General features: G+C 62.1%; 118 protein-coding genes (2 of these 118 only partly in view). 54 read left to right on the forward strand and 64 right to left on the reverse strand.

Translation table 11 applies throughout. The annotated features are described in order from the left end of the window. The 15 genes from leuB to IEX16_RS01635 all read right to left on the reverse strand — a co-directional run. Window positions 1-179, reverse strand: the beginning of a protein-coding gene (gene leuB / locus IEX16_RS01565) for a 3-isopropylmalate dehydrogenase (RefSeq protein ID WP_188705896.1). 898 nt of this gene lie to the left of the window's left edge; the window shows 179 of its 1077 coding nt (coding positions 1-179); its start codon is at window positions 177-179; its stop codon lies beyond the left edge, outside the window. 82 nt (window positions 180-261) lie between these two features. After that, complete coding sequence (leuD, locus tag IEX16_RS01570; RefSeq protein WP_188705898.1) at window positions 262-912, reverse strand: 3-isopropylmalate dehydratase small subunit; 651 nt, start codon at window positions 910-912, stop codon at window positions 262-264. Next, a complete protein-coding gene (locus tag IEX16_RS01575) occupies window positions 912-1049 on the reverse strand; it encodes an entericidin A/B family lipoprotein (RefSeq protein WP_188705900.1) in 138 nt (45 codons plus the stop codon). The genes leuD and IEX16_RS01575 overlap by 1 nt, the downstream gene beginning before the upstream one ends. Window positions 1050-1070: 21 nt before the next feature. Next, on the reverse strand, window positions 1071-2492 hold the full coding sequence (gene leuC, locus IEX16_RS01580; RefSeq protein WP_188705903.1) for a 3-isopropylmalate dehydratase large subunit: 1422 nt from the start codon (window positions 2490-2492) through the stop codon (window positions 1071-1073). Window positions 2493-2529: 37 nt separating this feature from the next. Further along, window positions 2530-3468, reverse strand: a complete 939-nt coding sequence (locus IEX16_RS01585; protein ID WP_188705904.1) for a LysR family transcriptional regulator — start codon at window positions 3466-3468, stop codon at window positions 2530-2532. Window positions 3469-3652: 184 nt separating this feature from the next. Beyond that, window positions 3653-4033 (reverse strand): hypothetical protein, encoded by a 381-nt coding sequence (locus IEX16_RS01590; protein WP_188705906.1) that lies wholly within the window; start codon window positions 4031-4033, stop codon window positions 3653-3655. Window positions 4034-4115: 82 nt separating this feature from the next. Next, entirely contained in the window at window positions 4116-5426 is a 1311-nt protein-coding gene (gene gltA / locus IEX16_RS01595; protein ID WP_188705908.1) for a citrate synthase, read from the reverse strand. A gap of 21 nt (window positions 5427-5447) precedes the next feature. Beyond that, window positions 5448-5762, reverse strand: a complete 315-nt coding sequence (locus tag IEX16_RS01600; RefSeq protein WP_188705910.1) for an FAD assembly factor SdhE — start codon at window positions 5760-5762, stop codon at window positions 5448-5450. Between the two features lie 6 nt (window positions 5763-5768). Beyond that, entirely contained in the window at window positions 5769-6473 is a 705-nt protein-coding gene (locus tag IEX16_RS01605; protein WP_188705912.1) for a succinate dehydrogenase iron-sulfur subunit, read from the reverse strand. A gap of 19 nt (window positions 6474-6492) precedes the next feature. Next, window positions 6493-8286 carry a succinate dehydrogenase flavoprotein subunit gene (gene sdhA, locus IEX16_RS01610; RefSeq protein WP_188705915.1) on the reverse strand — a complete coding sequence of 598 codons (1794 nt, stop codon included), beginning with the start codon at window positions 8284-8286 and terminating at the stop codon, window positions 6493-6495. A gap of 32 nt (window positions 8287-8318) precedes the next feature. Further along, window positions 8319-8687, reverse strand: coding sequence for a succinate dehydrogenase, hydrophobic membrane anchor protein (gene sdhD, locus IEX16_RS01615; protein ID WP_188705917.1), 369 nt, complete (start codon window positions 8685-8687; stop codon window positions 8319-8321). Window positions 8688-8710: 23 nt separating this feature from the next. After that, the gene (sdhC, locus tag IEX16_RS01620; protein WP_188705919.1) at window positions 8711-9151 is read right to left on the reverse strand and encodes a succinate dehydrogenase, cytochrome b556 subunit; all 441 of its coding nucleotides are present in this window, start codon (window positions 9149-9151) and stop codon (window positions 8711-8713) included. Window positions 9152-9313: 162 nt separating this feature from the next. Next, window positions 9314-10942 carry a cryptochrome/photolyase family protein gene (locus IEX16_RS01625; RefSeq protein ID WP_188705921.1) on the reverse strand — a complete coding sequence of 543 codons (1629 nt, stop codon included), beginning with the start codon at window positions 10940-10942 and terminating at the stop codon, window positions 9314-9316. Between the two features lie 68 nt (window positions 10943-11010). Beyond that, a complete protein-coding gene (locus tag IEX16_RS01630; protein WP_188705923.1) occupies window positions 11011-11190 on the reverse strand; it encodes a DUF2256 domain-containing protein in 180 nt (59 codons plus the stop codon). Between the two features lie 8 nt (window positions 11191-11198). Continuing rightward, the gene (locus IEX16_RS01635) at window positions 11199-11969 is read right to left on the reverse strand and encodes a GntR family transcriptional regulator (protein ID WP_188705925.1); all 771 of its coding nucleotides are present in this window, start codon (window positions 11967-11969) and stop codon (window positions 11199-11201) included. 217 nt (window positions 11970-12186) lie between these two features. On the opposite strand from IEX16_RS01635, the gene IEX16_RS01640 reads away from it, so the two are divergent. The 4 genes from IEX16_RS01640 (at window position 12187) to IEX16_RS01655 (ending at window position 17602) form a co-directional block, all read left to right on the forward strand. Next, on the forward strand, window positions 12187-13173 hold the full coding sequence (locus tag IEX16_RS01640) for a malate dehydrogenase (protein ID WP_188705928.1): 987 nt from the start codon (window positions 12187-12189) through the stop codon (window positions 13171-13173). A gap of 96 nt (window positions 13174-13269) precedes the next feature. After that, window positions 13270-14265: an HpcH/HpaI aldolase/citrate lyase family protein gene (locus IEX16_RS01645; protein ID WP_188705930.1), complete on the forward strand. Its 996-nt coding sequence runs from the start codon at window positions 13270-13272 to the stop codon at window positions 14263-14265. Window positions 14266-14303: 38 nt separating this feature from the next. Further along, window positions 14304-14933 (forward strand): hypothetical protein, encoded by a 630-nt coding sequence (locus IEX16_RS01650; protein ID WP_188705932.1) that lies wholly within the window; start codon window positions 14304-14306, stop codon window positions 14931-14933. 53 nt (window positions 14934-14986) lie between these two features. Beyond that, window positions 14987-17602: a bifunctional aconitate hydratase 2/2-methylisocitrate dehydratase gene (locus IEX16_RS01655; RefSeq protein ID WP_188705934.1), complete on the forward strand. Its 2616-nt coding sequence runs from the start codon at window positions 14987-14989 to the stop codon at window positions 17600-17602. A gap of 58 nt (window positions 17603-17660) precedes the next feature. Here the strand turns inward: IEX16_RS01655 and IEX16_RS01660 are convergent, their stop codons facing one another. From IEX16_RS01660 to IEX16_RS01670, 3 genes are all read right to left on the reverse strand, one after another. Next, complete coding sequence (locus IEX16_RS01660; protein ID WP_188705935.1) at window positions 17661-18044, reverse strand: hypothetical protein; 384 nt, start codon at window positions 18042-18044, stop codon at window positions 17661-17663. Between the two features lie 15 nt (window positions 18045-18059). Next, window positions 18060-18563, reverse strand: a complete 504-nt coding sequence (locus IEX16_RS01665; protein WP_188705937.1) for a pyridoxamine 5'-phosphate oxidase family protein — start codon at window positions 18561-18563, stop codon at window positions 18060-18062. A gap of 341 nt (window positions 18564-18904) precedes the next feature. After that, window positions 18905-19123, reverse strand: coding sequence for a hypothetical protein (locus IEX16_RS01670; RefSeq protein ID WP_308421316.1), 219 nt, complete (start codon window positions 19121-19123; stop codon window positions 18905-18907). 26 nt (window positions 19124-19149) lie between these two features. Between IEX16_RS01670 and IEX16_RS19840 the strand changes: the two genes are divergently transcribed. From IEX16_RS19840 to IEX16_RS01710, 9 genes are all read left to right on the forward strand, one after another. Continuing rightward, window positions 19150-19545: a hypothetical protein gene (locus IEX16_RS19840; RefSeq protein WP_229676108.1), complete on the forward strand. Its 396-nt coding sequence runs from the start codon at window positions 19150-19152 to the stop codon at window positions 19543-19545. 102 nt (window positions 19546-19647) lie between these two features. Next, complete coding sequence (serC, locus tag IEX16_RS01675) at window positions 19648-20730, forward strand: 3-phosphoserine/phosphohydroxythreonine transaminase (protein ID WP_188705939.1); 1083 nt, start codon at window positions 19648-19650, stop codon at window positions 20728-20730. Continuing rightward, window positions 20723-21931, forward strand: coding sequence for a phosphoglycerate dehydrogenase (locus tag IEX16_RS01680; RefSeq protein WP_188705941.1), 1209 nt, complete (start codon window positions 20723-20725; stop codon window positions 21929-21931). Before serC ends, IEX16_RS01680 begins: the two co-directional genes overlap by 8 nt. A 98-nt stretch (window positions 21932-22029) precedes the next feature. Continuing rightward, on the forward strand, window positions 22030-24924 hold the full coding sequence (locus tag IEX16_RS01685) for an aconitate hydratase (protein WP_188705943.1): 2895 nt from the start codon (window positions 22030-22032) through the stop codon (window positions 24922-24924). 75 nt (window positions 24925-24999) lie between these two features. Beyond that, the gene (gene pgaA, locus IEX16_RS01690; protein ID WP_268236578.1) at window positions 25000-27420 is read left to right on the forward strand and encodes a poly-beta-1,6 N-acetyl-D-glucosamine export porin PgaA; all 2421 of its coding nucleotides are present in this window, start codon (window positions 25000-25002) and stop codon (window positions 27418-27420) included. Beyond that, the gene (pgaB, locus tag IEX16_RS01695) at window positions 27420-29216 is read left to right on the forward strand and encodes a poly-beta-1,6-N-acetyl-D-glucosamine N-deacetylase PgaB (RefSeq protein WP_188705947.1); all 1797 of its coding nucleotides are present in this window, start codon (window positions 27420-27422) and stop codon (window positions 29214-29216) included. Before pgaA ends, pgaB begins: the two co-directional genes overlap by 1 nt. 10 nt (window positions 29217-29226) lie before the next feature. Beyond that, window positions 29227-30495 (forward strand): poly-beta-1,6-N-acetyl-D-glucosamine synthase, encoded by a 1269-nt coding sequence (gene pgaC / locus IEX16_RS01700; protein ID WP_229676109.1) that lies wholly within the window; start codon window positions 29227-29229, stop codon window positions 30493-30495. After that, a complete protein-coding gene (locus tag IEX16_RS01705) occupies window positions 30492-30959 on the forward strand; it encodes a PgaD family protein (protein ID WP_188705950.1) in 468 nt (155 codons plus the stop codon). Before pgaC ends, IEX16_RS01705 begins: the two co-directional genes overlap by 4 nt. Next, a complete protein-coding gene (locus tag IEX16_RS01710) occupies window positions 30956-32134 on the forward strand; it encodes an FAD-dependent monooxygenase (protein WP_188705952.1) in 1179 nt (392 codons plus the stop codon). Before IEX16_RS01705 ends, IEX16_RS01710 begins: the two co-directional genes overlap by 4 nt. Window positions 32135-32737: 603 nt before the next feature. Here IEX16_RS01710 and kynA read toward each other — a convergent pair. Genes kynA through kynB form a run of 3 tightly spaced genes read right to left on the reverse strand, consistent with a single transcriptional unit; the run spans window position 32738 to window position 35528 of the window. Next, window positions 32738-33577 carry a tryptophan 2,3-dioxygenase gene (gene kynA, locus IEX16_RS01715; protein WP_188705953.1) on the reverse strand — a complete coding sequence of 280 codons (840 nt, stop codon included), beginning with the start codon at window positions 33575-33577 and terminating at the stop codon, window positions 32738-32740. Between the two features lie 2 nt (window positions 33578-33579). Beyond that, window positions 33580-34899 (reverse strand): kynureninase, encoded by a 1320-nt coding sequence (gene kynU / locus IEX16_RS01720; protein ID WP_188705955.1) that lies wholly within the window; start codon window positions 34897-34899, stop codon window positions 33580-33582. Further along, on the reverse strand, window positions 34896-35528 hold the full coding sequence (gene kynB, locus IEX16_RS01725) for an arylformamidase (RefSeq protein ID WP_188705958.1): 633 nt from the start codon (window positions 35526-35528) through the stop codon (window positions 34896-34898). Before kynB ends, kynU begins: the two co-directional genes overlap by 4 nt. A 161-nt stretch (window positions 35529-35689) precedes the next feature. Here kynB and IEX16_RS01730 point away from each other — a divergent pair, with 161 nt between their 5' ends. Next, the gene (locus IEX16_RS01730) at window positions 35690-36451 is read left to right on the forward strand and encodes an SDR family oxidoreductase (protein ID WP_188705960.1); all 762 of its coding nucleotides are present in this window, start codon (window positions 35690-35692) and stop codon (window positions 36449-36451) included. Window positions 36452-37021: 570 nt separating this feature from the next. Here IEX16_RS01730 and argF read toward each other — a convergent pair. After that, on the reverse strand, window positions 37022-37954 hold the full coding sequence (gene argF, locus IEX16_RS01735) for an ornithine carbamoyltransferase (protein ID WP_188705962.1): 933 nt from the start codon (window positions 37952-37954) through the stop codon (window positions 37022-37024). Next, complete coding sequence (locus tag IEX16_RS01740; RefSeq protein WP_188705965.1) at window positions 37951-39174, reverse strand: aspartate aminotransferase family protein; 1224 nt, start codon at window positions 39172-39174, stop codon at window positions 37951-37953. The genes argF and IEX16_RS01740 overlap by 4 nt, the downstream gene beginning before the upstream one ends. Window positions 39175-39403: 229 nt before the next feature. Here IEX16_RS01740 and IEX16_RS01745 point away from each other — a divergent pair, with 229 nt between their 5' ends. After that, entirely contained in the window at window positions 39404-39721 is a 318-nt protein-coding gene (locus tag IEX16_RS01745) for a DUF3579 domain-containing protein (protein WP_188705967.1), read from the forward strand. 119 nt (window positions 39722-39840) lie between these two features. Here the strand turns inward: IEX16_RS01745 and rpsT are convergent, their stop codons facing one another. Continuing rightward, the gene (gene rpsT / locus IEX16_RS01750; protein WP_188706265.1) at window positions 39841-40152 is read right to left on the reverse strand and encodes a 30S ribosomal protein S20; all 312 of its coding nucleotides are present in this window, start codon (window positions 40150-40152) and stop codon (window positions 39841-39843) included. Window positions 40153-40415: 263 nt separating this feature from the next. On the opposite strand from rpsT, the gene murJ reads away from it, so the two are divergent. Both murJ and IEX16_RS01760 read left to right on the forward strand, forming a co-directional pair. Continuing rightward, a complete protein-coding gene (gene murJ, locus IEX16_RS01755) occupies window positions 40416-41981 on the forward strand; it encodes a murein biosynthesis integral membrane protein MurJ (RefSeq protein ID WP_188705969.1) in 1566 nt (521 codons plus the stop codon). A 67-nt stretch (window positions 41982-42048) separates the two neighbouring features. Beyond that, window positions 42049-42900, forward strand: coding sequence for a SirB1 family protein (locus IEX16_RS01760; RefSeq protein WP_188705971.1), 852 nt, complete (start codon window positions 42049-42051; stop codon window positions 42898-42900). 131 nt (window positions 42901-43031) lie between these two features. On the opposite strand, the gene IEX16_RS01765 is transcribed toward IEX16_RS01760, so the two are convergent. After that, window positions 43032-43961, reverse strand: a complete 930-nt coding sequence (locus IEX16_RS01765; RefSeq protein ID WP_188705973.1) for a division plane positioning ATPase MipZ — start codon at window positions 43959-43961, stop codon at window positions 43032-43034. A gap of 139 nt (window positions 43962-44100) precedes the next feature. Beyond that, entirely contained in the window at window positions 44101-45141 is a 1041-nt protein-coding gene (gene purM / locus IEX16_RS01770) for a phosphoribosylformylglycinamidine cyclo-ligase (protein ID WP_188705975.1), read from the reverse strand. A 165-nt stretch (window positions 45142-45306) separates the two neighbouring features. Here purM and hda point away from each other — a divergent pair, with 165 nt between their 5' ends. The 4 genes from hda (at window position 45307) to folK (ending at window position 48944) form a co-directional block, all read left to right on the forward strand. After that, window positions 45307-45993, forward strand: coding sequence for a DnaA regulatory inactivator Hda (gene hda, locus IEX16_RS01775; RefSeq protein ID WP_188706267.1), 687 nt, complete (start codon window positions 45307-45309; stop codon window positions 45991-45993). 92 nt (window positions 45994-46085) lie between these two features. Further along, the gene (locus IEX16_RS01780) at window positions 46086-46748 is read left to right on the forward strand and encodes an HAD family hydrolase (RefSeq protein WP_188705977.1); all 663 of its coding nucleotides are present in this window, start codon (window positions 46086-46088) and stop codon (window positions 46746-46748) included. A 61-nt stretch (window positions 46749-46809) separates the two neighbouring features. Beyond that, window positions 46810-48411: a polynucleotide adenylyltransferase PcnB gene (gene pcnB / locus IEX16_RS01785; RefSeq protein WP_188705979.1), complete on the forward strand. Its 1602-nt coding sequence runs from the start codon at window positions 46810-46812 to the stop codon at window positions 48409-48411. Window positions 48412-48437: 26 nt separating this feature from the next. Then, window positions 48438-48944, forward strand: coding sequence for a 2-amino-4-hydroxy-6-hydroxymethyldihydropteridine diphosphokinase (folK, locus tag IEX16_RS01790; protein WP_188705982.1), 507 nt, complete (start codon window positions 48438-48440; stop codon window positions 48942-48944). A gap of 7 nt (window positions 48945-48951) precedes the next feature. Here folK and pdxH read toward each other — a convergent pair whose 3' ends face one another. Next, a complete protein-coding gene (gene pdxH, locus IEX16_RS01795; protein ID WP_188705984.1) occupies window positions 48952-49602 on the reverse strand; it encodes a pyridoxamine 5'-phosphate oxidase in 651 nt (216 codons plus the stop codon). Window positions 49603-49631: 29 nt separating this feature from the next. Here pdxH and IEX16_RS01800 point away from each other — a divergent pair, with 29 nt between their 5' ends. After that, entirely contained in the window at window positions 49632-50201 is a 570-nt protein-coding gene (locus tag IEX16_RS01800; protein WP_188705986.1) for a nucleotidyltransferase family protein, read from the forward strand. 6 nt (window positions 50202-50207) lie between these two features. On the opposite strand, the gene IEX16_RS01805 is transcribed toward IEX16_RS01800, so the two are convergent. Beyond that, complete coding sequence (locus IEX16_RS01805; protein ID WP_188705987.1) at window positions 50208-50723, reverse strand: superoxide dismutase family protein; 516 nt, start codon at window positions 50721-50723, stop codon at window positions 50208-50210. A gap of 41 nt (window positions 50724-50764) precedes the next feature. Continuing rightward, window positions 50765-51397, reverse strand: coding sequence for a gamma-glutamylcyclotransferase (locus tag IEX16_RS01810; RefSeq protein WP_373288258.1), 633 nt, complete (start codon window positions 51395-51397; stop codon window positions 50765-50767). 87 nt (window positions 51398-51484) lie between these two features. On the opposite strand from IEX16_RS01810, the gene IEX16_RS01815 reads away from it, so the two are divergent. The 3 genes from IEX16_RS01815 to eda all read left to right on the forward strand — a co-directional run bounded on the left by IEX16_RS01815 (window position 51485) and on the right by eda (window position 54609). After that, a complete protein-coding gene (locus IEX16_RS01815) occupies window positions 51485-52015 on the forward strand; it encodes an OmpA family protein (protein WP_188705988.1) in 531 nt (176 codons plus the stop codon). Between the two features lie 126 nt (window positions 52016-52141). Next, the gene (gene edd, locus IEX16_RS01820; protein WP_188705989.1) at window positions 52142-53962 is read left to right on the forward strand and encodes a phosphogluconate dehydratase; all 1821 of its coding nucleotides are present in this window, start codon (window positions 52142-52144) and stop codon (window positions 53960-53962) included. A gap of 2 nt (window positions 53963-53964) precedes the next feature. Then, complete coding sequence (gene eda / locus IEX16_RS01825; RefSeq protein ID WP_188706271.1) at window positions 53965-54609, forward strand: bifunctional 4-hydroxy-2-oxoglutarate aldolase/2-dehydro-3-deoxy-phosphogluconate aldolase; 645 nt, start codon at window positions 53965-53967, stop codon at window positions 54607-54609. A 190-nt stretch (window positions 54610-54799) separates the two neighbouring features. On the opposite strand, the gene IEX16_RS01830 is transcribed toward eda, so the two are convergent. The 6 genes from IEX16_RS01830 to IEX16_RS01855 all read right to left on the reverse strand — a co-directional run bounded on the left by IEX16_RS01830 (window position 54800) and on the right by IEX16_RS01855 (window position 59747). Then, window positions 54800-56092 (reverse strand): cytochrome c, encoded by a 1293-nt coding sequence (locus IEX16_RS01830; RefSeq protein ID WP_188705990.1) that lies wholly within the window; start codon window positions 56090-56092, stop codon window positions 54800-54802. Then, window positions 56089-56844, reverse strand: coding sequence for a c-type cytochrome (locus IEX16_RS01835; protein WP_229676110.1), 756 nt, complete (start codon window positions 56842-56844; stop codon window positions 56089-56091). Before IEX16_RS01835 ends, IEX16_RS01830 begins: the two co-directional genes overlap by 4 nt. Before the next feature lie 75 nt (window positions 56845-56919). Beyond that, a complete protein-coding gene (locus IEX16_RS01840) occupies window positions 56920-57303 on the reverse strand; it encodes a hypothetical protein (protein ID WP_188705993.1) in 384 nt (127 codons plus the stop codon). Between the two features lie 175 nt (window positions 57304-57478). Next, the gene (locus IEX16_RS01845) at window positions 57479-58222 is read right to left on the reverse strand and encodes an alpha/beta fold hydrolase (RefSeq protein WP_188705995.1); all 744 of its coding nucleotides are present in this window, start codon (window positions 58220-58222) and stop codon (window positions 57479-57481) included. Then, entirely contained in the window at window positions 58219-59289 is a 1071-nt protein-coding gene (locus tag IEX16_RS01850) for a M14 family zinc carboxypeptidase (RefSeq protein WP_188705997.1), read from the reverse strand. Before IEX16_RS01850 ends, IEX16_RS01845 begins: the two co-directional genes overlap by 4 nt. A gap of 161 nt (window positions 59290-59450) precedes the next feature. Beyond that, a complete protein-coding gene (locus tag IEX16_RS01855; RefSeq protein ID WP_188705999.1) occupies window positions 59451-59747 on the reverse strand; it encodes a 2Fe-2S iron-sulfur cluster-binding protein in 297 nt (98 codons plus the stop codon). A gap of 92 nt (window positions 59748-59839) precedes the next feature. Here IEX16_RS01855 and IEX16_RS01860 point away from each other — a divergent pair, with 92 nt between their 5' ends. Then, window positions 59840-60358, forward strand: a complete 519-nt coding sequence (locus IEX16_RS01860; protein ID WP_188706002.1) for a GNAT family N-acetyltransferase — start codon at window positions 59840-59842, stop codon at window positions 60356-60358. Window positions 60359-60370: 12 nt separating this feature from the next. Here the strand turns inward: IEX16_RS01860 and IEX16_RS01865 are convergent, their stop codons facing one another. After that, window positions 60371-60529 (reverse strand): hypothetical protein, encoded by a 159-nt coding sequence (locus tag IEX16_RS01865; protein WP_188706004.1) that lies wholly within the window; start codon window positions 60527-60529, stop codon window positions 60371-60373. Window positions 60530-60745: 216 nt separating this feature from the next. Between IEX16_RS01865 and IEX16_RS01870 the strand changes: the two genes are divergently transcribed. Both IEX16_RS01870 and IEX16_RS01875 read left to right on the forward strand, forming a co-directional pair. Then, window positions 60746-61297 carry a methylated-DNA--[protein]-cysteine S-methyltransferase gene (locus IEX16_RS01870; RefSeq protein ID WP_373288259.1) on the forward strand — a complete coding sequence of 184 codons (552 nt, stop codon included), beginning with the start codon at window positions 60746-60748 and terminating at the stop codon, window positions 61295-61297. Between the two features lie 144 nt (window positions 61298-61441). Beyond that, window positions 61442-61795 carry an ElaB/YgaM/YqjD family protein gene (locus tag IEX16_RS01875; RefSeq protein WP_188706008.1) on the forward strand — a complete coding sequence of 118 codons (354 nt, stop codon included), beginning with the start codon at window positions 61442-61444 and terminating at the stop codon, window positions 61793-61795. A 9-nt stretch (window positions 61796-61804) separates the two neighbouring features. On the opposite strand, the gene IEX16_RS01880 is transcribed toward IEX16_RS01875, so the two are convergent. Continuing rightward, window positions 61805-62932: a metallophosphoesterase gene (locus IEX16_RS01880; protein ID WP_188706009.1), complete on the reverse strand. Its 1128-nt coding sequence runs from the start codon at window positions 62930-62932 to the stop codon at window positions 61805-61807. An 85-nt stretch (window positions 62933-63017) separates the two neighbouring features. Then, window positions 63018-63437: a DUF2177 family protein gene (locus tag IEX16_RS01885; RefSeq protein WP_229676111.1), complete on the reverse strand. Its 420-nt coding sequence runs from the start codon at window positions 63435-63437 to the stop codon at window positions 63018-63020. 81 nt (window positions 63438-63518) lie between these two features. Between IEX16_RS01885 and IEX16_RS01890 the strand changes: the two genes are divergently transcribed. The 3 genes from IEX16_RS01890 to IEX16_RS01900 all read left to right on the forward strand — a co-directional run bounded on the left by IEX16_RS01890 (window position 63519) and on the right by IEX16_RS01900 (window position 66403). Then, window positions 63519-64439 (forward strand): DUF808 domain-containing protein, encoded by a 921-nt coding sequence (locus tag IEX16_RS01890; RefSeq protein WP_188706011.1) that lies wholly within the window; start codon window positions 63519-63521, stop codon window positions 64437-64439. A gap of 30 nt (window positions 64440-64469) precedes the next feature. Then, on the forward strand, window positions 64470-64979 hold the full coding sequence (locus tag IEX16_RS01895; protein ID WP_188706013.1) for a DUF1993 domain-containing protein: 510 nt from the start codon (window positions 64470-64472) through the stop codon (window positions 64977-64979). A gap of 425 nt (window positions 64980-65404) precedes the next feature. Next, window positions 65405-66403 carry a tRNA dihydrouridine synthase gene (locus tag IEX16_RS01900; protein ID WP_188706015.1) on the forward strand — a complete coding sequence of 333 codons (999 nt, stop codon included), beginning with the start codon at window positions 65405-65407 and terminating at the stop codon, window positions 66401-66403. An 11-nt stretch (window positions 66404-66414) separates the two neighbouring features. Here the strand turns inward: IEX16_RS01900 and IEX16_RS01905 are convergent, their stop codons facing one another. Then, a complete protein-coding gene (locus IEX16_RS01905; RefSeq protein WP_188706017.1) occupies window positions 66415-67290 on the reverse strand; it encodes an NUDIX hydrolase in 876 nt (291 codons plus the stop codon). 106 nt (window positions 67291-67396) lie between these two features. Here IEX16_RS01905 and IEX16_RS01910 point away from each other — a divergent pair, with 106 nt between their 5' ends. From IEX16_RS01910 to IEX16_RS01925, 4 genes are all read left to right on the forward strand, one after another. Beyond that, window positions 67397-68323 carry an SDR family NAD(P)-dependent oxidoreductase gene (locus tag IEX16_RS01910; protein ID WP_188706019.1) on the forward strand — a complete coding sequence of 309 codons (927 nt, stop codon included), beginning with the start codon at window positions 67397-67399 and terminating at the stop codon, window positions 68321-68323. A gap of 481 nt (window positions 68324-68804) precedes the next feature. Further along, a complete protein-coding gene (locus IEX16_RS01915) occupies window positions 68805-69125 on the forward strand; it encodes a hypothetical protein (RefSeq protein ID WP_188706021.1) in 321 nt (106 codons plus the stop codon). A 90-nt stretch (window positions 69126-69215) separates the two neighbouring features. Next, window positions 69216-69953: a hypothetical protein gene (locus IEX16_RS01920; RefSeq protein ID WP_188706023.1), complete on the forward strand. Its 738-nt coding sequence runs from the start codon at window positions 69216-69218 to the stop codon at window positions 69951-69953. A 247-nt stretch (window positions 69954-70200) separates the two neighbouring features. Continuing rightward, on the forward strand, window positions 70201-70872 hold the full coding sequence (locus IEX16_RS01925) for a hypothetical protein (protein ID WP_188706025.1): 672 nt from the start codon (window positions 70201-70203) through the stop codon (window positions 70870-70872). An 18-nt stretch (window positions 70873-70890) separates the two neighbouring features. On the opposite strand, the gene IEX16_RS01930 is transcribed toward IEX16_RS01925, so the two are convergent. Together IEX16_RS01930 and IEX16_RS01935 are read right to left on the reverse strand one after the other, a co-directional pair. Further along, window positions 70891-71217 carry a hypothetical protein gene (locus IEX16_RS01930; RefSeq protein ID WP_188706027.1) on the reverse strand — a complete coding sequence of 109 codons (327 nt, stop codon included), beginning with the start codon at window positions 71215-71217 and terminating at the stop codon, window positions 70891-70893. A 176-nt stretch (window positions 71218-71393) separates the two neighbouring features. Continuing rightward, entirely contained in the window at window positions 71394-71843 is a 450-nt protein-coding gene (locus IEX16_RS01935) for a DUF4864 domain-containing protein (RefSeq protein ID WP_188706028.1), read from the reverse strand. 251 nt (window positions 71844-72094) lie between these two features. On the opposite strand from IEX16_RS01935, the gene IEX16_RS01940 reads away from it, so the two are divergent. Both IEX16_RS01940 and IEX16_RS01945 read left to right on the forward strand, forming a co-directional pair. Continuing rightward, window positions 72095-72499 carry a TspO/MBR family protein gene (locus IEX16_RS01940; protein ID WP_188706030.1) on the forward strand — a complete coding sequence of 135 codons (405 nt, stop codon included), beginning with the start codon at window positions 72095-72097 and terminating at the stop codon, window positions 72497-72499. A 17-nt stretch (window positions 72500-72516) separates the two neighbouring features. After that, a complete protein-coding gene (locus IEX16_RS01945) occupies window positions 72517-73269 on the forward strand; it encodes an SGNH/GDSL hydrolase family protein (protein ID WP_188706032.1) in 753 nt (250 codons plus the stop codon). A gap of 11 nt (window positions 73270-73280) precedes the next feature. Here IEX16_RS01945 and IEX16_RS01950 read toward each other — a convergent pair whose 3' ends face one another. Beyond that, complete coding sequence (locus tag IEX16_RS01950) at window positions 73281-73991, reverse strand: hypothetical protein (protein ID WP_188706034.1); 711 nt, start codon at window positions 73989-73991, stop codon at window positions 73281-73283. 156 nt (window positions 73992-74147) lie between these two features. Between IEX16_RS01950 and IEX16_RS01955 the strand changes: the two genes are divergently transcribed. Both IEX16_RS01955 and gshA read left to right on the forward strand, forming a co-directional pair. Beyond that, entirely contained in the window at window positions 74148-74825 is a 678-nt protein-coding gene (locus tag IEX16_RS01955) for an alpha/beta hydrolase (RefSeq protein ID WP_188706035.1), read from the forward strand. Window positions 74826-75388: 563 nt separating this feature from the next. Beyond that, on the forward strand, window positions 75389-76972 hold the full coding sequence (gene gshA, locus IEX16_RS01960; RefSeq protein WP_188706037.1) for a glutamate--cysteine ligase: 1584 nt from the start codon (window positions 75389-75391) through the stop codon (window positions 76970-76972). A gap of 444 nt (window positions 76973-77416) precedes the next feature. Here gshA and IEX16_RS01965 read toward each other — a convergent pair whose 3' ends face one another. After that, complete coding sequence (locus tag IEX16_RS01965; RefSeq protein WP_188706039.1) at window positions 77417-78331, reverse strand: LysR family transcriptional regulator; 915 nt, start codon at window positions 78329-78331, stop codon at window positions 77417-77419. Window positions 78332-78369: 38 nt separating this feature from the next. Between IEX16_RS01965 and IEX16_RS01970 the strand changes: the two genes are divergently transcribed. The 3 genes from IEX16_RS01970 to ylqF all read left to right on the forward strand — a co-directional run bounded on the left by IEX16_RS01970 (window position 78370) and on the right by ylqF (window position 82404). Continuing rightward, complete coding sequence (locus tag IEX16_RS01970; RefSeq protein ID WP_188706041.1) at window positions 78370-79509, forward strand: alpha/beta hydrolase family protein; 1140 nt, start codon at window positions 78370-78372, stop codon at window positions 79507-79509. 57 nt (window positions 79510-79566) lie between these two features. Further along, window positions 79567-81162: a bifunctional 3-(3-hydroxy-phenyl)propionate/3-hydroxycinnamic acid hydroxylase gene (locus IEX16_RS01975; RefSeq protein ID WP_188706043.1), complete on the forward strand. Its 1596-nt coding sequence runs from the start codon at window positions 79567-79569 to the stop codon at window positions 81160-81162. Window positions 81163-81453: 291 nt separating this feature from the next. Next, window positions 81454-82404: a ribosome biogenesis GTPase YlqF gene (gene ylqF / locus IEX16_RS01980; RefSeq protein ID WP_188706275.1), complete on the forward strand. Its 951-nt coding sequence runs from the start codon at window positions 81454-81456 to the stop codon at window positions 82402-82404. A 19-nt stretch (window positions 82405-82423) separates the two neighbouring features. Here the strand turns inward: ylqF and IEX16_RS01985 are convergent, their stop codons facing one another. The 3 genes from IEX16_RS01985 to IEX16_RS01995 form a co-directional block, all read right to left on the reverse strand. Continuing rightward, on the reverse strand, window positions 82424-82876 hold the full coding sequence (locus IEX16_RS01985) for a response regulator transcription factor (RefSeq protein ID WP_505810523.1): 453 nt from the start codon (window positions 82874-82876) through the stop codon (window positions 82424-82426). 183 nt (window positions 82877-83059) lie between these two features. Continuing rightward, a complete protein-coding gene (locus tag IEX16_RS01990) occupies window positions 83060-83317 on the reverse strand; it encodes a hypothetical protein (RefSeq protein WP_188706045.1) in 258 nt (85 codons plus the stop codon). Between the two features lie 100 nt (window positions 83318-83417). Next, a complete protein-coding gene (locus tag IEX16_RS01995; protein ID WP_229676112.1) occupies window positions 83418-85313 on the reverse strand; it encodes a galactose oxidase early set domain-containing protein in 1896 nt (631 codons plus the stop codon). Between the two features lie 297 nt (window positions 85314-85610). On the opposite strand from IEX16_RS01995, the gene IEX16_RS02000 reads away from it, so the two are divergent. The 6 genes from IEX16_RS02000 (at window position 85611) to IEX16_RS02025 (ending at window position 91640) form a co-directional block, all read left to right on the forward strand. Then, window positions 85611-87950: a xanthine dehydrogenase family protein molybdopterin-binding subunit gene (locus IEX16_RS02000; RefSeq protein WP_229676113.1), complete on the forward strand. Its 2340-nt coding sequence runs from the start codon at window positions 85611-85613 to the stop codon at window positions 87948-87950. Between the two features lie 97 nt (window positions 87951-88047). Continuing rightward, window positions 88048-88728, forward strand: coding sequence for a TetR/AcrR family transcriptional regulator (locus IEX16_RS02005; protein WP_188706049.1), 681 nt, complete (start codon window positions 88048-88050; stop codon window positions 88726-88728). Beyond that, a complete protein-coding gene (locus IEX16_RS02010) occupies window positions 88725-89195 on the forward strand; it encodes an SRPBCC family protein (protein WP_188706052.1) in 471 nt (156 codons plus the stop codon). The genes IEX16_RS02005 and IEX16_RS02010 overlap by 4 nt, the downstream gene beginning before the upstream one ends. A 69-nt stretch (window positions 89196-89264) precedes the next feature. Next, window positions 89265-89678 (forward strand): SRPBCC domain-containing protein, encoded by a 414-nt coding sequence (locus IEX16_RS02015; RefSeq protein WP_188706054.1) that lies wholly within the window; start codon window positions 89265-89267, stop codon window positions 89676-89678. A 232-nt stretch (window positions 89679-89910) separates the two neighbouring features. Continuing rightward, entirely contained in the window at window positions 89911-90981 is a 1071-nt protein-coding gene (locus IEX16_RS02020) for a flavodoxin family protein (RefSeq protein ID WP_188706281.1), read from the forward strand. Between the two features lie 269 nt (window positions 90982-91250). Continuing rightward, complete coding sequence (locus IEX16_RS02025; protein WP_188706056.1) at window positions 91251-91640, forward strand: DUF302 domain-containing protein; 390 nt, start codon at window positions 91251-91253, stop codon at window positions 91638-91640. A 510-nt stretch (window positions 91641-92150) separates the two neighbouring features. On the opposite strand, the gene IEX16_RS20330 is transcribed toward IEX16_RS02025, so the two are convergent. The 8 genes from IEX16_RS20330 to IEX16_RS02065 form a co-directional block, all read right to left on the reverse strand. Then, window positions 92151-92309, reverse strand: coding sequence for a multicopper oxidase domain-containing protein (locus IEX16_RS20330; RefSeq protein ID WP_373288260.1), 159 nt, complete (start codon window positions 92307-92309; stop codon window positions 92151-92153). Continuing rightward, window positions 92254-92760 (reverse strand): hypothetical protein, encoded by a 507-nt coding sequence (locus IEX16_RS02035; RefSeq protein ID WP_188706060.1) that lies wholly within the window; start codon window positions 92758-92760, stop codon window positions 92254-92256. The genes IEX16_RS20330 and IEX16_RS02035 overlap by 56 nt, the downstream gene beginning before the upstream one ends. Window positions 92761-92958: 198 nt before the next feature. Continuing rightward, a complete protein-coding gene (locus IEX16_RS02040; RefSeq protein ID WP_188706062.1) occupies window positions 92959-93147 on the reverse strand; it encodes a hypothetical protein in 189 nt (62 codons plus the stop codon). 203 nt (window positions 93148-93350) lie between these two features. Beyond that, window positions 93351-95054 carry a SulP family inorganic anion transporter gene (locus IEX16_RS02045; RefSeq protein ID WP_188706063.1) on the reverse strand — a complete coding sequence of 568 codons (1704 nt, stop codon included), beginning with the start codon at window positions 95052-95054 and terminating at the stop codon, window positions 93351-93353. 51 nt (window positions 95055-95105) lie between these two features. Beyond that, complete coding sequence (locus tag IEX16_RS02050; protein WP_188706065.1) at window positions 95106-95450, reverse strand: protein tyrosine phosphatase family protein; 345 nt, start codon at window positions 95448-95450, stop codon at window positions 95106-95108. Window position 95451: 1 nt separating this feature from the next. After that, window positions 95452-95886, reverse strand: a complete 435-nt coding sequence (locus IEX16_RS02055) for a YeeE/YedE family protein (RefSeq protein WP_188706068.1) — start codon at window positions 95884-95886, stop codon at window positions 95452-95454. Window positions 95887-95908: 22 nt separating this feature from the next. Next, window positions 95909-96343, reverse strand: coding sequence for a YeeE/YedE family protein (locus IEX16_RS02060; protein ID WP_188706070.1), 435 nt, complete (start codon window positions 96341-96343; stop codon window positions 95909-95911). After that, window positions 96340-96672 (reverse strand): ArsR/SmtB family transcription factor, encoded by a 333-nt coding sequence (locus IEX16_RS02065; protein ID WP_188706073.1) that lies wholly within the window; start codon window positions 96670-96672, stop codon window positions 96340-96342. The genes IEX16_RS02060 and IEX16_RS02065 overlap by 4 nt, the downstream gene beginning before the upstream one ends. A gap of 105 nt (window positions 96673-96777) precedes the next feature. Between IEX16_RS02065 and IEX16_RS02070 the strand changes: the two genes are divergently transcribed. Then, window positions 96778-97638 carry an MBL fold metallo-hydrolase gene (locus tag IEX16_RS02070; RefSeq protein WP_188706075.1) on the forward strand — a complete coding sequence of 287 codons (861 nt, stop codon included), beginning with the start codon at window positions 96778-96780 and terminating at the stop codon, window positions 97636-97638. A 217-nt stretch (window positions 97639-97855) separates the two neighbouring features. On the opposite strand, the gene IEX16_RS02075 is transcribed toward IEX16_RS02070, so the two are convergent. Beyond that, window positions 97856-98740, reverse strand: a complete 885-nt coding sequence (locus tag IEX16_RS02075) for a LysR family transcriptional regulator (protein WP_188706076.1) — start codon at window positions 98738-98740, stop codon at window positions 97856-97858. Window positions 98741-98838: 98 nt separating this feature from the next. On the opposite strand from IEX16_RS02075, the gene IEX16_RS02080 reads away from it, so the two are divergent. From IEX16_RS02080 to IEX16_RS02095, 4 genes are all read left to right on the forward strand, one after another. Beyond that, window positions 98839-99168, forward strand: a complete 330-nt coding sequence (locus IEX16_RS02080) for an HPF/RaiA family ribosome-associated protein (protein WP_188706078.1) — start codon at window positions 98839-98841, stop codon at window positions 99166-99168. 41 nt (window positions 99169-99209) lie between these two features. Next, a complete protein-coding gene (locus IEX16_RS02085) occupies window positions 99210-99488 on the forward strand; it encodes a TFIIB-type zinc ribbon-containing protein (RefSeq protein ID WP_188706080.1) in 279 nt (92 codons plus the stop codon). 287 nt (window positions 99489-99775) lie between these two features. Continuing rightward, window positions 99776-100285, forward strand: coding sequence for a DUF2242 domain-containing protein (locus IEX16_RS02090; protein ID WP_229676134.1), 510 nt, complete (start codon window positions 99776-99778; stop codon window positions 100283-100285). 244 nt (window positions 100286-100529) lie between these two features. Continuing rightward, on the forward strand, window positions 100530-101135 hold the full coding sequence (locus IEX16_RS02095; RefSeq protein ID WP_188706082.1) for a hypothetical protein: 606 nt from the start codon (window positions 100530-100532) through the stop codon (window positions 101133-101135). Between the two features lie 32 nt (window positions 101136-101167). Here the strand turns inward: IEX16_RS02095 and IEX16_RS02100 are convergent, their stop codons facing one another. Together IEX16_RS02100 and IEX16_RS02105 are read right to left on the reverse strand one after the other, a co-directional pair. Continuing rightward, window positions 101168-101734, reverse strand: a complete 567-nt coding sequence (locus tag IEX16_RS02100) for a pseudouridine synthase (protein ID WP_188706083.1) — start codon at window positions 101732-101734, stop codon at window positions 101168-101170. Beyond that, complete coding sequence (locus IEX16_RS02105; protein ID WP_188706085.1) at window positions 101734-102447, reverse strand: haloacid dehalogenase type II; 714 nt, start codon at window positions 102445-102447, stop codon at window positions 101734-101736. Before IEX16_RS02105 ends, IEX16_RS02100 begins: the two co-directional genes overlap by 1 nt. 151 nt (window positions 102448-102598) lie before the next feature. Between IEX16_RS02105 and IEX16_RS02110 the strand changes: the two genes are divergently transcribed. Beyond that, a complete protein-coding gene (locus IEX16_RS02110) occupies window positions 102599-105448 on the forward strand; it encodes a PAS domain S-box protein (protein ID WP_229676114.1) in 2850 nt (949 codons plus the stop codon). 92 nt (window positions 105449-105540) lie between these two features. Here IEX16_RS02110 and IEX16_RS02115 read toward each other — a convergent pair whose 3' ends face one another. The 7 genes from IEX16_RS02115 to IEX16_RS02145 all read right to left on the reverse strand — a co-directional run. After that, the gene (locus tag IEX16_RS02115) at window positions 105541-106068 is read right to left on the reverse strand and encodes a hypothetical protein (RefSeq protein WP_188706087.1); all 528 of its coding nucleotides are present in this window, start codon (window positions 106066-106068) and stop codon (window positions 105541-105543) included. A gap of 128 nt (window positions 106069-106196) precedes the next feature. After that, window positions 106197-106601 (reverse strand): hypothetical protein, encoded by a 405-nt coding sequence (locus IEX16_RS02120; protein ID WP_188706089.1) that lies wholly within the window; start codon window positions 106599-106601, stop codon window positions 106197-106199. Further along, window positions 106594-107223 carry a transcriptional regulator gene (locus tag IEX16_RS02125; protein ID WP_188706091.1) on the reverse strand — a complete coding sequence of 210 codons (630 nt, stop codon included), beginning with the start codon at window positions 107221-107223 and terminating at the stop codon, window positions 106594-106596. Before IEX16_RS02125 ends, IEX16_RS02120 begins: the two co-directional genes overlap by 8 nt. Before the next feature lie 120 nt (window positions 107224-107343). Beyond that, window positions 107344-108165 carry a M23 family metallopeptidase gene (locus tag IEX16_RS02130; RefSeq protein ID WP_188706287.1) on the reverse strand — a complete coding sequence of 274 codons (822 nt, stop codon included), beginning with the start codon at window positions 108163-108165 and terminating at the stop codon, window positions 107344-107346. A 68-nt stretch (window positions 108166-108233) separates the two neighbouring features. Beyond that, on the reverse strand, window positions 108234-108452 hold the full coding sequence (locus tag IEX16_RS02135) for a hypothetical protein (protein WP_188706092.1): 219 nt from the start codon (window positions 108450-108452) through the stop codon (window positions 108234-108236). Window positions 108453-108578: 126 nt separating this feature from the next. Further along, window positions 108579-109430 (reverse strand): SAM-dependent methyltransferase, encoded by an 852-nt coding sequence (locus IEX16_RS02140; protein ID WP_188706094.1) that lies wholly within the window; start codon window positions 109428-109430, stop codon window positions 108579-108581. Window positions 109431-109471: 41 nt separating this feature from the next. Continuing rightward, window positions 109472-110259: the 3' portion of an SIR2 family protein gene (locus tag IEX16_RS02145; RefSeq protein WP_188706096.1), read on the reverse strand. 79 nt of this gene lie beyond the right edge of the window; 788 of the gene's 867 nt are visible here — the last part of the coding sequence; its start codon lies off the right edge, out of view; it ends in the stop codon at window positions 109472-109474.

Genomic DNA, 110259 nt, shown 5'->3' on the forward strand with positions numbered 1-110259 from the left:
GATTCTTTGGCCAGTTTCAGGGTGGCGTCCGGCAGCGGATGGCCATGGGCGTCGTAGGCGGCGCCGCCGACCAGCGCGGTCTCGGTTTCAAATTTCAGGTCGAGCGCGTGCAGGACCTTGACGGCTTCTGCGACGATTTCAGTGCCAATGCCGTCACCCGGGAGAATTGCGATTTTCATGACTGGTCTTTTCTATTTACTATGAATTTGATAGCTGAAAGCCCCCGGAGGGCGGGGGCTGGTGGCCGATTTGTCTTGAATATCAGGCGGCCAGGCGGTTCGCCAGCCAGGGCTTGGTCGCCAGCCGTTCGGCTTCAAAGGCCTTGATCTTGTCGCTCTGGCGCAGGGTCAGGCCGATGTCGTCATAGCCGCCGAGCAGGCAGAATTTTTTGAAGGCCTGCACCTCGAAGGCAATTTCCTCGCCCTGCGGCCTGATCACCACCTGGCGCTCCAGGTCGATGGTCAGCTGGTAACCGGGGAAGGCCAGCGCCTCGTCGAACAACTGGCCGACCTGGGTGTCGCTCAGGACGATGGGCAAGAGGCCGTTCTTGAAACTGTTGTTGAAAAAGATGTCGGCATAACTGGGCGCGATGATGGCGCGAAAACCGTACTGGTCCAGCGCCCAGGGCGCGTGTTCGCGCGAGGAGCCGCAGCCGAAGTTCTTGCGCGCCAGCAGGATGGACGCGCCCTTGTAACGCGGCTGGTTCAGCACGAAGTCCGGATTCGGGCGCCGGCTGGCCGGGTCCTGGCCGGGGAAGCCGGGGTCCAGGTAACGCCAGGCATCAAACAGGTTGGGGCCAAAGCCGGTCTTGCGGATGGACTTGAGGAACTGCTTGGGGATGATCGCGTCGGTATCGACGTTTTCGCGGTCCATCGGAGCCACCAGGCCCTTGTGCACGGTGAAGGGCTTCATTATTTCTTCGCCTTGTCTTCAATCTTCTCGCCGACCTTTTGCAGGTCTTGTCCAAAGCCTCGGGCGGTGTTGCAGCCGGCCAGCATAAAAGCGATGGCAGCCAGCGACAGTACGAGCAGCGGAGTGATTTTTTTCATGAGGACTCTCCTGAGTGGGGGTTAGGAAAATTTTCGGATATCGACAAAATGGCCGTGCACGGCGGCAGCCGCCGCCATCGCCGGACTCACCAGGTGGGTGCGGCCGCCGGCGCCCTGCCGGCCTTCGAAGTTGCGGTTGCTGGTGGATGCGCAACGTTCACCCGGCTCGAGACGGTCGGCGTTCATGGCCAGGCACATGGAGCAACCCGGTTCGCGCCATTCAAAACCGGCGGCGACAAAAATCTTGTCCAGGCCTTCGCGTTCGGCCTGTTCCTTGACCAGGCCGGAGCCGGGCACCACCATCGCCAGTTTCACATTGCCGGCGACCTTCTGGCCGATCTTTTGCACCATGGCGGCGGCTTCGCGCATGTCTTCGATGCGGCTGTTGGTGCAGGAGCCGATGAAGACCTTGTCCACCATGATGTCGTTGATGGCCTTGCCGGGCTGCAGGCCCATGTAGGTCAGCGCGCGTTCGATGGCGTCGCGCTTGTTGGCGTCTTTTTCCTTGTCCGGGTCGGGCACGCGGTCGTCGATGGACAGCACCATCTCTGGCGAGGTGCCCCAGGTGACCTGCGGTCGGATCTGGGCGGCGTCAAGCTTGACCACAGTGTCGAACCTGGCATCTGGGTCGGACTGCAGGGTGCTCCAGTAGGCGGCGGCCTGGTCCCACTCGATGCCGGTGGGCGCCAGCGGCCGGCCCTTGACGTAGGCAATTGTTTTGTCGTCCACCGCCACCAGGCCGGCGCGGGCGCCGGCTTCAATCGCCATGTTGCAGACCGTCATGCGACCTTCCATGCTTAGCGCGCGGATGGCCGGGCCGCCAAACTCGATGGTGTAGCCGGTGCCGCCCGCCGTGCCGATCTTGCCGATGATGGCCAGCACGATGTCCTTGCCGGTCAGGCCGGGCCCCAGCTTGCCATCCACATAGACCAGCATGTTCTTGGCTTTTTTGGCCAGCAGGGTCTGCGTGGCCATCACGTGTTCGACCTCGCTGGTGCCTATGCCGTGCGCCAGCGCGCCGAAGGCACCGTGGGTCGAGGTGTGCGAATCGCCGCAGACCACCGTCATGCCCGGCAAGGTGGCGCCGCTTTCGGGGCCGATCACGTGCACGATGCCCTGGCGTTTGGACAGGAAGGGAAAGTAGGCCGCCGCGCCAAATTCGGCAATGTTGCTGTCCAGCGTGGTGATCTGTTCTTTGCTGACCAGATCGGTGATGCCGTCGTAGCCGAGCTCCCAGCCGGTGGTCGGCGTGTTGTGGTCGGCGGTGGCGACGATGGAGCTGATGCGCCAGACTTTGCGGCCGGCCTCGCGCAGCCCCTCAAAGGCCTGCGGGCTGGTGACCTCGTGCACCAGGTGCCGGTCGATGTAGAGGATGGCGGTGCCGTCTTCTTCGGTGTGGACGACGTGTTCGTCCCAGATCTTGTCGTAAAGGGTGCGTCCCATTGTTTTTCCTTCGTGGTTTCTTGCTGATTTTAATTTGTTAGCCCGCGGCGGTAGCGGGCAGGGCAGCGTGCGTGGTCAGGTGATCGACCAGCAGGCGAGCCGTGACTGGCAGGCTGGAAAAGTCGCGCGCCACCAGCTCAATCTGGCGCGTCGCCCAAGGGTTGGTCAGGGCCACGGCTTCGAGTTCACCGACGCCGTGCATCAGTTCGAAGGCGCGCTGCGGCATGACACCGACACCCAGGCGGTTGTGGATCATGCGGCACATGGCGTCGAGGCCGGTCACATGAATGCGCAGCTTGATGGTGCGGCCGGCCAGTGCAGCGGCGTCGCGCATCGCCAGGTAAATCGAGCTGTTCGAATGCAGGCCGACATGGTCGAAGTCCAGCGTGTCTTCAAACGCGACGGCGTCCTGCTCGCCCAGCGGATGGCCGCGCGGCACGATCAGCACCAGACTGTCCTGACGGTAGGGCAAGGCCTGCAGGCCGCCGATGCCGTCAGCGGTGTTGCAGATGCCGAGGTCCGCCGCGCCTTCCTGCACCGCGCGCACAACTTCCGTGCTCAGGTGTTCTTCGAGGTCGACCTTGACCTCCGGGTGTTGGCTGGTGAAAGCGCCCAAGTCTTCCGGTAAAAACTGCACGATGGCCGAGATGCTGGCGTGCACCCGCACGTGGCCGCGCACGCCAGCCGCGTATTCGCTGAGTTCACCCTGCATTTTCTCGAGGCTGAACAGCACCGAGCGCGCATGGTGCAGCAGGCTTTGTCCAGCCGGCGTCAGGTCCACGCCGCGGGTGTGGCGGTAGAGCAGCGGCGTGTCGAGCGCGGCTTCGAGGTCCGAGAGCCGCTTGCTGACGGCAGAGGCTGCAATGAACTCGCGCTCGGCGGCTTTGCCGATACTGCCGAGCTCGCACACCGCGACAAACAATTGCAGCGAGGTCAGGTCGATACGGCGGGCAAAGTTGCGTTCAGAGCTAGCCAAAGTCATCTCCATGCACGATGAATATTCCATTTTGGCCTCATGCAGACGTTTTTGCCATCGTGAAATGCGATGGGTGACATGCCTGCAGGGGCGGGCGCCGGAGACTGGCTGGCAATCCATGGGTTTTGGGCCCTCAGCCCATACCCGGTCAACGTAGCCAGCTATTAATTTAATATCGGATGACTCACTCAGCGATTTTGTCCGGAGCCAGCTCGCGGACTCGCGGATCCACGTTGTAGCCGCCGAACTCGGTGTAACGCATCAAGTGCCGGTCGCAACGGCTGCAGTGCCAGACATCGCAGCGGTTGTAGGGGAAGAAGGCCGGCGCCACCGGGGCCTGAGGCGAGTCGTAACGCGTGCCCTCGGGATGGAACTCCTCCAGCGTCGGCTCGTCTTCTTCAGGGTCGCGCAACGTGGCGACCTGGGTCATCTGCCCAGCCTCCCAGCGGTACTCGGCCAGGCTTTCCCAACCCGCGCAGGGGCCGAGGGCGCAGCTGCAGGGCCGCGGCAGCGCGGCGCCGGCGATGGCGGTGCGTAATTCGTCAGCGGTTTTGATGGGTTTCAACAGGAAAGTCCGAAAAAAAATCAGGCGGAAAAAAGCCCGCCGGTGTTGCCACGGGCGGGCCGCATTCAAACATGCCGGCGAATCAACGTGCGTTCAGGGGCTTCACGTTGCGTGTCACCGAGCCGTCGAATAGCTGGCGCGGGCGGCCGATCTTGTACTCGGGGTCGCCGATCATTTCATTGAGCTGGGCGATCCAGCCGACGGTGCGAGCCAGTGCAAAAATCGCAGTGAACAGCGGCACCGGGATGCCGATGGCGCGCTGCACGATACCGGAGTAGAAGTCCACATTGGGGTAGAGCTTGCGCGAGACGAAGTAGTCGTCTTCCAGCGCGATTTTTTCCAGCGCCATGGCCAGCTTGAACAGCGGGTCGTTTTCCAGGCCCATCTCATGCAGCACTTCCTTGCAGGTTTCCTGCATGAGTTTGGCGCGCGGATCATAGTTCTTGTAGACGCGGTGGCCAAAACCCATCAGCTTGACGCCGGAGTTCTTGTCCTTGACCTGCTTGATGAAGTCGCCGATGTTCTCGATGCCGCCGTTTTTCTGGATGTCGCCCAGCATGTTGAGCGCCGCTTCATTGGCGCCGCCGTGGGCCGGGCCCCAGAGGCAAGCCACGCCGGCAGCAATCGCCGCAAACGGGTTGGTGCCGGACGAACCGCATAGGCGAACCGTGGAGGTAGAGGCGTTCTGCTCGTGGTCGGCATGCAAAATGAAGATGCGGTCCAGCGCGCGTTCGAGCACCGGGTTGACCTTGTACTCTTCACATGGCGTGGCAAACATCATGTGCAGGAAGTTGCCGGCGTAGCTGAGGTTGTTCTTCGGGTACATGTAGGGCTGGCCCACGGTGTACTTGTACGCCATTGCGACCAATGTCGGCATCTTGGCGATCAGGCGGATCGCCGAAATGTCGCGGTGCTCGGGATTGGTGATATCGGTGCTGTCATGGTAGAAGGCCGACAAGGCGCCAACCAGACCGGTCATGATGGCCATCGGGTGCGCGTCGCGGCGGAAGCCGCGCAGGAAAAACTGCATCTGCTCGTTGACCATGGTGTGGTTGGTCACGCGACCGGTGAAATCCTTCTTCTGGTCGGCGTTTGGCAATTCTCCGTAGAGCAGCAGGTGGCAGGTTTCCATGTAGTCGCAGTTGGTTGCCAGCTGCTCGATCGGGTAGCCGCGGTACAGCAGCTCGCCCTTGTCGCCGTCGATGTAGGTGATGGCCGACTGGCAGGACGCCGTTGACAGGAAGCCCGGGTCATAGGTGAACATGCCGGTCTGCGCATACAGCTTGCGGATATCAACCACGTCGGGACCGACCGTGCCCCGGTAGACCGGAAGCTCAACACTGGGGCTGCCATTGCTGAAGGAGAGGGTGGCTTTGTTGTCAGCGAGCTTCATATCTTCGTCTTTCTTGTCAAATCAAATAGAGGCAGTCAGGGGGCCTGTTGCTGCAGCGCGAATCAAGTTTAAAACCTGTAGCGCTTCGTAAGTAGAGGCACTTACCTGAGCGTTAGTTTCGGAAAGCTGGGCAGGCTCCCGGCGTTGGAGCAACAGGTCCAGCAAATCGTTATCAGACAGGTCCATTAAATCATTCAAGCCTTTAGCCTGACTGACGGTAAGCGTTGCCTCATGGCGCCTGAAAAACTTCTCGATCAGCAAGTCGTTTTCAAGCAAACCACGGCGACAGCGCCACTTCAGTTTGCTCATCGCGCGTTCGTCGAGAAGTTCGTTCATTGATTTCTAGACAGTGCGCAGGATCATCATTTCCTTGATCTTGCCGATGGCCTTGCTGGGATTCAGTCCCTTGGGGCAAACATCGACGCAATTCATGATGGTGTGGCAGCGGAACAGGCGGTAAGGGTCTTCGAGGTTGTCCAGGCGCTCGGCGGTGGCTTCGTCGCGGCTGTCAGACAGAAACCGATAGGCCTGTAGCAGGCCGGCCGGGCCGACAAACTTGTCCGGGTTCCACCAAAAGCTGGGGCAGGCGGTGGAGCAGCTAGCGCACAGGATGCACTCGTACAGGCCGTTGAGCTCATCACGCTCTTCCGGGCTTTGCAGGCGCTCTTTTTCGGGCGGTACGTTGTCGTTGATCAGGTAAGGCCTGATCGAGTTGTACTGCTTGAAGAAGTCGGTCATGTCGACGATCAAATCGCGCACCACGGGCAGGCCAGGCAGCGGCTTGAGAACGATGGTGCCCGGCAGGGTCCGCATGTTGGTCAGGCAGGCCAGGCCGTTCTTGCCGTTGATGTTCATCGCGTCAGAACCGCAAACGCCTTCACGGCAGGAACGGCGGAAAGAGATGGTCGGATCCTGCGCCTTGAGCTTCATCAGGGCGTCGAGAAGCATGCGCTCGCTGCCATCGAGCTCGACCTCTATGGTCTGCATGTAGGGTTTGGCGTCCTGATCGGGGTCGTAGCGGTAGATCTTGAATGTGCGTATGGTCATGGGGTTCCCGCTTGTCTTTTTAGAAGGAGCGAACGGTTAGGGGGATGGAGTCCACGGTCAGCGGCTTCATCTGCACCGGCTTGTAGCTCAGGCGGTTGCCTTCGCTGTGCCACAGGGTGTGTTTGTGCCAGTCGGTGTCGTTGCGGCCGTTCGGGTGCTCGGGTGTGTCGCCGTAGTCATCCACCGAATGTGCACCGCGGCTTTCCTTGCGGGCAGCGGCCGACACGATGGTGGCTTGCGCGGCCTCGATCAGGTTCTCCACTTCGAGCGCCTCGATGCGCGCGGTGTTGAAAATCCTGGACTTGTCTTTCAGGCCGATGTTGTTGACACGTTCGCGCAGGGCGGCGATTTTGGTCACGCCTTCGTCCATGATGGCCTGGGTGCGGAACACGCCGGCGTGTTGCTGCATGGCTGCGCGGATGTCATTGGCGACGTCCTGCGCGTATTCGCCGCCGGTTGCGTTGTCCAGGCGCGCAACACGCGCCAGTGTGGCGTCGGCCGCATCGGCCGGCAAAGGTTTGTGCGTGGTGGACTTGTTGAACTCGACGATGTGGTTGCCCGCTGCGCGGCCAAACACCAGCAGGTCCAGCAGCGAGTTGGTGCCCAGGCGATTGGCGCCATGCACGCTGACGCAGGAGCACTCACCCACGGCATACAAACCGTTGACGACTTCACTTTTGTTGTCGGCGTTTTGCGTGACCACCTGGCCGTGGATGTTGGTCGGTATGCCGCCCATCTGGTAGTGGATAGTGGGCACCACGGGAATCGGCTCTTTGGTGATGTCAACGTTGGCAAAGTTGTGGCCAATCTCGAACACCGAAGGCAGGCGTTTCATGATGGTCTCTGCGCCCAGATGCGTCATGTCGAGGTTGATGTAGTCCTTGTTCGGGCCACAACCGCGGCCTTCCTTGATTTCCTGGTCCATGCAGCGTGACACGTAGTCACGAGGCGCCAGATCCTTGTAGGCCGGCGCATAACGCTCCATGAAACGCTCGCCATTGCTGTTGCGCAAAATCGCGCCTTCGCCGCGGCAACCTTCGGTCAGCAGCACGCCAGCGCCGGCCACGCCGGTCGGGTGGAACTGCCAGAACTCCATGTCTTCCAGCGGAATGCCAGCGCGTGCCGCCATGCCCAGGCCGTCGCCGGTGTTGATGAACGCGTTGGTCGATGCGGCAAAGATGCGGCCAGCGCCGCCGGTGGCCAGCAGCGTTGTCTTGGCCTCAAAAATATGCACGTCGCCGGTTTCCATCTCGATGGCGCTGACGCCGACCACGTCGCCGGCGGCATCGCGAATCAGGTCCATCGCGAGCCACTCAACGAAGAAACTGGTTTTTTCCTTGATGTTTTGCTGGTACAGCGTGTGCAGCATGGCGTGGCCGGTGCGGTCGGCGGCGGCACAGGCGCGCTGCACGGCTTTCTCACCGTAGTTGGCTGTGTGGCCGCCAAAGGGGCGCTGATAAATCGTGCCGTCGGGGTTGCGGTCGAATGGCATGCCCATGTGCTCCAGGTCATACACAACCTTGGGTGCTTCGCGGCACATGTACTCAATTGCGTCCTGGTCGCCGAGCCAGTCGGAGCCCTTGACGGTGTCGTAGAAGTGGTAATGCCAGTTGTCTTCGCTCATGTTGCCGAGCGAGGCGCCAATGCCGCCCTGGGCCGCAACGGTGTGCGAACGCGTTGGGAATACCTTGGAGAGCACGGCGACGTTGAGGCCGGCACGCGCCAGCTGCAAGGAGGCGCGCATGCCGGAGCCGCCGGCCCCGACGATCACCACGTCGAATTTGCGTTTGGGAAGCTTGGAAGTAGCAGTCATGTTTTTTGTTCAGTCGTGGGGTCGGAAGCGGCCTAGAAGCGCCAAAGGACCTGAATCGCCCAGCCGGCGCAGGCGACCAGCCAGACGATGGTGGCTACCTGTAGAGTCAGGCGCAGCCAGACCCGAGAGGTGACGTAGTCCATCCAGATGTCGCGCATGCCCACCCAGACGTGGTAAGCCAGCGCGATGATGACGCAGAAGGTCAGCAACTTCATCCACTGCGCCGAGAAAATGCCGGCCCACTGGTCGTAACCGATGGCGCCTTTGCTGAAGATCACCTGGGCCAGAAGCAACATGGTAAAAAGAGCCATCAGGGCTGCAGTCACGCGTTGGGCCAGCCAGTCACGCGTGCCATAGTGCGCACCGACAACGATCCGTTTGGAGCCGTAATTCACAGACATGTGTTGATCTTTCGTTTTTCTTGTTAGTAGAGACCGAACAGCTTGGCGCCCAGCACCAGCGTCAGCGAAATACTCAGGCCTAGCGTGACGAGCGCGGTGTTTTTGCCAAACTCGTTGCTCAGTCGGTGCGTCGCGTCCATATACAAGTGCCGCAAGCCGGCCATGAAGTGGTGCAGGTAGGCCCAGATCAATGCCAGCGCAACCAGCTTCCAGATGAAGCCAGGTAAACCCAGCATGCCGATGTTGAAAGCGGCCTTGAATTTCGCAAACGAAATTTCCGAAGAAATCGAGGCGTCAAACATCCAGATGATGAAAGGCAACAGTATGAACATGATCGCACCGCTGGCGCGGTGCAGAATCGAGACCCAGGCCGCAGGCGTCATGCGGTAGGTGGTGAGGTCTGTGAAGGCGTTGATGTTGCGGAACTCGGGCCGCTTTTTTGCGGTTGTCGCTGATTCGGACATACGTGGCTTTCTGAATTGTTCTTGGCGTTTGGTAACCGCCTTGTAACTTGTGAATTCTGGTAAACCCTCAAATTCTATTGCAACGAAGCATCCTGTTTCGTTTGTGGTGTGGATAACTTATAAGTTTTATCTGATTATCTGGAGTGAACGCTGACATTCCGGCTACAAGTTGTCCAGATCTGCCAGCATTTCGCCTGCGCGCTCGCGCACCTGCGCACGCAGCTCGGGTGTCATGCGCTGCAGGTTTTTGACCATCAGCGCGGTTCGTGGATTGCCTGCGAAGCTGGCTTCGTGCTTGTCCAGGAAGTTCCAGTACAACGTGGTCATCGGACAGGCGTCGTTACCCACCCTTGACTCGGGCTCATATTTGCAACCTGCGCAGTAGTTGCTCATGCGTTTGACATAGGCCCCACTGGCAACATAAGGCTTGGAGGTAAAGCGCCCACCGTTGGCAAACAATGCCATGCCTGCCGTGTTGGGCAGTTCCACCCACTCGACAGCATCAACATACACCGCCAGATACCAGTCACAAACCTGTTGGGGTGACAGCTCGGCCGTGACGCCAAACATGCCGGTCACCATCAGCCGCTGAATGTGATGGGAATAGCCGTTTTTGAGGGTCTGGCCAATACATTGCTTCATGCAGTTCATGTGCGTATCGCCAGTCCAGTACCACTTGGGCAGGGGCTGGGTGTGTCCATAGTGATTGGCCGTTTTCAGCTCGGGCATATCCAGAAAGTAAACACCGCGCATGAACTCGCGCCAGCCCAGCACCTGGCGAATGAATCCCTCGACGCTCGCCAGGTCGAGGCCGTGTTTTTTGTAAGCCGCCTCGGCGGCCAGAACAACTTCCAGGGGATTGAGCAGCTTGAGATTCAAGGAACTGGACAACAGTGAATGCCAGCCAAACTCAAGATGCGTCCACATGGCATCCTCGTGCGGGCCGAACTGCGGCAGGCGTTCGTCGATAAAGCTTTGCAGCGCCTGCAATGCCTGCAGGCGTGTGACGGGCCAGTTGAAATCGTCCAGCTGGCCGGGATGGTCAGCAAAATGGGTGTTGACCAAGTCGATGACATCTTTCGTGATGTCATCCAATTCAAACTTCGGCACAGACGGTAGATTTTTCGGCCCCGCCTTGCCAAAGCTTTTGCGGTTGTCAGCATCAAAATTCCACTGACCGCCTATGGGCGCATCTGGCTTCACATCGTCCATCAGGACCTTGTATTGCTTGCGCAGGGTGCGATAAAAAAACTCCATGCGCAGACTCCTGGACTGGCCCGCCCAGGCGCGGAACTGCGGCAGACCGCACAAGAAGTGTTTGTCCTCGCGCCAGCTCAAACGAGGTGCACTGGCGCTGACTTTAGGCACTGTTTTGGTAGCCTTCAGCGATGTCGCCGTCTGAACCCGGGCGCCAACAGCTATTGATTTGACAGCATTTTCAATCTGCTGCCTGACGCGCATATCGCCAGGCTCAACACCCACGATGGCAAGCGGCTGGTGGGCAGCGATAGCGGCCAGCAAACCTTCGGAAATTGTCTGGTCGCCATCTGTGTCCAATGCGCGGTAGTCCACCAGCCAGCCCCGTTCCCTGAGGCCTTCGGCAAAGTGGCGCATGGCGGACAAAAACAGGGTCGTTCGAATCTTGTGCGACCAGACATGGGTGGACTCTTCAAATGCCTCCACCATCAACACGCGGTCTTGTGCCGGATCAAAATCCTCAAAAGCGCTGGACGCCTCGTCCAGTTGATCGCCCAAAATCAGAACCAGACGACGACACTGTATTTTTTTCATACTGGCCATTCTAATAAATGACTACTTGGTATTATTGGTCTCGGGTCAAACCCATGCGCGCACCTTGGCTAATCCTTATTTGACCCTTGTGCCGGGCTGGCAGGGGAGGCCTTTTTGGCCCGGCAGGCATCAGAGCAATACTTCACTTCCCCCCAGTTTTTGGCCCAGCTTTTGCGCCAGCTCATGTCGCGCCCGCAGGCCACGCAGGGCTTGCTGGGGAGTGCGGACTTGTTGCCTTTGAAACCCATCGCCGCGTTCAGCTCAAGGTGTTGCTGTAGTGATGCGTGTCAGTACGGTAGTAGCCGCGCCGCAGCTCCATGGGGACGTCGTTGTAGGTGTAGGCAATGCGCTCAACGCTAAGCAATGGCGTGCCCTGCGCGACTTTCAGTAGCAGCTCACGCCCATCTGTCGCGGCCTCGGCGCGTATTTTTTCTTCGGCGCGCACCATGCGTACATTGAACTCGGTCTCAAACAGTGCGTACATCGGACCGTGATAGTCGGCGAGCCGTTCGGCAGTCAGGCCCTTGAAGGGCGCGGCGGGTAACCAGAGGTCCTCAAGAATGGTCGGAGTTCCGGCAAAGCTCAGCACGCGCCGGGCTTGCAGCACCGCGTCGCCGGTGCGCAGGCCCAGCAGGCGCGCGATATCGGCGCTTGCGCGCACCCGGCGGCAGTCGATGATGTCGCGCTCCGCCGGGCCTTCGCTGCCCGGCGTGCCGCTGTCGGGCACCAGTTTGAGAAAGCGGAACTGCACATGCTGCTCCGCATGGGTGGCGACAAAAGTGCCCTTGCCCTGGCGGCGCACCACCAGGTTGTCGGCGGCCAGCTCGTCAATCGCCTTGCGCACCGTGCCCTGGCTGACGCGGTAACGCGCGGCCAAGTCCATCTCTGAAGGAATCGCTTCTCCCGGCTTCCACTCGCCCGATTGCAGGCTTTGCAGGATCAGGCCTTTGATTTGCTGGTACAGCGGGCTAAAAGCCGGCGTGGCACCTGCAAAATCATCGGTGGGCGGGTTAGGAAGGGATGCCATGATTTGTGGGGTGGGTCAATGCAATCATATCTTATATAAGACATAAGACAAATTGACGGACGGCGGTTTTCCGGCGTAAAATCCAGGGCTGAGTTGATGCAAAGTGGGCCCCCTTTGTGACGCTGTTCACCGGTTCCCCGGGTGGCCCATCCGGTGCAAAACACTTCACTGACCATCCCTACCCACCGATTCACAACCTTCCTGGAGTTCTTCCATCATGAGCAAAAAACCCGTCCGCGTCGCCGTTACAGGGGCCGCCGGCCAGATCGGCTACGCGCTGCTGTTTCGTATTGCCTCTGGCGAAATGCTGGGCAAGGACCAGCCGGTGATTTTGCAATTGCTCGAAGTGCCAGTTGAAGGCCCGCAAAAAGCGCTCAAGGGCGTGATGATGGAGCTCGACGACTGTGCCTTCCCGCTTCTGGTTGGTATGGAAGCCCACGGCGACCCCATGACCGCCTTCAAGGACGCCGACTACGCCCTGTTGGTCGGTTCGCGTCCGCGTGGCCCGGGCATGGAGCGTGCCGAATTGCTGGCCGTCAACGGCGCCATCTTCACCGCACAGGGCAAGGCGCTGAACGCGGTGGCCAGCCGCAATGTCAAGGTGCTGGTGGTCGGCAACCCGGCCAACACCAATGCCTACATCGCCATGAAAAGCGCGCCGGATCTGCCACGCAAGAACTTCACCGCCATGCTGCGCCTGGACCACAACCGCGCCGCCAGCCAGCTTGCTGCCAAAACCGGCAAGGCCGTGGCCGACATCGAAAAACTCACGGTTTGGGGCAACCATTCGCCAACCATGTATGCCGACTACCGCTTCGCCACCATCAAGGGCGAAAGCGTCGCCAAGATGATCAACGACCAGGAATGGAACGCCAACACCTTCCTGCCCACGGTCGGCAAACGCGGCGCTGCCATTATTGAAGCGCGCGGTTCCTCGTCGGCCGCCTCGGCTGCCAACGCCGCCATTGACCATATGCGCGACTGGGCCCTGGGCACCAATGGCAAATGGGTCACCATGGGCATTCCGTCGGACGGCCAGTACGGCATTCCGAAGGACACCATGTTCGGCTTCCCCGTCACCTGCGAAGGCGGCGAGTACAAGCTGGTCGAAGGCCTGGAGATCGACGCTTTCAGCCAGGAACGCATCAACAAGACGCTGGAAGAGCTGCAGGGCGAACAAGCCGGCATAGCGCATTTGCTCTGAAAAATGCTGTCATCCCGGACTCGATCCGGGATCCATGGCTGCGCATCACGTTTCGCAGTATGGATTGCGGGTCAAGCCCGCAATGACAAAGCCAATATGACACATCCCCGCGACATCCTCCTTGGCGCCCAGGCTGCAGCAGGTTTTTTGCCTGTCTGTGACCACTACAGCGGCGTCGAGGCACGGATGCGCAAAAGCCTGCAACTGCAGGCTGAAATGATCGAAGAATTCGGCGCCTGCGTGTTCGACGTGACGCTGGACTGCGAGGATGGCGCGCCGGTCGGCGGCGAAGCCGAGCATGCGGCACTGGTGGCTTCGCTGGTGGCCCAGGCCGGCGACGGTGCCCGCGTGGCGGTGCGTGTGCATGCGCTCGGCCACCCCGCCTTTGAGGCCGACATCGACACGATTGTCGGCCAGGTCGGGCACCGGATGAGCCACCTGATGGTGCCCAAGGTCGAGTCGGTTGCCGATGTCGACCGTGTGGTGGCCGCGCTGGCCACCGTGTCCTGTGAAGCGTTACCCATCCACGTGCTGCTGGAGTCGCCCGCTGCGGTGCATAGGGCCTTCGACATTGCCGCGCATCCGCGCGTTCAGTCGCTCAGTTTCGGTTTGATGGATTTCGTCTCCAGCCATGGCGGTGCGATCCCGGCCGGTGGCATGAGCAGCCAGGGCCAGTTCACGCACCCGCTGGTGGTGCGCGCCAAGCTGGAAATCGCCGCCGCCTGCCATGCGCACGGCAAGGTCCCCTCGCACTGTGTGGTCACCGAATTCAGCGACACTGCAGCGATGAAAACTGCGGCGCTGAAAGCCGCGCGCGAGCTGGGTTACACCCGCATGTGGAGCATCCACCCGGGCCAGATCCGGCCCATCCTGGAGGCCTTTGCACCGGATCAGGGTGATATTGAAAACGCTACAAAAATAATAGCTGCTGCCTCCCGTGCCGATTGGGCGCCCATCAGTTTCGACGGCCAATTGCACGACCGCGCAAGCTACCGCTATTTCTGGCAGGTGCTGGAGCGCGCCCACCAGACCGGGCGCGTCCTGCCAGCCGAGATGCAAACCTGGTTCAGCTCTGCTAGCGCCACCCTTTGACGTATTCGACCCCACCGGCCCATCCATCCAAGGACCCCATGAAAATTATTCTTGCTACCGCCCTGTTGTTTGCCGCGCCCGCCCTGGTGCTGGCCCAGGCGGCTCCGGCAGCCAAACCTGCTGCCAAGGCCGCTGCCCCGGCGGCCGACGCCAAACCTGCTGCCAAGCCTCGCGCAACGCCAGCCAGGCGCGCGGCGGCGGTCAAGTCTGTCGAAGAAAACACACCCATCGACGACGATCCAAATATCACACTGAGCCCGGAAGACCTCGAAATGGCCAAGCGTGTGCACGTTGGCACATTTCCCTGCGAACTGGGTGCCTCGGTAACCATTATCCCTAGCGACAAGCGCCCTGGCTTCTTCACGGTGCGCAGCGGCCTGATGCGTTTTCGCATGCACCCGGTTGGCAGCCGCACCGGTGCGATCCGCCTGGAAGACGGCCGCGCCGGCGCGATGTGGCTGCAACTGGGCAACAAATCCATGCTGATGAGCCAGAAGATCGGCCAGCGCATCGCCGACGAGTGCATGAGCCCGGACCAGGCCACCTTTGCCGAAGAGCTCAAGCGCAACCCACGCCCCAGCATTCTCGACGCCCCGCCGCCTGCAGCAGCCGGAGCTGGCACGGCTTCTGCTCCACCCGCCACACCCGCAGCGTCGGTCCCGCGCTAAACCAAGCCTGCCCCCCGCCTCGACCGTTTTTTTGAGTACTGGAGAAGAAAACCATGATGACCGAATTCATTGCCACCTATCGCACCCATGCCGCTGAGCGCGCCGCACTCGGCATTCCGCCGCTGCCGTTGTCCGCCCAGCAGACCGGCGAAGTGATCGAGCTGCTGAAAGACCCGCCCCAGGGCGAAGAAAGTTTTCTGGTTGAGCTGATCACCCACCGCGTGCCGGCCGGGGTAGACGCAGCGGCCAAGGTCAAGGCCAGCTATCTGGCAGCAGTCGCACACGGCAGCGAAAAATGCACCCTGATCTCGCGCGAAAAAGCCACGCAACTGCTAGGCACCATGCTGGGCGGCTACAACATCAGCCCACTGGTCGAGTTGCTCGACGACGCTGAAGACAGCGTCGCCACCCAGGCCGCCAGCGGTTTGAAAAACACATTGCTGATGTTTGACCAGTTTCACGACGTCAAGGAAAAGGCCGACAAGGGCAACAAATACGCCAAGGCCGTGCTGCAAAGCTGGGCTGATGCCGAGTGGTTCACCAGCCGCCCGGAAGTGCCGCAGTCCATCATGCTGACCGTCTTCAAGGTGGCGGGCGAGATCAACACCGACGACTTGTCTCCCGCGCCGGACGCCTGGAGCCGCCCTGACATCCCGCTGCACGCACTGGCCATGCACAAAAATGCCCGCCCCGGCGTCACGCCTGAAGAAGACGGCAAACGCGGTCCGGTCAAATTCATCGACACGCTGAAAGCCAAGGGCCATCTGGTGGCCTATGTCGGCGACGTGGTGGGGACTGGTTCTTCGCGCAAATCGGCGACCAACTCGGTGCTGTGGTTCACTGGCCAGGACATTCCTTACGTGCCGAACAAGCGTTTCGGCGGCGTCTGCCTGGGTTCAAAAATCGCGCCGATTTTCTACAACACCATGGAAGACTCCGGCGCGTTGCCGATCGAACTCGACGTGAGCCAGATGGCCATGGGTGATGTGATCGAGCTGCGTCCCTACGACGGCAAAGCACTCAAAGACGGCAAGATCGTCGCCGAATTCAAGCTCAAGAGCGATGTGCTGTTTGACGAAGTGCGCGCCGGCGGCCGTATTCCGCTGATCGTCGGCCGCGGCCTGACGGCCAAGGCACGCTGGGCCCTGGGCCTGCCGGTCTCGACGCTGTTCCGTTTGCCACAGCCACCGGTTGCCAGTGAGCGCGGCTTTACCCTCGCGCAAAAAATGGTTGGCCGCGCGGTCGGCTTGCCAGAAGGCCAGGGCGTGCGCCCCGGTACCTACTGTGAGCCGAAGATGACATCGGTCGGATCGCAAGACACCACCGGCCCGATGACACGCGACGAGCTCAAAGATCTGGCCTGCCTGGGTTTCAGTGCCGACCTGGTGATGCAGTCCTTCTGCCATACCGCCGCTTACCCCAAGCCGGTTGATGTGAAGATGCATCACGAGCTTCCCGAGTTCATGAGCGACCGTGGCGGCATTCCGTTGCGGCCGGGCGACGGCATCATCCACAGCTGGCTCAACCGCATGCTGTTGCCCGACACCGTCGGCACCGGCGGCGACAGCCACACGCGTTTCCCCATCGGCATCAGTTTCCCGGCTGGCTCTGGTCTGGTGGCCTTCGGCGCCGCCACCGGTGTCATGCCGCTGGACATGCCCGAGTCGGTGCTGGTGCGCTTCAAGGGCGAGATGCAATCCGGCATCACATTGCGCGACCTGGTCAATGCGATTCCGCTGTACGCCATCAAGGCGGGCCTGCTGACTGTCGCCAAGCAGGGCAAGATCAACATTTTCTCGGGCCGTGTTCTGGAAATTGAAGGTTTGCCGGACCTGAAGGTTGAGCAGGCGTTTGAACTGAGCGATGCCTCGGCCGAGCGTTCTGCTGGCGGCTGCACGGTGCATTTGAACAAGGAGCCCATCATCGAATACATCACCAGCAACATCACCATGTTGAAGTGGATGATTGCAACTGGCTATTCGGATGTGCGCACCATCAAGCGCCGCATTGCTGCCATGGAAGCCTGGCTGGCCGACCCGCAACTGCTCAAGGGCGACGCCGACGCTGAGTACGCCGCCGTCATCGAGATCGATCTGGCCGACATCCATGAGCCAATCGTCGCCTGCCCGAACGACCCTGACGACGTGAAGACCTTGTCAGATGTGGCTGGCGCGGTGATCGACGAAGTATTCATCGGCAGCTGCATGACCAACATCGGCCACTTCCGCGCGGCTTCCAAGCTGCTCGAAGGCAAGCGCGATATTCCGGTCAAGCTGTGGATGGCACCGCCGACCAAAATGGACGCCAAGCAACTCAGCGAAGAAGGCCACTACGGTGTTCTGGGCTCGGCTGGCGCACGCATGGAGATGCCCGGCTGCAGCCTGTGCATGGGCAACCAGGCGCAAGTCAAAGAGGGTGCCACCGTCTTCTCGACTTCAACCCGCAACTTCCCGAACCGCCTGGGCAAAAACTCTAACGTGTACTTGGGCAGCGCCGAACTCGCCGCCATTTGCGCCAAGCTGGGTCATATCCCGACCAAGCAGGAATACATGGCGGACATGGGTGTTCTGACTGCTGCAAGCGACAGCGTGTACCAGTACCTGAACTTTGACCAAGTCAAGGATTACACCGATATGGCCGATACCGTGAAAGACACGATTCCCGCCTGATTCAGTGCATCAAGCCGGCATGAAAAAAGCCCCGCAACAACAGTTGCGGGGCTTTTTTTTACAGTCCGTCCGGCAGTGGGTCGACGATACGTACTTCCGAGCCGTCGACAAACTTCACGTACCAGAAGTCGGGGGAAGCCGGCAGATTGGGCCGAACATGGCTGACGTTGGCGGAGCAGATGTAGAGCGTGGCCGCACCATCGTCCGGCGGCGGCGCCAGATAGTGGCGCTTGCCGGCCACCATGCCACCTATGCTGCTGACCACGGTACCTATCGACTCCGTCACCGCATTGACCACGGTCCCCTGGCCCAGCATGTGAATAGTGGTCTGGCCGATCAGCCCGGCACGAGATGCCTCAACATAGAGCACCGCCGACGGGTTGATGCGCAGATCGTCAGGCGCCGCCGGGTCGGTCGCCTTGTTGAAAGAAACAAATGGCATGGCTGCTGCCGCGCGTCAGGAAACGCGAAGCTCTTTGTGCTCTGACATGTTCTTCGGCGGCTCGCCGGTGACAGCTGATTTGGCCATCTTGAAGAGCTGCGTGAGCTTGCTGTCCTTGGCATTCCAGTATTCGGCATGGCTGATCCGCACTTCCAGCAGCGCCAGATCAGGGTCGGTTACACCGCCCGGAAACCAGGCTTTGACGATCGGGTTGAACAGCTCGTCCTTTTTGGCCGCGTCGTCTGAAAATTGCGCCGTGCCGGCGATGGACACATAGTTGTCAGCGCCGGTGTCGGCATACGACACGTTCACGTTGCTGTCGCTGCGCAGGCGGGTGGCCATTTCGCTTTTCTGCGAAATAAAAAAGTACAGCATGGAGCTTTCGTCCATGGACTTGTTCTGCGTGGTCAGCGGATGGCCTTGCAGGCTGCCGTCGCTGTGACGGTGTATCAGCATGCCGAATTTGATGTCCTTGATCAGGTCCCATAGGGTCTGCAGGTCAGAAGTGGTGTTGCTCATGCGGATTCCTTAAAAAGCGGTCAGGTTGAAGTCACAAGCCACCTTAAGACTTGCTGCCGCGCCTGCTCATCAGTCGGAGCGCCTGCTACCTGTCAGCGCAGGCCGACAGTGGCCCTCCAGCAATCGCGGCCAGCGTTGCCGTTCTCGGCCTGGGCCTGGGCCTGGGCCTGGGCCTGGGCTCTACAGGCTGTGGTGCTTCAGTTCCGCCATTTTGCTATTAATAACATAGCTGCTTACGCATGTCAGACAAGGGCTGGAGCCCTATTTTGTGCTTGATCTTCAAACACGAACCGCGAAACACACTCAGACCTGCGCGGTGGCCGGCGGGCGGGCAGGCGCGATCAGCCAGGCGATTGCAGGTCGCGCAGCGCTTGCGCCGTCTGCTCATCAGCCGGAAAAAACGTTTCCATGGCCAGCTCCTGAAGCGTTACATCGGTGGGTGTGCCGAAGATGGTGATGGTGCTGATGAAGCTCAATACACCGCCCGGCGTGCTGAAGCGAAAAGGCATGGCGATGCCTGCGTGTTCGCCATCGAGTTGCAGGTCTGTTCCCTCTGGCACGGGGTAGGCGCGCAGCTCCTGCACCCTTGTCGGCCTCCGCCCATTTTTTACGCCGCGTCCTGTGGCTGGACGCCGGCACGGGCCTGGCGACTGGCGCCTTGCAATTGCTGCTACCCGCCTGGCTGGCGGGTTTGCTGGGTCTGCCAGAGGCCTTGCTGGTCGAGTCGGGCTGGGCGATGCTGGCCTTTACAGCGTACATCACCTTTCTGGCGACCCGGCGCCAGATACCGCCAGCGGGGGTCTGGTTGCTGATTGTCGGCAATGCCGCCTGGGCGCTGGGCTGCCTGGCGCTGATTTTTGGTGGAGGGCTCACACCCACGCTGCTTGGCACGGCATTTCTGGCGGTGCAGGCCTTCTGGGTTGGCCTCATGGCCGAGCTGGAGTGGGTGGGGCTGCGCAAGGCCGCTGCCAGCCGCTGGTAGTGCTGCAGGCCCGGCGCAGCGCGACTTTCTTGTATGCTGTGCGGTCTGGCCCCTACTGGGTGCCAGGCCGATTCTCATCATCCCTCCTGGAAAGTTCTCCCCATGACACGCGCCTTGAATTTCAGTGCCGGCCCGGCCACCCTTCCAGAACCCGTGCTGCGGCGCGCTGCCGCCGAAATGCTGGACTGGAATGGGTCCGGCATGTCGGTCATGGAGATGAGCCACCGCGGCAAGGAGTTCATCGCCATCCATGCGCAGGCCGAAGCCGACCTGCGTGAATTGCTGACAATTCCCGCCAACTACAAGGTCCTTTTCCTGCAGGGCGGCGGTCTCGGGCAAAACGCTTGTGTTCCGATGAACCTCCTGCGCGGCCATGCCGGCGCAGACTTCATCAATACCGGCGAGTGGATGAAAAAGACCATCAAGGAAGCCAAAAACTACTGCAAGGTCAATGTGGCCGCCACAGCAGAGGCCGGCGGCTTCACCAGCGTGCCGAAGTTCGACAGCTGGAAGCTCGACCCCAATGCCGCCTACGTCCACATCTGCTTGAACGAAACCATTGGCGGAGTTGAATACCACTGGACGCCGGACACCGGCGCGGTGCCGCTGGTGGCCGACATGTCGTCCAACATCCTGTCGCGTCCCATCGATGTCAGCCGCTACGGCCTGATTTATGCGGGTGCCCAGAAGAACATCGGTCCTTCGGGCTTGACCATCGTGATCGTGCGCGAAGACCTGATCGGCCAGGCCATCCCGCACACGCCGTCTGTCTTTGACTACAAACAACAGGCCGACAACGACTCGATGTACAACACGCCGCCGACCTATGCGATCTACATTGCGGGGCTGGTGTTCAAGCACATCAAGGCGCTCGGTGGCCTCAAGGCCATGGAAGAACACAACCGCATCAAGGCGGCGGTGCTGTACGACTACCTCGACGCGACCAGCTTTTACAGCAACCCCGTGGCGCGCGAAGACCGCTCCCTGATGAACGTGCCCTTCAAGCTCAGGGACGAGTCGCTCGACGAAGCTTTCCTCAAAGGTGCGCAGGGTCGCGGCATGGTGCAACTCAAGGGCCATCGCTCTGTGGGTGGCATGCGCGCCTCGATTTACAACGCCATGTCGGTTGAAGGGGTGCAGGCGCTGGTGGCTTACATGAAAGAGTTTGAGGCCAGCCATGGTTGATGCCGCCGGCCCGGCAGGCCGGCGTTTTGAGATTCTGGTGCTCAACCAGATTTCAGCCAACGGCCTGAAGCGCCTGCCAACCGGGCAATACGCCACCGGCAAGGACTTTGCCAGCCCTGATGCGGTGCTGGTGCGTTCTGCCGACATGCATGGCATGGCGCTGCCCGCCAGCGTGCAGGCCATTGCCCGCGCCGGTGCCGGCATCAACAACATACCAGTCCAGGCCATGAGCGCACGCGGCGTGCCGGTGTTCAATGCGCCCGGAGCCAACGCCAATGCGGTGAAAGAACTGGTGCTGACCGGCATGCTGCTGGCGGCGCGCAATATCGCACCCGCGCTGCGCTTTGTGGGCGGCCTGGACCCTGCCATGGCCGATATGGACAAGGCGGTCGAAGACGGCAAGAAGAACTTTGCCGGCTTTGAGCTGGCGGGCCATACGCTGGGCATTGTGGGCTTGGGCAAGGTGGGCTGCCTGGTGGCTGACGCCGCCATCAAGCTGGGCATGAACGTGCTCGGTTACGACCCGGACATCACGGTCGATGCGGCCTGGAGCCTGCCGGCGCAGGTCAAAAAAGCGGCCAGCGTCGCGGAGGTGCTGAAAAACGCCGACTTTGTGACGCTGCATGTGCCTCTGGTGGCGGCCACGCGCGACCTGGTCAATGCCGACAACCTCAAGCTGATGCGCCCCGGTGCGGTGCTGCTCAATTTCTCGCGCGAGGGCGTGGTCAGCGAGGCGGCGGTGCTGGCCGCGCTTGATGGCAAAAAGCTGGGCTTTTATATCTGTGACTTTCCTTCGGCAGCGATCAACCGCCACCCCGGCGTGGTGGCCTTGCCGCACCTCGGTGCGTCCACCCGCGAAGCCGAGGAAAACTGCGCGATCATGGTGGTCGATCAGCTGCGCGACTACATGGAGCACGGCAATGTCGTTAACGCGGTGAATTTCCCGGCGGTGAGCATGGCCCGCGAATCCGCCTACCGCGTGGCGATTGCCAATGCCAATGTGCCGAATATGCTGGGGCAGATATCCACTGCCATGGCCCAAGCGGGCTTGAACATCCACAACATGGTGAACAAATCGCGCGGCGACATGGCCTATACGCTGGTCGATGTGGAAAGCCCGGTTGGTGCTGCGGTGCTGGAGCATCTGCGGGCGATTGAGGGCGTGCTGGCGGTGCGGTATTTGCCGGATTCCGCCGTTTAGCCCCTTGTCCCGATGCTTAGGCTGCCAAGTCCTACAGACATTGCGGACAAGACTTGTAGGATGACAATCAAGTAAACCCACAAGATCAGGAGTTCGCCATGGCCCACGAGTTCGCCAGCACCCTCAAAACCTTCACCACGGCGTCTGGCAAGACCGGCAAATTCCACTCCCTGCCGACGCTGGCCCGACAATTCCCCAAAATTGCCCGGCTGCCGGTGTCCATGCGCATCGTGCTCGAGTCGGTGCTGCGCAACTGTGACGGCAAAAAGGTCACGGCCGAACACGTGCGGCAACTGGCCAACTGGTTTCCCAATGCCGACCGTACTGAAGAAATCCCCTTCGTGGTTTCTCGCGTGGTGTTGCAGGATTTCACCGGTGTTCCGTTGCTGGCCGACCTGGCCGCGATGCGCAGTGTGGCGATCAAGCTGGGCAAGGATCCCAAATGCATCGAACCGCTGGTACCCGTCGATCTGGTGGTGGACCACTCCATCATGGTCGACCACTACGGCAAAAAGAATTCCCTCGACCTGAACATGAAGCTCGAGTTCCAACGCAACAACGAGCGCTACCAGTTCATGAAATGGGGCATGCAGGCCTTTGATACCTTCGGCGTGGTGCCGCCCGGCTTTGGAATTGTCCACCAGGTTAACTTGGAATATTTAGCCCGTGGTGTGCATAGACGTGCCGATGGTGTGTATTACCCCGACACGCTGGTTGGCACCGACAGCCACACCACCATGATCAACGGCATTGGCGTGGTCGGATGGGGCGTGGGCGGTATTGAGGCCGAGGCCGCCATGCTGGGCCAACCGGTCTACATGCTGACCCCCGACGTGGTGGGCTTTGAGCTGACCGGCCGACTGCGCGAAGGTGTCACTGCGACCGACCTGGTGCTGCGCGTGACAGAAGCCTTGCGCAAGGAAAAAGTCGTCGGCAAGTTTGTCGAATTTTTTGGTGAAGGCACACGCACCCTGGCCCTGCCGGACCGGGCCACGATTGCCAACATGGCGCCTGAATATGGCGCCACCATGGGTTTCTTTCCTGTGGATGAAAAAACAATAGCCTATTTCACCGGCACCGGCCGCACCAAGGGTGAGATCGAGGCCTTTGAAGCCTACTTCCGCGCGCAGGGCCTGTTTGGTGTGCCGCTGCCCGGTCAGATTGACTTTTCGCAAGTAGTCAGGCTCGATTTGGGCGATGTCACGCCCAGCCTGGCTGGCCCGAAGCGGCCACAGGACCGGATTGAGCTGGGCAGTGTGGCCAGCCAGTTTGCCGCGCTGTTCAGCAAGCCGATTGCCGAGAACGGGTTTAACCAGCCAGCCAGTGTTCTGGCCACCCGGCATCTGCTGCGCCACACCGACGACCGCAGCTTGGACGCCCTGCCGTCCGCTATGCCAACGCCACCAGGCGCGCCGCGCATGGTGGTCGAGATGGAGGGCAGCCGTCCGACCATGGCCTCGGCTGTGAGTGCCCATGCGGAGCAGGCTACGCCGGTGTCCAAAACCGCAGGCATCAGCATAGGCAATGGCGATGTGCTGATTGCGGCGATCACCAGCTGCACCAACACGTCCAACCCCAGCGTGCTGCTTGCTGCTGGCCTGCTGGCCAAAAAAGCGGTGGAGGCGGGCTTGAAAGTGCAGCCGCACATCAAGACTTCACTGGCGCCGGGCTCGCGCATCGTGACCGAGTACCTGACACAGGCTGGTTTGCTGCCGTATCTGGAAAAGCTGGGCTTTGCGCTGGCTGGCTATGGCTGTACCACCTGTATCGGCAACGCCGGCGACCTGACGCCGGAGATCAACGAGGCCATCAACCAGAGCGACCTGGTGTGCGCCGCCGTGTTGTCCGGCAACCGCAACTTTGAGGCACGCATCCACCCCAATCTGAAAGCCAACTTTCTGGCCAGCCCGCCGCTGGTGGTGGCCTACGCGATTGCCGGCACTGTGATGCGCGACCTGATGACCGAGCCGGTGGGTAAAGGCAAGGGCGGCAAAGACGTGTACCTGGGCGACATCTGGCCGACCAGCGACGAGATCTACAAACTCATGAAGTACGCCATGAATGCCAAGGCCTTTCGTGAGAACTACGCCAAGGTCAAAAGTGAGCCCGGCAAGCTGTGGGAAAAGATCAAGGGGGTGGAAGGCACGGCCTACACTTGGCCGACCAGCACCTACATCGCCGAGCCGCCGTTCTTCAAGGATTTTGCTATGGAAAACATAGCTGCTTCCGCACAGTTGGCAGGATCCAAGGCCACCAAAGATGCTGTATCTGTGAAAGGTGCACGCATCATGGCGCTGTTTGGCGACTCCATTACTACAGACCATATCTCGCCGGCTGGCTCTATCAAGGGCAGCTCACCCGCGGGGCGATGGTTACTGGCGCACGGCGTGCAAAAAGCCGACTTCAACAGCTATGGCGCGCGCCGTGGCAACCACGAGGTGATGATGCGCGGCACCTTTGCCAATGTACGTATCAAGAACCTGATGATCCCCGCCGGCGACGATGGGTCGCGTGAGGAGGGCGGTGTCACGCTGTTTCAGCCCGGCGCTGAAAAGATGTTCATTTACGACGCCGCGATGGCGTACATGGAGCAAGGCACACCCACGGTGATTTTTGCCGGCGAGGAATACGGCACCGGCTCATCCCGTGACTGGGCCGCTAAAGGCACACAGCTTCTGGGCATCAAGGCGGTGGTGGCGAGAAGCTTTGAGCGTATCCACCGCAGCAACCTGGTCGGCATGGGCGTGCTGCCCCTGCAGTTCAAAGCCGGCGACTCCTGGCAAACACTGGGATTGAGTGGAAATGAAGTGATTGGTGTCCTGCCGGACCCCGACCTCAAACCGCAAAGTGAAGCCACCCTTGTGATCACCCGCGCCGATGGTGCGCAGCAAAAGCTGCAGGTGATCCTGCGCATCGACACGCCGATCGAGGTGGACTACTACCGCCACGGCGGCATTCTGCCGTTTGTTCTCAGGCAGCTGTTGGCGGCCTGAGTTTTGCACCAACCCCTGCTTCTGTTCTTGCTCCGGGATTGCCTTGTAAAAGCTGCCTCGTTCAGTCTGTTTCTCGTGGCACCTTTGGTATTTGCGCAGAGCGCAGTGGGTACGAATTCCGCCCTGGATGGCCGACGCGAACAAGCGGTGCAAATTGCCCGTCAGGGGCGATTCGCCGAGGCGATAGAGGCCCTTCGCGCACTGGCCACTGGCACTGCCGATCCCCGCGTGGCCTATGACCTCGCCACAGTGCAGCAGTGGTCAGGGCTGCCGCAGGAGGCGTTGCATACTTTTGCAGCCATCGGACTCCCGGCTGGTTCCCTCGCCCAATCTTCCGTCCCCGACTACGTGCTTTTCGCGGTGGCGCAGGCCCAGCGCGACCTGAAGCAGTTCGAAGCGGCAGAGCAAACTGCCCGTGCCTTGCTGGCACGCCAGCAAGGCAGCGCGGACGCCACGGTGTTGCTGGCCCTCATCCTCGCCGACCAGCGGCGGGGTGCCGAAGCCAGGGCTGTGCTGGGCCCCCTGCTGATGACCAGCCAGCCGGCTTCGTTGCGGGGCTGGTTGGCGCTCGGTTACATAGCGCGGCAGACCAACGACCCTTTCACTGCCCTGCGCGCCTATAGCGAGGTGTTGCGCTTGGAGCCTGGGCAGCACGATGCGCAGGCCGCCATGGCTGCTGTTCTGCGTGACTTGGGCGCACCGTTCGGTGCAGCGGGCTACAGCGCAGACCCTGGTTCCATATCGCTGTCCGTTCGCGCGCAGCAGGCTGCCTTGATGCTGCGCTGGTCCGCCACCGTCACGCCGCCACCCGGCAGTGCCCGCTTTGCCGCCACCGACCGGGCGTTGACCCAACTGGAAGCCTTGATTGAGGAGGCGCTAGGGGCGGGTGCTAGCGCGAGTGAGGTGCTGGCGACCTTGCGCCGTGACCATGTCCTTGCGCTGCGCCAGCGTGAGCGCTGGGCTGACGCACTGGTGGCAGTTGACGCCCTGGCAGCCGACAACATAGCGCTGCCCGCCTATGTGCGGCAGGCACAGGCTGACTCGTTACTGGCGCTGCGCAGGCCTGCCGAGGCGCGGCGCATTTACACGCAGTTGATTGCGGGCCAGCCGCGCAGCCCGGTCAATCGGGAGGCCTATATTGGCCGCTTTTATGCGGAGGTGGAAGACGAAGATTTTGAGGCCGCATTTGCCACGGTGGATACGCTGGCTGCGCAGGGCAGTGCCTGGCGCGTCAATCCAGGCACTGGCCGTGTTGAGGAAAACAACGATTGGCTATCGTCTCAAATTCTTGCGGGGCAGGCTCGAAATTATGGCGATGTGCCTGGCCAGGCTTGGGCGCGTTTGTCACCCTTGGCTGGCGCTGCCCCTGCGCTGGGCTATTTAAGGTCGGCCCTGGCCGGTGTGGCGGCATCTCGGGGCTGGCAGCGCCGGGCTGAAACCGAGATTAAGCTGGCGGCGAGCCTGGCGCCCGAAGACCGGGGCGTTCGTGTGGGCCTGGCAGACTCGGCACTGCGAAGGCGCGATGCGTCTGCGGCGCGCCGTATCAGCGCCGACCTGCTTGCACAGTCGCCAGGTGACAGCGCCGTGCAGCGGCTCGCCCGCGACATTGCGCTCAACGACAAGGCAGAGTGGCGCGTAGACGTCGCAGGTAGTCGCGAACTGGGCGACGCTTCGTCTTCACCGGGTGGGGGCCTGACGGCGGGGTCCCGCCTGCGCTCAGGTCCGTTGAGGGAACTTTGGCGCGCCCAGGTGGCGCTTGAGCGCAGCACGTCCAAACCAGCAGAAGGTCGGATCGTGCGCGACCGCCTGGGCGCAGGTGCTGTGTACCAGGGGCCTGATCTTGACGTCGAACTCATGGGCTGGACAAACTCGGGCGCTCTTCGCGGCACAGGGGCGAGCGTCGACGCCGCCTGGCAGCTCTCTGATCAATGGTCTGTTTATGTTGACGCAGAACGCTTTGCGCGAGACACACCACTGCGGGCGCTGTTTTATGGCATTTCCGCCGACGCGGCCGGGGCCGGTGTTCAGTACCGCTGGCATGAATCGCGCTCGCTGCTGCTGAGTGCACGGACACTGCACTTCAGCGATGGCAATCGCCGGACTGCCCAACGGCTTGCGTTTTCCCAGCGGGTGTTTGACGCACCGCATTTCAAGCTCACTGCACGCCCTGAATACTTTGCGTCGCAAAACAGCCGGACGGCAGCACCCTATTTCAATCCGGTCAATGACCAGGCGCTGACGCTAACACTGGAAGCCGAGCACATGATTTACCGCCGCTACGACCGCAGCTGGGTGCAACGTGTCCGTGCTTCGGTGGGGCGTTATGCGCAGGCCGGTTTTGCAACCGGCAGCATGGGACTGGTCGCTTATGAGCAGGTTTATGACCTCGACCCAAGCCTTCAACTGCGCTGGGGCATTGAAACCGACAGGCGCGTGTATGACGGCAAGGCCGAACGAAAAATCAGTTGGTTTGCAGGTGCGACGAGGCGATTTTGATGACGACGGCTTTTCTGCTCCCCCTAAAGCGCTTTTTGCTACTGGCCCTGTGCGTCTTGCCATGGCTTTTACCAACGGCCCGCGCCCAGACGCCCGCCGCCGATGGGCTGCATTTCACCGCGATAGCGCTGCATGATGCGGCCGACACCCCGCATGCGATGGCCGACGATGCAATCAACTCCGACAGGCTGGTGGCTTTTTTCGAATGGCTGCGCGGTAACGGATTTACAGCCGTTTCGCTGAGCGACATAGAGGTGGCCAGGCGTGGCGGCCGTCCGTTGCCGCCGCGCGCTGTCTTGCTGACTTTTGACGACGGTTACGCCAGCCTGTACAGCCGGGTCTTTCCTCTGGCGTTGGCCTACCGGGTTCCGGTGGTCGCCGCGCTGGCCGGGTCTTGGCTGGAGGGTGACATGGGTGGACAGGTCCGCCATGGTGACCAGAAGGTGCCGCGCAATCGTTTTATTTCGTGGACCCAGGCGCGCGAGATGCAGTCTTCTGGTCTGATTGAGTTTGCCTCGCAGGGCTACGACATTCACCACAACGTGCGTGGAAATCCCCAGGGCAGTCTCATGCCCGCTGCCACGACCCGAATTTATGCAGATGACACCGGCTATGAGGCAGAGACTGCGCAGCGCGCCAGGCTGCGTGCCGATCTTATGCTTTCCAGGCAGCAAATGGTGCGTGAACTCGGGCAGGCGCCACGCGCCATCGCCTGGCCGTTTGGTCGGTATTCAAGCATGGCGGTGGAGGTCGCTCGCGATGTTGGCTTTTCCTGGGCCCTGACGCTGGATGCGGGACCGTCCACAGCGCGCATGCCCATGACGGTGGCGCGCCATTCGCCCAGCGCCGACCCCTCGCTGGACACTCTGGCTGCCATGGTCAGCAACAACATCAGTTTTCCCTCGGCACAGCGCTGGGTGTGTCTGGATCCGGCATTACTGTGGACGGGCGACGCAGCCACAACGGACGAACGCCTCGGTCGCGCCATTGAACGTTATCGGACACTTGGGGTGACCGGCGTGGTCATCAATGCGGCGACGATCGGCACCGACGGAGGTTTGGCGCAGGCCTGGTTTCCGAATCGAGAACTGCCGCTGCAGGCCGATGTACTGTCGCGCATGGTGTGGCAGTTGCAAACGCGCGCTGGCGTCGAGGTGCAGGTCAGGCTGCCTTCGACGCGCGCTCTGGCCACGCTAGGCAGCGCAGAGCGCGTACTACGTTTGTTTGAAGACCTGGGCGCTTATGTGCCCCTGAGCGGGTTGTTCGTGGACGATGCGCTGGTTATGGCCCCTGCGCTCCTGCCGCTGCATGTCGGACAGGCCTGGAATGCGCGCGCTGCCAGGGACACACTCGACCCCAACCGGCTGACGGCCAACGATGCGCTCGCGATGCAGTCTTTCAGGGCGGTACAGCGTGCGCGGCCGTGGCTGCAGCTTGCCATCAACTCGGGCGACGCTTCTGCCGCCACTGATGCCAACAGTCTGCCGCCCGAGCCCAATCCGCTGGCCGACATCACGTGGGCAAGAGCTGACCTGCCTGCAAGCCCTGTGGTGTCGCATGCCAGGTCCTATGCGGCCATGGCGCCTGATGCGGTTGGGCGCATGCGCCGCAGCGGCGTGTGGCTTTCGGGCCCCGGCACTATCGATGCCAATGTATTGACCGCTTCGGCGCTCGCCCTGCAACGCGCGGGCCGCAGTGTGTTGGGCTGGTGCCCCGACGACCCGGTTGCTGACCTTCCGAATGCGAAGCGCGCTGCCCCCGGCATTTCCTCTGCAACCTTTCCTGTCAAGTTTTGAGGGGAATATTGTGGTCGCCCTGACAACTTGGCAAGGTGCGTCGGCGGCACTCGCCGCCTTCTGTTTTGGCTACCCCTTTGTCATGGCGTGGTACTGGATGGCAGGTGGCTTGCTGCTGCGCTATACGCGCGACCGACGCGAACCCTTGCCCGAGGCACCACCGCCATTGATTGACTACCCCTTGGTGTCCATTCTGGTTCCGTGCTTTAACGAGCAGGATCAGATTGCAGAGACGTTTTCCGCGCTGGCCGCCATTGCCTACCCGTCGTACGAGATCATCGCCATCAACGACGGCTCCACCGACCACACGGCAGACATGCTTGACGCACTTGTGCAGCAGATTCCACAATTGCGAGTTGTGCATCTGGCCAGCAACCAGGGAAAATCAACTGCAATGAACATCGGCGCACTGTCGGCGCGCGGTGAAATTCTGGTGGCCACTGACGGGGATGCTCTGCTTCACCCGCATGCTGTGACCTGGTTTGTCCGCCGCTTTCAGATGAACCAGACGCTGGGCGCGATCACGGGTAACCCGCGTATCCGAAATCGCGGCACGCTTTTGGGAAAATTGCAGGTCGGGGAGTTTTCTTCAGTGGTGGGGCTGATCAAGCGCGCGCAGAGCACGTATGGCACGTTGTTCACCATTTCTGGAGTGATTTGCGCATTCAGAAAACGCGCACTGCAGGATGCTGGCTGGTGGTCGCCTGCCGCGCTGACCGAAGACGTGGACGTGACATGGCGCATTGAACTGGCGGGCTGGCGTGTGACCTTTGAGTCCAAGGCGCTATGCTGGATATTGACCCCCGAAACATTCCGTGGCCTTTGGCGTCAGCGCCTGCGCTGGGCTGAAGGGGGCGTGCAGTCCATCTTGCTGGCCACTCGTGCCATGCTGCGTTTGCGTCGTGGGCGGTTGCTGCCGATCTGGATCAACTACATGGTCAGCATTTTCTGGGCCTATTCCATGGTGATTGGTTTTGGCTTGTGGGGGGTCTCGCGGCTGTTTCCCGATGTGACGGGCGGGCCATTGGGGTTTAGCGTGCTGCCACAGTGGTGGGGAACCTTGCTGGCGCTCACTTACCTCTTGCAAAGTGCGGTTAGCGTCCACCTTGACAGGCGTTTTGAGGAACACATGTTCAGATCCATTTTCTGGGTAATCTGGTACCCGCTTGTATTCTGGATGCTGCAGACTGCCGCTGCTGTCGTCGGCGTTCCCCGGGCACTGTTCAGGCCGCGCCATGCGCGTGGTACGTGGATCAGTCCGGACCGGGGTTTTCGATGAAGGTCCAGCTCAAGCCCGTCGCCTGGCCGCCCCTGATCAAAAGCCACCACAACTCACCTGGATGGATACCGGTACGAGATGTCGTCCTCACGTTACTGGCATGGGCGACGTTGGCCTACTTTCTGCGCGAGCCGATCGCCGTGGCGATTGACTACTTTCGGTATCCCCGGTTTGAACTGAACACCACAACGCTGCCTGACATGGCCTTTGTGTGGAAGCGGCTGCGCCCCTTTGCAGAACTTGTTGTGTTGGCCATGGTCTGGCTGCTGGTGAGCGTTCAAGTCTGGCGTAAAAGAGCACTCGCACGGAATGTGCGCGAGCTCCCACTCGCACTGCCACCGGATCAGCACGCGGCCCTGTTTGGGCTGGATACCCGCACGTTGTTGGCCTGGCAGCAACAGCGCATTCAGATCGTTCACTTCACGCATGACGGCGCTGTAGACCTGCGGTCCATCCAGCGATGAAGCAGGTTTTGATTGCTGGTGGGGGTATCGGTGGGTTGGCGGCGGCGCTAGCGGTGGTCCGTGCCGGCTGGCAGGTACGACTGTACGAGCGCGCCGCAGCATTCAGTGAGGTTGGCGCAGGCATCCAGCTGGGCCCCAATGTGGTCAAGGTGTTGCATGGGTGGGGTATGGCAGACGCGCTGGCCAGCGTGGCCGCTTTTCCGCAGCGGCTGGAGGTGCGCAGCGCGCTGTCCGGTGAATCGTTGGCGCGCCTTCCGCTGGGAGGTGCGATGGTGCAGCGGTATGGCGCTCCCTATGCAACGGTACACCGCGCTGATTTGCATGGTCTGCTACTCCATGCGGTGCAGCAGGCAGATGTCTCACTCAAACTCCAGCACACACTCAGTCAGTTCACCCAAACCGCGGATGCCGTGACGGTGCAAAGCGCGGACGGTGCGCCTCTTGAATGCGACGTGCTGGTCGGTGCCGACGGCTTGTGGAGTCCGGTGCGGCAATGGTTGCTGGGCGATGGCCCGCCGCGCAGCACTGGCCACTCGGCCTATCGGGCGCTGGTGCGGCAGGCTGACTTACCGGAGGTGCTTCGCTCCAGTCAGATCACCGTCTGGCTGGGCCCGCAAGTGCATGTGGTGCAGTACCCGGTGCGTGGGGGTGACTGGCTCAATGTGGTGGGCATTGTGCAGGGCAAGAGGGGCGACGCACTTGACGGCTGGGACCATGACACCGACGCTGCGGGCCTGCGTGCGGCCCTGGCTGGCACCTGTTCACCTTTGCAGAATCTGGTGCAGGCCATCGACTACTGGCGGCTATGGGCGCTGTGTGACCGCGCTCCCATGCAAGGTGCGTACCAGCACGCGTTGGGCCGCGTGGCGCTGTTAGGCGATGCGGCCCACCCCATGCGACCCTACCTGGCCCAGGGGGCAGGCATGGCGATAGAAGACGCTGCAGAACTGGGCCGTGTACTGGCGCGGGCGCTCGACCCGGCGCTGGACGTGCCGACCATGCTCAACCGTTATGCGCTGAATCGCTGGGAACGCAATGCACGCGTGCAGGCGCGTGCCATCCGCAATGGACAAATCTTTCATGCGAGTGGTCCGGTGCGGTGGGGCAGGGACGCTTCGATGAAGCTGCTGGGTGAGCGCTTGCTGGACTTGCCTTGGTTGTATGGCGGGCCTTGATTTGCTACTTAGTTGATAGCTGCTTGTGCGTGTGGGGTAAGGGCTGTTGAGGATTTTTCTCATGAACTCAGAGCAGTCTTTGTTTCTGCTGTTCGTGGCGTGCCTACAAGCCGGGTCTCGCCCCGGCGGGCGAGGTACTTTTCTTTGCGTCGCCAAAGAAAAGTACCCAAAAGAAAGGCGACCCGATGGTCTGGGTCCCTTCGCTTCGCTACGGGCAACCTGCGATGCTCGCCGAAAACGGGGTCGAGCTCGAACTCGGCTAGCGCCTCAGACAATCGCTCGCCCTGGTCCGTTTTCGGCTGCGCTCCCCGGCCCAGCCCGACGGGTTATGGAGAGCGGGATCGATTAAAAATTCGGGGAGACGGGACGCGCGCAGCGCGTCCCGTCAAACCCATGGGACCGTCATGTTTGCACGCGGTCGCAGCACACGCGGCCAAATGAAGTCCCCCTCCATCGCCCAGCGGGGCGAGGGAGGGGCTAGGGGTGGGAGTGGGGAGTTGCGCTCACTGTCCAGGGCGTATTAAAGCCGCAGCGTGATGCAAAAAACGCTATCAATTGAGTAGCTGCTTACGCTTATCCCCCACGGGCTAGTGGCCGATTCCCCTACAAATCCGTGCGTAGTTTCCAGATCTCCGGGAACAGCACCACATCCAGCATCTTGCGCAGATAACTCACCCCACCGGTGCCGCCGGTGCCGCGTTTGAAGCCGATCACGCGCTCTACCGTCGTCACATGCCGGAAGCGCCAGAGGCGGAAGGCGTCCTCGAGGTCGGTCAGTTCCTCACCGAGCTGGTACAGGTCAAAGTACTGTTTGGGGTCACGGTAAACCACCAGCCAGGCTTGCTCGACCGCATCGCTTTCGACATAAGCCTGGGTCCAGTCGCGCTGGGTGTGGCTGCCCGGGACGGCCAGGCCGCGGCGGGCCAGCAGGCGCAGCGCTTCGTCATACAGCGACGGTGCTTCATACGCGGCTTGCACCTGGGCCAGCAGGTCGGGCCGGTGGGCATGGGGCTTGAGCATTGCGGCGTTTTTGTTGCCGAGCGCAAACTCGATGCAGCGGTATTGCGCGCTTTGGAAACCGCTGGAGTTGCACAGATACGGCCGGATCGCGCTGTACTCGGGCGGTGTCATGGTCGCCAGCACGTCCCAGGCGTGCACCAGTTGCTCCATGATGCGGCTGACACGCGCCAGCTTCTTGAAGGCGTCGCCGAGCTCGTCACCAGCGACGTTCGCAATCGCCGCGCGCAGCTCGTGCAGCATCAGCTTCATCCAGAGTTCGCTGGTCTGGTGCTGCACAATGAACAGCAGCTCGTCGTGCGCGGGCGACAGCGGCTTTTGCGCGCCGAGAATCGCGTCCAGCTGCAGGTAGTCGCCGTAACTCATGTCGCGGCTGAAGTCGAGTTGGGCTTTTTCGTCGGCGACGATTTTTTCGGGGGTGGGCATGATCAGGTCACCGCGTGTTTCTGCTTGAATTCAGGGCGCTGCCATTCACCAGTTTCCAGCACTTGCTTCAAATGCTCGACCGCATGCCAGACATCCTCGAAGCCGATGTACAGCGGCGTGAAGCCGAAGCGCAGAATGTCCGGACTCCCCGTTCGCCCTGAGCCTGTCGAAGGAGCCTGTCCTGAGCCTGTCGAAGGGTCACCGGCACGGAAGTCGCCAATCACACCGCGTTTGATCAGCGCCTGAACGATGGCATACGCGCCTTCGTTCCTGCTCAGGCAAACCTGCGAGCCGCGTTGGGCGTGATCGCGTGGCGTGACCAATCCAAGTCCATGGCCCGCGCAGCGTTCTTCCACCAGTTCAATGAACAGGTCGGTCAGTGCCAGCGACTTGGTCCGCAGCGCCGCCATGCCGCCCAGTGCCTCGGCGGCGCCAAACACCTCCAGCCCGCATTCCAGCGCCGCCAGGCTCAGGATGGGCTGGGTGCCGCAGAGGTAACGCGTGATGCCGGACGCGGGCCGGTAGCCCGGCGTGAACTCAAAGGGGGCGGCATGGCCCCACCAGCCGGACAGCGGCTGCTGGAAGCGCTCAGCGTGGCGCGTGTTCACCCAGACAAAAGCCGGCGCGCCCGGGCCGCCATTGAGGTATTTGTAGCCGCAGCCGACGGCAAAGTCGGCTTGGGCGCGGTTCAGGTCCACAGGCACGGCGCCGGCGCTGTGCGCGAGGTCCCAGACTGCCAGGCAGCCTGCTGCATGGGCTGCGGCCGTCAGTGGCGCCATGTCGTGTTGGGCGCCAGTGCGGTAGTTGACGTGGGTCAGCATCAGCACGGCGGCATCGCCAATCAATGCGGGCAGGATGCCGTCCGGTTCAACCAGCAGCAGCGTGTAGCCGCGTTCACGGCACAGGCCTTCGGCGATGTAGAGGTCGGTCGGGAAGTTGCTGCGTTCGCTGACGACGGTTTTTTTGCCGGGCGCATCTTCTGCGGCGATCGCCAGCGCTGCGCTGAGCACTTTGTAGAGGTTGACCGAGGTGCTGTCGGTGACCACCACCTCGCCCGGCGCGGCACCGACCAGCGGCGCGATCTTGTCGCCCAGGCGTTGCGGCAAATGAAACCAGCCAGCGCTGTTCCACGAGCGGATCAGGTCCTGCCCCCATTCCCGGGTGATGACGTCGGCAACGCGGGCGGCTGCTGTTTTTGGCAACACGCCCAGCGAGTTGCCGTCGAGGTAAATCACACCGTCGGGCAGCACAAAGTGATCGCGCAAGGCGCGCAGCGGATCGCTCGTGTCGAGCGCGCGGCAGTGGTTTAGGCTGGGGCTCATAACTCTCTCAGGATGGCTCGGACCGGTGAGGCATCGGCCTTTATCAGCTTCAGAGGCAGGGCAATCAGTTCATAGTCGCCAGCGGGAACGTCGTCGAGCACCAGATTTTCCAGCACACGCAGATCGTGCTTCAGCAGCAGCTGGTGACTCGGCAGGTCCTGGCTGGTGGAAGGGTCCACACTGGGCGTGTCGATGCCGATCAATGCTATGTTTTTAGTAGCTAAAAATTCAAGTGTGGCAGGGGCTATGGCCGTAAATGATGCCCAAGCCTGGCTGGCGGCGGCGGATGTGCGCAGCAGCACGCGCGGTGGCAGGTCCTGTAGCGCATGGGCGATGTGTTGCGGCTCGACCAGCGGGCCGCAGTCCCGGCAATCGATGACACGGCAGTGGCCGAGGTAGGGCAGCAGGTCCACGGCACCGATCGCCGGCGCGCCGTTGGCGTAGTGCATGGGCGCATCGGCATGCGCGCCGGTGTGCGGGGAGAAGGTGAGGGTGTTGACGTTGACCGGGCAGTCGGGCGACAGCGCAAAATGCAGCTTTTGCGAATAGGCAGCGTCGCCCGGAAACACGGCGGCGTGTTCGTCCACCGGTGGCGAAATGTCCCAGATCCGGGGCTTGGAAGTTGTCATGTTTTTGAAGGTAGCACCATCAAAAACCCTGTGGTGTCGGTTATTTCCAACAGGCGCCTGAAATACATCGCTGCCAGCGGGAAACGGGGGACGGGCGGTACAGTCTGTGGCTGGCGCGGAGACAGGCGCTTTTACGATTCGCAACCATCAAGAGGAACATCATGACATCAGGCGGCAAGGGAAAAGTGGCATTGGTGACCGGTGCAGGCACGGGCATCGGCAAGGCGGTGGCGCTCGCGCTGCTGCGCGCGGACTACAGCGTGGCGCTGGTGGGGCGCCGTTCCGAACCGCTGAACGAGGTCGTGAAGGCCTCCGGCGCCGGTGACCGCGCCCTGGCCGTCCCTTGCGATGTGAGCCAGCCGGATGCCGTGCGCGCGGCCTTTGATCTGGCGCAGCAGACCTTTGGCCGGCTGGACCTGCTCTTCAACAACGCCGGTGTCGGCGCGCCGCCGGTGCCCATGGAGGAGTTGACCTTCGAGCAATGGCAAAACGTGGTCAACATCAACCTGACCGGCTCCTTCCTGTGCGCGCAACAGGCGATCCGTCTCATGAAAGCCCAGTCGCCCCAAGGTGGCCGCATCATCAACAATGGCTCGATCTCGGCACACGCGCCGCGCCCGCATTCGGCGCCCTACACGGCGACCAAACACGCGATCACCGGCCTGACCAAATCGATCTCGCTCGATTGCCGCAAGTACGACATCGCCTGCGGCCAGATCGACATTGGCAACGCCCAGACCGAATTGGCCGCGCGCATGGCCAAGGGGGTGCCGCAGGCGAATGGCGAAATTGCCATTGAGCCGCTGATGGATGTGGAGCATGTCGCCGATGCCGTGGTACACATGGCCGCACTTCCGCTGGCGACCAACGTGCAGTTCATGACGATCATGGCCACGAAAATGCCATTTGTGGGGCGCGGCTAACGCCCCGCGCGCTGCGGTGTCAGGCCCGCGGGCAGAGCCGGGGATAACAAGTCTTCCTGTCTGTCATCCCGGACTCGATCCGGGATCCATGGTGGATAACTCGTGCAGCTTGGCTTGTCAGCAAGCCGGGTCTCACCCCGGCGGGCGAGTTACTTTTCTTTGTCTCGCCAAAGAAACCTAACGAAAAGAAAGGCGACCCGATGGTCTGGGTCCTTCCGCTTCGCTCCAGGCAACCTGCGGTGCTCGCCGAAAATGGGGTCGAGCTCGAACTCGGCTTCGCCTCAGACAATCGCTCGCCCTGATCCATTTTCGGCTGTGCTCCTCGGCCCAGCCCGACGGGTGGGGGTAAATCAATGCGGGGACATATCCGGAGTCCTTGAAGCGCGCAGCGCTTCAATGACGGGAATCCCAAGCGGCGGTCATGTTTGCACGCGAGCGCAGCGCACGCGGCCAAATGAGGTCCCCCTTCATCGCCCAGCGGGGCGAGGGAGGGGCTAGGGGAGGGAGTGGGGAGTCAGACCTGCTGTCCGACGCGGGCCGGGGACGGAGCGTGATGCTTGATCAGAGCGGTCAAACCAGCTTGCCGAGCAGAAGGAACTCCATGAGTGCCTTCTGCGCGTGTAATCTGTTTTCTGCCTCGTCCCAGACCACCGACTGCGGCCCATCGATGACCTCGGCTTCGACTTCTTCCCCGCGGTGCGCTGGCAGGCAGTGCATGAAGAGTGCATCAGGTTTGGCGGCCTTCATCATCTCGCTGTCCACACACCAGTCGGCAAAGGCTTTTTTGCGCGCCTCGTTCTCGGCTTCGTAACCCATGCTGGTCCACACGTCGGTGGTGACCAGGTCGGCACCGGCGCACGCTTGCATCGGGTCCCTGAACACCTTGTAGCTGTCGGCGGAGCGGATACCGGCCACCGACTGGTCCACCTCATAACCACTTGGCGTGCTCAGATGCACCTTGAAGCCCAGGATCTCGCTGGCCTGCAGCCAGGTGTTGGCCATGTTGTTGCCGTCTCCGACCCAGGCCACCGTCTTGCCCCTGATCGAGCCGCGGTGCTCAATGTAGGTGAAGATGTCTGCCAGGATCTGGCAGGGATGGAACTCGTTGGTCAGGCCGTTGATCACCGGCACGCGCGAGTGTTCGGCAAACAGCTCGATTTTGGTTTGTTCGTAGGTGCGGATCATCACCAGGTCAACCATGCGGCTGATCACCTTGGCACTGTCCTCGATCGGCTCGGCGCGGCCGAGCTGGCTGTCGCCGGTGGTGAGGTGCACAACGCTGCCGCCCAGCTGGTACATGCCGGCTTCAAAACTCACGCGGGTGCGGGTCGAGGCTTTTTCGAAAATCATGGCCAGCGTGCGGTCCACCAGCGGCTGGTGTTTTTCGTAGGCCTTGAATTTTTTCTTGATCAGCGCGGCGCGCTCAAAGATGTAGGCGTACTCGGCGGCGTTGAAGTCGCTGAACTGCAGGTAATGCCGGATGTCTGTGCTGGCGGTACTCATGGTTTTTCTGCCAGCAACTGCTTGATCAGCGGGCACAGGATGGCCACGATTTCGTCGGCCTCGGCTTCGCTGAGGATCAGCGGCGGGACCAGGCGGATCACGGAATCGGCGGTCACGCTGAGCAGCAGACCCTTGTCGGCAGCGCGTTGCAGGATTTCGCCGCAGGGTACGGCGAGGTCGATGCCCAGCATCAGGCCGAAGCCGCGGATTTCTTTCACACGGCCGGACTTCAGTTCAGCAGCCAGCTCGCGGCTTAGCGCCGCTTTCAGGTGGGCACCGACTTTGGCAGCATTGGCCAGCAGGCCGTCTTCTTCCATGATCTTCAGCGTTTCGATGCCGGCGCGCATGGCCAGCGGGTTGCCGCCGAAGGTGGTGCCGTGGTTGCCGGGGCCAAAAATATGGGCGGCGCGCGGGCCGGCCACGACGGCGCCGATCGGCACGCCCGAACCCAGGCCCTTGGCCAGCGGCATCACGTCGGGCTGGATGCCGGCCCACTGGTGCGCAAACCACTTGCCGGTGCGGCCCATGCCGCATTGCACTTCGTCAATCATCAGCAGCCAGTCGTTTTTGTCGCAGAGCTTGCGCACCTGCTGCATGTAGCCGGCATCCATGGGGTTGATGCCGCCTTCGCCCTGGATGGCTTCAAAAAACACCGCGACCACATTGGGGTTGCCCGCGGTGGCGGCTTCCAGTGCGGCGACATCGTTGAGCGGCACGCGGATAAAACCCTCGACCAGCGGGCCGAAGCCGGCCTGCACCTTGGTGTTGCCGGTGGCGCTCAGGGTCGCGATGCTGCGACCGTGGAAGGCTTTTTCATAGACCACGATTTCCGGGCGGTTGATGCCCTTGTCATGGCCGAACTTGCGCGCGAGTTTGAGCGCCGCTTCATTGGCTTCCAGGCCGGTGGAGCAGAAAAACACGTTGGTCAGGCCCGACAGCTCGACCAGCTTGGCGGCGAGCACTTCCTGGCCGGGCACATGGTAGTAGTTGGAGCTGTGGATGATTTTCGAAATCTGGTCCTGCAGCGCAGGCACCAGGCGCGGGTGGTTGTGGCCCAGGGTGTTGACGGCGATACCGCCCAGACCATCCAGGTATTGCTTGCCGTTGACATCCCAGACGCGGCAGCCCTGGCCGTGCGACAGCGCTATCGGCAGGCGGCCGTAGGTGTTCATCACGTGGGGTGAGGTGGCTTCGATGTGGGCGGGCAGGGCAGCGGTCATGGGGAAAACTCCGGGGATGTGGCAGAACAGCAGGCTGTGGGCGATGCGGCAGGTCTGAACTGATTTTAGGCGCAGGCCTTGCGGCCTTTTGTGACGATGCTGCATCACAGCGATGCGCCGGCATGGCGCTTTTAAAGGCCGGGGCCAAGTCTTATATAAGATAGAATCATTGTGCACTGCAGCATAAGGCGATATCCCCGCCTCTGGCAGGCGACACACCTTCAACCCGATGGTCTCCAACTCCGCCAAAGAAGTCTTTATCCAGGGCGTCACCCGCGACGGCAAGACCTTTCGTCCCAGCGACTGGGCGGACAGGCTGTGCGGTGTGATGAGCCAGTTCCGCCCGGGCGGACCGCAACCGGGCAGCCACCTGACCTATTCGCCCTGGTGTGTGCCGACGGTGATCAACGGCGTCAAATGTGTTGTGGTCAACAGCGAGTTGCGCGAGGCCGAACCCATGGCCTGGGACTTTGCGATCAACTTTGCCAAGGACAACGATCTGCAAGTTGCCGAAGCGTGTTTGCTTCCTGATCCACCGAAGCCCTGAAGGGCGAGCTGGAGCCGGAAACAAAAAAGCCGTCTTGCGACGGCTTTTTTGCTTTGCTGGCAGCGCACCCTGCGAAACGGCGGACTGATCGAATCAGTCCGGGCGATGGACCTGAGTGATCAGGCCGCTTTTGGTGCGGCGAGGGCGAGTGCCTTTACCTTGGTGGACAGGCGGCTCTTGTCGCGAGCAGCCTTGTTTTTGTGGAAGATGCCCTTGTCGGCAATCGTGTCCACAATGCTCTGCGCCTTGGCGAAGAGTTCGGTGGCTTTGGTCTTGTCGCCGGCGGCGACAGCTTTTTCAACGTTTTTCACGGCGGTGCGATATTTCGAGCGCAGCGAAGTGTTGGCGGCATTCAGTTTGGTGTCCTGGCGGACGCGTTTGCGGCCGGAGGCCAGGCGGGGGTTCTTTTTCTTGGGTTTGGCGGTAGCCATAATTAATTCCTTTAATCCGGGGAGGAGTTCAGCGGATGATGCAGCAAAGCCCACCATTATATGCCAGCCGGTCGGCATACCGCGGAGTTCAGCCACGACGGCGACCTTGGAGGAGAGCCCTGCTGGGAAGGGGCGGTATTTTCAAGCCGGGGCCGCGGGTCTGGCTTTGCCAGCCCGCAGGCGCAGCGCCCCATCGAGGGGCAGAGAGCGACATGCAATGCGCGAACGTGGGGGCCCTAGCTCTGGGGCCTTAAACTCCCCACGTGTCACTTTTCAAAGCTGCCTCCACCGTTTCCCTGCTGACCCTGGTGTCCCGGATCACCGGCCTGGTGCGCGAGCTCTTGATGGCCTCAACCTTCGGCGCCAGTGCCATGACCGACGCCTTCAACGTCGCTTTCCGAATTCCCAACCTGTTTCGCCGGCTATTTGCCGAGGGCGCCTTTAGCCAGGCGTTTGTGCCGGTGCTGGCGGCCAGCCGTGCAAAAAATGGTGAAACCGATACCAAACTGCTGATTGACCGTGTCGCGACCCTGCTGACCTGGGCGCTGCTGCTGACCTGCGTGATCGGCGTGGCGGCGGCGCCGGTGCTGGTCTGGTTGATGGCCAGCGGGTTGAAGCAGGACCCGCGCGGCTTTGAGGCTGCTGTGTTCATGACGCGCTGGATGTTTCCCTACATCGGCTTCATGTCGCTGGTGGCCCTGTCGGCCGGGATACTGAACACCTGGAAGCGTTTTGCGGTGCCGGCGGCCACGCCGGTGCTGCTGAACCTGTCCATGATTGCCGCCGCCTGGCTGGGGGCGCCCTGGTTCAAGGCGCAGGGCATCGAGCCGATTTACGCGATGGGCGCCGGCGTGATGCTGGGGGGCCTGCTGCAACTGTCGGTACAGATCCCGGCCCTCTTGAGAATCGGCTTGCTACCCAGGATAGGCCTGAGCCTGACGGCCATCCGCCTGGCCTGGGCCGATTCCGGCACCCGCAACATCGCGCGCCTGATGGTGCCGGCGCTGCTGGGTGTGAGCGTCGCGCAGGTCTCGCTGCTGATCAATACCCAGATTGCCTCGCACATGGCGCCGGGCAGCGTCAGCTGGCTGACCTACGCGGACCGACTGATGGAATTCCCGACCGCCATGTTGGGTGTGGCGATCGGCGTGGTGCTGATGCCGCAACTGGCTGCGGCCAAAGCGGCCGACGACGCCGAAAAGTATTCCGCCATGCTGGATTGGGGCCTGCGCATCGTGGTGTTGCTGGCGGTGCCCAGTGCGGTGGCGTTGCTGACCTTTGCCCAGCCGCTGGTCGCCACGCTTTATCACTATGGGGCGTTCACCGACCGGGATGTGCAGCAGACCACCACGGCGCTGATGGGCTACGGCGCCGGGCTGGTCGGGCTGGTGGCCATCAAGGTGCTGGCGCCGGGCTTTTACGCCAGCCAAGACATCCGCACGCCGGTGAAGATCGCGGTGGTGGTGCTGGTCATGACACAACTGCTGAACCTGGCGCTGGTGCCGTTTTTCCAGCACGCCGGGCTGGCGCTGGCCATCGGCATAGGCGCGCTGATCAATGCCTTGTGGCTGCTGCTCGGCCTGCGCAAGCGCGGCAGTTACCGTCCGGCGCCGGGCTGGGGTGTGTTTGCATTGCAGGTGCTGGCGGCCAGTGCCCTGCTGGCGGTGTTTCTGCTGTGGTCGGCGCAGGCCGTTAGCTGGACCGGGCTGCGCGCCGAGTCTTTCAAGCGGATTGGGCTGCTGGCCCTTGTCTTGCTTGCATCTTCCGCTATCTATTTCGGAGCACTTTGGGCTGCCGGCCTGAAAGTCCGCACACTGATGCGCCGCTGAAGTGACGGTGACGACGGGTAAATACCTGCCACTCGCCTCGCGCCCCGGTTTGTGAGAAAGTAGCGTTATGTCCCTGAATCTCGATGTTCCGTCGCCGCTGCAGTACTTTGCCAGTCTGGTCCAAAGTGACGAACATTTTCCATTGCTGGAAGCTGCCATCAGCCTGGCCCAGGACGAGTATCCCGACCTGGACGTGCAACAGGTGCTGGGCGATGTGGACCAGTTGCTGGCTCGCCTGAAGCGCCGCCTGCCGGCCGACGCTTCCCCGCTGCAGCGCTTGCGGGCGCTGAACCAGTTTTTCTTTCGCGACCTGAATTTCGGCGGCAACATCAATGACTACTACGACCCGGACAACAGCTACCTGAATGCCGTGCTCCGGACTCGTCGCGGCATCCCGATTTCGCTAGCGGTGCTCTGGCTGGAACTGGCTGGTGGCATGGGCCTCAACGCCCGCGGCGTGGCTTTTCCCGGCCACTTCATGGTCAAGGTCAACCTGCCCAAGGGTCAGGTGGTGATCGACCCCTTTAGCGGCCATTCGCTGAGCCGGGAGGAACTGGCCGAGCGCCTCGAGCCTTTCAGGCAGCGTAGCGGGCTGCTGGACGAGTTCGAGGTGCCGATCGGCTTGTACCTTCAGTCGGTGCCGGCGCGCGACGTCATCGGGCGCATGCTGCGCAACCTCAAGGAAATCCACAAAACCCAGCAGGACTGGGTCAGGATGGTGGCGGTGCAAGACCGGCTGATTGTGCTGTTGCCCGAGGCCTGGTCTGAATACCGCGACCGCGGCATGGCCCTGGCCGAGCAGGGCGAGGCCGGCCGCGCCGTGCCCGATCTGGAAATTTATCTGGAACACGCCGAAGACGCGTTGGACCTGGATGTGGTTTCGGATCGCCTGGTCCGCCTGCGACGCCAGAAAAGCTGATCGGCCGGCTTCTCAGCAAGTTTGGAGCTCGATGCTCGGTTCCATTCCAGCAGGGGCCGCGGATCTGGCTTCGCCAGTCCGCAGGCGCAGGGGGGGCAGAGAGCTACACGCAGTGAGCGAACGTGGGGGCTCTATCCTCTTTTCAAAAACTGAGGAATTTGCGGCCCATCTGCTGGCCGCGTTGTGCGAGCGAGCGTGGGTTTGACGACCGGTTTCGCGGATGTCGCTGGTGTGCGGCCTGCGCTCAGCGTGGACAGGCGTCCGCCCTGCACCATGGACTCCTGGGCCGGCATCAGGCTGTTGGACAGTGCCCCGCGGTGCCTGGAGACCACCTCTTCGGAAACGGATTTCGCCAAGACTGCGGCCTTGGGTGCCAGCGTGCGCGCCGGGGCCTGCAAGACAGCGCTGCCGTCGTTGGCGGCTTGCGGCGGGTAGAGCTGTGGCTTGAGCCACTGCAGAATCGGTGCCCATTGCGCCAGATCGGTAGCAGCCAGTTGCGGCTGCAAATCAAAAATCGTCAGGCCGCGTTCCAGGCTGCGCACATAGAGCTGGGTTTCACGCAGTGCACCGAGAAACGGCACACCCAGAGACTCCGACCACTTGTCCAGGGTTTGCGCAGCGTTGGTGCGCGCATCGATGCGCATGCCGACCACCGCCAGCCGGCAGCGCCCGCTGGCCACGCGTGGCATGGTCATCAGCTCGGCATGGCAGGCCTGGGCCGACTCGCGGTCAAACATCGAGTTGCAGACCGGCATCACGATGGCGTCGGCAAACATCACCACCCGCGCCAGCTCGAAACCATGCATGCCACCGGGTGTGTCGAGCACCACATGGGTGATGCCAGTCGGCACGCGCAACATGTTTTTCTGGTCCACCGCCCACGGCGCAATGGGCGGCAGGGCAGCATCGCGCCGTTTCAGCCAGGCACGGGCCGATTGCTGGCGGTCCACATCGCCCAGCATGACGGAACTGCCGTTGCGCGCGCACCAGGCCGCGATGTGGGCGGCCAGCGTGCTTTTTCCACTGCCTCCCTTGCGGTTGACGACTGCGATGACCGGCATAACTGTTCCATTGGAAATGAATTTAACAGTTTGATACAAATAGCCTTGAAAGTCCAGTACGCCCAATGGCAACCTGCATAGGCAGCTAGTGTTTTTGTAGCAAAAAGGCTACCGCACCGCGCCGCGCGTGCGGCGCCGATTAACTCACCGTGACAGCGGCGTCGGTGCCCCTGGCGGCAATCATGCCAATCTCGTAGACCTGTTCACCGGCCTCACGAAAGGTTTTGGCCGTGGCCTGGGCGTCGGTGGCAGCTACCACCACCACCATGCCGATGCCGTTGTTGAAGGTGCGGTTCATCTCGAAGTCGGAGATGGCGGCGGTGGCCTGCAGCCAGGCAAACAGCTCGGTCTGCGGCCAGCTGCCTTTCTTCAGGTGGGCGGCCGTGCCTTCAGGCAGCACGCGCGGAATGTTTTCCAGCAGGCCGCCGCCAGTGATGTGGGCCAGCGCCTTGATCGGGTGCGCCGCCAGGGCTGCCAGTACGTTCTTGACATACAGGCGGGTCGGTTCCATCAGGGCTTCCCGGAAGGGTTTGCCGTCCAGCGTGGCGGGCAGGCTGCTGCCGGCGCGATCAATACATTTACGGACCAGGCTGAAACCGTTGGAGTGCACACCGCTGCTGGTCAGGCCCAGCACCACGTCGCCAGGCGTCACGTCGCGGCCAGTCAGAATTTTCGACTTTTCCACGGCGCCGACGGCAAAACCGGCCAGATCATATTCGCCCTCGGGGTACATGCCGGGCATTTCGGCAGTTTCGCCGCCGATCAGCGCGCAGCCCGAAAGTTCGCAGCCCCTGGCGATGCCGCCGACCACGGCAGCGGCAGTGTCCACATCAAGCTTGCCGCAGGCAAAATAATCGAGGAAAAACAGCGGTTCGGCGCCCTGCACCAGCACGTCGTTGACGCTCATGGCGACCAGATCAATGCCCACGGTGTCGTGCATATTCCATTCAAACGCCAGACGCAGCTTGGTGCCCACGCCGTCGGTGCCGCTGACCAGCACCGGCTCCTTGTATCGCTTGGGCACTTCAAACAAGGCACCGAAGCCGCCAATGCCGGCCAGAACACCTTCACGCATGGTTTTTTTGGCCAGCGGCTTGATGCGTTCAATCAGGGCGTCACCGGCGTCAATGTCAACGCCGGCGTCTTTGTAGCTCAGGGGGGAGGAAGGGGAGGTGGTCATTGGAGCTTGGTGGGTAGACGGCTTCGGACGGGCACCAAGCCCGATAGAATCAAGCCAAGATTCTAAGGGTTCACCCCAGACCGGCTGTATGCAATTTACTCCCCCCTCCCAACTTGCGGCCGCTTGCTGCCGGGTTTTGGCATTGGCGGACAGGGCATGGCATCCATGAAGCAGATCGCGCTGGACATCGGGCTGGCCTCGCCACCCTCGCTGGCCAACTTTTTTGCCGGCCCGAACGAGGTGGCGCTCAAACACCTGGAACTGTGGGCCGGCAACAGTCTGCGCTCTCCGGTGCCGACCTACCTCTGGGGCGAACCCGGCAGCGGCAAGACCCATTTGCTCAAGGCCGTCAGCGAGGCGCTTCGGGAGCAGGGCGCGGCGGTCGGCTGGATGGACGCGACGATCCTGGAGCCACCGGAATTCAGCGAAAGCTGGGCGGCCGTCATCCTCGACGACTGTCACCTGTACACCGCCGTGCAGCAGCACGCCGCCTTCAACTGGTTTGTCAACGCCCTCAACGCCCCCGACGGCCACCCGCGCTGGGTGCTGGCGGCCGGCGCGACGCCACCTTCCGACCTGTCTCTGCGCGAGGACCTGCGCACGCGCCTGGGCTGGGGCCATGTGTTCGCCCTGCAGGCGCTCACCGAAACCGACCGGCGCTCGGTGCTGCGCCAGGAGGCCGATGCCAGAGGCGTGTTCCTCAGCGACGAGGCCATGGATTTCATCCTGAGCCGCTTCTCGCGCGACCTCGGTAACCTGATGCAACTGCTGGACCAGCTCGACGGTTATGCGCTGCAAACCCAGCGTGCCATCACCATCCCCCTGATCAAGTCCATGCTGGAGGACCTTTGATTTCAATTACTGGCACCGCTGTGCCCAGCGAAGGGCCGCCCCGAGCAAGCACAGCCCCCTCGGGAGGCAGCGAAGTACGCGCAGCGACAAGCGTGGGGGTCGCATTATTTGACCTCGACCACACGCTGATTCCCTTCGATTCTGACTATGAATGGGGCGAGTTCACAATTGCACTGGGCTGGTGCGACGGGCAGGAATTCAAGCGCCGCAACGCCGAATTTTTTGCCCAGTACCAGGCCGGCACGCTTGACATCCATGACTATGTGCGTTTTGCCACGCAGGCGATCCGGGAGCAGGGGGCTACAAATTCGATCGCTGCCCACGCCCGTTTCATGCGTGAAATCGTACAAAAGGGTATCAAGGCGCAGGCCCTGGCCCTGGTACACAAGCACCAGAACGCCGGCGAGCAAGTGTTGATCGTGACCGCCACCAACGAATTTGTGACGCGCCCGATTGCTGCGGCGTTTGGCGTGAGCGAGCTGATTGCGGTGGAACTCGAACGTGACGCCGCTGGCCAACTGACCGGTGCCATCCGCGGCACGCCGTCCTTCCGCGAGGGCAAGGTGATTCGCGTCCAGCAGTGGCTGGCCGAGCGGGGCTGGGACTGGAACACGGTCGAAACCACGTTTTATACCGATTCCCTCAACGATCTGGCCCTGCTCGAAAAAGTCACTCATCCCGTGGCCACCAACCCGGACGAGCGCCTGCGCGCCATTGCCGTGACACGCGGATGGCGCATACTTGAGTTGTTCTAACGGCCGGTGACGCCGCCCTGGCCCAGCCAGCACGGCCCCTCCGGCAAAATCTCCTGATTCAATGATCAAAAAATTTATCGACAAGCTGTTTGGCAAGACCGGCAGCCCCGCCGCAGGCGCCGCCCGGAGCAAAAAATCAGTTTTTGGCGAACGCCGCGAAGTCGGCCCCCAGGACCATGCGATTGATCCCAAGCTGGTTGATGACCGCGCCATGGACGTGGTGCGCACACTTCAGGACGCTGGTTATGAGGCCTACATCGTCGGCGGTGCGGTGCGCGATCTTCTGGTCGGCTTGCGCCCCAAGGACTTCGACGTGGCCACCGATGCCACGCCCGAACAGGTCAAGAGCCTGTTCCGCCGCGCCTTCATCATCGGCCGGCGTTTCCGTATCGTCCATGTGATTTACGGCCGCGGCCGCGAGCACGAGGTGATCGAGGTGTCGACCTTCCGCGCGCACCTGGACAGCAGCCTGGCCGAACAGGTCGGCGGCAACGAGCGCACCAGCAAAAGCGAGCTTGCCGGCATGAAACACGCGGTGGACGCCTCCGGCCGGGTGCTGCGCGACAACGTCTGGGGACCGATGGAAGAAGACGCCGCGCGCCGCGACTTCACCATCAACGCCATGTATTACGATCCCGAAACACAGATCGTGGTCGACTATCACCACGGCATCCGCGATGCCAAGAAAAAGATCATCCGCATGATCGGCGACCCGGCAACGCGTTACCGCGAAGACCCGGTGCGTATCATCCGCGCCGTGCGTTTTTCGGCCAAGCTCAGCGCGCTGGGCTTCAAGTTTGAGGACAAGACCGCTGCGCCGCTGAAGTCCATGAAGGGCCTGCTGGCCGATGTGCCGCAGTCGCGCCTGTTCGACGAAATGCTCAAGCTGCTGCAGACCGGCCACTCGCTGGCCAGCATTGCGCAGCTCAAGTTCCTCGGGCTCAACACCGGCATCTACCCGCTGCTCGATGTGGTGGTGGATACCGCCGAAGAACCGTTTTTGCAACTGGCGCTGCTGGACACCGACCGCCGCGTCGGCGAGGGCAAACCGGTGGCGCCCAGCTTTTTGCTGTCCTGCGTGCTCTGGGCCGATGTACGCCAGGGCTGGGAGCAGCGGCGCCAGCGCGGCGAACATGTCATGCCGGCGCTGCAGGACGCCATCGACGATGCCTTCAACGCCAAGATCGGCGACGTGTCGGGTCGCGGCAAGCTGGGCACCGACATGCGCGAGATCTGGACCATGCAGCCGCGCTTTGAAAAACGCACCGGCAGCTCGCCTTATTCATTGCTGGACCAGCCGCGCTTTCGCGCCGGTTTCGACTTCCTGCGGCTGCGTGCGCAGACCGGCGAGATCGAGATGGAGCTGTCCGAGTGGTGGGAAAAATTCAGCACCGCCTACGACGACGAGCGCCACGAGATGATCGAGCAGGCCCGCGTGGCTCAGGCGCAGAAGCCGCAGGCGCCGCGCACCCGCGTCAAACGTGTGGAGTCCGAGGCCGCACGTGATGAGGACGGCAATCAGCCCGCAGCGCCTTTTCCCGAGTTCGGGGAGTCTGGCGAGCAGGCTCCGGCCAAAAAACGCAGGCGCCGCCGCAAGCCGGCCAACCGCGAAGGCGGTGCGCTGTCTGCCAGCCCGGCGCCTGACACACCGGCCGATCACTAGCCTGCGCCATGGCAGCGGGCGAACCCATGACTGAGGGCGCGCAGCAGGTCACGGCTTATGTGGCCATTGGTGCCAATGTGGGAGATGCGCAGTCTGCTGTGAGGCAGGCGATGAAAGATCTGGGCCGTCTGCCCTTGAGCCGCGTGGCTCGCCGCTCCAGCCTGTACCGGACGGCACCCGTCGCCCGCAGTTCTGCCGGCAGTGCGGACGGACCTGATTACATCAATGCCGTGGTGGCGCTGCACACGCGCCTGCCGGCGCTGGAGTTACTGGACCAGTTGCAGGCGCTGGAACTGGCGTCAGGCCGCGAACGGCCTTACCCCGACGCGCCGCGCACTCTTGACCTCGACCTCTTGCTGTATGGCGATGCTTACATTGATTCACCGCGCTTGAGCGTGCCGCACCCGCGCATGGGTCAGCGTGCTTTTGTGCTGGTGCCACTGGCGGAGATGGCGCCGGAGTTGATCTCTGAAGAGCAGCTACACGCCGTGGCCGGTCAGGCCATCGAGCGGCTGGCCGACGGGGCCTCTTGAGACAGGTTCAGGGTGCCAGCCGCTCGCGCAGCCATTCCGCATCGGCTTGCAGCGTGTAGCGCAGCCGGTCGTGCAGGCGGCTTCTGCGCCCTTGCCAGAACTGCCAGTTGTCCGGCTTGAGGCGGTAACCGCCCCAGTGTGGCGGACGCGGCGGTTGCAGCAAAAATTTGGCGCCGTATTTCGCAGCATTGGTCACCAGCACGCTGCGGCCGGAGATGACCTCGCTTTGCGGGCTGGCCCAGGCGCCTATGCGTGAGTCGAGCGGGCGGCTGTGGAAATAGGCATCGCTTTCTTCCGCCGAGACTTTCTCCACCACCCCCTCGATACGCACCACACGCTCGAGCTCGACCCAGTGAAACTGCAGGGCGGCAAAGGAGTTGGCAGCCAGTTCGCGGCCCTTGCGGCTGTCGTAGTTGGTGTACCAGACGATGCCGCGTTCGTCGTAACCCTTCACCAGCACGATGCGGGTTGACGGGCGCCCGTTGCCGGCTACTGTGGCCAGTGTCATCGCATTGGGCTCGGGCACTTCGCCAGCGATCGCCTCCTTGAGCCACTGGTCGAACTGCAGCAGCGGGTCGGCCTGCGAAGCCTCTTCGTTGAGTTCTGCGCGCTCGTAACTTTTGCGCAGGTCGGCGATGTGGGCGGTGAGCTCTGACATACTTGAAGTATAGATAGTCCTCCAACTCCATGTCTCCACCGTTTCCCCCTTCTTCCGCGCCTGTGGTCATCGTGCTGGCTGCCGGTCGCGGCGAGCGTTTTTCCGCTTCCGGTGGCAGCGTCCACAAGCTGGCGGCGCTGTTGGCGGGCCGACCCGTGCTTGAGCATGTACTTGCCGCCGTGCGGTCCAGTGGCCTGCCGCACCATCTGGTGCAAGCCGATGCATCGCGTCCCGGCATGGGTGACTCGATCGCAGCCGGCGTGCGGGCCACCGCTGACGCGCCGGGCTGGCTGATCCTGCCGGCCGACCTGCCGCTGGTTTGCGGTGAAAGTCTGCGTGCCGTTGCCGCTGCGCTCGCGCAGCATGCGGCGGCGGTCCCGATGTACCAGGGCACGCGCGGCCACCCGGTCGGGTTTTCCGTCGCCTGCCGCGGAGGTCTGTTGAATCTAAAGGGAAATCAGGGTGCAGCCCCTGTGCTGCGGGCGTATCAAGCTATGAATTCAATAGCATTTTTGGAGCTTGACGACATCGGCATCGTCACCGATATCGATACCGTGGAGGATCTGGAGCGCGCCGAAGTATTGCTCGCCGCGCGTTAACCGGCCTCAGCTTCTTGAGATGACCGCACAAGCCAGGCGCGGGCCGGCATTGCCGGTCGGTTGGGTTTTGTAGTCGTCCGGGTCGCGGTGAACAATCAGGCCCTTGCCCACAATGTCGTTGGCACCACTGCCCACGGTGATGGTGGACGACTCAAAGCTGAAGCGGGCCACGCCGCTGGAGTCGGCCTTCAGGCTGGGCAAATCGCCGGCGTGGTGTATGCCCAGGCCATGGTTGCCATGCGGCGCGCCGCCCGGGTTGAAGTGGCCGCCGGTGCTCATCCCGTCGCCGCTGGAGCAGTCGCCTTTTTCATGCACATGAAAGCCGTGCTCTGCATTGGGTTTGAGGCCGCGGACTTCGCCGCTGACCAGCACCTTGCCGCCGGCTTGCACAAAACTGGCGCTGCCGCTGGTGCTGTTGCCGATGGTGGACTGAAGCTGGGCACCTGCGCGCGGCCCACTGGGTGCGCTGGCACAGGCGCTCAGCAGGGTGGCGATAGCGATCAGGATCAGGTGGTTTTTCATGCTTGTCTCCGGACGGGTTGATGGGGAGTTACTCGCCAACTTTAGGCTTCTGGCTGATCGCTGGCAATCACTGTTTGCGTTTTTGACAACTTGAGCAGGCGCGCCAGGGTGGCGTCGGAGATACCGTGATGGCGCAGGCTTTCCAGCGTCTGATGCGCGTAGTCATGGGTTGTTCCGTAACGGCCGTAGGCGTCCGAAAATATTTGCCGGTAACGCGCCTCGCTGAGCTCGCCGGTGAAGTTGGGGCTGCGCCGCGACAGCGTGAAGGCCAGTGCCTGCACCGGTCCCTTGTCGGTCGTGCAGTGCAGTGAACGCGGGTCATACACGCCGGTCACCATCTCGCGCAGCCAGAGTTTGGCGATGACCTCTGGCACTTGGTGGCGCGGCACGCGGTAAACCACGCCGTGACAACTGCCGCCAGAGAGCAGCGCAAACACCAGTCCGGGGCACTCGGGCGTGCCACGGTTGATGCGGCTCCACATTTTGAGCGCGCGGTGCCAGCCGTGTACCCTGGCGCGCCGCTGCTCGGCAAAGTCGAACTCGGGCCGCCAGATCAGCGAGGCGTAGCCAAAAATCCAGAGGTCCTCCTTGCCGCCCCACTGGTGCAGAAAACGCTCCAGCATGGGGGCTGGATCGCGAAGGGTTTGCAGGCTGTCAGGCAGGTGTTTTTGCACGCCCACACTTTACAATGTTCTTCCGGTGAGCATCGCGCAAGCCTCGCCGCACGTTGGTGCACAACCGCTTCCTCGGAGATTTTCTGCATGTTTTCACAATCGGACGATGAGCAGCAGGGCTGGGTGCTGGGCCTGGTTTTCGGCCTCGTCTCGCTGTTGCTGGCCCTGGTGCTTGGCCTGGCCATCAGCCGCGTGACGGCTGTGCGCGCGGGCCTGCCGCCGGCGGCTTTTATCGCCGCTCCTGCCGCCGTTCCTGTATCGGCGGCACTGTCGGCGCAGGCCGTGTCTGACACCGCCAGCATCACTGTGGAGTATGGCGTCGTGAAGTTTTACTTTGCTTCCGGTCAGGCTGAACTCGCTGCCGGCGCGGCTGAGGCCCTGGTCGATGTGGTCAAGGGTGCACGCGGCGGAAAAAAAGTCGTCATCTCGGGCTTTCACGACGCCAAAGGCAACGCTGCGCGCAACGCCGAACTGGCCAGGCAGCGTGCGCTGGCGGTGCGTGAGGCCTTGGTCGCCGCCGGTGTGTCCGAACGGCAAATTCGCCTGGAGAAACCCGCGCAAACGGCTGGCACGGGCAGCGATGCCGAGGCGCGCCGGGTGGAAATTGCCTTGCAGTGAGCTCGCACCGGCGGCGCCTTGGCCCGCCGGTAACCGGTCTGTACCCGTGGCATTGCAGGGATTTGGTAACGCAGTAGGATGTATGAAGTAATAAAGTTACAACGCATACCAAAGAAAACCACCCCCATGAGCCTTCATCCCGTCGTCGCCCAGGTCACCGAAAAAATACGCGAGCGCAGCCGCAGTACTCGCAGCGCCTACCTCCAGCGGCTGGACGCCACCGCCACCCGCGCGATCAGCGTGGATCGCATGGGTTGCGGCAACATCGCGCACGCGGTGGCCGGCATGCCACTGGACGACCGCTTCAAGGTGGTCACTGAACGCGCGCCCAACATCGGCATCGTCACCGCTTACAACGACATGTTGTCGGCGCACACGCCGATGCAACCCTACCCGGACCTGATCAAGTGCGAGGCGCGCCAGCACGGCGCCACCGCCCAGGTGGCTGGCGGCGTGCCGGCCATGTGCGACGGCGTGACCCAGGGCACGACGGGCATGGAGCTCAGCCTGTTCAGCCGTGACGTGATCGCCATGGCCACCGCGGTGTCACTGAGCCATGACATGTTTGATGCGGCACTGATGCTGGGTGTGTGCGACAAGATCGTGCCCGGCCTGCTGATAGGTGCGCTGCATTTCGGCCACCTGCCCATGGTGTTTGTGCCTGCCGGCCCGATGCCGTCGGGGCTGCCGAACAAGGAAAAAGCCCGTGTGCGTGAACTCGCGGCGCAAGGCCTGGTTGGCCGCGACGGCCTGCTCGACGCCGAGCTCAAGAGTTACCACAGTCCCGGCACCTGCACTTTTTACGGCACCGCCAACAGCAACCAGATGCTGCTCGAAGCCATGGGCCTGCATGTTCCCGGCACGGCTTTTGTCCAGCCCGGCGGCGTCCTGCGCGACGAATTGACGCGCGAAGCCGCGCGCACGGTGCTCGGCATCGTGAAGTCGTCCAGGCGCTTCTCCCCCATCGGCAAAATTGTGGATGAAAAGGCCATCGTCAACGCCATGGTGGCCTTGCTGGCCACGGGCGGCTCGACCAACCATCTGATCCACTGGGTGGCGGTGGCGCGTTCGGCCGGCATCCTGATCGACTGGAATGATTTTTCGGATTTGTCCGATGTCGTGCCCTTACTGACCCATGTCTACCCGAACGGCAGCGCCGACGTGAACCAGTTCCAGGCGGCTGGCGGCACCGGCTTCGTGATCCGCGAACTGCTGGACGCCGGTTTCATGCACGAGGACGTGCTGACGGTGCGCGCAGGCGGCATCCGCGAGTACACGCGCGAGCCGGCCATGCAAGACGGCAAGCTGGCCTGGCACGAGATGGGTCTGTCGAAAGACGAGGCCATCGTGCGACCGGCCGGCGCGCCTTTCAGTGCCAGCGGCGGCCTCAAGCTGCTGGAGGGAAACCTGGGCCGCAGCGTGATCAAGGTCTCGGCGGTGCCGGACGACCGCCATGTGATTGAAGCGCCCGCGCGTGTTTTCGATTCACAGGAAGCGCTGCACCTGGCCTTCCAGGCCGGCGAGCTGGACCGCGATGTCATCTGCGTGGTGCGCTGGCAAGGCCCGCAGGCTAATGGCATGCCCGAGCTGCACAAACTCACGCCGCCGCTGGCGGTGCTGCAGGGCAAGGGCTTTCGGGTGGCGCTGGTGACCGACGGGCGCATGAGCGGCGCTTCGGGCAAAGTGCCGGCGGCGATTCATGTGTCGCCCGAGTCCGCCGCAGGCGGGCCGCTGGCGAAAGTGCGCGACGGTGACGTGATTCTGCTGGACGCCATCAGCGGCATACTCGAGATAATGGTGCCGGCCGCCGACTGGGCTGCCCGCCAGACCGCCGTGATGCCTGAGGCATTGCGCGTCGCCAATGGCCTGGGAATGGGGCGCGAGTTGTTTGCGGGAATGCGGCGCAATGCGCTGGCCGCTGAAGAAGGAGCTTTGTCGTGGACATAACAATGGATGGCGTCGCCGGGCCGCTGACGGCCTTGCAGGTGATGCAGGATGCTGCAGTGATCCCGGTGATTGTGCTGACAGATGTGGCGCACGCTGTGCCGCTGGCACGCGCGCTGGTAGCCGGCGGTATCCGCATGCTCGAAGTGACCTTGCGCACGCCTCAGGCGCTGGCCTGCATCGAGGCGATTGCGCGTGACGTGCCCGAGGCGGTGGTCGGCGCCGGCACCGCGCGCAGCGCGGCCGATGTGCAGGCCTGCGCGATGGCTGGCGCGCGTTTCATCGTGAGCCCGGGATACACCCACGCGGTCGGTACGGCCTGCCGCGATGCACATCTGCCGCTACTGCCCGGTGTGGCCACCGGCAGCGAAATCATGGCGGCGCAGGAAGACGGCTACACCGAGCTCAAGTTTTTCCCGGCCTTGCAGGCCGGCGGGCTGGCCATGCTCAAGGCCTGGGGCGGACCTTTCGGGGATGTGAAGTTTTGCCCCACCGGCGGCATCACCGCCGCCAACGCGGCGGAGTTTCTGGCGCTGGCCAACGTCGCCTGCGTTGGCGGCTCCTGGCTGGTGCCAGGCGATGCGCTGGCACGCGGCGACTGGGCCCGGGTCAGTGAGTTGGCGCGGCAGGCGGCTGGTTTGCCCAGATAATTTTTACAGACAAAACTGACCATCAGACCCTTGTTGACGGGCATCAGAAGCTATTGAATTCATAACAAGTGCGCTGCGCTGCTTGTCATCCGGACTTGATGCGAAATCCTTGTTTGCGAACCGTGCCGCGTGATGTACCCACAAGCCGGGTTGGCGGCAAGCGCCAGATGCCGCGTGATGCCTGAGCTACCTAACGCGTGCCCGACGCCCGCATCCGGTTCACCTCCAGGGGTGTCACAACGCCCGCCCGGTTCCCCCACGACTGGCGGATGTGGGTCAGCACCGCCGCGATGTCGCCGTCGCTGAGTTCCAGCACGAAAGGTGGCATGCCGAATGGCCGCGGGTTGCCTGCGGTGGCCGGCGCATAGCCCCCATTGAGGACGATCTGCATCAGATTGGCGGACTGCGCCATGGTCACCGCGCGGTTGCCGGCCAGCGCCGGATAGGCCTGAGGCACACCGCGGCCCTGCTCGCCGTGACATTGCGCGCAATGCTGCTCATAGAGTTTGGCGCCACGCGCCAGCACGCTTGCCTGCGCTGCGGGTGCTGCCTGCACCGCCGCCATCGCCGTGATCGCCGGTGGGGTCAGTTCCTTCAAAAACTGCGCCATGGCGCCGAGGTCGGCGTCGCTCAAATACTGGGTGCTGCGCAGCACCACCTCGGCCATCGGACCGGTGGCCGAGGCGCGCGGCGAGACGCCGGTTTTCAGCAGGGCCACGATGTGCTGGCGGTCCCAGTCGCCGACGCCGGCTTCATGCGGCGAGCTCAGCGATGGCGCGTACCAGTTTTGCATCGGTATCAACCCACCGGCCAGGTCCAGCGCCTCGCTGCTGGCGCCCAGCGCGTTGCGCGCGGTGTGGCAGGCGGCGCAGTGCCCCAGGCCCCGGACCAGGTAAGCGCCGCGGTTCCATTCGGCGCTGCGCTGCTTGTCGGTCTCGTAGACGCCGGGTTTGAAATACAGCGCGCGCCAGATCGCCAGCGCGGCTTGCGAATCGTAGGGGAAACGCAGCACATTCGGCGTCCTGGCGCGCTCCACCGCCGGCAGGCTGCCGAAGTAGGCAAACAGCGCGTCTGAATCCTCGCGCGTCACCTGGGTGTAGTTGGGGTAGGGGAAGGCCGGGTAAAGCAGGCGGCCGTTTTTGGAGCGGCCGTTGTGCATGGCGCGCCAGAAGTGCGCGGGCGACCAGCTACCCAGGCCGGTTTTTTCGTCGGGCGTGAGGTTGCTGCTGTAGACCGTGCCGAACGGTGTGTCTATGGGCCGTCCGCCCGCGTAGCTGGGTTCGCCGCGCGCGCTGTGGCAACTGATGCAGTTTCCGGCACGCGCCAGGTAAGCGCCGCGCGCGATCAGGCTGTCGCCGGGGGTGATCGCGGCGACCGGCACCCGCACATCGACCTCGTCGCGCAGATTGAGCCAGGTCACCGCCGCCGCGGTAGCGGCCATCAGCAGGCTGAGGGCGGACAGCCACAACAGCAATTTTTTCATGGCCTGGCCTTCAGCGCGTTGGCTGGTGCGCCGGCGCAGGTCAAGGTGACCGCGCCGGGCGCCGCGGCGGGCAGGGTGGTGGCCGGCTTGCTGTTGGCAGGCAGTGGCTGCGCGGCCAGCCAGCTCGCTACAGCGTTGAGTTCGTCCAGGTTCAGGCGCTCCACCACCTGCTTCATGCAGTCGGGCGAGTGGGCGCGGCGTTGGCCGGTTTTCCAGGCACCGAGCTGGGCATTGAGGTAGTCGCGCGGCAGCCCCAGCAGGCCGGGTATCGCGGGCACGACACCGGTCATGGCCTGGCCGTGGCAGGCCACGCAGGCCGGCACGCGCCGCGCTGCATCACCCTGCAGCACCAGTTGCCGGCCCTGACGCAGCAGGTCGGCAGAAGCGGTGGCCGGCACCGGCGCCGGGTAGGCCACCTGGAGGCTCGAGAAATACTGGGCAATTTCCATCAGGTAGCTATCGCTCAGCGGCTCCACCAGTTGCGTCATCAGCCCGTAATGGCGCCGCCCGTCGCGAAAGTTAAGCAACTGGTTGTAGAGGTAACCTGCCGGCTTGCCGGCCAGGCGTGGGTAATAACCGTCGGGCCCGGCCCGGCCCTGCGGGCCATGGCAGGCGGTGCAGGCCACGGTGCGCTGGGCGATGTTGTCTTCAAATGGGGCGGCGGCCTGGCCAGCAGCGGCGCTGCCGGCTAGCAGCGCCCAGCCCGTTAGCCATCGTGCGACCGGTGCGCGCCATCCGGAAGGAAGATTCATCATGGGGAGATCATGCCTTGAGAAGCGGGCTGACGCCGCAACCGGGCGCATGGCCCCGCCGTTTGTCAGCGTTTGTCAGCGTTTCGGGCTGGAACGCAGGCAGGCCAGAAAATGGTCCCAACTGGTTTGCAGCTCCTTCAAACGTGCGCCCTTGTCGAGCACGGCGCCGCCGGCTGCCTCGGTGCGCCTGACCACCTTGGCCAAGGCGCTGGCGGGGAGCGGGCCGATCTGGCAGCGCAGGTCTGCGGCCTTGCGGCGCAGCTCGGCAATGGCGTCCTTGGTCAGGGACTTGTTGTCCGACAAGGCGATGGCACCCACCAACTCGGCCATCTCAAGCAGCAGCGTGTCCAGGTACCAGACAGCGGCCGTACCCAGCGCCAGTGCCCAGACGCGTTTGGGCTGGCCCGGCGGGGGCGCAGGCCCGGCGGTCTCGGGCAAGGGTGCTAGGAGGGTCGTCATGGCGATTTTTCTGCAGACCTTAACTTGAGGTGGAAACTGAATTTTGCCTGACCAGGAGCCCGACGGGCGCCCACGGACTGTGAACAGGTCATGCGCGAGGTGCATTCATGGATGGATTAAAAGCGCCACCATCCCATGGCTGGCGAGCGTGACAAGCTATCAAAACAGGAGCGATTCAGACTGTGGCCAGCCAGTCGGTGATGGTCTGGCAGACCCAGTCAGCGTCGTCATGTGGCAGATCGTGACCGGCCCAGGGGTGTTGCTGATGGCTGGCCTGCCATGCCTGTGCCAGGCGCAGTGAACAACGCGGATGCACCAGCCGGTCGACGCTGGATGACAGCAGCAGCGTGGGGCAGTGCGGCTTGCCTGCAGCCGCTGAAAATTGCACTGCTGCCCACAGTTGGCGCCAGGCATTGCTGGCCTGTACCGGCGCGCTCTTGCGGATATGAACCCAGGCTGCCAGATCTTTTTCCATGGCTGCGCTGCGCTCGCAGGTCAGCGCGTGAATCACGCGCTCGCTGTCCCTGACATCGTCCCAGCGCGCGGCCAGCCGCAGTAGCGTCGGCCAGTTGCCGGGGCGCAGCCGTTCGGTGGCGCGGCTGAAGGGGCGCATGCTGGTGTTGATCAGCACCAGCGCGGCCACCTCGCCAGGGAACTGCTGCGCCCAGTCGGTGGCGACCATGCCGCCCAGCGACATCGCCAGCAGCCGGTAGGGTGGCGCGCAGCCTTGGCGCTGCAATTGCGCTCGCGCAAAAACCGTCATGGCAGGTACCGTTGCCGGTGAGCGCAGCTTGCAGAACGTGCCGTTTCCTGGCAAGTCCAGCGCGACCACGGTGTCGCCGGTGGCCGCCAGTTGCTGCGGCAGGCCGCCCCAGTGGCGTGCCTCCCGTGCCAGGCCGCGCAACAGCACCCAGCTCATGGCGCGCGCCGGGGCCGCCAGTGGGCGCTGGCCTGTTGTTGCAACTCGGTCCGGCGCGCTGCCAGCGGCAGCCAGCCGGGCGCGGCATAGGCGGCCCGCGTGAGGAAGTCCAGCAGGTCCACATGGCGGCGCAGCACGCGTTTGATGCGGTGCGCCTTGATCGGGTTGAAGATGCCGTGCCGCGAGAACAACTGGCGCGGATTCTTGCGTATCCACAACCAGGAGCCAAGCTCCAGCGTCATCGGCAAAAATACGTGGCCTGCGGGCGCGTGTTCATAAGCGTGGTCCCACAGGTCGCCGTGCAGCAGGTACTGGTTGCTCTGCGGCTCAAAGCTGTAATCGTGGTGCGGCATCGCTTGCTCCAGCATGGTCTTGAGCGCAAACATCTCGGGCAGATGCGCCATCAGCCGGCGTGTTTTCGCATAAGGAAACCAGATGCTGTCGTCAAAGCCGTAACCCGAATGGCAGTCGAGCGCCAGGCTGAAGGGACGGCAGGCCAGTTGCTCACGCACCACCTGCAGCAGCGCCGTACTTTCGGTTTCCATGGGCGCACCGGGCCGGCCGCAGTACCAGGGCAGCAGCGGGCTCATGGTTTGACCGCCAGCCAGAAAAGGCACGCGGCTTTCGGCGCGCTGCGCTGCATTGCGCATCAGGTCCACGCCGCGCGGGTTGGCGCGTTTGTGCGCCCACATGCCGCCTGGGTTGACGATGGGCATGAACACCAGCCGGACGTTTTGCAACTGTTGCCGCAGCAGCGTGTCCCATTCGAGCCGCCACAGCAGCGCACGCATGTAATGCAGGATCAGCTGCGTGCCGATGCGCTCCAGACCGTGAATGCCGCCGAAAAAACCAATCGCCGGGGCGCGTGGGTCGCGTGAGCCGATGGCGGCGGTGAACAGCTCAAACGAGGGACCGGCGGTGTGGACCTCGGCGACGGTCTGCACCTCAAAGTGCGCGCCGCCGGACCGCAGCAGGGCCTTGAAGTCTTCATGTTCGGCAAAAGTCGCTGCGGCATCGGGTGTGCGGGCGAAGCGGTAGGCGTCGGCGGGCGGGTGCAAAAAATCCATATTCCCATCCTTGCAGACTTGTGTGACAAATCACTGCATGCATGCCTCCCTGCCAGCCAAATTGCCATGAAAAAAGGAGCTGATTCCGCCCATCGCCCATCGCCCATCGCCCATCGCCCATCGCCCATCGCGCATGGGCTGGAGGCTGATTTGGTTTGAAGTTACGGGCCAGGCGGCAGCAGCACCAAATCAGATGCTGGAAAGGCCACGCAGGGCAGGATCCAGCCCTCGGCCTTTTCCTCGGCGCTCAGGCCTGGCCACGCGATGCGGTAGCTCACCTGACCGCTGGCCAGCCGGCAGACGCAACTGCGGCAGCTGCCGTTGCGGCAGGAGCTTTCGAGAAAAATGCTGGCCTGCAGCGCCGACTGCAGCAGCGGCCGGCCGGCCGCTGCGTCGAAAGGCTCACCGTCCGGCAGCAGGCGCGCGCTGTAAACCGGATCGGTAGACGTCTTCGTCATGGCCTGAAGTTTAGGGGTCCGGGCATCAGGGCGGTTTTCATTTGCTGCGACAATCCGGGTCCCCCAGCAACGATTCTCCCAGAGCCTCTTTCATGTCCAGCTACCAAGTCCGACCCGCTACCGTGCGCGATGCCAAAGCCATTGCCGAAATCAACGCCACCTCCTCACGCGCCGCCTACCAGGGACTGGTTCCCGACGACCAGCTCGGTACCCTGTCCATTGACAAGCGCCAGCAGTTCTGGCGCGATGCCATCGAGTACATGGAGCCGCAGGTGCAGGTCGCCACCGATGGCGATAAGGTCGTGGGTTTTGTCGGGTTCGACCGTTCGCGCGACAAGGGCACACCTTCAGCCTGCGGCGAAATTTGGGCCATTTATGTGGACCCGGCACACTGGAACCAGGGTGTGGGCGTGGCTCTGTGGGACGCCGCCAACGACGGGCTCAAGGAAGAAGGCTGCACCAAGGTCACCGTCTGGGTGCCGGTGCGCAATGAGCGCGCACTGCGCTTTCACGAACACGCCGGTTTCAAGCGTGAGATGGCATCGCTGAAAACCGTGCTCGTGGGCACCGTGAAGCTCGAAGAAATACGCCTGAGGCGCGACGTCGGCTGAACCTCGGCTGTCTCAGGAGGGCACGTCCAGCACGCGCTCCTCGTCGGGAATCACCGACATGTCTTCGTCCGGCGACAGCGGCAGGTCTTCGGTGTCTTCGGCCAAGCCGGTCTCGTCCGGGTTGACTTCGCGCGGTCGTCCTTCATGTGTGCTGGCGGAAAAATGGGTCATGGTCATGCTCCGGTTAAGGCCCTATCTTGCGCGTCCCCCGGCAAGACCCCCCTAGGAAAACCATGCCAGTTCCTGTCGGTGCCGACCGACAGACTTTTGCACGACATTTCTAGGCTTTTTCCCATAGCCAGCAAGGATTGACAGCTACAAATTCAGTAGCAAGTTTCGCGCTGTTGCGGCGGCGTGGAGCGGTCTTGTATTAGGATGTCCGTTAGCTTGAGCGCCGCCACCCCCACCGTCTTTTTTGCACTGTTCGACACCGCCGTCGGCGCTTGTGGCATTGCCTGGGGCGACGCGGGAATTTGCGGCATGCAGTTGCCGGAAGCTGACGCCGCGCAAACACGCGTGCGCATGGGCCAGCGTTTTCCTGCAGCGGCCGAGGCTGCCCCTGGCGAGGCGGTACAAGTGGCCATTGGCGGCATCCGCGCCATGTTGCGCGGCGAGGCGCACGCGCTGGATGCGATAGTCTTCGACATGCGCGGCGTGCCGGCCTTTTACCAACGCGTGTACGCCGTCGCGCGTGCCATACCGCCGGGCCAGACCCTGACCTATGGCGAAGTGGCGGCCCGGCTCGGCGAGCCCGGCGCCGCGCGCGCTGTCGGGCAGGCGCTGGGGCGCAACCCGTTTGCGCCGGTGGTGCCCTGCCACCGCGTGCTGGCTGCAGGTGACAAGCCGGGCGGATTTTCCGCGAGCGGCGGCATTCGCACCAAGCTGCGGCTCCTGATCATCGAAGGCGCGATGCGCGGCACACCGGGTCTGTTCGACTGACTAGCTGCCTTGTCCTACAGTCGAGTCATCCCCTTGCGCACAGGCAAGCCGGGATCGCTGTCTCAAAGTAAAGAAAGCGTTCACCAGCCGGCCTCCGCCGGCGCTGTGGGCAGACTGCAAGCTCTTACTTTGAAGGAATTCATCATGGAAACATCCAATGGCACCTCCAGCGGCATCAGCAGCGGCGAAAGCGCCTTGTTGCGTGGCGTCAGCCAGGCCGGCAGCTCGCTGCACAACACCATCGACAAGGTCGCCGAGCCGGCCCGCACCACCGTGGACCGTGCCGCTACTGTGGCTCACAACACGGTGGACAAACTCGCCAGCGGCGCCAGCAGCGTGGCCGGCAAATTCAGCGACCAGGCGCACCGTTTCACCGATGCACCGTTGCAGGCCGTGGATTACTCCAAGGCCTACATCAAAGACCATCCACTGCAGGCCGTTGGTGCCGCGCTGCTGGTGGGGCTGATCTTCGGCCGCCTGACCGCCAGCCGCCATTGACCTGCGCGATCAGGAAACGGTCACCAGCCGCAGGCAGGTGATTTCGGACGGCGCGCCGAAGCGTTTCGGCGGCCCCCAATAACCGGTGCCCCGGCTGGTGTAAATCCACAGATTTTCAAGCCGGTGTAATCCTGCAGTAAACGGTTGCTGGAAGCGAACGAACAAGCCCCAGGGCCAGAACTGGCCGCCATGAGTATGACCCGAGAGTTGCAGATCAAAGCCGGCTTTTTCCGCTTCGACAGCGCTGCGTGGCTGGTGCGCCAGCAACAACCTGAACGCCGCATTGGCCGGTGAACCAGCCAGCGCCGCATGCGGGTCGCTGCGGTGTGAACTGTCAAAATGGCCGGCGCTCCAGTCTGCGACACCGGCCAAGACCAGGCCGTGGGGCAGCACCACATGTTCATTCATCAGCACCCGCACGCCGAGGCGGTTCAGCTCCTGGATCCAGGCGTGGGCGCCTGAATAATACTCGTGGTTGCCAGTGACGAAGTAGGTGCCATGCACCGACGACAAGCCAGCCAGCGGCGCCACATGCGGGGCCAGGTCTGCCACCGTGCCATCCACCAGATCGCCAGTCACTGCCACCATGTCCACCTGCAGTTCGTTGACCACGTTCACTATGGCTTGCAGGTAGCCGCGCTTGATGGTGGGCCCGACATGGATGTCGCTGATCTGTGCAATCGAAAAACCATGCAGGGCGGTCGGCAGGCCGACTATCGGCACCTCGACCCGGACCACAGCGGCGGTGCGCCTGGCGTTGAAAAAACCTAAAAAAGTCATCAGCAGCCCGAGCAGCGCAACCGCCGCTGCTGATCCTGCGTTGAGGCCTGGCCATGAAAAAGTACCCGGACGTACCAGAAGCCACAGCCAGCCTGCGAGCAGAGCGGCCTCGCGCAGCAGGCTCAAGACAAACACCGACGAGAACAGGCCCATGAATAACATGCCGGTCCAGGTCACGCGGTCGGCCAGCAGCGGAGACTTGAAGCGCCGCGCCGTAAGGCCCATCGGCATCAGCACCATGGATGCCAGCAGGCTCAAGCCCAGCAGCAGCTGGGCGACAGGCCAAGCTGCCAGCGCGGGGATCAGGCGGACGCCCAGGTAGGCGTGCAGAAAAAGGGAAAAGAAAAACAGAGACATGGGTGCTCGCAGGGGCAACGTCGGTTGGCGCCCCAAGGATGTGGCAGCAAACTCTTGAAATACAAGCGCCGACTACAAGGGCCGGTTAGGCGGCCGGGCGCGAACCCCAGGCTTGAACTGCAGCATATCCCGCCAACGCACTGCCGCAGGACAGCGCTGCGCCCCAGGCCATGTCCACCAGCGTCAGCTGCCATGGCCAGCCCTTGAGCGTGGCGAGGTTGCTCAGGTCGTAGGTGCCATAGGCCAGCAGGCCAAAAAACGCGGCGAGTGCGGCGCAATTTATCCACCTTTGTTTTTCCAGGCCGGGGCGCACGGCAAATACCACCAGGCCGACCGGGTACAGCAGGTAAAACAGCGCCGCCGGCAGCAGCAGCGGCTGCTCCCGCATCAGCGGACCGATCCAGGCCTGGTAAGAGCCGGTCATCAGCAGGCCCAGCCAGAGCATGTCGGCGGCCAGAAAAAACACCAAGGTGCCAGCGTAAGCGATCAGCGAGTTTTTTATCATCCGGTCATTGTGTACCGGCGCAGCAAAGCCTGCTTTCCTGCTGCGACAATGGTCAGCCCATCACTTTTCCGGTAAATCCCCATGGCCAGCAGCCTGTTTGCATTGCTTGACGATATCGCCACCGTGCTTGACGACGTGGCCTTGCTGACCAAAGTCGCGGCCAAGAAAAGTGCGGGTGTTCTTGGTGATGACCTGGCGCTCAATGCGCAGCAGGTCGCCGGCGTCAAGGCCGAGCGCGAGTTGCCGGTGGTCTGGGCTGTCGCTAAAGGCTCATTTCTGAACAAAGCCATTCTGGTGCCGGCCGCGCTGGCGATCAGCGCGTTTGCGCCTTGGTCCGTCACGCCACTGCTGATGGTCGGTGGGGCTTTTCTTTGCTACGAGGGTTTCGAGAAACTCGCGCACAAGTTTTTGCACAGCAAGGCCGAGGATGCGGCGCATGAGAAGAAACTGCTGGAAGCGCTGGCCGACCCTACCGTGGACCTGGTGGCGGCCGAGAAAGACAAGATCAAGGGTGCGGTGCGCACCGACTTCATTCTGTCGGCTGAAATCATTGCGATCACGCTGGGCACGGTGCAGGACAGCGCTTTCCTCACCCAGATCAGCGTGCTCAGCGGCATCGCCATCTTGATGACCGTCGGCGTTTACGGCCTGGTCGCCGGCATCGTCAAGCTCGACGACGGCGGCCTGCACCTGAGCAAAAAAACCGGTGCCCTGCGCGCGCTGGGTGTGGGCATTCTGGCCACCGCACCCTGGCTCATGAAGGGCCTGTCGGTGGCCGGCACCGCCGCCATGTTTTTGGTGGGCGGCGGCATCCTGACCCACGGTATCCCGGCCCTGGACCATGCCATCGAGGCCCTGTCTGCAGCCGCCGGCACGGTGCTGGGCGCCATCACCCTCCTGCTGGCTGATGCGGTGGTTGGCATCGCGGCCGGCGCGCTGGTGCTGGCCGCGGTGACACTTGTCAAACGCCTGCTGCCAAAACGCAGCGCGCCAGCGGCTTGACCCCTTTTTTTCTTTTCAAGGACCTTTCTCATGACCCTCTCGATGTATCAGGCTTCCGTTCCCGTATTCAAGCAAATGCTGGGCGCGCTCAGCGCCGTGCTGGCCAAAGCCGAAGCCCATGCTGTGGCGAAAAAAATCGAGCCCAATGCCTTGTTGCAGGCCCGTCTGTTCCCCGACATGTTTGCCCTGCTGCGCCAGGTGCAGATTGCCTGCGACTTCGCCAAAGGGGTGTCGGCGCGTCTGGCCGGCGCAGAGGTGCCGGGTTTTGAGGACAAGGAAGAGACTTTTGCCGATCTGCAGGCGCGGATTGAAAAAACGCTGGCCTTTGTAACCAGCCTGGAGGTTTCCCAAATCGATGGCAGCGAAGAGCGCCGCATCGTAACGCAGGCCGGCACACCCAAGGAAAAAATCTTCACCGGCCAGTCCTACCTGCTGAACTATGGTTTGCCGCATTTCTTTTTTCACACCACCACGGCCTATGCCATCCTGCGCAACAGTGGTGTCGACGTGGGCAAAAAGGACTACGTCGGAACTTATTGATCGGGCTTGCTGTAGCCCGATAGTTTGCCGGCTGTTAACCGCGACGGCCGGGGCCAGGGCGCGGAGGTTTCGTCGAGGTGGTTTTGCGAACCTTGGGCAAATGGCCATGCCTTCGGTGCCAGCAGTCGGCCGTCCTGAGCTGGTGCGCCCTGATGGCTGGGTCGTCGGGGATCAGCGGTGTGAGGGGCAGGGGGCCGAGCCATGGTGTCTCCTTCGATGAAACAACAAATCTATGCGCCGCTCCAGCCGCACACTGTAAGAAGTCCCTGCCATCCGTGTAGGACGGGAAGGCCAATCAGGCGCTATCAAAAACAGAGCTTTGGATGTACAACTGCCAAGGGCTGGAGAACTTTTTGATTCATAAACAGAGGCAGCGCAGTGTTGGTAAGGGCTTTCCGCCCGGCACCGCGCCGTAGCATTACCCCATGACCATCTTGCTGGCGCCCATGGAAGGGCTTTTGGATTTCGTACTGCGTGACATTCTCACGCGGGCCGGCGGCGTGGACCGCTGTGTCTCGGAGTTCATCCGTATCACCGACCAGTTGTTGCCCGAGCGTGTCTTCACCCGCATCGTGCCCGAGCTGTTGAACGGCGGGTGCACGCTGGCCGGCGTGCCGGTGCGTGCGCAACTGCTGGGGTCGGACCCGGTGTGTATGGCGGAGAACGCCGCGCGGCTCGCGGCGCTGGGCCCGGCCGGCATCGACCTGAACTTCGGCTGCCCCGCCAACATCGTCAATCGCCACGGCGGCGGTGCGGCCCTGCTGAAGGAGCCGGACACCCTGGCCGCGATTGTGTCGGCGGTGCGGCGCGCCGTGCCGGCGCACCTGCCGGTGTCGGCCAAGATGCGCCTGGGCTACCACGACGATGCGCTGGCAGTTGCGTGTGCACAGGCGATTGCCAGCGGCGGTGCCGACGAACTGGTGGTGCACGCACGCACCAAAGCGCAGGCCTACCGGCCGCCCGCCTACTGGGAACGCATCGCCGACATCCGTGCGGCAGTTGCCATCCCGGTGGTGGCCAACGGCGAGATCTGGACCGTGGACGATGCGCGCCGCTGCCGCGAGGCCTCGGGTTGCGACATGTTGATGATTGGCCGCGGCGCGGTGGCCGACCCCGGACTGGGTCGGGCCATCAAGGCATCGATGGGTAACGGCCATGCGCAGGTGCTCGGCTGGCCGACGCTGGTGCCACTGCTGGCTGATTTCTGGCACCTGATCTGCACCCGGCTTGATGCGCGCTCGCGGCCCGGACGGCTCAAGCAGTGGCTCAATTTCTTGCGCCGGCGTTTCCCGGAAGCGGAAATTGCTTACCAGTCGCTCAAGACCATCAACGACCCGGCGCTGATCGACCAGTGGTTGGCGGGCGAGGTCCAGGCGCATGTCGCTGAGCCCCCAAGCCCGTCGCGCTTGCTGCAAGCCGCCTGAGCGCACACGCATCAGGCAAACAAGCCCTCAAAACCGGTCGCCGGCTCAAAACGTTTGTTGCGGTAGTGCAGCCGGGTTGGGCCGGGCAAGGCCGCCTCACGCACCGTATGCCGCGCATCGCCGGGGTAACAAATCATGCGCTCGCCGTTGTCGTCGAAGGATTCGGGCTGGATCACCGGTGGCCGCCGCGCACGCGCGGCGGCCAGCACGCTGTCCACCGTGCTGTGTCGTGCCAGGTGCGCCAGGCTCATGATCTGCGGCGGCGCCAGCTCGATCTGACCGGTCCAGTATTGCTGCAGCGCTTGGCGCGGGCTGAGCCAGGTGCTTTCGGTGGTTTCAAAGTCGTCGTGGCGCGCCACCTGGCCGTCCGGCACCGCCGCGACAAAAAAGCGGGTGTCGAAACGCTTGTTCATGACCGAGGGTCGGGCCGGTGTGATCCAGCGCGACCAGGGCAGGACGCTGCGGGTCTGCAGGCGCAGTGCCATCTGCGCCAGCAGGGCATTGAAGCCCAGGCCGCCCCGCAGCAGCGCAGCGGCCTGTGTGGCGGGCTGAGCAGAGCCACTTTGCGCAAACAGCACGCCGCATTCCTCAAAGGCTTCACGCAGCGCCGCCACATACAGGGCGCCGGCGGTCGTCTCGCTGATGTCGGCTTCGCCCAGACCGCCGTGTAGCGCGTCCAGTGGCTGGTCCCCGTGCGCGGCCATGTCGAGATCGGCATCGGCCGCGTCGACCTTGCCGCCGGGAAAAACATAGGCCCCGCCAAGCACATCGGACAGGCCGTGGCGCTTCATCAGAAACACCTCCAGGCCAGCCGGCGCATCACGCAGAAGTACCACGGTGGCGGCGGGGCGCGGCGGGGTGGTGACGGTTTCAAGATTCAGTTCCATGCGGGCTTTCAGGCGAAAGGGAGGCGGTCCATTACAGTACGGCCTGACGTCCTAGGCTACCAGAGCCCGGGCCATCCAACGATCACCAGAAAGACAGGAGACAGCAATGGGTATGGATTTCACGGGCCGCGTGGCCATCGTCACAGGCGCGGGCGGCGGGCTCGGCAAACAGCACGCGCTGGCGCTCGCCGCGCGCGGAGCGAAGGTGGTGGTCAACGACCTTGGCGGCGCGCGTGACGGCTCCGGTGGATCGGTCAGTGCCGCTGAAGCGGTGGTCCAGGAAATACGCGCTGCCGGCGGCGAAGCCATCGCCAATGGCGCGTCGGTGACCGACTTTGCCGCCGTGCAGGCCATGGCCAGACAAGCCATGGATGCCTGGGGCCGGGTTGACATCCTCGTGAACAACGCTGGCATCCTGCGCGACAAGAGTTTTGCCAAGATGGAGCTCGCCGACTTTGCGCTGGTGATGGACGTGCACCTGATGGGCGCCGTGCATTGTTGCAAGGCGGTGTGGGACATCATGGCCGCGCAGAAGTACGGCCGCATCGTGATGACCACCTCGTCGTCGGGCCTGTATGGCAACTTTGGCCAGTCAAACTACGGTGCAGCGAAGATGGCGCTGGTCGGCCTGATGCAGACGCTGTCCATCGAGGGCGCAAAAAACGATATTCGCGTCAACTGCTTGGCGCCCACTGCCGCCACCCGGATGACCGAGGGCCTGATGCCAGAAGAAGTGCTGCGTGCGCTGCAACCCGAGGCGGTGGTGCCTGCCATGCTGGTGCTGGCGGCGCAAGACGCGCCGACGCGCGCCATCCTGTGCGCGGGTGCCGGAACTTTTGAAGCGGCTCACATCACACTGACGCGGGGTCTGTGGCTGGGCACAGGTGCGCAGGTGCCTGAGGGGCTGGCGGGCAGGCTCGGTGAAGTGCGCGAGCGCAGTGGCGAGATGGTGCCGCAAAGCGGATCGGCGCAGGCCAGCAACGAAGTCACCCAGGCGATGGCGCAGGCCGCGAAAACTTCGGCTGCCGCCTGAAAAAAAGGCGAATGCGAAGCGGGAAAAAAAATGCAGCCGGGTTCGCTGGACAATGTTTCGACGTTTCGCACGGAGGCGGAGGTCGGATACCTGTCGTTGTAGCGCGAAACCCGGCTGGCACAAATGAAGTTTGCGCAATCCCTGGCGCGGCGCATGCAGTCCGGTGGTGATGACTCGTGTAGTCCACGTCTGTCGCGCGGTCACCCCCCCCCCACTGGGCATATCTTAGGCAAGCGGTTGAAACCCTTTTCTCCCAAGCTTTCCATGCTCCTGAAAACGTAGCATTTTGTAGAATCCCGATCCGTTTTGGCTGCGGACGTAACGAGGTGCAAGCATCAGCGGCCAGGGCGGACCTGTCCTACAGGCGCACGCGGATGCCACCGACCCGGCGCACGAATGCGAGGTCTAGATTGAACTCAGTCGATCACCGATCGGCGTTTTAAATCAACCACCCTTCGGGGTTTCAAATCAGGAGCTACCCATGAAACTGAATCAATCTCTGACTGCCGCCGTCACCGCTGCCGCACTTGTTGCGGGTGCAGGTTTTGCTTATGCACAAACATCCGCTCCCCAAGTGACCAACACACCAGGCGGATCGTCGGCGCAAGGTCCGATCAACCAGAACCAGGGCAGCACCAGCGGCGCTACCGGCTCAATGAACAGCAACAGCGGCTCGATGAACAGCAACAGCACCATGCAAGCCCAGCCTTCGACCAGCACTGGCACCACCAGCATGGACACCAGCAACAGCGCCACCCCTTCCATGAACACCACGCTGGAGCCACGCGCTGACCGTAACTAAGACGGCAACACATGTTTCCTTAGGTCGCGGGGAAGCCGGATGAGTTCATCCGTCTTCCCTGCATCCTTTTAAACACGGGTGTTTTCAAGCATGTCTTCTGCTGAACCTTCTCAACTTGATGCCATTTTCAAGGGTTTGGGCATAGGCTGTGCTGCACTCGCGCTGATTCTTCCAGGGCAGGTTACATCGCGTCAGTCCAGGCCGCTTGCAGTAGCGCCGGCTGCTGTGCTGGTGCCTTCGCTGGAACATTTGCCGCGGGTGGCGGATTTTGCTCAGGAAGATCCGTCCAGTGAAGCGCGCCAGATGGCCAACTGGGTGATGGATGCACGCGACCACCGTGGCATGCCGTTTGTCATCGTCGACAAACAGCAGGTGAGGGTGTTTGTGTTCAAGCCGGACGGCACGCTGGACGGTGCGACGCCGGCGCTGATGGGGTCTGCCGTCGGTGATGATTCGGTTCTAGGTATCGGCGAGCGGGAAATGTCCGCCATCGAGCCGCATGAACGCACCACACCAGCCGGGCGTTTTGTCTCGCAGCCCGGTACCAACTCGTCTGGCGAGGACATTGTCTGGGTGGACTATGAGGCGGCGGTGTCCATGCACCGGGTGCGCGCCAAGGAGCCCAGCGAACGCCGGCTCGAGCGGCTGGCGTCTGCCACGCCGACCGACAACCGGATCTCGTTCGGTTGTATCAACCTGCCGGTGACTTTTTATGAAGACGTGGTCAAACCAGCGCTTGGTTCGCAGCGCGGTGTGGTTTACGTCCTGCCCGAAACCCGTCCGGTGCAAGCCGTGTTCCGGAACTTCAAGGTGATCGGCGCGAGCTGATCACTGACGATCCTGCTTGTCGGATAAAACCTACAACGCAAGCATCTTCGGGAATTCCCCTATTTTCCATAAAATTGATTCTCGGCCCATACCAAATATGGGTTGATAGCTATCAAATTTAGAGCACAGCGGCCTGTTACATGGCCCTACGTTTGCTCAAAACCGCTTCCAGTCAGTAGGATATGTCCTACAGCGCCGGGCACCTGCCCGATTCTGTACGGACCGATTCAACCTGGCAGGACACGGAATGAGCATTCGAAGCACGACGACGCTGTACGCCACGGCTGCCCTGGCAGTGCTGGTTGTGCTGTCCATGCCTGTTTCCGCCATGCAGGAGTTGCCCACGCTGCAGTTGCCTCTGCTGGCCGACTTCGCGGGCGAATCTGCATCCACCGATGCCCGTTATGCCGCAGCGTCGGTGATGGCCTCGGCCGACAACAAAGGGTTGCCTTTTGTCATCGTCGACAAAAAAGACGCGAAGCTGTTTGTATTCGACGCCAGCGGTCGCCTGCGCGGCGCCTCGGCCGCTTTGCTTGGGCTGGCCAGCGGTGACCGCTCGGTGCCCGGCATCGGCCAGCGGCCGGTGACCCAGATCCTGCCTGCGGAACGCACCACACCGGCGGGGCGTTTCATGGCGCAGCCGGGTCGCAATTTGCAGGGTGAGGATGTGATCTGGGTCAACTACAGCGAGGGCCTGGCAATTCACCGCGTGCGCCCCGGCAACAGCCAGGAGCAGCGGCGTGAACGCCTGGCTTCCGCGACGCCGCAGGACAATCGGATTTCGCTCGGCTGTGTGGTGGTTCCGGTGGCGTTTTACGAAACGGTGGTCAGCCCGTTGCTCGGCAGAAGCCACAGTGTGGTGTATGTGCTTCCCGAACAGTCTGCGGTGTACGCGCTGTTCTCTGCCCAGTCGCCCTGAACCCCTGATCAGCGGCTGTCAGTTGCGTGGGTCCCGGAACGGACGGGACCGCGCTGGTCCCTGGTCGACCACGTAAACCATGTTGCCGCCCGCAGAATCCCGGATGTTGCTGCGGGTCAGGTTGACCGCCGGGCAATTGCTGTCGGTGATGGAAAACACCATGTGCCCGTCCTTGAACACCGTCGGCAGCGTCTGATGCAACTGGTAGCGCATGTCCACCGGCGCCTGTCTTGCGTGGTAGATGACCTGGTTGGCGCGGTTGTAGACGGTGTAGCAGGCCAGCGCCTGGCCGCTCAGGGTGGCGGTCAGCAAAACGCCGAGGGCGTATTTGAGGGCGAGTGTCATGCGTGGATCTTTCAGAAAAGTCCATGATCGGGCCGCCGCGCCGGCCGGAGCGCAGGCGCTCAGGCGTTTGCGCTGTCAGCAAACATCCCTTGAAACCTCCCGGTTATCAATAAAACAGGGCTCCAGCCCATATCAGATTTACGTATTTAGCTATCAAAAAAGAAGCAATTCCTGCCTCAGGCCATGCGCCCCTTGTTGGCGACCACCACGCAGCCGGTGATGAGCCAGGACGTGCCCTCGCGCTGCAAGCTGTAAATCGCCAGCCAGGCGTCGCCGCTGGCATCGAGCATTTGTACCCGCTGCATCACCTGGCCGTCCTTGTTTTCGGGCTTGAGAAAAGCCACCGACGACGGGCGGTAGACCACCGGGTAGGCGTTGCGCACCATGGCCATGAAACCGGCCGCCGTGCCCAGCGCTTCGCGGATGTTGGGCGCAGCATAAGAAAAAGCCTTGACGGCATCGTCCGCCGCAAAAGCTGCCAATTGGCCCTGTACAGTGGTGCGCACGGTTTTTTCATCGGCCGGGGTCAAGGACGCGGCCTGGGCCGGCGCCCCCAAGGCCAGCGCGCAGCATGCCGCAGCCAGTAGCCGCACCAGGCGGGTAAAAAGGGCGGGCTGTTGGGTCATGAAGATCTCCTTGAGGCGGTGCATGGATTGTCCGCCTGCTACCCACAAAAGTAAAAGACGGCGCCTCGTTTTTGTGCCGCGAGGCTGATGCCGATACGGGCCGGCTGCGTGATTGGATGCGCAGGCGCAGTATTTGCGCTTGCGTCCTACCTTGCAATCAGCGCACGGGCTGCCCGTTACCGCCCGGCCAGCGGCAAAAATGATTACAACTTTTCTGAGCCAACCCGTCAAACCCAACCCAAAAATTTTGCATGGACAGCACCAGCAGCGCCGCGTGGTACGCGCAACTCGCCAAGCCTTTTTTCGCGCCACCGGCTGCCGTGTTCGGCCCCGTGTGGACCGTGCTCTACATCATCATCGCCATCAGCTTTGGCTTTGTGCTGCTGCAGTACCTCAAGCGCCGTCTGCCCTTTCGTGTGTTGCTGCCCTTCATCCTGAACCTGGTGTTCAACGTGTTGTACACACCGATCCAGTTCGGCCTCAAAAACAATCTGCTGGCGAGTCTGGACATCGTGCTGGTTCTGGGCACGCTGGTCTGGGCGCTGGCCGCCGTCTGGCAGCGTGCGCGCTGGGTGGCGCTGGTCAATCTTCCCTATCTCGCCTGGGTCGGTTTTGCCACCGTCCTGCAACTGGGCATCACCTGGCTCAACCGTTGAACTGTTGAAAGATTCCGATGAAACTTCGCCGTCCCTCCCTGCTGGGCACTGTGTCCCTGATAGCTGCCCTGGTGGTGCTCACCACCTCGGGCTGCGCCGCCTGGCGCATCAAGCAATCGGCTGAGCTAGCCCGGCAAAGCGAGCCCTTCCAGGCATCGCCTGCGGGTGCCGGCGCGAGCTTGCTGGTGGTGGGCGACAGCACCGGGGTGGGCTCCGGTGCGTCTTCGCCGGCCGCCAGCCTGGCCGGGCTGATTGCGCGCGACCATCCTTCCTTCAAGGTTGTAAACCGGGCCAAAGACGGCGCCAAGTTCGCCGACATCGCCCGCCAGCTCGACGTGTCTGGCGGCGAGCGCTTCGATGCCATTTTGGTGCTGGGTGGTGGCAATGATGTGATTCGCCTCACGCCTTATGGGCCACTGGAAGAAAATATTGCCCGCGTTGCGGCCCTGGCGCGCACGCAAGCCCGGCTGGTGGTGTTGATGCCTTCCGGCAATGTGGGCAGCGCGCCCTTCTTTTTTCCGCCGTGGTCGTGGCTGATGACGCAGCGCTCCAAAACCCTGCACCGCTTTGTACGTGAAGTGGCCAGCGACAACGGCGCGATTTATGTCAATTTATACAAGGACAAGTCGGAAGACCCGTTTGCCCAGCGGCCGGACGAGCTCAATGCCAAAGACGGGTTGCACCCCAGCGATGCGGGCTACCGGCTTTGGTATGCCGAACTCAACACGCAGGCGGACTTTTCCAGGCGGCTCGCGGCCCTGGTGCGCTAGGCGAGCGTTTTTTATATGCGCCGGGACGACGGCGCGGTATTTTGAAAGTCTGGCGCGGGCGAGCCGTCCACTGGCTGCTGCAGATGGGCATCGCGGATGGCAAACATGCGCTGCAGGTCTTGCAACACCTCGGCATCGTGGTCGGGCTCTGGCGGGGCGCCGGCTGAGGAGGCTCGCGGAACGGCGACCGGGATGATCGCATCTTCGGGCATCAGGGAGACTTCAGGCATCGGGACGGCCGTTTGAAGCGGCGCCGACACATCCAGCCACACCGAGGGCTCGGGCATGTCGAGATAAGGACAGGTGTTGCCCACGTCCAGCTCCCAGGACAGCCCATGCAGCCAGACCGATGCCTGCGGCTCGAACTCGGTGATGGCTGCCAGCAACTGCTGCTGAAAAGCATGCGCGTAGGTCAGCAGCAACATGTCCCAGTGGCGCATCACCAGGCGCACGTACAGGCCGGTGCCGCGGCTGCGGCTGTTGACCACCAACATCCGGCATTCGACCCAGCCAGGTGGAATACCGTGTTTGCGCAAGCCGTCGCGCAACATCATCTGGACCAGTTGACGACGGGTGGCGTTGTCGGAGTTGTCTTCGATGGTGTGCGGGTTGTCCAGGCTGTCTGCCCGCTCGCTTTTTGCGGCCGTGGCTGACGCAGGGGCCGATTTTTCCGGAGCTTGCGGCGTTTTCAGCCCCAATAATTTGTTGATCGCTTGTCTCATGGCTATGCCTCCTTGCGGCAAGCCGGCTGGCGCGAACCGGTCGCTGCCGCTACCGGCGGCTTGTGTGTGATTGATGGTCGTCCAAGTGCGGTGGCAAGTCAAGCCGCGGCGTTGCCGCAGGCACAATTGGTTTACAGCCACTTTTTTATCCTTGCCATGTCACTCGATGTCATTGAAGTTGAAACCGCCGCCAACCCGACCGCCAGCGTTGTGCTGATGCACGGCCTGGGCGCCGACGGGCGTGACTTTGTCCCGATCGCGCAGCAGCTCGATCTCTCGGCCGTCGGCCCGGTGCGTTTCCTGTTTCCCAACGCGCCGGTGATTCCGGTCACCATCAACGGCGGCTACCAGATGCCGGCCTGGTACGACATTTTGGGCGCCGACCTGACACAGCGCCAGGACGAAGAGGGCCTGCGCAAGACCCAGGCCAGCATCAACACGCTGATCGCGGGCGAAATTGCACGCGGCATCCCGGCCAGCCGCATCGTCGTCGCCGGCTTTTCCCAGGGCTGTGCGATGGCGCTGATGACCGGCCTGCGTTACCCCGAACGGCTGGCCGGCATCATCGGCCTGTCCGGCTACCTGCCGCTGGCCGACAGGTTGGCGGCCGAACGCAGCGCCGCCAACCACGGGCTGCCGGTGTTTCTGGGCCACGGCCTCCGCGACGGCGTGGTGCCGCTGGTCGCCGCGACCGCCACCCGCGATACGCTGGCCGCGCTGGCTTACCCGGTTGACTGGCGCGAGTACGCGATGGAACATTCGGTCTGCATGGAAGAGATCGCCGACATGAACACCTGGCTGCTGCGCGTGCTGGCGGGCGGTTGCTCTGCCTAACTCGCGCCGAGCGCGGCGGGGCTTTTGCGTGATGAGCCGTGAGGCGCAAAACCCAAGGCAAGGCTTTCTGCCTTGCCTGGTTTTGTAACGAAGCGCTGGCAACCGCGGTCGCGGTTGCAGCCCTTTGAGCCCTTATGGGCAGGCACGGCCTTAGCCGTGCGTGCCCGCAAAACCACGCCCCTTCGGGTTCGGACCAAAACGGGCGCTTTCCTCACCAAACCTCTTGCGTGTGCTTCAGCACACGCTGCACGGTGTTGGCGAGAAAATCATCCCGTTATGGACCCGAACGCGCAGTCGGGAGTTAGGCAGAGCAACCGTAAGGGCTTTCGCGGCGAGGCCGGACTGAAGGCCAGCGCCAAAGCCATGTTTTAAGCATCAAATAGGCCTCCAACCCATAGGCAGAAAGCGCAGACAGCTATAAAAAGTGTAGCAATCGATGGCCCGCGAGGGGCCTCCTGCAGGCCTTGCACCCTGGCCTGCACCGGCTCCGGCGCAGGCCCGCCTGCAAACAAGCCCGGCCTGTGATACCTTGCACGCCACGGAAGAACAGAGGGAAGACAGATATGAACAGCTTGCATGCGCGCCAGGGCACGCTTTTGGGAGACCGCCTTCAGGCGCTGGCCCCTGCGAGGCTGAAAGGCATGCGTCGCGGACTGGAAAAGGAAAGCCTGCGCTCCCAGCCCGGTGGCGCGCTGGCGCTGACGCCGCACCCCGCTGCGCTGGGATCGGCCCTGACCCACCCGAGCATTACCACCGACTTCAGCGAGTCGCAGGTCGAGCTGGTGACTGCCGCACACGCCGGCCTGGGTGACGGCGCCGAAGCCGCGCTCAGCGAACTGACGCAGATTCACCAGTTCACCTACCGCGCGATGAAAGCGCTCGGCGACGAGATGTTGTGGGTCTCCAGCATGCCCTGTGGCCTGCCGACGGATGAGACGATTCCGATTGGCCGCTACGGTTCGTCCAATGTCGGGCGCGCCAAAAGCGTTTACCGCATGGGCCTGGGTCACCGTTATGGCCGGCGCATGCAGACGATCTCGGGCATCCACTACAACTGGTCGTTGCCCGGCGTTTCCAGCGAAGAATATTTCGGCCTGATCCGCAATTTTCGCCGCCATGCCTTTTTGCTGCTTTATCTGTTTGGCGCGTCGCCCGCCGTTTGCTCCAGCTTTGTTGCCGGCCGCCAGCACGAGTTGCAGGCGCTGGGCGCGGGCACCATGTACATGCCGCACGGAACCTCGCTGCGGATGGGCCGCCTCGGTTACCAGAGCGACGCGCAGGCCTCGCTCAAGGTCAGCTACAACAACCTCGACGGTTATGGCGCCTCGCTACAGGACGCGCTGACCCGGCCTTATCCGGCCTATGAGGCGGTCGACATCCAGAACCCCGGCGGCGACTACAACCAGCTCGCCACCAGCCTGCTGCAGATCGAAAACGAGTTTTACGGCACCATCCGCCCCAAACGCGTGATTTTTCCGGGTGAGCGCCCCCTGCATGCGCTGCGCGAGCGCGGCGTTGAATACGTTGAAGTGCGGCTGATGGACCTGGACCCGTTTGTGCCGGTCGGCATCGCGGCCGATACCATGCGTTTTCTCGATGTGTTTTTGCTGCACTGCCTGCTGACCGACAGCCCGCCCGACACGACGCAGGAGATCGCTGCGCTGGCGCGCAACCAGCACCGCGTGGCCGCACGGGGCCGCGAGCCCGGCTTACAGCTGGAGCGCAGCGGCGAGGAGGTCGACCTCACGAAATGGGGCGACGAGCTGATCGGGCAATGCGCGCCAATTGCTGCGGCGCTTGATGCGGCGCAGGGCGGCAGCGCTTATGTGGAGGCCTTGCGCGCTTCAGAAGCGTCGCTGCACCAGCCCGACGGCCTGCCGTCGGCCCGCGTGCTGGCGGCCATGGTGAAAGACCACGACAGTTCGTTTGTGGCGTTTGCGCGGGCGCAATCGCTGGCCACCCGGCAAACCCTGCTGGACCTGCCGTTTTCCGCCGCCCAGCAGGCGCGTTTCGAGGAGCTGACACGGCAGTCGCTGGCCGAGCAGAAGACGATTGAGGCGGCCGACTCCATGCCGTTTGAAATCTACCGCCAGCAATACGTCTCGCCGGAGCGGCTGGGCATACGCAGCCTGGCGCACGCGGCCTGAACCTCCGGCTATTTCCTGGCGGGAGGGAGTGTCAGCGCTGGGAGGCGCTTTCATTTTTTGAAGCTAAGAATGGCTGCAGCCTTTTCTGTGTATGCGCTGTAGCTATTGAAATCGTAGCGAAATCACCGGCCTCCTGGGCAGATCCGTTTGTCGGCCCCTGGCTTTCTCTTGCAAACCCCCGGCTGCGGCCGCGCTCGATTTTCATCGCTTCGTCCGTCTTGATGCAGTCTGTTTAGGCTGACACGCACGTAGCGCGATGTGGGCGTTTGACGTCCTCCGCTTAGGCGGCTTTTGGCCAAGAGCGGACCTTGACCGGCTGCGGCTTTCTCGTCGCGCTTCTTCTTTTGTCTGCGCTGGTCGTGAGCAGGGCATCCTCTTGGGCCTCCTGCTCCGACCGATACGAGACGTCAGAAGCCGACCACGCTTCTCGTTCTCAAGATGTCTTCAACGATACGGGTCGGTGTCCGCATTAAACAGCGTCTTAATCTGGACCCGCAGCCACTGGAACGCTGGCCCCTTGTGGGTGCGCCGGTGCCAGTACTGGTAAATGGTGAAGGTCGGCGGCTGAAACGGCAGCGCCGTCACTACAACCGCACCTGAGCGCGCCATGTCTGACGCCGTCCCGAGAGGCACTGTTGCAACGAGGTCCGAATTGGCGACTGTCGATGCCAAGGTCAGGTGATGTGGAGAACTAAAGGCGACGTGCCGCGGGATTCGCTGGCGGACCAGCGCCTTTTCCAACAACGAGTTGGAACGAGCAGGGGTGGATACCACCGCATGACTCAAGGATTTATAGGCATTTCGCGTCATGCCTGTTGACAGCACAGGATGCCCCTTTCGAACGATACATGCATACGTGTGACTGTAGAGAGCCTGCCGGAAGAAGCGGTCGCGTTCAAGGTCTGGAAAGTATCCAATAGCGACCTCTGCGTCACCAGAAGCCAGCGTTTCGGCCAACGGCATGATGGTGGGTGAGATGATGTGCAAGGACGCAAAGGGGGCATGTTCAGCGAGGTGGCGAACGAGCGGGGGCGCAAACACCACCTCTCCGGCGTCAGAAGCAGCGACATGAAACGCCACTTCTGCCTCACTCGGGATGAAGGACGTACGTCCAAACATTTTCTGCTCGACTTCTTGTAGAACGTTACGAGCGGTTTCCGCCAGCTCCAGCCCTTGTGTGGTGGGCTTCATCCCGGCCCCTGTTCTGACGAAAAGATCATCTCCCATTTGTCGGCGCAGACGAGCCAACGCGGAGCTGAAGCCCGACTGGCTCATCTTCAGGTGTTCTGCTGCTCGGCCTACGTGACGTGTTTGGTCCAGCGCCACCAACACCCTTAGCAGGTTCAAGTCGAAGTCCATTATCGCTCCTGTAGATATGGCATATCGCCATTGGCTGATTGAACGATTATCGACGCAGGTCTATTCTCACGTGTATGACACATGGAGACACCCTGGTTGACCAAGCGCCACTCGTCAGCGAGGAGGGGAAAAAGCAGCTTGAAGCCCTGAGACGGGCCATCCCCGTTACGCGGATGGTGGACTATGGCGTGCCGCTTGGCGATGCTCTGAACATCCATGCACAAACAACGGCAGAAGAGCCTCCTGCGTGGGACGTGCTATGTGAGCAGATTGCACAAAGACACCTCAAAGTAGCCAACGAAGCTGACATTCAGCGCCGTAGCGCGACAGCACACCAGGCGTGGCGTGCGGCCAGTGCCTTGCTTCAGTGCGCCCAGCTTGCATTCAATCAGGATGGGCCACGGAAACTCGAGTTGTACGAGCGCTCTCACGCGGCGATGGCTCAGGGCGCGCGCCACGTGCGCCATGTGGAAGAACTCATCGTTCCGACGTCCCGAGGAAAGCTGCACGGTTGGGTTGTACGCCCGGTGCACTGCGTTCCTCACGCAGCGGTCCTTATTCTCGGAGGTCTGAGCGGCTGGGGGAGCGTCTACTTCGGTATGGCCCAGGCGCTGGCCGCGCGTGGTCTGCTAGCCGTGCTGGGTGAAGGGCCAGGACAGGGCCTAACCCGTATGCGCAGTGGGCTGCACCTCGACGCCGAAAGCCTGGCTTTGTTTGGAGCTTTGCTGGATGCTGCGGCGGCCGAGTGTGGTGATCGCGTCGGCGTGTGGGGCAACAGCTTTGGAGGTCTGTTCGCTGCGCATGTGGCAGCACACGACCCACGGGTTAAGGCAGTCTGCATCAACGGCGCCCCCTTTGCCCCAATCGTCCCTTCGTTTCGGACAGCCCGCGAACAGATGCAGGCAGTGTTTGGCGTGAATGAAGCGGACCTTCCAAACAGGCTGGCAGCCATCGCCATGTCTCCGGTACGGCACCGCATCGAAGGCGCCATGCTGGTGGTTGAAGGAGGAAGGGACCCGATGGTGCCGCTGGGCGAACAACGGGCTTTCCTAGAACTTAGCCACCCAGAACGCTCTCATGTCGTGTCCTGGGATGACGGGGAACACACGATTTACAACCACGCAGCGGCGCGCAATGCCCTCGTTGCCGACTGGTTCTCGGATTGGCTATCCCCATAGTCCAAAAACTGCATTCGTTCGCCAAGGTTCTGACAACACAAAAAATAGGAGACATAAATGAAAACCAACACTCAGTCAGTCGATATCATCGTTGTAGGCTACGGGCCTACTGGTCTTGTTCTCGCTTCATTACTCGGACAGCGCGGGCATAGCGTGGCTGTCGTCGAGCGGTGGCCAGCGCTCTATGGAAAGCCTCGTCTCACCCACATCGACGGAGAAACTGCACGCCTTTTGTCACTTGCAGCCGATGCTGAAGAGTCGTTGCGCGACAGTTGGACCACTCCGCACTACTTTTGGAGCAACGGCAAGGGTCAGCTGCTGATTGACGTCGCCGCCGGCAACACGCGAAAGTCGCTTTGGGATGACCACATTTCGGTGCACCAGCCGCATTTCGAAGCGGCCATCCATCAGCGCATCACAGCGAACCCCAATGTTCAGCTCTTTCGCAGCTATGCGGCGACATCCTTGGTCCAGGACTCAGCGGGAGTACGACTTACCTGCCAGCCTTGGAGACGAGGTGACGAAGCCGAGATTCCAGAAGAAGCCATCACTCTGGAGGCAAAGTACTTGGTGGGCGCTGACGGTTCCAACAGTTTCGTTCGAAACGCGCTGGGAGTCGACCGTATCGACTTCGGCTTCAATGAGCGCTGGTTGTGCGTCGACACGGAACCACTGAGACCGTTGCCTGCGAAGTTTGACGAAAACGCGATGCAAATCTGCGACCCCCGGCGCGGATACATGTTCATGCCGATTGGAAAAACCCGCCAGCGTTTTGAGTTTGCTCTGCAAGAAAAAGAAGACACCGTGTCAATGAGCAAGCCGGAAGCCGCCTGGCGCCTGCTGCGCGAATACCACGACCTGGGGCCACAGGATGTCAGCATCGTGCGCAACCTGGTCTATACGTTTGAATGTCGCATGGCCAAGAGTTGGCGTGTCGGTCGCGTGTTTCTTAGCGGAGACGCCGCGCATACCAATCCGCCCTACCTGGGCCAAGGTGCGTGCTCAGGCATGCGTGACGCCTCGAATCTGGCTTGGAAGTTCGACCTCGTGCTGCGCGGCCTCGCAAACGACAAGCTGCTCGACACCTATGAGAAGGAACGCCGGCCACATGCGCAGAAGCTCATGTTGGACTCCCGCACTCTGGGCTTGGTGGCCAACACTTCGAACCCCATCAAGGCAGCAGTTCGCGATTTGCTCTTCCGATTCAAGCTTACGCCTAAACCGCAGTTTCCCATCGTCACCGATGGCGTGATTGCGCGGGGCAAGGACGGCAAGCCCGAAGGGGCCGCAGGAGCATTGTCGGGTCAGGGACGTCTCAAAGTAGGCGGTACAGTTCAACGCTTTGATGAACACGTGGGATTCAACTTCTCCGTGGTGTCTCGCAAGAAGGTGAAGGACGCGCTTTCTCCGTCAATGCAGCAGCAACTGCAGGACGTAGGCGTGCATTGGGTGGAGCTGGATAGCGTGGGCGATGAGGACGGAACATACATTGCCATGCTGGACACGATGAATGCTGATGCAGTAGTCATACGCCCAGACTTCGTTTTCTTTGGCGCGGCGAAGTTGCCTCAGCTCGAAGCGACGCTGGCAGGCTTGCTTGCAGCGCTCCAGGTTCAAACCAACTCAAAAACGCCCAAACCTGTGCCTGCCTGATGGTAATTGAACGCGTCCTGGAAATTTCCAGGCGAAGGTAAGAACGTGCTCAAGCTATATCACCACGGATGGCGCTAACCGAATGTCGGCTTCAGAGAAAACTCAACTTCTGCTCAGGGCCCGAAGCGGTCTTTTGTCGCTCATCTACCTTGTTGTACGTTGCCGCGGGACTGGATGCGGCGGCGCGTCGATAATCGGGGTGGGCTGACTTGCAGCGTGCAAAACACCGCCAGCCCGCCTTACCGTTTTCCCGCCGCGACCCAAACTTCGAACCCAAGAAAGAACATCCCGATGGCCATCCAGTGGTTTCCCGGTCACATGCACCTGACCAAAAAAGCCATCAGCGAGCGCATCAAGGAAATTGATGTGGTGATCGAGCTGCTCGACGCGCGCCTGCCTGGCTCCAGCGCTAACCCCATGCTGGCCGAGTTGACCGGCGGCAAGCCGGCGCTCAAGGTGCTCAACAAGCAGGACCTGGCCGATCCGGCGCGCACGCCGGCCTGGCTGGACCACTACAACAGCCAGCCCGCCACGCGCGCCATCGAACTCGATGCCAGTGCAACCACGCCGGCGCGGCGCCTGATCGACGCCTGCCATGCGCTGGCGCCGACGCGCGGCAGCATGGTCAAGCCGATGCGGGTGCTGATCTGCGGCATTCCCAACGTCGGTAAATCCACGCTAATCAACACACTGACGGGCAAACGCGCGGCCAAAACCGGTGACGAAGCCGGCATCACCAAACTGGAGCAGCGCATTGTGCTGGCCGACGGTTTTTATTTGTGGGACACGCCGGGCATGCTCTGGCCGCGCATCATCGTTGCCAAAAGCGGCTACAACCTGGCGGCCAGCGGCGCCATTGGCCGCAATGCCTTCAACGAGGAGGAAGTGGCGCTGGAACTGCTCGATTACCTGATCCAACACTACCCGGCCGCGCTGCAGGCACGTTACAAGGTCGAGCTACCGCCGGGCATCACCGACGAGCAGTTGCTTGAAGCCATAGGCCGCAAGCGCGGCGCGGTGCTGGGCAAGGGACGAATCAATTTGCAGAAAGCCGCCGAGATCGTGATCCATGAATTTCGCGCGTCAACGCTGGGACGCATCACGCTGGAAACGCCGCAAGAGTTCGCCGGCTGGCTGGCCGCCGGCCAGTTGCTCGATGCGGAGCGGCAGGTCAAGAAAGACAAGATTGAGACCGCTCGCCTGGTCAAGTTCAAAAAGATTCCGCGGCCTGACACGCCCTGAGGTGGTTCTTCAGCCGCGCCTAGTGCTGCGCCGTGCAATAGTCGAGAAACTGGTCAAGTTCGGTGGATTTGTCGAAGATGGCATCGGCGCCACAAGCCAGGCAACGGCTGCGCATTTCGTCGGTTGCGTAGTTGGACAGCACCACCACTTTTTGCACCGCAGACCGCCGCGGACATTTTCTGAGTACACCCAGTCCGGTGCCTTCGTCTAGAAAAAGATCCACCACCAGCAGGTCCCAGTCTCGGGGGTGCCGTTCCAGCCAGTAGCAGGCATCGGCCTCGGTCGTCGAATATCCAATGGTCTGAACGCCGGCCAGTTCCGTCAATGTTTCTACCAAATTGTCGCGGATGAGGGTGTTGTCTTCAACAATGTAGGCCTTGGACGCCATAAGGTCCTGAGTGGGTGGGTAGATGGCTGATCTCTGCAAAGGATCACCGAAAAAATTCATCGCATTCACAAATTTATTGTCCATTGCTCCTGAGATGTTTGCCGCAAGGCATTGCACTGCACCCGTGTAGGACAGAAGGCCACATGTCTTTGCGATGGTCGGGAAGGAAAAACCACCACCGTTTAGCCTCCCCGTCTTGCAGAAAAACAGGCTGTTAGCCTTTCTTTGAAAGGGACGGCAGCTACTTAATTAATAGCAGTGGGATGCTTACTGCGAGCCTGCTGGCCGCCGGGTGCTGGCGAACTTGCGCCGCAGGTAGAGCCCGCCGAAAGCCAGGCCGAGCACCATCGCGAACCAGCCGACCAGCGCGGCACCCGCGACGATTCCCTGCATGCCGGGTGATTTGATGAAATACGGAGAGACCAGCACGGCCAGTCCGATCAGGACGCACAGACAGGCCTTGAACAACAACTCGTTGTTGGCCTTGTTGCTGTGGCGGCGAGTAGGGGGAGGAGGTAGGGGCATGCCCGATTGTCGGGCCAAATCTTCAGGCATGCAGGGCAACTGAATTTTGACCGCTTGAGTCATCTGGCCTGAACCTGATGCCTCAACGACGTGCGCCGGATCAGGCCACCCGTACGAATTTAGCGACGGAGGGGATGCCTTGCGAGTCCATCACGAAAAGCATGTAGTAACCCGGCGGAACCAGTGCGCTCGATGATGGAACGACCGCTGTCAGTCCGTTGCTGCGTGGCTGGACGCGCAGCTTGATCGCACGCTGGTGCATGTCATTGCCATGCGTCGTGGCGCCGGGCGCCACCAATACCGCGCTGACCATGTCACTGCGGTCGGTGGAAATATTGAACGATTGGCCGTAAGTGACATTCGTGGGTGCAGCGGTGATTGTGGGTTGAGGGCCTTTGAACAAATACGGCGGTGAATAGACCTGGGCCTTGTGCTGGAACGCGGCTTGCGCTGAGTAGTCCATATCATCCTGCGACAGCAAGACGGTTGCGTCGGGAAGCAGAATGGCCGTGGAGTGGTAGGCGGCCTGAATGGTGTGCGGGGCCAATTTCAACCATGTACCCGTGGTATCGATGGCTGCCTTGGAGTAAAGCTCGGTACTGAATTCCGCGTTTTCATAACCGTACAGGCCTTTGTTGCCGCCCACGGTCAGCAGTGTCCCGTCGGGCAGGATGACCGTGTTGGCGTTGTGCCGGGGCGTCTGCCATTGGGGGTAGGTGTTCCAGCCCAGCGCAGGGTTAAAGCCATCCAGCCATTCGTTGGCTGCCAGCGGGACTTTTTCCGTGTGTCCACCAGCAACCATGATCAATTGTCTGGGTTGGGCGGTTGAGGTATCGGTATAGGAGATGCCATTGCCCAGGTAGTAATGGTCGCTTTTCATGCGCGGCAGACTGCTCCAGTTCCATGTTGCCGGATTCAGCTGGAAACTGCTGGCGGCATTTGGCCCGGCCTCCAGCATTTGCCCGGATGGAAGCAGGAATTGCAAGGGGTAAAGGCCGGAAGCATTGTGCGTGGAGACGACCTGGATGGTGCCTATGCCGTTCATATTGGAATCAGGCGTCAACACCTCGACGGCGTTGGTGATGGCGCCTGAGCCAGTTTCGTCCATCCCGCTGGTGATGACAATCCGGTTGTCGGCCAGCTGGGTCACCGTCGGGTACCAGCGACCACGCACCATGTCAGGCTGTTTGGCCCAAAGTTCATTCAGGGGGTTGAAGGTGTAATTGGTCAGCGTCCCAGCCCAGTTGGTGGCGCCGCCGAGCGCGTTGGGGTCGGGGTAGCGCAGGTTGCCTCCAGCGAGATAGACGCGACCATCACTGAGGATGGTTTGGCCGGCACACCAGACGTTTTCCGGCGGGGGAATGTTGTAACCGGTCCGGCTAGCCGGATTCCAGATGAACGCAACCCCGTTTTTCGAGTTGGCCGGGTTATGGTAATCCACGGGGTCATAGGACCAGAACATGACTTTGCCCGTGTGCAGAAGTACCGCGGCAACGCCCACGACAGGGATGATGAACGGGTCGCTCCAGCGGCCCATCGTGGCCGGATCCAGACTTCCTGCTGCAGCAGCGAGGGTTGGGGTGCCGCCAGGTTCCGCCAGCGCTGATCCGCCGCCCAGCCCCCGAAGGTCTGCAGGTTTGTTTTTGCGGATTTTGAACGCTGCTTGTTTGGCCGCCTCGTCGTCTTTGAGTGTTTGATCGGCGGACTTGAGAATGCCGGCTGCCGAAACCTTGCGCACGCCGCGTTCAACCTCGCATTGAACCAGGCGCATCTGGGCATGCTGGTCAGCGTGGCGCACGCCCAGTGTTTCCGTTTCATGGCGATATTTTTTCGCTTCTATATCAGCGGGTTGGCAAGCCTTGGCGCCTCTTGCATGGGCATGAGGGGCGGAAGGCGTCTGCGCCATTGACGAAAACGGGACGGCGAGCAGATTTGCGAGAAAAAAAGCGGAATAAAGTGTGACCGGGCGGGACACGGGGACGAGGGGGTAGGGCATATGATGTTTATCCAAAGTGGAAGGCAAAAATGCATAAAAACGTAAGGGGTCAAAAAACTGTAACTCTCGAAAATCCCGGTGCCGTGAGATGCGGGCGACAGCCGACGTAGGACACTTTTCTGTGGGTTTCCACGGGATTGATCGATCTGCACACGGCATACGGCAAACGGCAGAGCAAACAAAAGAAGCGAGACGATGCCAAAGGCGACGGCGGCTGTGACACGTAGGTCTACGGCGTCACACTGCCTTGGCTTGCAACCATCCCGCATTTACGCGATGACTACCGAAGGGCATTTTTTGAAGACTTTCGCTGACTCTGATCTAGTACCGGCGCGTTTCGGCAGCGGCCAGGCCGTGCACCGCCTCGAAGACGACGCGCTGCTGACCGGGGTCGGCCAGTTCACCGACGACGTGACGCTGGAGCAAGAGACCCATCTGTTTTTTGTGCGTTCTCCCTATCCCCATGCACGCATCGCCGCGCTGGACAGCACGGTCGCTTTGGCCATGCCGGGTGTGCTGGCCATCGTCACCGGCGCCGATCTGGTGGCGGCCGGTGTCAAGGCGATTCCGGGCATAGGCGGCTTTTTGCGCGCCGACAAATCACCCTGCGCGACACCGCCACGGCGCGCGCTGGCCCACGAACGCGTGCGGTTTGTCGGCGAGCCGGTGGCCGCGGTGGTGGCCCTGAGCCTGCGCCTGGCGCGCGACGCGGCCGAGGCGATCATCGTGGACTACGACGAGTTGCCCATGGTGGTGGATGTGAATGATGCGATGGCCGCCGGCGCGCCGGCGCTGTGCCCTGAAGCGCCTGACAACATCGCGGCCGAGACGCGTTACGGCGATGCTGCGGCCACTACCGCCGCCTTTGCCGCAGCCCGCCACATTGTCAAACTTGACATCGTGAATCAGCGCCTGGCCGCGCTGAGCCTGGAGCCGCGCTCGGTGCTGGCCGGTTTCGACACCGCCTCGCAGCGCCTGACCATCCGCATGAGCACGCAGATGCCCTCGGGCGTGCGCAACTCGGTGTGTGACGCGCTGGGCATTGCCAAAGAGGCGGTGCGTGTCATCGTTGGCGACGTGGGCGGCGGCTTCGGCATGAAAACCGGCGCTTACCCCGAGGACGTGTCTGTCGCCTTTTGCGCGCGCAAGCTGCAGCGTGCCGTCAAGTGGGTGGCGGACCGCAGCGAGGAGTTTGTCTCCGCCACGCACGGCCGCGACCTGCAAAGCCGCGCCGAACTGGCGCTCGATGAAAGCGGCAAAATCCTGGCCTTGCGGCTGGCCTCGCTAGCCAACGTCGGTGCCTACCCGACCGGTGCGGGCGCGGCCATCCAGTTGTTGATCGGTCCCTGGGTGCAGACCAGTGTGTACGACATCCAGACTATTGACTTCCATTTCCGCGCGGTGTTGACCAACACCGCGCCCACCAGCGCCTACCGCGGCGCCGGGCGGCCAGAAGCCATTTTCATCATGGAGCGGCTGATGGACGAGGCGGCGCGCCAGACCGGCATGGACCGCCTCGCGCTGCGTCGCCGCAACTTCATCCAGCCGGCGCAGATGCCTTACAAAAACCCCATGGGTCAGGTCTATGACAGCGGCCGCTTCGAGTCCGTGATGGACCAGGCGCTGCTGCTAGCCGACTGGCCTGGTTTTGAGGCGCGCGCCACCGCGTCGAAACAGCGTGGCTTGATGCGCGGCCTCGGCATTTCGACCTTTCTCGAATGGACCGGCGGCAATGCGCTGGAAGAACGTGTGACTTTGTCTGTGCGTGCCGACGACGGCGTGATCGAGGTGTTCTCTGCCGTCAATGCCATGGGGCAGGGCATCCTGACCTCGCTGACGCAACTGGTGGTGGATGCCTTTGGTGTGCCGCCCGAAAAAGTGCGCGTTGTGCTCGGCGACACCGACCGCGGCGACGGTTTCGGCAGTGCCGGTTCGCGCTCGCTGTTCACCGGCGGCTCGGCGGTGCGCGTGGGTGCCGAGCGCACCATCGACAAGGCCAGGCAACTGGCGGCGAAAGAATTTGAAGCCGCCGAACAGGACATCAGTTACGCCGACGGCAAGTTCACCGTGGCGGGCACCGATCTGGCCATCGACATTTTTGCGCTGGCGGCACGTCAGGGCGAGCAGCGCATCTTCATGGAGTCGACCACCGCCGTGGCCGGACCGTCCTGGCCCAACGGCTGCCACATCAGCGAGGTCGAAATCGACCCGCAGACCGGCCATGTGGCGGTGGTGGCTTATGCCTCGGTTAACGATGTGGGCCGCGTTGTGAATCCGATGATTGTGCGCGGTCAGCTTGATGGTGGTGCAGTGCAGGGCATCGGGCAGGCACTGTTTGAACACCTGGTCTACGACCGCGAGACCGGCCAGCCGGTCACCGGCAGCCTGATGGACTACGCCGCGCCGCGCGCTGGGGATACACCGCCTTTTCTCACCGAAATGGATCAGTCCACACCGTGCCTGAACAACCCGCTTGGGGTCAAGGGCGTGGGGGAGCTGGGCACCATAGGCGCTGGCCCTTCGGTGGTCAATGCCGTGGCCGATGCGCTGGCGCGGGCCGGCCTGGCCGCGCAATCGCCACACCTGCAGATGCCCTTGAGCCCGTCGCGACTGTGGGGGCTGATACAAGCGACCTAGCTGATCCGGGCTGTAGCCCGGCGCTGAAAAATTTTGCAAGGAGGGGTTGACAGGCCGTGCCGCCTAAATAAAATACATACCAACCAGTTTGTATTTTATGTCAATCACCCCCACTCTAATTTCCCGCCCTCCTCAGGCCCGTGCATTGCAGACCCGAGGCCTGTTGCTCGACGCCGCACTGCGGGTGATCCGCAGCAAGGGCTACAGCGCGACCACGGTGGATGATGTCTGCCGCGCCGCCGGTGTCACAAAAGGCAGTTTTTTCCATCACTTCAGCGCCAAGGAAGATCTCGCGATCCAGGCCGCGCAGCACTGGAACGAAGTAACCGGTGCGCTTTTTGCCAGCGCGCCGTACCAGTCCGTGCCAGACCCGCGCGACCGCATCCTGGCCTACATCGACTTTCGCGCGCAAATCGTGCAGGGTGACCTGGCCAACGTGACCTGCCTGCTCGGCACCATGGTGCAGGAGACCTTCGACAGCCACCCTGCCATCCGCGCCGCCTGCCGTGAAGGCATGGAGAGCCACGCTCGCACGCTCGAGCCCATGATTGCGCAGGCCAAGGCACTGTATGCGCCTGAGGCTGACTGGAACGCTGAAAACCTGGCCCTGTACACCCAGGCGGCTTTGCAGGGTGCCTTCATTCTCGCCAAGGCGCGGGGCAATACATACATCGCCGTCCAGTGCATTGCACATTTGCGGCACTACGTTCAAAGCTTGCTCACGCCTGTGGCGCAGCCCCCGACCATCTCAACGCATTCCAAAGGAACAATCCAATGACAAACACGCAGAACACCAGCCGCAGCGGCAACACCATTGAATTGCACCGTGTGCTCACCAGCACCCCCGAGAAAATCTGGCGCGCTTTCACGCAACCCGATGCCTTTGCGCGCTGGCTGCCCCCCAACGGCTTCACGGCGCATGTGTATGAGTTGGATGCTGTGGTCGGCGGCAGTTATCGCATGTCGTTCACCAACTTCACGACCGGCGGTGAGATGTTCTTCGGCGGCAACTACCTGGAGTTGCGTCCGAATGAATGTATTGCCTACACAGCAAGTTTTGAAGACCCGAATCTTCCGGGCGAGATGACCACACACATCACGATCAAGCCGGTCTCGGTCGGCGTGGAAATTCAAATCACCCAAAGTGGCATTCCGGCGGTGATCCCAGCAGAAGCCTGCTATCTCGGCTGGCAGGAATCGCTGAGGCATCTGGCCAAACTGGTCGAGCCGAATATCCCGGGCTGAGCGCTATCAAACACCCTCCAGGGTCACTAAAGCCCCATTTACCCCTTGATTGTCCAAAAGGATCGCATGATGAAAATCACAGTTGAAGCCCTTGTGAATGCCCCCGTCGCCAGAGTTTGGAGCGCTTACACAACACCCGCAGCCATCAAGCTATGGAATACCGCGTCAAGCGACTGGCACACCACCGCCGCATCGGTCGATCTGCGCGTGGGTGGCGTGTTCAGCTCGCGCATGGAAGCCAAGGATGGCAGCATCGGCTTTGATTTCGCAGGGACATACACCAAGCTGGTACCCACCCAGCATATCGAGTACTCCTTCGGCGACCGGACAGGCGTCGTCGAATTTATCCCCAGTGAAAAAGGCGTGACGGTGCGCGTCACTTTTGATGCGGAAGCAACGCATTCCATCGATCAGCAGCGCGATGGATGGCAGGCGATCCTGGACAATTTCGTCAGATATGTGCAACATGAAGAAATGACCTGATCATCGCTGCTAAAAATCCCGCAAAGGGCACGATCTGCATCTGCGCCTTGCAAGGGTAAATTTCAAAAAATAGGTCTTCAGCCCATACCCCACGGTCATAAATTGCTATTTATTTCATAGTGGTTTGGTGTCTTTCTGCACACGCTGACAGGCACGCGACATCTTCCGGAAACCGCGTAGGACAGCGCCGAAACAGTGGTTTGGCGCACGCGTGCCTGCCTACACTGGCAGCATGATCGATATCCGCAAAGGCCAGGCGCCGGCCGTTTTGTCGCGCAGCATCTTCCATGAACGCTTCATGCAGTCCTTCATGGATCCGGCCTTCCGGGCCGAGGAAGAAGCCATCTCGCGGGTCGAGCAGATTGCCTGGGAAGCCTACAAGGAAGGCCGCAAGGCGCCGGTGACGCGCAAGGCCGGGCGCGCTTATGCCGACCCGGATTACGACCTGTCGGTCGATTGGCTGGACGCCAAAAGCCGCATCAACAAGGCCGCTGCGGCGTGGAAGAAACCGTCGACGCCCTCACGCGTGCTGCTGATCTGCGGATCATCACGCAACGACGGCACTTGCCCCGGCGAAATCTCCAAGACCTTCCGCATGATTGAATGGGCGCAGAAGGTATTGAAGAAGGAGAAGATGGAGACCGACGTGCTCGACCTGAGCCTGCTTACATCAAGCTACCACCTGCACATTCACCCTTGCAAGGGCTGCGTGTCTACCGCCATGCCGCTGTGCCACTGGCCTTGCAGTTGTTACCCGAATCATTCGATGGGCCAGACCAGCGACTGGATGAACGAAATTTATGAACGCTGGACTGCTGCGCATGCCGTCATCATCATGACGCCGGTGTACTGGTATCAGTCGCCAAGTCCGCTCAAACTCATGATTGACCGGCTGGTCTGCGCCGACGGCGGCAACCCCGATCCGACCACTACCCATGGCAAAAAGCCGGCCGAAGCCAAAGCGCTCGAACTCAAAGGCTGGGACTTCCCCAAACACCTGGCCGGCCGGGTGTACGGCCTAGTGGTGCATGGCGACGTGGCCGGCATCGAAGGCTCGCGGCGCGGCCTGTCGGACTGGCTGGACTGGATGGGTCTGATGGATGCCGGCAGCCAGGCACGCCTGGACCGGTATGTCGGTTATTACGAACCGTATGCGACCAGCCACCAAGCGCTGGACGTCGACACCGCCATGCAGGCCGAGGTGCGCAATGTGGCGACCGCAGTAGCGAATGCGGTGAAAGAATTGCGTGCCGGCAAGCTGTCACAGCCCGACAAGGGCCTGACGCGGCCACGGCCCAAATAATTCACCCTGTTGTCAGGCCGGATCGGCATTTTTTTGGCGCGTATCGCTGTAGGCGCCTGATTGAGAGTTTGTAGCTTGAAAGCACTTGTCGGACCATCATCGTGGTCAAAAACAGTTCTCTCGTGTGCACGGCTGCTTACAAACTCATGGGCTCTGCGATGTCAGAAATAGAGGAACTGATTGCAGGCGAACGAGCCAAGTTAATGACACCCTGCATTCCGGCAAAACCAAGGCCTTCAGCTCAACAACCCCCACCTAGGAGAAACACTATGTATGGATTTCACGTGACGCTCAATCTTTCGTTTGACGAGGCCGTGGAGCGCGTCACGGCGGCACTGAAACGCGAAGGCTTCGGCGTCCTGAGCGACATCGACATTCGGGGCGCGATGAAGGAAAAGCTCGGTATCGACATGCCACCGTACCGTATCCTTGGCGCCTGCAACCCGCCGCTAGCGCACAAGGCCTTGCAGGCCGACCCTGACATCGGCTTGCTGCTTCCCTGCAACGTAGTGGTCCGGCAGGAAGCAGAAAGTCGGGTCACTGTCGCAATCATCGATCCCATGGTGATGATGGAGATGGTGAAACAACCCGAAGTCCAGCATGTTGCGGAGGACGCCGCGCAGCGGCTGCGGCGAGTCTGTGAAAGCCTCGGGCAGTGAGATATGGATTCAATTCCTCCCAGTTCACTTCGGGGGTTGGACGATTCGCGTTGATCCCCGCGAGCCCGGATCTGCTTGCGATGTCGTGCACGTAAAATACTGCAGCCGATGCCCACCGTCGATGTCGATCCTGAAGGCCCCGCGTCTTGTTCGCCCCGAGCGCATCTTTGCGCGCCTGGAAACGGACTGCGATCGCCACGATGGTTGCGGCTTCTCGCAGTGGGCCTGCTGCGGATCGGCGTCCGTGTCGCCGTAATTTCCGTGCCACAGTTCTGTCGCATCAGGCGCTGCTCGGGCGAGCCGGAGAGATCCTACGCGGCTACTGGAGCGGTCTAGCCGGATGACTTAACTGCCTGCTGGCCATGGCGGCGGCCACGTTGGCAGTGAATTTATCTGGGAAGCGTGAGGGCTCCGGTCGGCCTCGATGACATAGCCTATCACCGGATGGTAGTCAGTAGACGTTCTTCAGCTCTTCGCCGCGCAGATACTCCAGCTCATGGGGTAAGCAGATCAATCAGTCGCGAATTGATCCATCATGCCGCAGTTCTCATGCTCAAGGACGCGACAGTGGTACATGAACCAGCATTGCAGGATTGCCACGCCTGAGCCCGGATTACTTCGAAAAGGAACAAACAAAACGGTTTGATGTGAGTGCGATGGAAATGCCAAAAACGATGTGAATAATCAAACTCGGATAAATCACAGAGAAATCAAGCGCCCAGGGTGTTCTATCTCCGAAACTCAGCGGAAGAACGAGAGAATTGAGGACGACATAGTAGACAACGCCGTAGATTGCGCCAACAGACCATGCAGGAAGTCGGGTTTTTGACAATACAAGAAGGATGAGCAAGGGGGCGGCGGATATCCAGCCGATGGCGAAATGTTCGATGAACATCAACAGGCGAAATGTCAATTCGGAAAGGTCAGTGAAAAATGCCTCAAGTAGTTTTTTTCCGTAGTGCCCAACGCGAAGCCCAAGAAGTTGGAACAGAAATCCAAAAGGAATCATCGCGATCGATGCAATGGTTCCCGATCGAACAGACTCTTTGGCAAGACCTTTGAGCAAGCCTTTTTGATTTAACGTTCTTGTCATCCATTGCATAGTTATTTGCAATTCCATGTGAAGTATGCCTGCGTTATGTTGAATAAATCATTTGGAAAACTGCTATCGAAATGACTGCATGGTTCCAAGTTCCCGTCAGATGCTTTCTTGCACCGGCGGGTCTGGCAAAGATCCTTGGCGTTCAATTCGGGCCGGTCGCGAGCCCGAGAGTTTCCCGACCCTCTGAGCAGGCTCAGCGTGGCGCAAGGATTCGACTCAGCATCTCGACGATGGTGCACCTTGCTCATTTTGCAGATTTCCGTCGGTGTCTTTGTAAAGGGTCGTCGGTGTGGCAGTAAATCCCAGTTGCTGCATCAACGTCTGGTTGGCGTCGAGTTGCACGCGGACTTTGGGCGAAATCTGAGCCGGGGGCGTCACACCCACCGCTGCGATGTTGTTGTTCATGCTGAGTCAGCGCGGCCTGCGGGTCTGCGGGAGGTCACCGTCCGTGGTGTGCTCACCTCTTATGTCCGCGCAGGGTCAAGATTGTGTGAAAACGCAATTTACTTTTGAACTGCGAACTGGAGCTCGCGCCTTGGCGTGAGCCGCCTCCCCCAGACCGTCCTACACTGCGGGGCTTTGCCGACGCTCAGGCCAACTGGGACTGGTTAATTTCCCACCTGGACAGCATGCTCAAACGCCTCATGCACGCTCAAAAACACCTTGCCCTGCAGGCGCTGACCGAGTTCGGTTGAGCGCAGCCGGTCCATCACCGGACCCTTGACCTCGGCCAGCGTGAACTCGATGCCTCTGCTCGCCAGGCTGCGCTCGAGCTGGGTCAGCACGCCCAGAGCGGTGGCGTCGATCTGGTTGACGGCGGAGCAAATCAGCAGCACGCGCCGCACCGACGGGTCGTGGGCCAGCAGCGCCTCGACCCTGTCTTCCAGCACGGTAGCATTCGCAAAAAACAGGCTCTCATCGACGCGCAGGGCAAGCAGACCGGGGACGGTCTGCACGGCGTGTCGCTCGACGTTGCGGAAGTGCTCGGTGCCGGGCACCCGCCCGACCACGGCCATGTGCGGGTGACTGCTGCGCCAGACCAGAGCAGCCAGTGACAGCGCCACACCCATCAGGATGCCTGCTTCCACACCTAGCGCCACCACGCCCATCGCCGTAGCCAGCAGCGACAGCGCGTCAGCACGGTCATAGTGCCAGGCTTCCTTCAGCGTCTTCAGGTCAATCAGCGAAGTCACCGCCACGATGATGGTGGCCGCCAGCACCGCATACGGCAGGTAGTAGAAGAGGCCGGTCAGAGCGGCGATCACCAACGCCATCAGCGCGGCCGAGATCACCCCCGCTAGCGGCGTGTGTGCACCGGCCGCGAAATTCACCACCGAGCGCGCAAAGCCGCCGGTCACCGGGTAGCCGCCCGACAGGGCACTGGCGACATTGGCGGCGCCCAGGCCCAGTAGCTCGCGGTTGGGCTGGATGCGCTGCTGGCGCTTGAGCGCCAGCGACTGCGCCACGGACACGCTTTCGACGAAGCCGATCAGCGTGATCAGCAGCGCAGGCAGCCAGAGCTGGCCCAGCGTGCTCACGCCGGGCAGTGCCAAGGTCAGTTGCGGCAATCCTTGCGGCACGGAGCCCACCACACTGACACCGGCGGTCTCGTTCAGCTTGAACAGCCAGACCACGGCGGTGGAGACGATCACGGCCGCCATGGGCGCCAGCTTGGCCATCAGGTCGGCCGCTTTGGCTGGCACGCCCAGCCGCGTCAGCAGCGGAGCCAGGTAGCGGCGGGCCAGCAGCAGGAAAAGCAGGCTGGCCCCACCGATGGCCAAGGTGACTGGCGTGGTCTGCGGCAGCGCCTTGGCCAAGCCGACCAGGGTCTCCAGCACGTCCGAGCCCGCCACCTTGACGCCCAGGATGTACTTGAGCTGGCCCACGGCGATCAGCACCGCGGATCCGGTGATGAAGCCGCTGATGACCGGGTGGCTCAGAAAATGCGCGAGAAAGCCCAGGCGCAGGGCGCCGAAAGCCAGCAGCATCACGCCCGAGATCAGCGACAACTGGATGGCCAGTGTCACGTACTCGGCCGATCCGGCGGCGGCCAGCGGCTGCAAGGCGCTGGCTGTCATGAGTGAAGCGACCGCTACCGGTCCGACCGCCAGAGTCATGCTTGAGCCCAGCAAGGCGTAAGCCACGATGGGCAGGATGCTGGCGTACAGGCCCACTTCGGGCGGCAGCCCGGCCAACAGGGCGTAGGCCAGGCTTTGCGGAATGAGCATCACGGTAACGATCACACCCGCGGTGAGGTCACCGGCCAGCCAGGCCGGCCGGTAGCTGCGGAGCCAGGCAGGTAACAAGTTCATGAAGTTGTCCTTGTCATGAGAAATGAGCGGGGGCTGACCAGGAGCGGGGCTTCACGCGGCGGCCTGGGCCAACTGATAAAGCTGAGCCGAGCGCGCCCCCGAGTGGCAGAAAGCCAGCACCGGGGCGGGAGCCGTGACCAGCGCCTGCCGCATGGCCACGGCTTGCGCCGGCGTGATGGCGCCGCTGACCACGGGCAGGTAGACATAGTGCAGACCAGCCGTCCGGGCGGCCTGTTCGATATCACGGCTCAGAGGCTGGGCACTGCCACCCTCGCCATCCGGGCGGTTGTTGATCAGGGCAGTGAAGCCCATGGCGGCAAGACCGTGGACGTCACCGACCGTGAGCTGTGCGGTGACCGCGAACGCCGCGTTCAGATGACGAATCGGGGCTACCATGTCAACGCGCACCAAGCCGCTGTGTGCGCCGCTCGCTCAACTCGAACAGAAGCATACCCGCCAGCATGGCCAGCACGAACACCGCCGCCTTGGGTTGCCCCGTCCCGAGCGAGACGAGGGCCGGGCCGGGGCAGAAGCCCGCCAGACCCCAGCCAACGCCAAACATCAACCCACCCACCAGCAGACGCTTGTCGATGTCGCGCGAGGTGGGTAGGTGCAGAGCATCGCCCAGGAAAGTGGTGGTGCGTTTTTTCGCCAGCGCGAAGGCGAACACGCCGATCAGGATGGCGCCGCCCATTACCAGCGCCAGCGAAGGATCCCAGGCGCCGAATAGGTCCAGAAAGCCGATCACCTTGCCCGGATCGGTCATGCCGGAGAGGATGAGGCCGATGCCAAAAATCAGCCCGACCACGAATTCAGAAATGCGATGTTTCATGGGTGTTTCCTTATTATTCGGTTCATGAGCTCAGTGCGTGTCGCACCAGGTATACGGTCACAAAGCCGGCGCCCATGAAGGCGAGCGTGGCCATGAGCGAGCGGGGCGACAGGCGTGCCAGGCCGCAGACGCCGTGACCGCTGGTGCAGCCCGAGCCGTATCGCGTGCCCACGCCCACCAGCAGTCCGGCAACCACCACCGTGGTCCAACCCGCGTCGATGCGCACCGAGGTGGGTCCGGCCACCAGGAAGTACAGCATCGGTGCGACCAGCAGGCCGAGAAGGAAGGACAAACGCCAGCCCACGTCGCCGGATTTCGGGCGGAACAGGCCACCCACAATGCCGCTGATGCCGAGGATGCGCCCGTTCACCAGAATGAATAGCGCCGATGCCAGGCCCAGCAAGATGCCACCGGCCAGCGAGGCCCAGGGCGTGAAATGATTCCAGTCGATAGTCATCGTTTTTTCCTCTTGGGGTTGTCACAAAATTGTTCGTACAGCACATTCATCACGGCCAGCGCTTGCGGGCTGTCGATCTGGTAATAGATGCTCTTGCCTTCACGGCGCGTACTGACAAGGCTTTCGTCGCGCAACACGCCCAGCTGCTGGGACAGCGTGGGTTGCGCGATTCCGACCAGCGCTTCCAGTTCACCCACTCGCTGCTCTCCCTGTGCCAGCTGGCACAGCAATAGCAGCCGGTCGGGGTTGGACAGCACCCTCATTAGGCGGCTGGCCTCGTCGGCGGCGCTGCGCAAGATGGCGAGGTCCATGATGGTGTCTACCTGCATGGTGACGTCACTCCTTTTTGATTTAAGACATAGATAGTATATTGACAGATAGTTTGTTCGTCAATATACTATTTGAATAGAAACTCACGCGACAAGGACCATTGCATGACACCCACCGTACAAAGTTTTTTCGACCCCGCCACCTGGACCGTCAGCTACGTGGTCTATGAAAAGGAAGTCTCAGCTTGTGCCATCATTGATTCGGTGCTCGACTACGACCCGAAGTCTGGACGTACCAGCACTACCTCCGCCGACAAGCTGATCGCATTCGTGCAGGAAAAGAACCTGCGGGTCGACTGGATTCTGGAAACACATGCCCATGCGGACCATCTGTCAGCGGCGCACTATCTGCGCGAGAAGCTGGGCGGAAAAATTGCCATTGGCGCGGCCATCACCGATGTTCAGGACGTGTTCAAGCGCATCTTCCACCTTGAAGCGGAGTTCCGGCCGGATGGCCACCAGTTCGACCACCTGCTGCAGGACGGCGAAACGTTTGCCATCGGCGTGCTCACCGCCGAGGCCCTGTCGGTGCCCGGGCACACCCCGGCCTGCATGGCCTACCGCATCGGTGATGCGGTGTTTGTGGGCGACACCCTGTTCATGCCCGACGTGGGCACGGCGCGCTGCGACTTCCCTGGCGGCGATGCCCACAGTCTGTACCGCTCAATGCGCAAGCTGCTGAGCCTGCCGCCCGAGACACGCCTGTTCATGTGCCACGACTACCCGCCGGAGGGGCGCCCGGCGGTCTGGGAAACCACGGTGGCCGAGCAACGGGCGAAAAACATCCACATTCATGACGGCGTGAGCGAGGATGACTTCGTCAAGATGCGCAGCGCGCGTGACGCCTCGCTGGAGATGCCGGTGCTTATTCTGCCCTCAGTGCAGGTCAACATCCGTGCCGGCGAGATGCCACCAAAGGAAGACAACGGCGTGTCGTACCTGAAAATTCCACTCAACGCCTTGTGATCCCTTGCCCGTCCTTAACTTGAAGAAAGCCCATGCAATGAGTGAAAAATGAATTGTGATGCCGCTGGTCAAGGATCACTACTACCGCTTCCGGATTACCTTTGCCGAGGAAGTGCCCGATTTGACTGGCGACGAGGCGCTACCTTCCCAGAAAAAATCTGAAATAGTAAGGACTGGCGCAGCCAGCCCATCCGTATGGACCCCATGCGGGGTCGGGTCAGCGAGCAGCTAGCAGCAGTTTTTGCACCAGCGGGTGCAGCAATTTTTTATGCGCTGCGATGGCAAAAAAATGTTGCTCCACATTTTCGCAGGGGCCAATCCGTTTGACGCCGTAACGCGTGACCAGTTCCTCATGCACCAGCTCGGCGGCCGGAAACACGCCCATCCCTGCGGCGCCGAAGGTCTTGAGTAGGGCATTGTCCTCAAACTCTCCCACCAGGTTGGGCGTGATCCCCAGCCGCTCAAACCACTGGTTGATCGGCACCCGCACCGCGCCGTGCGTGGTGGGCAGCAGCACCGGCACCTTTACAAGCGACTGAGGAAAGCCTTTGCGCGCGGCTGCGTGCAGAGACGGGGCGGCGTACCAGGCCAGGGGCGAAGAACCGAGGGAATGGCTGTAGAGCTTGACATTGGGGTGGGGCGGCGCCGGACGGTCGGCCAGGATCACGTCAAGCCGGTGCAGCGCCAGATCGCCCAGCAGGTCTTCGAACTCGTCTTCATGGCAGACCAGCCGAAGCCGGGGCGTACGCATGACGGGTTGCATCAAACGCCTGACCGCCAGTTTAGGCAAGCCCTCGGAAATGCCGACAGCCAGCCGCACGGTGGGTGCGCTGACGGCATCGCGCACCAGCGCGGGCAGTTGCTCGCCGAGCTGAAAGATCTGCTCGGCCTGCTGCAGCGCCGCGGTGCCGGCATCCGTCAGTGCCAAGCCACGGCCCTTGGGCTTGAGCAGGGCGTAGCCGAGCGAGCGCTCCAGTTCGCGCACCTGCGTGCTCACGGTTTGCACTGCCATGCCGAGGCGCGCGGCGGCGCGGGTCATGCCTCCTTCCTTGGCGACAACCCAAAAATAGTACAAATGGTGATAGCTGAAGTCTTTGTGCATTGTCAGTTTTATCGGGAAAATAACTTCTATATTGTCTGCTTTTACAGAAACCCATAATTGCGTATGGTGGTTCTTTCCCAACTCAATGGAGTGTATTCATGCAGATCATTTTTGAATCGCCTGAGCCGTGGCTGGAGCAACTGCGTGGTCTGGCGGTGCGTCGCGTGCGGCAGGCTACTCGGCATCTCGGCTGGCTGGCGCCGCGCGCACGGGTTCGGGTCTCGGATGTTCAGGGTGCCGACGACGGCATCGACAAGCGCTGCGAGGTTGAACTGACGGCTGAAGGTGCGGGCTCGGTGGTGGTGACCTCCGTCACGCGCGACTGGGGCTCGGCGTTGCAAAGCGCATTGGCGCGCGCTGTCCGCGCCTTGCTGCGCAAACTTCAGCCGCCGCGCAGCGCCCGGCATGCCATCAGCCACCAACGCTGACGCGACCGCCGCACTTTTTAATTTTTACGGAGAATCCTTTGATGAAATGTCCCCATTGCCCCGATGCCACCTTGCTGATGTCTGAACGCCAGGGTGTTGAAATTGACTACTGTCCCCAGTGCCGCGGCGTCTGGCTGGACCGCGGTGAGCTCGACAAGCTGATAAACCTGTCTGCAGCACCCCCCGCGTCCGCACCATCACCGATCCGGCAAGCGTCGCAAGTCCGGCAGCCTGACTTCGTGGATTCCGACTATCGCCACCAGCAGCAGCGTGGCTATCCGCGCAAGCAGAAGTCCTGGCTCAGCGAAATATTTGACTAGTGCGCAAGGCCTGAGGGTCCGGTAGGGTTTGTATGAAATGCTTGCATTCGGCCGCACTCGGGCACCTTGCCGTGTTAGGCTGAAGTTGGGTATGCAACGATTTGGTGCGCGCTTTTTTGCTTTCATTTTTTGCATGCTGGTTACAAAAAAACGAGACGAGCCGCCCTGCAAGATCGCCCGTTGTTGTGCTGAAGGAGTACCCGGTTGTGAAGCTGTTCCGGATGGTTGAATCCATTGCCCGTTTGTCGGTTGCCGGCCTGAGTGTGCTGCTGGTCGCAGCTTGCGCGATGCCGGTCAAGCAATTTCCCCTGCAGGAGCAATTTGGCTCTACCGCAACCTATTCACGGCTGTTTGATGCGACCGCCAAGCAAACGTGCGAGGCCGCGCGGCGTGCGTTGTTGAGCCAGGGCTACATCATCAATACCGCGCGTGAGGACCTGGTGGACGGACACAAAAGTTTCCAGCCCGAGCCCGAAGCGCATTTGCAGATGGCCATTCGTGTGGTCTGTGCGCCCGAGACCGCCGACAAAACCGTCAGCCTCGGCTTTGTCACTGCGTTGCAAGACAGTTATGCGCTGAAGAAAAGCAACAACTCCGCCAGCCTCGGCGTGGGTGGCATCGGCTCGGTGTCCTTGCCATTCAGTTCCAGCAACGATGCGATGGTCAAGGTCGGTAGCGAAACCATCACCGCAGATGTCTTTTACGACCGCTTCTTCGACCTGGTCAAACGCTACCTGGTGATGGACGACAGCGTCGGCATCACCGGCATCACTGGCAGCCCCGCCACGCCGCGTTGAACATCTTCGCCGGCAGGGCAGGGTGTCAGGCACGGTGTGGTGCATGTCCACTGCGTTGCTCCAGGCGCATGTCGATACCACTGCGTCCGCGAGGTAAACAGCGGGTAAATACACGCGGCACTTACCCCGGCTTCACACAGTCAGCCCACTATCTGCTCACTGAATCTCCAGCGATTGAAAAGCAGCGATTCAGGAGCAGCCCTGACAGGTTGCTGGCCCTTTGTTGTCAAAGCAGGAGAACCGCATGAATTCGAAACTGTTGACCACTTCCTTGTTGGCATCCGCCTTGTTCGCCGGCCTGGGCATGTCCCCGGCTATGGCGCAAAACACCAGCACGCCCAATGTGGACCGCGCGCAGCAGGCGATCAGCGCCCGCATCCAGCAGGGCCTGAACTCGGGGCACATCACGCCGTCCGAAGCGCAGGCGCTGTACGCCCGCGACCGCGACATCGCTGCCAAAGAGGCCTTCTTCAAATCCAACGGCCAGGCCACGCCGCAGGAGCGCCAGCAATTGCGCACTGACCTGAGCGCCCTGAACGCCGATGTCGAACGCATGATGGCCAACAATGTGTACAACGCCCCCCGAGACGTCGGTACGCCGGGGCTGGACAAGCAGGAATACCGCCTGAGCCAGCGCATCGACGAGGGTGTCCGTGATGGGCGCATATCGCAACGTGAAGCGCGCCGTCTGCTCAAGCGTGAACGCTCGTTCCAGCAGCATGAGGCCAGCTTCAAGGCCGACGGTGTGGTGACGCCGCAGGAGCGCCGCCAACTGCGCAGCGAACTCAGCGCCTTGCGCGAAGAGATAGACCGCGCCCTGCGCAATGGCAACGGCCGCGGCCGCAGCTAGGCAATCCCCATTGCCTGGCGCGTATCACCGCGTCAGGCCCAGGCGCTGACAGCTTCCTCGCGCCAGGCGCCTGGCGCGAGGTCGTCCAGGCGGCAGGGGCCGATGCTGGCGCGTACCAGCCGCAGGGTCGGGAAACCGACGGCCGCCGTCATGCGCCGCACCTGGCGGTTGCGTCCCTCGCGGATGACCAGTTCCAGCCATGCGGTCGGAATGGCCTGGCGTACCCGCACCGGCGGGTCGCGCGGCCACAGTGCAGGCGGTGGCGCCATCAGGTGCGCACAGGCCGGGCGCGTGATGCCGTCATTGAGCAGCACGCCATCGCGCAGCGCCTGCAGTGCAGCTTCATCAGGTAGGCCCTCGACCTGCACCCAGTAGGTCTTTTCCATCTTGAAGCGCGGGTCGGTGATGCGCGCCTGCAATTGACCGTCGCCGGTCAGCAGCAACAGGCCTTCGCTGTCGGCGTCGAGCCGGCCGGCTACATACACGTCCGGGATGGCGATGAAGTCCTTGAGTCCGCGCCAGCGTCCTTCCGGCGTGAACTGGCTCAGTACGCCATAGGGCTTGTTGAAAACAATCAGGCGCGGCGGCGCAGCTTGCATCAGCAGTCCAACTGGTCGGCCAGTGCGAGAAAGTCTTTCGCGTGCCAGGTGTTGGCGGGATCGGGTGACACGTCCTTGGGCCGGGCGGCACCAAACTCTGCAGGCCGTTCGATGTAGGCGGTTTGCAGACCACATTCGCGCGCGGCCGCCAAGTCGTCCTGGTGCGCGGCCACCAGCATCACCTGGGCCGGTGCCAGATCAAAGACCTTGGCCACGCCCAGGTAGGTTGCCGGGTCGGGTTTGTAAGCATGGAAGACTTCAGCCGACAACACGCAGTCCCAGGGCAGGCCGGCGCGTTTGGCCATGTTGGTGAGCAGGCCGATGTTGCCGTTGGACAGCGTGCAAATGGTGTAGCGCGACTTGAGCCGTGTTAGGCCGGCCACCACATCGGGCCAGGGATCGAGCCGGTGCCACGCGGTGTTCAGGTGCTGCCTGTCGGCTTCGCTAAAATCATCGAGGCCAAACTGCGGCAAGATGCTGTCAAGGATCAGGCGATGCAGATCGTCGATGCGTGTCCAGCCGAGTTCGCCAGACATCACGCGGGCCATCGCCGGCCGATAACCTGCGCGCCAAGCCAGGGCAAATGCCTTGCCGTCCACCGCCGGGCGCAACGCCTGCACCTCCCGGACGATGCTGCTGTGCCAGTCGACCACGGTGCCAAAAACATCGAAAGCCAGTATTTTCGCGTGGACAGGCTGTGCTGATTTGTTCATGTCTGCATTATCGGCAAGCCGCGTCGCGCTGAAAAGGCCGGCTTGCCAGAGCCCAGGCGCTACACTTGTTTGAGCGTTGCCTGGTTCTCACGAAAAGCAGAAGGCGTCTGATGAAAGAGCCTTGATGAAAGCTATGGACTGGAGAGTGTGGTTGACTGGTTTGCGTACCCGGCTGGTTGTGGTGGCGCTGCTTGGCTTGTTGCCCCTGGTTGTGACCGCCTTGGCTTCGTCGCTGCATGCGACGCTGGTTGTTGCGATGGCGGTGCTCGGCCTGGTGCTTGCGGGATGGGCGGGCGAGGCGCTGGTGCTGGCGCCGATGCGTCTTGCGCAGCAGCAGGCCAGGCAGACGTTGGAGAGCACCGAACGTGCGCTGCAACTGGCGCTGGACCGCCTGCGCACCGCGCAACGCATAGGCCGGATCGGCAACTGGGACTTCGACATCGCCAGCAACCGGGTCTGGTGGTCGGAAGAGACCGCCGCCATCTACGGTGTGACGCCGGGCGCACCAGATCCCGCGGGGAGCGCCCATGAGGGCGGGTTGTCCCACGTATTTTCCGACGACCGTGAAACTTACGCCGCCGCCCAGAAGCTTTTCTTCGCCGGCCAGGGCACGCTCGATATCGAGTACCGCACCGTCAGGGCCGACGGCGAGTTGCGCTGGGTGCATGCGCTGGGCGAGGCGGTGCGCGATGTCCAGGGCCGGCCTGTCACCTTGTCGGGAACGGTGCAGGACATCACTGATCGCAAACTCGCCCGGGACGCTCTCACTGCCAGCGAGGCGCAGTTTCGCCGGCTGACCGACGGCATGCCCCACATCGTCTGGACCATGCAGGCGGACGGCCAGCACAGCTGGTTCAATCAGACCTGGCTGGACTACACCGGCCTGAGCATGGAGGACAGCCTGACCAAAGGCTGGAGCATCCTTCTTCACCCTGAAGACGCCGAACGCACCAGCACGCTCTGGGCTGGCGCGCTGAGCCGGGGTGAGCCCTGCGAGATTGAACACCGCCTGCGCCGGGCCGACGGCGTTTACCGCTGGATGCTGGGTCGCGCGCTTCCGCAAATGGATGCCGACGGCCGGCGGGTGCAATGGCTGGGCACCCTGACGGACATTGACGACCTGAAGCGTGCGACCGAGCTGCTCGAAAAGAACATGTTCATGAACCGCATCGCCGGCCGCATGGCGCGGCTGGGCAGCTGGACCATCGAGCTGCCCGATCGCAAGCTCACCTGGTCAGACGAGAACTGCGCCATCCACGAGGTGCCGGCGGGTTACGTGCCGACGCTGGAAGAAGGCCTCAGCTACTTCCTGCCTGAAGACCGGCTCAAGGTGGTCCGGCTGGTCGAGGCCTGCGCCGAACAAGGTACGCCTTATGAATTCATTGTGCCCAAAATGACCGCCAAAGGGCGGCGCATCTGGGTGCGCTCGCTCGGCGAGGCGGTACGTGACGCTGACGGCAACATCATCCGCCTGCAGGGTGCTTTCCAGGACATCACCGAGCAGAAGGCCGCCGAGGCACGCACGCTGGCGCTGGAGGCGCGCATGATCTCCACGCTGGAGAGCATCACCGACGGCTTCGCGCTGATGGACGCTGACTGGTGCTTCACCTTCCTCAACCGCCAGGCCGAACGCATGTTGCAGCGCCCGGCCGGCCAGTTACTCGGCAAGAATCTGTGGGAAGAGTTTCCCGACGTTCTGGGCACACCGGTCGAGCGCGAGTACCGCACCTCGGTGGCCCAGCAGCGCACCGCGCGCTTCGAGGCTTTTTACCGGCCGCTGCGGACCTGGTTCGTGTTCCACGTTTATCCCACGCAGGCAGGGACGGCGGTGTATTTTCAGGACATCACCCAGCGGCGAGAGGAACAGGCGCAGTTGCGGCTGCTGGAGACGGCGGTGTCCCGCCTCAACGACATGGTGGTCATCACCGAGGCCGGCGCCGACAAGGACGGTGGCCCGCGCGTTGTGTTCGTCAACGATGCGTTTGAGCGCCAGACCGGCTACAGCCGTGAGAACGCCTTGGGGCAGAGCGTGATGCTGCTCTGGGGCACCACGCACCAGCAGGCCGAGCTGCAGCGTATACGCGCCGCCATGGACCGCAGGCGCGCGGTGCGCACCGAGATTTCGGTCCGCACCCGACACGGCGCACTGCTCTGGCTGGAGCTCGACATTGCGCCGATTGCCGGCGAGTCGGGCAAGTTCAAGCACTGGGTGGCGGTGGGGCGCGACGTCAGCGAGCGACGACAGCAGCAGCAGGAAATCCTCAGCCTCAACAGCGAGCTGGAGCAGCGGGTGCTGCTCCGCACCGGCCAGCTCGCCGAAGTCAACAAGGAGCTGGAGTCGTTTGCCTACTCGGTGTCGCATGACCTGCGCTCGCCGCTTAATACCGTGGACGGGTTTAGCCAGTTGCTGCTCAAAAGCGATGCAGGCAACGTCAGCACCAAGGGTCTGCATTACCTGGAGCGCATACGCGCAGGCGTCAAACAGATGGGCGATCTGATCGAAGGCCTGCTGACCCTGGCGCACTTGTCGCGCGAAGAGATCAAGTCAGAGTCGGTGGATCTGTCGGCCATGGCGCGGGTGATCGAGCAGGTCCACCGCGAGCGTGAGCCGCAGCGCGAGGCGCAGTTCTGCATCCAGGATGGCTTGCAAGCTCAGGGCGATCCCCGTTTGCTGACGGCTGTTCTGCAGAATCTGCTCGGCAATGCGTGGAAGTTCAGCGCGCGGCAACAAGTGGCCCGGATTGAAGTGGGCTGCGAACCGGCCACTGACGGCGAGGCGGTCTTCTTCGTTCGAGACAACGGCGCCGGCTTTGACATGGCGTTTGCGCACAAGCTGTTCGGCACCTTTGAACGGCTGCATTCGCCCGGAGATTTTCCGGGTACCGGCATCGGCCTGGCAACGGTCAAACGCGTGATCGACCGCCACGGCGGCCGCATCTGGGCAGACAGCAAGCCCGGCGAGGGCGCGACTTTTTATTTCACTTTTGGGCAGCCGATGTAGGTGGCCACTTATCTGGACAATTGCTATCGATTTAATAGCTAGTGGCGCCTGCCCGGTATGGGCCGGCGCCACTTTTTGCTTGCAAAAACAGCTTAGGCCGCAGCGGCGGCACGGCGCTGGCTGAAGGCCGACGTGCGTTTGGCGCTGACCGTGGTGACGTCGTCACCGGCGATCTTGCCGGCCAGGTCGGCGGTTTTCTGCTCGATCTGTGCGGCCAGCTTGCTCAGCGCCAGGGCGCCGGGTGCCGTGACCTGGGCAATCGTTGACAGAGTGTTGACGCCGGTTTTTTCTTCAAACAGGGCGGCGTTGGCAGAGGCGCGCTCGACGCCAGCTTCGGCCACCTTGACGAGCTGGTTCACCACTTGCTGGGCGCCGCTGCTGGTCAGGCTCAGGCCCTTGGTGTAATAAACGCTGAAGGCCAGTTGGGCGGCGCGGGCGTTTTTGGCGGTTTCGGCGGTCAGTTCCGAGCGCGACTCGCGCAGGGCCTTGTTCCAGCGCTGCTCCAGCAGGCTGACCACACGCTCGCCGCCGGCACGGTAGGCATCGATCATGTTTTTGGCGGTGTTGCCGTAGGCTTCGATCAGGTCGGTGGCCACGGTGGACAGGTTTTTGGCAGTCATGGAGGTTTCCTTGGAGTGGGTTGGAAGATGCTCCATCTTCAGGGTTTCTACTAGTGACTGCAACCTAGCTAAGCAGCTTTCTTAGGGGCGCTCGTCCAGAATGCACCAGGCCGATGTTCGAAACGGCATCAAGTCGCCAGCGCGTCTGCCACTGCCTGCGTGGCGGCGATCAGGCCGGTGACCAGGCGTTCATTGACGTCGAGCAGGCCTTCGTACTCGCCGAGGTTGCGCGTGTTGTGGCATTTATCCAGAACTCGCCATACCTCGGGCCCCAATCCCAGCGTGTGGGGCAGCACCTGAAACACGATGTAGCGGTTGGCCGGGCGATAACCCTTGCGTCGCAATGCGGCAAGGCACAGGGCGTGCGCCGCGTTGTAGGCAAGGTCAAATTGGCTTTCGAGCGCCAGCGTTGCATTGCGGGAGTCGGCCAGACGCGCCATGCCGGTACGCTGCAATCCTGAGATCTCGTGGGTGTCGGGCGGTTCCGCTTTGAGCGGCTTTCCGGGGCCGCAGAGATTGTCCAGCTCAAGCATGAAGTTGCTTCTCGTCGCCGATCAGCCATATTTTTGGCTGCTGCAGGACGCGGCTGACAAACGCATTGTCCTGCGTTATGCGCTTGGTCATCTCGGCGGGTGTGTACAGCGTCGGGTTGACTTTGCGGCCCAGCGAAGCGGTCGCGCCTTCCAGCGCGCCAAATACGTCGGCGTAGCTCAGGCCCGCGCTGACCACCATCACGTCGATGTCGCTTTGTGCGGTGTCATTCTGTTTGGCGACCGACCCATAGACAAAGGCGGCCACCATCTGCGGCGCCAGCGGCGCCAGTGCGGCGCGCAACACGTCGGCCAACCCGGAGGTCTTCATGACCAGCCCGCGCAATTCGGCAAACACCGGCGCTGCCACATTGGCCTGGTAGTGCTTCTGGTTGCCTTGTTTGGTGACACTCAACAAACCTGCTTCAGACAGGGCAGCCAGCTCACGCTGCACGGAGCCGGTGCCCGACTGCGCCAGGGCAATCACTTCATTCGCATAAAAACTGCGATCGGGGTTGCCAAACAGCACCGCCAGCACACGTTGCCGCCCCTTGGGAAATAACGCGTCGGCGATCCTGCTGGAGTCCGCATGAAGATGATTTATACCCATAATGGGTTTGATCATACCCGAATAGGGGTTTTGAATTCATCTATTCCGTCCGTGAGTCAATGCAGAGGGATCGCTACGTTTTTAATAGCTGCCTACGCTTGGCCAGTAAGGGCTAGAGGTTGATGTGGCTTGTAATCAGGCCAGAAACAGCGCCGGATCCACCATGGTGCGGTTCAGCATCACGCCCCAGTGCAGGTGCGGGCCAGTCACGCGTCCGGTTGCGCCCACCGCGCCCAGGCGCGCGCCGGTGGGCAGCACTTCGCCCGGCTGGGCGTCCATGGCGCTCAGGTGGCAATACATGCTCAGCAGGCCACCGCCGTGGTCCAGCCAGACGGTGCCGCCGTTGAAAAAGTAGTCGCCGCTGTCGATGACTCGCCCCGGCAGCGGCGCCACCACCGGTGTGCCGGTGCCGGCCGCGATGTCCATGCCGCTGTGTGGGTTGCGGGCCTGGCCGTTGAAGACACGCCGCAGCCCGAAAGAGCTTGATTTGCGCCCCGGCACCGGCACCCGCATGCGCAGCGAGGCGGGCAGCGGCTGGCTGAAGGTCGCCATCACGGTTTCCTGGTGGGCGCGCTCACGCTCGTAACGCGCCAAGTCTTCCGGTGACAGGTCCACCGTGCGCGGTGAGACCTTGAGTTTTTGTTCACTGTAGCGTTTGGGCACGATGGTGTAGGGGATCTGGCGCTGCGCGCCGCCGGGTAGCTGCACCGTGATGGCCGCTTCGCCGGGCGCGCTAGAGAGCGGGATACCGACGATGGCCGTCCATTCGATCACGTCGCCCACCACCAGTAGCGGCAGCTCCCCCTGGTGCGCGACCGGCCGTTGCGCCGAGGGGCCCAGCGACAGCCGCCCCACGCCGCCGGGCACTGGCAGGGCCTGCGGCCAGACCGTGGATGAAGCGGGGGGGGTGGCCGCAAAACCTGCGCCCGGCAGGGTCAGCAAGCCCAGCGCGGCCATCAGCGCCTTGCGGCGCGACAGCTCGACTGTTTGGAGGGCGGATTCAGCGGATGAAGGCACAAGTCAGATTATTGTTTTTCCCAGACGATCTTGCCGTCGTTGACGTAGTCGTCGAACTGGATCCGCGGAATGGCGGTCACGCCAGCCACGCCGTCGCCAGCATCCCAGCTCAGGGTCGCGCTGTCGGGTTCCAGCGCCACTTCAATGCGCCCCGGCGGAATCGGGATGGGCGCGCCATCGCCGGGGGTGAAGGTCACGTCACCGGTCACTGTGGCGAATTGGGGCATGGAAGTCTCCTTGAGGGTTGGGACAACATCTTCGGCGGTCGTCGGTTGCTTCACCCATTAAACATGAGGGACGGCGTGCCGTGTGTCAGCCAAAAGCGCGTTTTTTCCGCGATACCGGCAGGGTCTTTAGCTGCAGGTGGCGCCGGAGGCGCGTCTGAACGACGCACCTTGCACCAGCGCCATGTTGCCCTGGGCCGAGGCGATGCGCAGTTCATCACCCGTGGCCTGCAGCACCAGCTCTCCACTGCTACCCGCAGGCGTGCGCAGCTCGCTGCCGCTGATGGTGCCGGCCAGCTCCCGCGTGCGATCGCGCCAGGCCAGCGTGCCAGAAAAATTTTGATAGGTCTGCGTCAGTGTGATGCTGGCGCCGCGCAGCAGCCCGCTTGCGCACCACAAGCCATCGACCTTGGCGGGAACCGTCCACAAATGAATCTTGCTCGACTTCTCGCGGCCCACCGCTTTGTTGGGCACAGCCACCACCGTCGTGCGGTCCGGCTTCCAGTCGCCCATGTCCCAGTCGTGCGAGACGATGCGTGTGCCCGGCTTGAGCGCGAGCAGGGCGGGGCGCAACTGCAAATTGAATTCCGGCAGCAGATACATGGTGATCACGCTGGCGGGCGCCAGGTCGGTCTTGAACAAGTCCTGCACCCGGAACTCGACCTTGTCTGCCACACCCGCATTGCGCGCACTGGCCTTGCTGCGCTCCACCAGCGACGGGTCGATTTCGACGCCGAGGCCGGTCGCCTCAAATTTTTTCGCCGCCAGGATCACAATGCGCCCGTCACCCGAACCGAGGTCAATCACATGGTCGCCACGCTTGACGCCCGCGCTGCTCAGCATTTCGAGCGTGACGTTGTCGGGGGAGGTGATGAAGGGGACTTCTTCGATGGGTTGGGCTTCGGCTCTAGCTAACGACAGGCAGATGATGCCAGTCAACAAAGAGGCCCGCAGCCTTCTAGAGAATTTTTTAGTATGCATATCGCCATTGTGAACTCTGAAGCCAAACAGTTTGTGCAAAACTACCAGTCGCGTGTGATTGCCAAATCTTGCCTTTTTTGCTCTACCAAATCACCGAGGGTAGCGAGTGAAGATTCAAGCTCAGAATGATTGTCTTTGGGGTTGTACTGAAGAACTTCAAGGTTCATTGTTTTCTTGACAGCCCTTTTAAAGTCCGCCGAATACCTTGATCCCATTGCAATGTAGTGAGGATTAGATGTGGGATGGAGTTGCACATTTCTTTCCAGTAGAACCTGAATGTCTGGATCGCTGATTCCGCACCCAAGAAATATGCAGGTATGAGTAAGCATCAACCCATCCAAAAGCGAATAGAAAGCAGCGTATCTATGTCTGGCCCGAGCGTAGTCTCCTTTGGTAAAAACCATCTGAAGAGGTGCATCAATAGAACCGTGGGCCTTTATAACGAGCCGATGACGTTTACGAATAAAGTTGGAGACGTCACCTTCGTCATAACTTTTAACGATGACAGTACCTTGGGAGGCCGCAGACGCATATGTGTCGTAAATCTTGTCAAAATTTTGAGTAATTACTAATCTGGAGTCAAGACTAAAGATGTGTTTGTGAATGTCACCGGGTGGGTACTGCGGGTTAACGAACTCCTCAAGAATTAAGTTCTCCCAATCGGCCCCTAGCGCATCATGAAGGAGCTCGCAGGCGGTAAGAAGGTCCGACTCTCTAACTAACTTGGAAATCTCGCGACTAAGTTTTTTGTCTGTACATCGTTTAATTCCAAGCTCTAAGAATTCTTTCCATATTGGTGGACGCTTCCCACCTATGCCCGACGAGTTTT

The sequence above is a fragment of the Polaromonas eurypsychrophila genome (assembly GCF_014641715.1).
GTDB lineage: Bacteria > Pseudomonadota > Gammaproteobacteria > Burkholderiales > Burkholderiaceae_C > Polaromonas > Polaromonas eurypsychrophila.

Coding starts and splice junctions, on each gene's coding strand:
- IEX16_RS01910 (WP_188706019.1), top strand. CDS start 67,397: ATGGGTATGGATTTCACGGGCCGCGTGGCCATCGTCACAGGCGCGGGC.
- IEX16_RS01685 (WP_188705943.1), top strand. CDS start 22,030: ATGGCCCACGAGTTCGCCAGCACCCTCAAAACCTTCACCACGGCGTCT.
- IEX16_RS02120 (WP_188706089.1), bottom strand. CDS start 106,601: ATGCTTGAGCTGGACAATCTCTGCGGCCCCGGAAAGCCGCTCAAAGCG.
- gltA (WP_188705908.1), bottom strand. CDS start 5,426: ATGAAGCTCGCTGACAACAAAGCCACCCTCTCCTTCAGCAATGGCAGC.
- IEX16_RS01955 (WP_188706035.1), top strand. CDS start 74,148: ATGTCACTCGATGTCATTGAAGTTGAAACCGCCGCCAACCCGACCGCC.
- IEX16_RS01745 (WP_188705967.1), top strand. CDS start 39,404: ATGGTCTCCAACTCCGCCAAAGAAGTCTTTATCCAGGGCGTCACCCGC.
- IEX16_RS02105 (WP_188706085.1), bottom strand. CDS start 102,447: ATGAACAAATCAGCACAGCCTGTCCACGCGAAAATACTGGCTTTCGAT.
- IEX16_RS01950 (WP_188706034.1), bottom strand. CDS start 73,991: ATGAGACAAGCGATCAACAAATTATTGGGGCTGAAAACGCCGCAAGCT.
- IEX16_RS01680 (WP_188705941.1), top strand. CDS start 20,723: ATGGTTGATGCCGCCGGCCCGGCAGGCCGGCGTTTTGAGATTCTGGTG.
- sdhD (WP_188705917.1), bottom strand. CDS start 8,687: ATGTCTGTGAATTACGGCTCCAAACGGATCGTTGTCGGTGCGCACTAT.
- IEX16_RS02075 (WP_188706076.1), bottom strand. CDS start 98,740: ATGCACAAAGACTTCAGCTATCACCATTTGTACTATTTTTGGGTTGTC.
- purM (WP_188705975.1), bottom strand. CDS start 45,141: ATGACCACCTCCCCTTCCTCCCCCCTGAGCTACAAAGACGCCGGCGTT.
- IEX16_RS01855 (WP_188705999.1), bottom strand. CDS start 59,747: ATGACGAAGACGTCTACCGATCCGGTTTACAGCGCGCGCCTGCTGCCG.
- IEX16_RS02085 (WP_188706080.1), top strand. CDS start 99,210: ATGAAATGTCCCCATTGCCCCGATGCCACCTTGCTGATGTCTGAACGC.
- IEX16_RS01575 (WP_188705900.1), bottom strand. CDS start 1,049: ATGAAAAAAATCACTCCGCTGCTCGTACTGTCGCTGGCTGCCATCGCT.
- IEX16_RS02010 (WP_188706052.1), top strand. CDS start 88,725: ATGACAAACACGCAGAACACCAGCCGCAGCGGCAACACCATTGAATTG.
- serC (WP_188705939.1), top strand. CDS start 19,648: ATGACACGCGCCTTGAATTTCAGTGCCGGCCCGGCCACCCTTCCAGAA.
- IEX16_RS01990 (WP_188706045.1), bottom strand. CDS start 83,317: ATGCCCCTACCTCCTCCCCCTACTCGCCGCCACAGCAACAAGGCCAAC.
- folK (WP_188705982.1), top strand. CDS start 48,438: ATGACTGAGGGCGCGCAGCAGGTCACGGCTTATGTGGCCATTGGTGCC.
- IEX16_RS01605 (WP_188705912.1), bottom strand. CDS start 6,473: ATGACCATACGCACATTCAAGATCTACCGCTACGACCCCGATCAGGAC.
- pgaB (WP_188705947.1), top strand. CDS start 27,420: ATGACGACGGCTTTTCTGCTCCCCCTAAAGCGCTTTTTGCTACTGGCC.
- IEX16_RS02060 (WP_188706070.1), bottom strand. CDS start 96,343: ATGACTATCGACTGGAATCATTTCACGCCCTGGGCCTCGCTGGCCGGT.
- IEX16_RS01640 (WP_188705928.1), top strand. CDS start 12,187: ATGAGCAAAAAACCCGTCCGCGTCGCCGTTACAGGGGCCGCCGGCCAG.
- IEX16_RS02025 (WP_188706056.1), top strand. CDS start 91,251: ATGTATGGATTTCACGTGACGCTCAATCTTTCGTTTGACGAGGCCGTG.
- IEX16_RS02140 (WP_188706094.1), bottom strand. CDS start 109,430: ATGCATACTAAAAAATTCTCTAGAAGGCTGCGGGCCTCTTTGTTGACT.
- IEX16_RS02090 (WP_229676134.1), top strand. CDS start 99,776: ATGCCGGTCAAGCAATTTCCCCTGCAGGAGCAATTTGGCTCTACCGCA.
- IEX16_RS02005 (WP_188706049.1), top strand. CDS start 88,048: ATGTCAATCACCCCCACTCTAATTTCCCGCCCTCCTCAGGCCCGTGCA.
- IEX16_RS01835 (WP_229676110.1), bottom strand. CDS start 56,844: ATGAATCTTCCTTCCGGATGGCGCGCACCGGTCGCACGATGGCTAACG.
- IEX16_RS02020 (WP_188706281.1), top strand. CDS start 89,911: ATGATCGATATCCGCAAAGGCCAGGCGCCGGCCGTTTTGTCGCGCAGC.
- IEX16_RS02125 (WP_188706091.1), bottom strand. CDS start 107,223: ATGATCAAACCCATTATGGGTATAAATCATCTTCATGCGGACTCCAGC.
- IEX16_RS01730 (WP_188705960.1), top strand. CDS start 35,690: ATGACATCAGGCGGCAAGGGAAAAGTGGCATTGGTGACCGGTGCAGGC.
- kynB (WP_188705958.1), bottom strand. CDS start 35,528: ATGACAACTTCCAAGCCCCGGATCTGGGACATTTCGCCACCGGTGGAC.
- IEX16_RS01630 (WP_188705923.1), bottom strand. CDS start 11,190: ATGGGTTTCAAAGGCAACAAGTCCGCACTCCCCAGCAAGCCCTGCGTG.
- IEX16_RS01600 (WP_188705910.1), bottom strand. CDS start 5,762: ATGAACGAACTTCTCGACGAACGCGCGATGAGCAAACTGAAGTGGCGC.
- IEX16_RS01710 (WP_188705952.1), top strand. CDS start 30,956: ATGAAGCAGGTTTTGATTGCTGGTGGGGGTATCGGTGGGTTGGCGGCG.
- IEX16_RS01805 (WP_188705987.1), bottom strand. CDS start 50,723: ATGAAAAACCACCTGATCCTGATCGCTATCGCCACCCTGCTGAGCGCC.
- IEX16_RS01875 (WP_188706008.1), top strand. CDS start 61,442: ATGGAAACATCCAATGGCACCTCCAGCGGCATCAGCAGCGGCGAAAGC.
- sdhA (WP_188705915.1), bottom strand. CDS start 8,286: ATGACTGCTACTTCCAAGCTTCCCAAACGCAAATTCGACGTGGTGATC.
- IEX16_RS02130 (WP_188706287.1), bottom strand. CDS start 108,165: ATGGCCGCGCTGGGCTTGCTGACCCTGCCGGGCGCAGGTTTTGCGGCC.
- IEX16_RS01900 (WP_188706015.1), top strand. CDS start 65,405: ATGACCATCTTGCTGGCGCCCATGGAAGGGCTTTTGGATTTCGTACTG.
- IEX16_RS02050 (WP_188706065.1), bottom strand. CDS start 95,450: ATGGTAGCCCCGATTCGTCATCTGAACGCGGCGTTCGCGGTCACCGCA.
- IEX16_RS02040 (WP_188706062.1), bottom strand. CDS start 93,147: ATGAACAACAACATCGCAGCGGTGGGTGTGACGCCCCCGGCTCAGATT.
- IEX16_RS01865 (WP_188706004.1), bottom strand. CDS start 60,529: ATGACCCATTTTTCCGCCAGCACACATGAAGGACGACCGCGCGAAGTC.
- IEX16_RS01880 (WP_188706009.1), bottom strand. CDS start 62,932: ATGTCTCTGTTTTTCTTTTCCCTTTTTCTGCACGCCTACCTGGGCGTC.
- IEX16_RS01885 (WP_229676111.1), bottom strand. CDS start 63,437: ATGATAAAAAACTCGCTGATCGCTTACGCTGGCACCTTGGTGTTTTTT.
- IEX16_RS01945 (WP_188706032.1), top strand. CDS start 72,517: ATGAAACTTCGCCGTCCCTCCCTGCTGGGCACTGTGTCCCTGATAGCT.
- IEX16_RS01995 (WP_229676112.1), bottom strand. CDS start 85,313: ATGCCCTACCCCCTCGTCCCCGTGTCCCGCCCGGTCACACTTTATTCC.
- IEX16_RS01975 (WP_188706043.1), top strand. CDS start 79,567: ATGAAAACCAACACTCAGTCAGTCGATATCATCGTTGTAGGCTACGGG.
- hda (WP_188706267.1), top strand. CDS start 45,307: ATGAAGCAGATCGCGCTGGACATCGGGCTGGCCTCGCCACCCTCGCTG.
- IEX16_RS01920 (WP_188706023.1), top strand. CDS start 69,216: ATGTCTTCTGCTGAACCTTCTCAACTTGATGCCATTTTCAAGGGTTTG.
- IEX16_RS01935 (WP_188706028.1), bottom strand. CDS start 71,843: ATGACCCAACAGCCCGCCCTTTTTACCCGCCTGGTGCGGCTACTGGCT.
- IEX16_RS01705 (WP_188705950.1), top strand. CDS start 30,492: ATGAAGGTCCAGCTCAAGCCCGTCGCCTGGCCGCCCCTGATCAAAAGC.
- kynA (WP_188705953.1), bottom strand. CDS start 33,577: ATGCCCACCCCCGAAAAAATCGTCGCCGACGAAAAAGCCCAACTCGAC.
- IEX16_RS01740 (WP_188705965.1), bottom strand. CDS start 39,174: ATGACCGCTGCCCTGCCCGCCCACATCGAAGCCACCTCACCCCACGTG.
- IEX16_RS01665 (WP_188705937.1), bottom strand. CDS start 18,563: ATGAGCAACACCACTTCTGACCTGCAGACCCTATGGGACCTGATCAAG.
- IEX16_RS01800 (WP_188705986.1), top strand. CDS start 49,632: ATGTCTCCACCGTTTCCCCCTTCTTCCGCGCCTGTGGTCATCGTGCTG.
- IEX16_RS01925 (WP_188706025.1), top strand. CDS start 70,201: ATGAGCATTCGAAGCACGACGACGCTGTACGCCACGGCTGCCCTGGCA.
- IEX16_RS01840 (WP_188705993.1), bottom strand. CDS start 57,303: ATGACGACCCTCCTAGCACCCTTGCCCGAGACCGCCGGGCCTGCGCCC.
- IEX16_RS01915 (WP_188706021.1), top strand. CDS start 68,805: ATGAAACTGAATCAATCTCTGACTGCCGCCGTCACCGCTGCCGCACTT.
- IEX16_RS01890 (WP_188706011.1), top strand. CDS start 63,519: ATGGCCAGCAGCCTGTTTGCATTGCTTGACGATATCGCCACCGTGCTT.
- IEX16_RS01905 (WP_188706017.1), bottom strand. CDS start 67,290: ATGGAACTGAATCTTGAAACCGTCACCACCCCGCCGCGCCCCGCCGCC.
- IEX16_RS02100 (WP_188706083.1), bottom strand. CDS start 101,734: ATGCAAGCTGCGCCGCCGCGCCTGATTGTTTTCAACAAGCCCTATGGC.
- pcnB (WP_188705979.1), top strand. CDS start 46,810: ATGATCAAAAAATTTATCGACAAGCTGTTTGGCAAGACCGGCAGCCCC.
- IEX16_RS01895 (WP_188706013.1), top strand. CDS start 64,470: ATGACCCTCTCGATGTATCAGGCTTCCGTTCCCGTATTCAAGCAAATG.
- IEX16_RS01765 (WP_188705973.1), bottom strand. CDS start 43,961: ATGCCGGTCATCGCAGTCGTCAACCGCAAGGGAGGCAGTGGAAAAAGC.
- argF (WP_188705962.1), bottom strand. CDS start 37,954: ATGAGTACCGCCAGCACAGACATCCGGCATTACCTGCAGTTCAGCGAC.
- leuC (WP_188705903.1), bottom strand. CDS start 2,492: ATGGGACGCACCCTTTACGACAAGATCTGGGACGAACACGTCGTCCAC.
- IEX16_RS01635 (WP_188705925.1), bottom strand. CDS start 11,969: ATGGCATCCCTTCCTAACCCGCCCACCGATGATTTTGCAGGTGCCACG.
- IEX16_RS01860 (WP_188706002.1), top strand. CDS start 59,840: ATGTCCAGCTACCAAGTCCGACCCGCTACCGTGCGCGATGCCAAAGCC.
- IEX16_RS02055 (WP_188706068.1), bottom strand. CDS start 95,886: ATGAAACATCGCATTTCTGAATTCGTGGTCGGGCTGATTTTTGGCATC.
- IEX16_RS02065 (WP_188706073.1), bottom strand. CDS start 96,672: ATGCAGGTAGACACCATCATGGACCTCGCCATCTTGCGCAGCGCCGCC.
- IEX16_RS01985 (WP_505810523.1), bottom strand. CDS start 82,876: ATGGACAATAAATTTGTGAATGCGATGAATTTTTTCGGTGATCCTTTG.
- IEX16_RS01940 (WP_188706030.1), top strand. CDS start 72,095: ATGGACAGCACCAGCAGCGCCGCGTGGTACGCGCAACTCGCCAAGCCT.
- IEX16_RS01815 (WP_188705988.1), top strand. CDS start 51,485: ATGTTTTCACAATCGGACGATGAGCAGCAGGGCTGGGTGCTGGGCCTG.
- IEX16_RS01645 (WP_188705930.1), top strand. CDS start 13,270: ATGACACATCCCCGCGACATCCTCCTTGGCGCCCAGGCTGCAGCAGGT.
- IEX16_RS01850 (WP_188705997.1), bottom strand. CDS start 59,289: ATGGATTTTTTGCACCCGCCCGCCGACGCCTACCGCTTCGCCCGCACA.
- sdhC (WP_188705919.1), bottom strand. CDS start 9,151: ATGTCCGAATCAGCGACAACCGCAAAAAAGCGGCCCGAGTTCCGCAAC.
- IEX16_RS01655 (WP_188705934.1), top strand. CDS start 14,987: ATGATGACCGAATTCATTGCCACCTATCGCACCCATGCCGCTGAGCGC.
- kynU (WP_188705955.1), bottom strand. CDS start 34,899: ATGAGCCCCAGCCTAAACCACTGCCGCGCGCTCGACACGAGCGATCCG.
- leuD (WP_188705898.1), bottom strand. CDS start 912: ATGAAGCCCTTCACCGTGCACAAGGGCCTGGTGGCTCCGATGGACCGC.
- rpsT (WP_188706265.1), bottom strand. CDS start 40,152: ATGGCTACCGCCAAACCCAAGAAAAAGAACCCCCGCCTGGCCTCCGGC.
- IEX16_RS02015 (WP_188706054.1), top strand. CDS start 89,265: ATGAAAATCACAGTTGAAGCCCTTGTGAATGCCCCCGTCGCCAGAGTT.
- IEX16_RS01625 (WP_188705921.1), bottom strand. CDS start 10,942: ATGAAAAAAATACAGTGTCGTCGTCTGGTTCTGATTTTGGGCGATCAA.
- IEX16_RS02035 (WP_188706060.1), bottom strand. CDS start 92,760: ATGGAATTGCAAATAACTATGCAATGGATGACAAGAACGTTAAATCAA.
- IEX16_RS01930 (WP_188706027.1), bottom strand. CDS start 71,217: ATGACACTCGCCCTCAAATACGCCCTCGGCGTTTTGCTGACCGCCACC.
- IEX16_RS02045 (WP_188706063.1), bottom strand. CDS start 95,054: ATGAACTTGTTACCTGCCTGGCTCCGCAGCTACCGGCCGGCCTGGCTG.
- IEX16_RS02095 (WP_188706082.1), top strand. CDS start 100,530: ATGAATTCGAAACTGTTGACCACTTCCTTGTTGGCATCCGCCTTGTTC.
- IEX16_RS02070 (WP_188706075.1), top strand. CDS start 96,778: ATGACACCCACCGTACAAAGTTTTTTCGACCCCGCCACCTGGACCGTC.
- eda (WP_188706271.1), top strand. CDS start 53,965: ATGGATGGCGTCGCCGGGCCGCTGACGGCCTTGCAGGTGATGCAGGAT.
- pdxH (WP_188705984.1), bottom strand. CDS start 49,602: ATGTCAGAGCTCACCGCCCACATCGCCGACCTGCGCAAAAGTTACGAG.
- IEX16_RS02135 (WP_188706092.1), bottom strand. CDS start 108,452: ATGCCCCAATTCGCCACAGTGACCGGTGACGTGACCTTCACCCCCGGC.
- IEX16_RS01965 (WP_188706039.1), bottom strand. CDS start 78,331: ATGGACTTCGACTTGAACCTGCTAAGGGTGTTGGTGGCGCTGGACCAA.
- IEX16_RS01760 (WP_188705971.1), top strand. CDS start 42,049: ATGTCCCTGAATCTCGATGTTCCGTCGCCGCTGCAGTACTTTGCCAGT.
- edd (WP_188705989.1), top strand. CDS start 52,142: ATGAGCCTTCATCCCGTCGTCGCCCAGGTCACCGAAAAAATACGCGAG.
- IEX16_RS01650 (WP_188705932.1), top strand. CDS start 14,304: ATGAAAATTATTCTTGCTACCGCCCTGTTGTTTGCCGCGCCCGCCCTG.
- IEX16_RS02115 (WP_188706087.1), bottom strand. CDS start 106,068: ATGACTGCCAAAAACCTGTCCACCGTGGCCACCGACCTGATCGAAGCC.
- IEX16_RS01660 (WP_188705935.1), bottom strand. CDS start 18,044: ATGCCATTTGTTTCTTTCAACAAGGCGACCGACCCGGCGGCGCCTGAC.
- ylqF (WP_188706275.1), top strand. CDS start 81,454: ATGGCCATCCAGTGGTTTCCCGGTCACATGCACCTGACCAAAAAAGCC.
- IEX16_RS02080 (WP_188706078.1), top strand. CDS start 98,839: ATGCAGATCATTTTTGAATCGCCTGAGCCGTGGCTGGAGCAACTGCGT.
- gshA (WP_188706037.1), top strand. CDS start 75,389: ATGAACAGCTTGCATGCGCGCCAGGGCACGCTTTTGGGAGACCGCCTT.
- IEX16_RS01845 (WP_188705995.1), bottom strand. CDS start 58,222: ATGAGCTGGGTGCTGTTGCGCGGCCTGGCACGGGAGGCACGCCACTGG.
- IEX16_RS01830 (WP_188705990.1), bottom strand. CDS start 56,092: ATGAAAAAATTGCTGTTGTGGCTGTCCGCCCTCAGCCTGCTGATGGCC.